General features: G+C 37.9%; 102 protein-coding genes (1 of these 102 running past the window's edge). 66 read left to right on the top strand and 36 right to left on the bottom strand.

The features are described from left to right. Both ACSKT4_RS16660 and ACSKT4_RS16655 read right to left on the bottom strand, forming a co-directional pair. On the bottom strand, positions 1–505 hold the 5' portion of the coding sequence (locus ACSKT4_RS16660) for a TerC family protein (protein WP_186868196.1). It extends 278 nt beyond the left edge of the window; the window shows 505 of its 783 coding nt (coding positions 1–505); its start codon is at positions 503–505; its stop codon lies off the left edge, out of view. Positions 506–1603: 1098 nt separating this feature from the next. Beyond that, positions 1604–2854, bottom strand: a complete 1251-nt coding sequence (locus tag ACSKT4_RS16655) for a hypothetical protein (protein ID WP_186868197.1) — start codon at positions 2852–2854, stop codon at positions 1604–1606. 120 nt (positions 2855–2974) lie between these two features. On the opposite strand from ACSKT4_RS16655, the gene ACSKT4_RS16650 reads away from it, so the two are divergent. The 7 genes from ACSKT4_RS16650 to ACSKT4_RS16620 all read left to right on the top strand — a co-directional run bounded on the left by ACSKT4_RS16650 (position 2975) and on the right by ACSKT4_RS16620 (position 9869). Beyond that, complete coding sequence (locus ACSKT4_RS16650; RefSeq protein ID WP_465823687.1) at positions 2975–4003, top strand: MerR family transcriptional regulator; 1029 nt, start codon at positions 2975–2977, stop codon at positions 4001–4003. A gap of 55 nt (positions 4004–4058) precedes the next feature. Further along, a complete protein-coding gene (locus ACSKT4_RS16645; RefSeq protein ID WP_186868199.1) occupies positions 4059–4529 on the top strand; it encodes a GyrI-like domain-containing protein in 471 nt (156 codons plus the stop codon). Between the two features lie 384 nt (positions 4530–4913). Further along, complete coding sequence (locus ACSKT4_RS16640) at positions 4914–5828, top strand: glycerophosphoryl diester phosphodiesterase membrane domain-containing protein (protein WP_186868200.1); 915 nt, start codon at positions 4914–4916, stop codon at positions 5826–5828. 24 nt (positions 5829–5852) lie between these two features. Continuing rightward, complete coding sequence (locus ACSKT4_RS16635) at positions 5853–6494, top strand: DUF4129 domain-containing protein (protein WP_465823686.1); 642 nt, start codon at positions 5853–5855, stop codon at positions 6492–6494. A 15-nt stretch (positions 6495–6509) separates the two neighbouring features. Then, positions 6510–7634 (top strand): DUF4350 domain-containing protein, encoded by a 1125-nt coding sequence (locus ACSKT4_RS16630; RefSeq protein ID WP_186868202.1) that lies wholly within the window; start codon positions 6510–6512, stop codon positions 7632–7634. After that, positions 7631–8560, top strand: coding sequence for an AAA family ATPase (locus tag ACSKT4_RS16625; protein ID WP_465823685.1), 930 nt, complete (start codon positions 7631–7633; stop codon positions 8558–8560). Before ACSKT4_RS16630 ends, ACSKT4_RS16625 begins: the two co-directional genes overlap by 4 nt. Further along, positions 8511–9869, top strand: coding sequence for a DUF58 domain-containing protein (locus ACSKT4_RS16620; RefSeq protein WP_465823684.1), 1359 nt, complete (start codon positions 8511–8513; stop codon positions 9867–9869). The genes ACSKT4_RS16625 and ACSKT4_RS16620 overlap by 50 nt, the downstream gene beginning before the upstream one ends. Here the strand turns inward: ACSKT4_RS16620 and ACSKT4_RS16615 are convergent. Further along, positions 9847–10824, bottom strand: coding sequence for a stage II sporulation protein M (locus tag ACSKT4_RS16615; protein WP_186868205.1), 978 nt, complete (start codon positions 10822–10824; stop codon positions 9847–9849). The genes ACSKT4_RS16620 and ACSKT4_RS16615 overlap by 23 nt on opposite strands. 168 nt (positions 10825–10992) lie before the next feature. On the opposite strand from ACSKT4_RS16615, the gene ACSKT4_RS16610 reads away from it, so the two are divergent. Next, complete coding sequence (locus tag ACSKT4_RS16610) at positions 10993–11787, top strand: RDD family protein (RefSeq protein WP_465823683.1); 795 nt, start codon at positions 10993–10995, stop codon at positions 11785–11787. A 149-nt stretch (positions 11788–11936) separates the two neighbouring features. Here ACSKT4_RS16610 and ACSKT4_RS16605 read toward each other — a convergent pair whose 3' ends face one another. The 6 genes from ACSKT4_RS16605 to ACSKT4_RS16580 are packed head-to-tail and all read right to left on the bottom strand — an operon-like array spanning position 11937 to position 16861. Beyond that, positions 11937–13166, bottom strand: coding sequence for an ABC transporter permease (locus ACSKT4_RS16605; protein WP_186868207.1), 1230 nt, complete (start codon positions 13164–13166; stop codon positions 11937–11939). After that, entirely contained in the window at positions 13159–14091 is a 933-nt protein-coding gene (locus ACSKT4_RS16600; protein WP_186868208.1) for an ABC transporter ATP-binding protein, read from the bottom strand. Before ACSKT4_RS16600 ends, ACSKT4_RS16605 begins: the two co-directional genes overlap by 8 nt. A 10-nt stretch (positions 14092–14101) precedes the next feature. Further along, positions 14102–14968 carry an ATP-binding cassette domain-containing protein gene (locus ACSKT4_RS16595; RefSeq protein WP_186868209.1) on the bottom strand — a complete coding sequence of 289 codons (867 nt, stop codon included), beginning with the start codon at positions 14966–14968 and terminating at the stop codon, positions 14102–14104. Positions 14969–14970: 2 nt separating this feature from the next. Next, positions 14971–15366, bottom strand: a complete 396-nt coding sequence (locus tag ACSKT4_RS16590; RefSeq protein ID WP_186868210.1) for a GntR family transcriptional regulator — start codon at positions 15364–15366, stop codon at positions 14971–14973. 18 nt (positions 15367–15384) lie between these two features. Then, positions 15385–16113 carry a hypothetical protein gene (locus ACSKT4_RS16585; protein WP_186868211.1) on the bottom strand — a complete coding sequence of 243 codons (729 nt, stop codon included), beginning with the start codon at positions 16111–16113 and terminating at the stop codon, positions 15385–15387. A 19-nt stretch (positions 16114–16132) separates the two neighbouring features. Continuing rightward, on the bottom strand, positions 16133–16861 hold the full coding sequence (locus ACSKT4_RS16580) for a hypothetical protein (RefSeq protein ID WP_186868212.1): 729 nt from the start codon (positions 16859–16861) through the stop codon (positions 16133–16135). 346 nt (positions 16862–17207) lie between these two features. On the opposite strand from ACSKT4_RS16580, the gene ACSKT4_RS16575 reads away from it, so the two are divergent. The 9 genes from ACSKT4_RS16575 to ACSKT4_RS16535 all read left to right on the top strand — a co-directional run bounded on the left by ACSKT4_RS16575 (position 17208) and on the right by ACSKT4_RS16535 (position 28760). Continuing rightward, the gene (locus ACSKT4_RS16575; RefSeq protein WP_211741100.1) at positions 17208–17714 is read left to right on the top strand and encodes a DoxX family protein; all 507 of its coding nucleotides are present in this window, start codon (positions 17208–17210) and stop codon (positions 17712–17714) included. Between the two features lie 577 nt (positions 17715–18291). Next, positions 18292–18876, top strand: coding sequence for a superoxide dismutase family protein (locus ACSKT4_RS16570; protein ID WP_186868214.1), 585 nt, complete (start codon positions 18292–18294; stop codon positions 18874–18876). A 244-nt stretch (positions 18877–19120) separates the two neighbouring features. Next, positions 19121–19870, top strand: a complete 750-nt coding sequence (locus ACSKT4_RS16565) for a DeoR/GlpR family DNA-binding transcription regulator (protein WP_186868215.1) — start codon at positions 19121–19123, stop codon at positions 19868–19870. Positions 19871–19888: 18 nt separating this feature from the next. Continuing rightward, a complete protein-coding gene (locus ACSKT4_RS16560) occupies positions 19889–21187 on the top strand; it encodes a four-carbon acid sugar kinase family protein (RefSeq protein ID WP_465823682.1) in 1299 nt (432 codons plus the stop codon). Continuing rightward, positions 21184–22200, top strand: coding sequence for a 4-hydroxythreonine-4-phosphate dehydrogenase PdxA (pdxA, locus tag ACSKT4_RS16555; RefSeq protein ID WP_186868217.1), 1017 nt, complete (start codon positions 21184–21186; stop codon positions 22198–22200). The genes ACSKT4_RS16560 and pdxA overlap by 4 nt, the downstream gene beginning before the upstream one ends. An 85-nt stretch (positions 22201–22285) precedes the next feature. Further along, entirely contained in the window at positions 22286–23686 is a 1401-nt protein-coding gene (locus ACSKT4_RS16550; protein WP_186868218.1) for a GntP family permease, read from the top strand. A 204-nt stretch (positions 23687–23890) separates the two neighbouring features. Next, positions 23891–23992: a putative holin-like toxin gene (locus ACSKT4_RS16545; RefSeq protein WP_222618944.1), complete on the top strand. Its 102-nt coding sequence runs from the start codon at positions 23891–23893 to the stop codon at positions 23990–23992. 242 nt (positions 23993–24234) lie between these two features. Then, on the top strand, positions 24235–25449 hold the full coding sequence (locus ACSKT4_RS16540) for an MFS transporter (protein WP_211741103.1): 1215 nt from the start codon (positions 24235–24237) through the stop codon (positions 25447–25449). Between the two features lie 140 nt (positions 25450–25589). After that, positions 25590–28760 (top strand): DEAD/DEAH box helicase, encoded by a 3171-nt coding sequence (locus ACSKT4_RS16535; protein WP_211741104.1) that lies wholly within the window; start codon positions 25590–25592, stop codon positions 28758–28760. A 142-nt stretch (positions 28761–28902) separates the two neighbouring features. On the opposite strand, the gene ACSKT4_RS16530 is transcribed toward ACSKT4_RS16535, so the two are convergent. Continuing rightward, positions 28903–30198, bottom strand: coding sequence for a hypothetical protein (locus ACSKT4_RS16530; protein WP_246521267.1), 1296 nt, complete (start codon positions 30196–30198; stop codon positions 28903–28905). A gap of 231 nt (positions 30199–30429) precedes the next feature. After that, on the bottom strand, positions 30430–32049 hold the full coding sequence (locus ACSKT4_RS16525; RefSeq protein ID WP_465823681.1) for a long-chain fatty acid--CoA ligase: 1620 nt from the start codon (positions 32047–32049) through the stop codon (positions 30430–30432). 211 nt (positions 32050–32260) lie between these two features. On the opposite strand from ACSKT4_RS16525, the gene ACSKT4_RS16520 reads away from it, so the two are divergent. The 7 genes from ACSKT4_RS16520 (at position 32261) to ACSKT4_RS16490 (ending at position 39723) form a co-directional block, all read left to right on the top strand. Beyond that, the gene (locus tag ACSKT4_RS16520) at positions 32261–33208 is read left to right on the top strand and encodes a TAXI family TRAP transporter solute-binding subunit (RefSeq protein WP_186868222.1); all 948 of its coding nucleotides are present in this window, start codon (positions 32261–32263) and stop codon (positions 33206–33208) included. A gap of 88 nt (positions 33209–33296) precedes the next feature. Then, positions 33297–33827: a DUF1850 domain-containing protein gene (locus ACSKT4_RS16515; protein ID WP_186868223.1), complete on the top strand. Its 531-nt coding sequence runs from the start codon at positions 33297–33299 to the stop codon at positions 33825–33827. Further along, positions 33820–35835, top strand: coding sequence for a TRAP transporter permease (locus ACSKT4_RS16510; protein WP_186868224.1), 2016 nt, complete (start codon positions 33820–33822; stop codon positions 35833–35835). Before ACSKT4_RS16515 ends, ACSKT4_RS16510 begins: the two co-directional genes overlap by 8 nt. Before the next feature lie 97 nt (positions 35836–35932). Further along, entirely contained in the window at positions 35933–37282 is a 1350-nt protein-coding gene (locus tag ACSKT4_RS16505; protein ID WP_343221408.1) for an MATE family efflux transporter, read from the top strand. 138 nt (positions 37283–37420) lie between these two features. Next, on the top strand, positions 37421–38017 hold the full coding sequence (locus ACSKT4_RS16500; protein WP_186868226.1) for a lysozyme family protein: 597 nt from the start codon (positions 37421–37423) through the stop codon (positions 38015–38017). A gap of 142 nt (positions 38018–38159) precedes the next feature. Then, complete coding sequence (locus ACSKT4_RS16495) at positions 38160–38537, top strand: RidA family protein (RefSeq protein ID WP_186868227.1); 378 nt, start codon at positions 38160–38162, stop codon at positions 38535–38537. Between the two features lie 13 nt (positions 38538–38550). Next, positions 38551–39723, top strand: a complete 1173-nt coding sequence (locus ACSKT4_RS16490) for an iron-containing alcohol dehydrogenase (protein WP_465823680.1) — start codon at positions 38551–38553, stop codon at positions 39721–39723. Between the two features lie 67 nt (positions 39724–39790). Here ACSKT4_RS16490 and ACSKT4_RS16485 read toward each other — a convergent pair whose 3' ends face one another. From ACSKT4_RS16485 to ACSKT4_RS16460, 6 genes are all read right to left on the bottom strand, one after another. Then, complete coding sequence (locus tag ACSKT4_RS16485) at positions 39791–40036, bottom strand: YuzB family protein (protein WP_186868229.1); 246 nt, start codon at positions 40034–40036, stop codon at positions 39791–39793. A gap of 85 nt (positions 40037–40121) precedes the next feature. Continuing rightward, positions 40122–41474 (bottom strand): MATE family efflux transporter, encoded by a 1353-nt coding sequence (locus ACSKT4_RS16480; protein ID WP_186868230.1) that lies wholly within the window; start codon positions 41472–41474, stop codon positions 40122–40124. A gap of 132 nt (positions 41475–41606) precedes the next feature. Then, positions 41607–42623 (bottom strand): ABC transporter ATP-binding protein, encoded by a 1017-nt coding sequence (locus ACSKT4_RS16475; protein ID WP_186868231.1) that lies wholly within the window; start codon positions 42621–42623, stop codon positions 41607–41609. After that, positions 42604–43635 carry an ABC transporter ATP-binding protein gene (locus tag ACSKT4_RS16470; protein ID WP_186868232.1) on the bottom strand — a complete coding sequence of 344 codons (1032 nt, stop codon included), beginning with the start codon at positions 43633–43635 and terminating at the stop codon, positions 42604–42606. Before ACSKT4_RS16470 ends, ACSKT4_RS16475 begins: the two co-directional genes overlap by 20 nt. Before the next feature lie 35 nt (positions 43636–43670). Continuing rightward, a complete protein-coding gene (locus tag ACSKT4_RS16465) occupies positions 43671–44627 on the bottom strand; it encodes an ABC transporter permease (protein WP_186868233.1) in 957 nt (318 codons plus the stop codon). A 15-nt stretch (positions 44628–44642) separates the two neighbouring features. Then, entirely contained in the window at positions 44643–45539 is an 897-nt protein-coding gene (locus ACSKT4_RS16460) for an ABC transporter permease (RefSeq protein ID WP_186868234.1), read from the bottom strand. 386 nt (positions 45540–45925) lie between these two features. On the opposite strand from ACSKT4_RS16460, the gene ACSKT4_RS16455 reads away from it, so the two are divergent. Next, positions 45926–47578 (top strand): ABC transporter substrate-binding protein, encoded by a 1653-nt coding sequence (locus tag ACSKT4_RS16455; RefSeq protein ID WP_186868235.1) that lies wholly within the window; start codon positions 45926–45928, stop codon positions 47576–47578. 109 nt (positions 47579–47687) lie between these two features. Here the strand turns inward: ACSKT4_RS16455 and ACSKT4_RS16450 are convergent, their stop codons facing one another. Further along, a complete protein-coding gene (locus ACSKT4_RS16450; RefSeq protein WP_186868236.1) occupies positions 47688–48881 on the bottom strand; it encodes an MFS transporter in 1194 nt (397 codons plus the stop codon). Between the two features lie 276 nt (positions 48882–49157). Here ACSKT4_RS16450 and ACSKT4_RS16445 point away from each other — a divergent pair, with 276 nt between their 5' ends. The 12 genes from ACSKT4_RS16445 (at position 49158) to ACSKT4_RS16390 (ending at position 63867) form a co-directional block, all read left to right on the top strand. After that, complete coding sequence (locus tag ACSKT4_RS16445; RefSeq protein ID WP_186868237.1) at positions 49158–50066, top strand: DUF1002 domain-containing protein; 909 nt, start codon at positions 49158–49160, stop codon at positions 50064–50066. Positions 50067–50528: 462 nt separating this feature from the next. Continuing rightward, positions 50529–51542, top strand: coding sequence for an ABC transporter ATP-binding protein (locus ACSKT4_RS16440; RefSeq protein WP_186868238.1), 1014 nt, complete (start codon positions 50529–50531; stop codon positions 51540–51542). Then, positions 51529–52461, top strand: coding sequence for an ABC transporter ATP-binding protein (locus ACSKT4_RS16435; RefSeq protein WP_186868239.1), 933 nt, complete (start codon positions 51529–51531; stop codon positions 52459–52461). Before ACSKT4_RS16440 ends, ACSKT4_RS16435 begins: the two co-directional genes overlap by 14 nt. A 4-nt stretch (positions 52462–52465) precedes the next feature. Continuing rightward, entirely contained in the window at positions 52466–53428 is a 963-nt protein-coding gene (gene opp4B, locus ACSKT4_RS16430) for an oligopeptide ABC transporter permease (RefSeq protein WP_186868240.1), read from the top strand. A 26-nt stretch (positions 53429–53454) separates the two neighbouring features. After that, positions 53455–54360 (top strand): ABC transporter permease, encoded by a 906-nt coding sequence (locus tag ACSKT4_RS16425; protein WP_186868241.1) that lies wholly within the window; start codon positions 53455–53457, stop codon positions 54358–54360. Between the two features lie 83 nt (positions 54361–54443). Next, positions 54444–56270 carry an oligopeptide ABC transporter substrate-binding protein gene (gene opp4A, locus ACSKT4_RS16420; protein WP_186868242.1) on the top strand — a complete coding sequence of 609 codons (1827 nt, stop codon included), beginning with the start codon at positions 54444–54446 and terminating at the stop codon, positions 56268–56270. A 685-nt stretch (positions 56271–56955) separates the two neighbouring features. Next, complete coding sequence (locus ACSKT4_RS16415) at positions 56956–57972, top strand: ABC transporter ATP-binding protein (protein WP_186868243.1); 1017 nt, start codon at positions 56956–56958, stop codon at positions 57970–57972. Next, positions 57959–58891: an ABC transporter ATP-binding protein gene (locus tag ACSKT4_RS16410; RefSeq protein WP_186868244.1), complete on the top strand. Its 933-nt coding sequence runs from the start codon at positions 57959–57961 to the stop codon at positions 58889–58891. Before ACSKT4_RS16415 ends, ACSKT4_RS16410 begins: the two co-directional genes overlap by 14 nt. Positions 58892–58895: 4 nt before the next feature. After that, positions 58896–59858: an oligopeptide ABC transporter permease gene (opp4B, locus tag ACSKT4_RS16405; RefSeq protein WP_186868245.1), complete on the top strand. Its 963-nt coding sequence runs from the start codon at positions 58896–58898 to the stop codon at positions 59856–59858. Between the two features lie 30 nt (positions 59859–59888). Continuing rightward, positions 59889–60797 carry an ABC transporter permease subunit gene (locus ACSKT4_RS16400; RefSeq protein ID WP_186868246.1) on the top strand — a complete coding sequence of 303 codons (909 nt, stop codon included), beginning with the start codon at positions 59889–59891 and terminating at the stop codon, positions 60795–60797. 191 nt (positions 60798–60988) lie between these two features. After that, the gene (gene opp4A / locus ACSKT4_RS16395; RefSeq protein WP_186868247.1) at positions 60989–62872 is read left to right on the top strand and encodes an oligopeptide ABC transporter substrate-binding protein; all 1884 of its coding nucleotides are present in this window, start codon (positions 60989–60991) and stop codon (positions 62870–62872) included. A 236-nt stretch (positions 62873–63108) separates the two neighbouring features. Beyond that, positions 63109–63867 carry a 3D domain-containing protein gene (locus tag ACSKT4_RS16390; protein WP_186868248.1) on the top strand — a complete coding sequence of 253 codons (759 nt, stop codon included), beginning with the start codon at positions 63109–63111 and terminating at the stop codon, positions 63865–63867. A 57-nt stretch (positions 63868–63924) separates the two neighbouring features. Here ACSKT4_RS16390 and ACSKT4_RS16385 read toward each other — a convergent pair whose 3' ends face one another. Continuing rightward, a complete protein-coding gene (locus ACSKT4_RS16385) occupies positions 63925–64059 on the bottom strand; it encodes a hypothetical protein (protein WP_255488067.1) in 135 nt (44 codons plus the stop codon). A gap of 324 nt (positions 64060–64383) precedes the next feature. Between ACSKT4_RS16385 and ACSKT4_RS16380 the strand changes: the two genes are divergently transcribed. Both ACSKT4_RS16380 and ACSKT4_RS16375 read left to right on the top strand, forming a co-directional pair. Continuing rightward, positions 64384–65574 carry a glycine C-acetyltransferase gene (locus tag ACSKT4_RS16380; protein WP_186868249.1) on the top strand — a complete coding sequence of 397 codons (1191 nt, stop codon included), beginning with the start codon at positions 64384–64386 and terminating at the stop codon, positions 65572–65574. A 37-nt stretch (positions 65575–65611) separates the two neighbouring features. Continuing rightward, positions 65612–66556 (top strand): NAD-dependent epimerase/dehydratase family protein, encoded by a 945-nt coding sequence (locus tag ACSKT4_RS16375; RefSeq protein ID WP_186868250.1) that lies wholly within the window; start codon positions 65612–65614, stop codon positions 66554–66556. A gap of 251 nt (positions 66557–66807) precedes the next feature. Here ACSKT4_RS16375 and ACSKT4_RS16370 read toward each other — a convergent pair whose 3' ends face one another. Further along, positions 66808–68430: an ABC-F family ATP-binding cassette domain-containing protein gene (locus ACSKT4_RS16370; RefSeq protein ID WP_186868251.1), complete on the bottom strand. Its 1623-nt coding sequence runs from the start codon at positions 68428–68430 to the stop codon at positions 66808–66810. Between the two features lie 226 nt (positions 68431–68656). On the opposite strand from ACSKT4_RS16370, the gene ACSKT4_RS16365 reads away from it, so the two are divergent. After that, positions 68657–69271: a hypothetical protein gene (locus ACSKT4_RS16365; RefSeq protein ID WP_186868252.1), complete on the top strand. Its 615-nt coding sequence runs from the start codon at positions 68657–68659 to the stop codon at positions 69269–69271. A gap of 50 nt (positions 69272–69321) precedes the next feature. Here ACSKT4_RS16365 and ACSKT4_RS16360 read toward each other — a convergent pair whose 3' ends face one another. The 3 genes from ACSKT4_RS16360 to rarD all read right to left on the bottom strand — a co-directional run bounded on the left by ACSKT4_RS16360 (position 69322) and on the right by rarD (position 72180). After that, a complete protein-coding gene (locus ACSKT4_RS16360) occupies positions 69322–69951 on the bottom strand; it encodes a YpmS family protein (RefSeq protein WP_186868253.1) in 630 nt (209 codons plus the stop codon). A gap of 21 nt (positions 69952–69972) precedes the next feature. After that, positions 69973–70860: an SGNH/GDSL hydrolase family protein gene (locus tag ACSKT4_RS16355; RefSeq protein ID WP_186868254.1), complete on the bottom strand. Its 888-nt coding sequence runs from the start codon at positions 70858–70860 to the stop codon at positions 69973–69975. Between the two features lie 408 nt (positions 70861–71268). After that, positions 71269–72180, bottom strand: coding sequence for an EamA family transporter RarD (gene rarD / locus ACSKT4_RS16350; protein ID WP_186868255.1), 912 nt, complete (start codon positions 72178–72180; stop codon positions 71269–71271). A gap of 163 nt (positions 72181–72343) precedes the next feature. On the opposite strand from rarD, the gene megL reads away from it, so the two are divergent. Further along, entirely contained in the window at positions 72344–73558 is a 1215-nt protein-coding gene (gene megL / locus ACSKT4_RS16345; protein WP_186868256.1) for a methionine gamma-lyase, read from the top strand. On the opposite strand, the gene ACSKT4_RS16340 is transcribed toward megL, so the two are convergent. After that, entirely contained in the window at positions 73530–73961 is a 432-nt protein-coding gene (locus tag ACSKT4_RS16340; RefSeq protein WP_465823679.1) for a Rossmann-fold NAD(P)-binding domain-containing protein, read from the bottom strand. The two genes, megL and ACSKT4_RS16340, sit on opposite strands and share 29 nt — an antisense overlap. A gap of 258 nt (positions 73962–74219) precedes the next feature. On the opposite strand from ACSKT4_RS16340, the gene cls reads away from it, so the two are divergent. The 7 genes from cls (at position 74220) to hutG (ending at position 83634) form a co-directional block, all read left to right on the top strand. Continuing rightward, positions 74220–75656: a cardiolipin synthase gene (gene cls / locus ACSKT4_RS16335; RefSeq protein ID WP_186868258.1), complete on the top strand. Its 1437-nt coding sequence runs from the start codon at positions 74220–74222 to the stop codon at positions 75654–75656. A gap of 181 nt (positions 75657–75837) precedes the next feature. Beyond that, on the top strand, positions 75838–76353 hold the full coding sequence (locus ACSKT4_RS16330) for an acyl-CoA thioesterase (protein ID WP_186868259.1): 516 nt from the start codon (positions 75838–75840) through the stop codon (positions 76351–76353). A 189-nt stretch (positions 76354–76542) separates the two neighbouring features. Further along, positions 76543–77964 (top strand): alanine/glycine:cation symporter family protein, encoded by a 1422-nt coding sequence (locus ACSKT4_RS16325; protein WP_186868260.1) that lies wholly within the window; start codon positions 76543–76545, stop codon positions 77962–77964. 270 nt (positions 77965–78234) lie between these two features. Further along, a complete protein-coding gene (gene hutH / locus ACSKT4_RS16320) occupies positions 78235–79758 on the top strand; it encodes a histidine ammonia-lyase (RefSeq protein ID WP_186868261.1) in 1524 nt (507 codons plus the stop codon). Further along, positions 79755–81407, top strand: a complete 1653-nt coding sequence (gene hutU / locus ACSKT4_RS16315; RefSeq protein WP_186868262.1) for a urocanate hydratase — start codon at positions 79755–79757, stop codon at positions 81405–81407. Before hutH ends, hutU begins: the two co-directional genes overlap by 4 nt. A gap of 50 nt (positions 81408–81457) precedes the next feature. Beyond that, the gene (hutI, locus tag ACSKT4_RS16310; protein ID WP_211741208.1) at positions 81458–82666 is read left to right on the top strand and encodes an imidazolonepropionase; all 1209 of its coding nucleotides are present in this window, start codon (positions 81458–81460) and stop codon (positions 82664–82666) included. After that, positions 82663–83634 (top strand): formimidoylglutamase, encoded by a 972-nt coding sequence (gene hutG / locus ACSKT4_RS16305; protein WP_186868263.1) that lies wholly within the window; start codon positions 82663–82665, stop codon positions 83632–83634. The genes hutI and hutG overlap by 4 nt, the downstream gene beginning before the upstream one ends. A 104-nt stretch (positions 83635–83738) precedes the next feature. Here hutG and ACSKT4_RS16300 read toward each other — a convergent pair whose 3' ends face one another. Beyond that, the gene (locus tag ACSKT4_RS16300; RefSeq protein ID WP_186868264.1) at positions 83739–84056 is read right to left on the bottom strand and encodes a winged helix-turn-helix transcriptional regulator; all 318 of its coding nucleotides are present in this window, start codon (positions 84054–84056) and stop codon (positions 83739–83741) included. 239 nt (positions 84057–84295) lie between these two features. Here ACSKT4_RS16300 and ACSKT4_RS16295 point away from each other — a divergent pair, with 239 nt between their 5' ends. From ACSKT4_RS16295 to ACSKT4_RS16285, 3 genes are all read left to right on the top strand, one after another. Beyond that, complete coding sequence (locus tag ACSKT4_RS16295; RefSeq protein ID WP_186868265.1) at positions 84296–85540, top strand: aminopeptidase; 1245 nt, start codon at positions 84296–84298, stop codon at positions 85538–85540. A gap of 148 nt (positions 85541–85688) precedes the next feature. Next, positions 85689–85862, top strand: a complete 174-nt coding sequence (locus tag ACSKT4_RS16290) for a hypothetical protein (RefSeq protein ID WP_186868266.1) — start codon at positions 85689–85691, stop codon at positions 85860–85862. A gap of 79 nt (positions 85863–85941) precedes the next feature. Next, on the top strand, positions 85942–86724 hold the full coding sequence (locus ACSKT4_RS16285) for a class I SAM-dependent methyltransferase (RefSeq protein ID WP_186868267.1): 783 nt from the start codon (positions 85942–85944) through the stop codon (positions 86722–86724). Positions 86725–86987: 263 nt separating this feature from the next. Here ACSKT4_RS16285 and ACSKT4_RS16280 read toward each other — a convergent pair whose 3' ends face one another. Then, positions 86988–87311, bottom strand: coding sequence for a hypothetical protein (locus ACSKT4_RS16280; RefSeq protein WP_186868268.1), 324 nt, complete (start codon positions 87309–87311; stop codon positions 86988–86990). Positions 87312–87706: 395 nt separating this feature from the next. On the opposite strand from ACSKT4_RS16280, the gene ACSKT4_RS16275 reads away from it, so the two are divergent. The 3 genes from ACSKT4_RS16275 to ACSKT4_RS16265 all read left to right on the top strand — a co-directional run bounded on the left by ACSKT4_RS16275 (position 87707) and on the right by ACSKT4_RS16265 (position 90640). Continuing rightward, the gene (locus ACSKT4_RS16275; protein ID WP_465823678.1) at positions 87707–88711 is read left to right on the top strand and encodes a phosphotransferase enzyme family protein; all 1005 of its coding nucleotides are present in this window, start codon (positions 87707–87709) and stop codon (positions 88709–88711) included. 128 nt (positions 88712–88839) lie between these two features. Further along, positions 88840–89541: a Type 1 glutamine amidotransferase-like domain-containing protein gene (locus ACSKT4_RS16270; RefSeq protein ID WP_186868270.1), complete on the top strand. Its 702-nt coding sequence runs from the start codon at positions 88840–88842 to the stop codon at positions 89539–89541. 25 nt (positions 89542–89566) lie between these two features. Continuing rightward, on the top strand, positions 89567–90640 hold the full coding sequence (locus ACSKT4_RS16265; RefSeq protein ID WP_465823677.1) for a hypothetical protein: 1074 nt from the start codon (positions 89567–89569) through the stop codon (positions 90638–90640). Between the two features lie 311 nt (positions 90641–90951). Here ACSKT4_RS16265 and recQ read toward each other — a convergent pair whose 3' ends face one another. Then, a complete protein-coding gene (recQ, locus tag ACSKT4_RS16260; RefSeq protein ID WP_211741114.1) occupies positions 90952–93096 on the bottom strand; it encodes a DNA helicase RecQ in 2145 nt (714 codons plus the stop codon). 280 nt (positions 93097–93376) lie between these two features. Between recQ and ACSKT4_RS16255 the strand changes: the two genes are divergently transcribed. Further along, positions 93377–95209 carry a cation:proton antiporter gene (locus ACSKT4_RS16255; protein ID WP_186868273.1) on the top strand — a complete coding sequence of 611 codons (1833 nt, stop codon included), beginning with the start codon at positions 93377–93379 and terminating at the stop codon, positions 95207–95209. A gap of 89 nt (positions 95210–95298) precedes the next feature. On the opposite strand, the gene ACSKT4_RS16250 is transcribed toward ACSKT4_RS16255, so the two are convergent. Beyond that, complete coding sequence (locus tag ACSKT4_RS16250; protein WP_425516467.1) at positions 95299–95481, bottom strand: SE1832 family protein; 183 nt, start codon at positions 95479–95481, stop codon at positions 95299–95301. A gap of 95 nt (positions 95482–95576) precedes the next feature. Between ACSKT4_RS16250 and ACSKT4_RS16245 the strand changes: the two genes are divergently transcribed. After that, entirely contained in the window at positions 95577–96425 is an 849-nt protein-coding gene (locus tag ACSKT4_RS16245; protein WP_186868274.1) for a GNAT family N-acetyltransferase, read from the top strand. 78 nt (positions 96426–96503) lie between these two features. Here the strand turns inward: ACSKT4_RS16245 and ACSKT4_RS16240 are convergent, their stop codons facing one another. Next, complete coding sequence (locus ACSKT4_RS16240; RefSeq protein WP_343221410.1) at positions 96504–97592, bottom strand: AI-2E family transporter; 1089 nt, start codon at positions 97590–97592, stop codon at positions 96504–96506. 185 nt (positions 97593–97777) lie between these two features. On the opposite strand from ACSKT4_RS16240, the gene ACSKT4_RS16235 reads away from it, so the two are divergent. Next, positions 97778–99511 carry a phospho-sugar mutase gene (locus ACSKT4_RS16235; RefSeq protein WP_186868275.1) on the top strand — a complete coding sequence of 578 codons (1734 nt, stop codon included), beginning with the start codon at positions 97778–97780 and terminating at the stop codon, positions 99509–99511. Between the two features lie 74 nt (positions 99512–99585). Here the strand turns inward: ACSKT4_RS16235 and ACSKT4_RS16230 are convergent, their stop codons facing one another. After that, positions 99586–100554: a DUF4003 family protein gene (locus tag ACSKT4_RS16230; RefSeq protein WP_186868276.1), complete on the bottom strand. Its 969-nt coding sequence runs from the start codon at positions 100552–100554 to the stop codon at positions 99586–99588. 153 nt (positions 100555–100707) lie between these two features. Here ACSKT4_RS16230 and chrA point away from each other — a divergent pair, with 153 nt between their 5' ends. The 4 genes from chrA (at position 100708) to ACSKT4_RS16210 (ending at position 104386) form a co-directional block, all read left to right on the top strand. After that, positions 100708–101886, top strand: a complete 1179-nt coding sequence (gene chrA, locus ACSKT4_RS16225; protein WP_186868277.1) for a chromate efflux transporter — start codon at positions 100708–100710, stop codon at positions 101884–101886. Between the two features lie 39 nt (positions 101887–101925). After that, the gene (locus ACSKT4_RS16220) at positions 101926–102366 is read left to right on the top strand and encodes an OsmC family protein (RefSeq protein WP_186868278.1); all 441 of its coding nucleotides are present in this window, start codon (positions 101926–101928) and stop codon (positions 102364–102366) included. A 226-nt stretch (positions 102367–102592) separates the two neighbouring features. Beyond that, on the top strand, positions 102593–103987 hold the full coding sequence (locus tag ACSKT4_RS16215) for an L-cystine transporter (RefSeq protein WP_186868279.1): 1395 nt from the start codon (positions 102593–102595) through the stop codon (positions 103985–103987). A 147-nt stretch (positions 103988–104134) separates the two neighbouring features. After that, entirely contained in the window at positions 104135–104386 is a 252-nt protein-coding gene (locus tag ACSKT4_RS16210) for a hypothetical protein (protein ID WP_186868280.1), read from the top strand. 30 nt (positions 104387–104416) lie between these two features. Here the strand turns inward: ACSKT4_RS16210 and ACSKT4_RS16205 are convergent, their stop codons facing one another. Further along, a complete protein-coding gene (locus tag ACSKT4_RS16205) occupies positions 104417–106228 on the bottom strand; it encodes a DNA ligase D (protein ID WP_211741115.1) in 1812 nt (603 codons plus the stop codon). Positions 106229–106335: 107 nt separating this feature from the next. On the opposite strand from ACSKT4_RS16205, the gene ku reads away from it, so the two are divergent. Then, on the top strand, positions 106336–107175 hold the full coding sequence (ku, locus tag ACSKT4_RS16200; RefSeq protein WP_465823676.1) for a non-homologous end joining protein Ku: 840 nt from the start codon (positions 106336–106338) through the stop codon (positions 107173–107175). 423 nt (positions 107176–107598) lie between these two features. Further along, positions 107599–108633, top strand: a complete 1035-nt coding sequence (locus tag ACSKT4_RS16195) for an acyltransferase family protein (RefSeq protein ID WP_343221411.1) — start codon at positions 107599–107601, stop codon at positions 108631–108633. Between the two features lie 160 nt (positions 108634–108793). On the opposite strand, the gene ACSKT4_RS16190 is transcribed toward ACSKT4_RS16195, so the two are convergent. Next, positions 108794–110140, bottom strand: coding sequence for a YjiH family protein (locus ACSKT4_RS16190; protein WP_186868283.1), 1347 nt, complete (start codon positions 110138–110140; stop codon positions 108794–108796). A 593-nt stretch (positions 110141–110733) separates the two neighbouring features. Between ACSKT4_RS16190 and ACSKT4_RS16185 the strand changes: the two genes are divergently transcribed. After that, on the top strand, positions 110734–111036 hold the full coding sequence (locus ACSKT4_RS16185; protein ID WP_339213080.1) for a YwdI family protein: 303 nt from the start codon (positions 110734–110736) through the stop codon (positions 111034–111036). Positions 111037–111054: 18 nt separating this feature from the next. Next, complete coding sequence (locus ACSKT4_RS16180) at positions 111055–111423, top strand: DUF423 domain-containing protein (protein WP_186868284.1); 369 nt, start codon at positions 111055–111057, stop codon at positions 111421–111423. On the opposite strand, the gene ACSKT4_RS16175 is transcribed toward ACSKT4_RS16180, so the two are convergent. From ACSKT4_RS16175 to hemQ, 4 genes are all read right to left on the bottom strand, one after another. Further along, the gene (locus ACSKT4_RS16175; RefSeq protein ID WP_186868285.1) at positions 111418–111669 is read right to left on the bottom strand and encodes a hypothetical protein; all 252 of its coding nucleotides are present in this window, start codon (positions 111667–111669) and stop codon (positions 111418–111420) included. The two genes, ACSKT4_RS16180 and ACSKT4_RS16175, sit on opposite strands and share 6 nt — an antisense overlap. A 219-nt stretch (positions 111670–111888) precedes the next feature. Continuing rightward, a complete protein-coding gene (gene gerQ / locus ACSKT4_RS16170) occupies positions 111889–112365 on the bottom strand; it encodes a spore coat protein GerQ (RefSeq protein ID WP_186868286.1) in 477 nt (158 codons plus the stop codon). Positions 112366–112389: 24 nt separating this feature from the next. After that, positions 112390–112812 carry a cell wall hydrolase gene (locus ACSKT4_RS16165; RefSeq protein WP_186868287.1) on the bottom strand — a complete coding sequence of 141 codons (423 nt, stop codon included), beginning with the start codon at positions 112810–112812 and terminating at the stop codon, positions 112390–112392. A 387-nt stretch (positions 112813–113199) separates the two neighbouring features. After that, the gene (gene hemQ, locus ACSKT4_RS16160; RefSeq protein ID WP_186868288.1) at positions 113200–113949 is read right to left on the bottom strand and encodes a hydrogen peroxide-dependent heme synthase; all 750 of its coding nucleotides are present in this window, start codon (positions 113947–113949) and stop codon (positions 113200–113202) included. Positions 113950–114241: 292 nt separating this feature from the next. On the opposite strand from hemQ, the gene pta reads away from it, so the two are divergent. Continuing rightward, positions 114242–115213, top strand: coding sequence for a phosphate acetyltransferase (gene pta, locus ACSKT4_RS16155; protein WP_465823675.1), 972 nt, complete (start codon positions 114242–114244; stop codon positions 115211–115213). The last annotated feature ends 130 nt before the right edge of the window (positions 115214–115343 follow it).

Here is a 115343-nt window from a genome sequence, read left to right as displayed (position 1 = left end):
ATCCGGCAATACCTGCCACTACGACAATAAGGAATTGACCAGTATCCATTCCACCGAAATGACCTAGGCCTGTTTCTGGTAAAACAATCGCTAACGCAACAGCAGCAAGAATCGAGTCGATAGCAAATGCTAAGTCAGCTAAACCGATTTTACCTACAGTCGGCCAAAAACCTTTTCCAACCGATTCCTTCTCCAGATCCTTCTTATCCCCTTTAGGTTTAACGAAATGATCTTGAATCACATGTTTTAAACCTAAATAAATCAAATAAGCGGCACCGATTGCTTGCACTTGCCATACATTAGCTATAAAGGATATAGCAAATAATGCAGCAAATCGGAATATGAATGCCATTAAAATACCGTAGTTAATAGCTTTCTTTTTCTGATCTTCTGGTAAATGTTTTGCGATAACAGCTAATACGAGTGCGTTGTCAGCAGACAAGATCCCTTCTAACCCAATCAAGATTAACAGGGTCCAGGCATACTCTAACCAAATTGACTCCATGTTAGTTTTCTCCCTTCCAACATAAAAAATAGAGGCTCAATACCACCTGAAATGGTAAAGGCCTCTAAAAAAGAATAGACCTTTACCAAATCGGCAAAGGTCTTGCTAACAACACCGAGTTGCCAGAAATGCCGAGAGTATTCAAGATACTCTGAAATGACGACATAACTGTTAAAGCTACTCCCCTTTGAAATTATAAGTTAATTTAATCATTAATTCGAATATATGTCAATACATTATCTAACCATCGGGTGAGTGGCCCTTACCTAACATTAGTTTGAAACGATTACATGCTTTTATTCCAAGATGATATTCCTAAATGATGTAAATTATGGAAGGTGTGTTGAGCTTGGATTCGGCGGGGGACGCCCTTCTTCCCTTTGGAAGCTGTATGTTTTGTTTCCTATTTGGGGGGGAGCCGTGAAAGAAGGTGACAGAGAAACGTCATCAGTGCCCTTTTTGAGGAGAAGAAGCTGAAGAAGGTAACAGAGGATCGTCGTTCGTGCCCTTTTTGAGGATGAGAAGCTGGAGAAGGTAACAGAGAAACGTCATCAGTGCCCTTTATGAGGGGGAAGAGCTGAAGAAGGTAATAGAGGATCGTCGTCCGTGCCCTTTTCGAGTAGGAGTAGCCAAAGAAGGTAACAGAGAAACGTCATCAGTGCCCTTTATGGGTGGGGAGAGCTGAAGAAGGTAATAGAGGATCGTCGTCCGTGCCCTTTTCGAGTAGGAGTAGCCAAAGAAGGTAACAGAGAACCGTCATCAGTGCTCTTTTTGGGTAGAAGTAGCCAAAGAAGGTAACAGAGAAACGTCATCAGTGCCCTTTATGAGGGGGGAGAGCTGAAGAAGGTAATAGAGGATCGTCGTCAGTGCCCTTTATGAGTAGAAGTAGCCAAAGAAGGTAACAGAGAACCATGGTCTACACCCTTTATAAAAAGAAGAAGCCCACTAAGATAACAGAGAAACGTTGCCCCTTCCCATTCGGTAGGTCATCAGCAAATAAAAGTAGCCGATTCCCCCACTCCTACTCCCAGTCAAATAAAAAAATAAAAGGCCTCCTACATTAAGAAGGCCCACAAATCCGCTAAGAGATTAAATCCCTTAAAACTGGCTAATCGGTACTATTTCTCCAGTAGTGCCAATGACAACGACTTCACAATCAAGTCTTCCACATAGGTGATATGAATCCGAATTAGGATCTTTTACATAAACAGGAGTTAATTCCACGTGTTCGATTATTTTGCCGAATGCTTCATCAAGTGGAATGGTAGCCTCTTCAGCTTTTGCATAGGATTCGAACACTTCAAATAAAAGCTTGCTATCCCAGTAATTAGCTGTTTGTAAGCTATCTCTTGAGATAATTACTTTTAATTTTCTATCTAATGGTGTGCTTGCTGCCAGCTTTAATTCTGCAATGATATAGTTACCTTCTGGGTACATGCCAGTCAGTGTCCACTTACCAGAATCGTCCGGATAAAGATTGCTCAAAAAGTCTTTCGTTTCCTCAATTGTGGATTGTATTTCATCTTCTGTTAATGGGTTCACCCTTATTTTCGCCATTGCATCTTCGTAAGAGACTTCTGTAGAGAAATCGATATCTTTTGGTGTGAAATCTCTCTGGCTAGTGCTATCCCATTCCAATAGTACGTTTAACTCCTTATAAGTATCTAATTGATAAAGGGATGCAGGTATAATGATGTTGGTTTTATCATTGCGAATAAAAATTGTATCCATTGTCCAAACCTTTAGCCACTTTTCTTCTTCCTCAATAGGTGTTTCTATCAATTTGAGCTGTTGCTTGATGTAGTCCATTAAATCCTCTTTCATTAAGGAGAATGGCTCCCAATCGATATCTTTTTCGGAAGGAAAAACGCCATCTATTGAAAACTGTGTTAGCTGATTGTTTTCATTGAAGGTAATATCGATATTACCAGAAGGTGCTACGGCAATGTTGTCTACTGTAGCTTGGAAGCTAAATGCCGTCCCGTCTTCATAATCAAGCTTAAATTGTCTGCCGAACATCATCCCGGTCTCTTCCTCCACCCATTCAATGACCGACTCTAATTCCGGAGCAGGGAAAATACCTTCTGTCGCATAGGATACATCGTTTACGAAAATTAGCTGTTTAAGTTCGTTCGTATGAAGGTTGACCTCTAATACTGCAGTTCCCTCTGGATTATATTCTTCATTTTCTTCAGATTGATGAACTGGAAACCACTCTAAAGAGAGTATGTAATTCGTCTGATTATCCTGTGTTGTTTCCGAGAAGATATGCTCACGTTTTAAAACATACTGCTCCAAGCCATATTCTTGCTGAAGTTTATTCGCTATTTCTTTTACATGCTCGTTCATCGTATTACCTCACTTTCGGGTTCGCTAACATTATAACAGAGGTTTTGCATTATTTTAAAAAAGTTCTTTACCTTCCCCTTAGGGTAACGTTTATAGTGGAATAAAGAAGGGGGTTTTATGATGCAAATAAAGGAAGCCGCAATGTATTTAAATACGACACCAAAGGCGATTCGCTTCTATGAAACAAAGGGGTTAATTACACCAAGAAAGGATGAGGGAAATCAGTATCGTTACTTTTCGGAAAGTGACCTTTATAGATTAAGTACGATTCTAGCATTACGAGAGATAGGAGTGGCTGTGCAAGATATCAAAACGATATTAGAGGATCCTAATCTAAGTATTAGACAATATCTTGACATTCAACGATCGGCTCTTTTTGAACAGTGGTTAGAGATGAGGGATATGATAGAGACGATTGATGAAATGCTGGAGCAAAATTGGAAGAATGATTCGATTGAAGCGATTCATCAGCTAGCAGCTCATTTAAAGAATATGAAGGAAATCCGAGGTAAATGGCAAGACCGATGGGATTTTAACGAGCAAGCTAAAGATTATGATAACCATATTAAGAGGGAAGGACATGTATTTAATGTACATGAGGGCTATGATGAAGGACTTCAAGCTGTAGTCGAGAAAGTGAAGCTAGGTTCTTGTAGTGTGGTGGCTGATATCGGAATTGGTACAGGGAATTTAGGAGCAAAATTTCTTCCTAACCACAAGGTGATAGGGGTAGATCAGTCAGAGAAAATGCTGAAGAAATGTAAGGAAAAACATCCAACGATTGAGACTCGTAACGGACACTTTCTCGCTTTACCATTATTGGATCAGTCGGTGGATGCTATCGTTTCTAGCTATGCTTTACACCATCTTCCAGATGAAGAAAAGCTGTTAGCCCTTAAAGAAATGAAACGAGTGCTAAAACCTAATGGCCAAATCGGTATTGTTGATTTGATGTTTCAAGATGAAATACATCGAAAAAATGTTTTAAATCAATTCCGAAAGGCTGGCAATCAAATTGCGGTGGATTCAATTGAAGATGAATATTATGCGAATCAATCACTACTGGTAGAATGGCTAAAACAAAACGGCTATAAAGTAGAAGCGATACAGATTAACCGTATATTGGGTCTGATTTACGCTTATAGTTGAAATTTTCTTAATATAACTTTATGATAAAGGGAAATACAGGATATGGAGGGATTGGATGGGGATTTTTGTTACAGAGTTAGAAGCTTTTACGGCGGTTGGTGTGTGTTGGAAGGGGACTTTTAAACAAGCTCAAGCGGGAGAGATTAGAACCTTTATGCAGGAATTCCGTGAACGATTAGGAGAGCTTCCTCAAGATGCGGATAAATCGGAAATAATAGGACTTTCATATGATGTCACTTCAGAGGGCTTTACCTATTACTTATGTTGTAAAGTGCCAGATTCAAATGGGCAGCTACCGGAAGGGATGGAGCAAATAACGGTTCCTGCCTTAACTTATGCGTCCTATGAGCATACAGCAGAAGAAGAGGTGAATGAATCATACACGAACATATATGGTTGGATTGAATCAAATGGATATCGTGCAAATGATGAAATTAATATGGAGCATGTCGAAATCTACCCCTCAGATTATCATCCCATTAATGAACGACCAAGGCTAACCATCCATATTCCAATTAAACGGTAATAAAAAGATGTCTCATATGGGCATGATTTCCCCCTATGAGACATTCTTTGTTCAGCGATGAAAAAGTACTTGACTTTATCAAGTTTGTATACCACAACAGTTGTGTCTAGTACCCAAATAATCTGCCCTCTCCTAGATTACTTTTTCTTCATTGGCAGGTAATCAATAATCAAAACCTTCTCGGAACTATAGTGCGACCTCCCCTATTCCTTTCACCTTGAAAAGCAGTAACCGTATTGTCACGCGCTAGCCTTCGGCAAATTCAGCTTATCACTGTAATTAACAACAACTTAACTAAAATTAAACACTCGAAAAAATAACGTATAATGGTAAAATAAGAAGTATATGTAAATATTTTCGCAATTCAAATATAGGAGGGCGCGTATGGAGGAACATTTTTCACGACCGAAGAGCTTTGGTACAGTACTAGACCAAACGTTTAGAATAAGTAAAAATAACTTTTCGACTTTTTTTCTGGTCTTCCTCATTATGGTAGGTCCACTGATTCTTTTAGATGCACTACTTTCATTAGTATCAGGAACGAGCTTCTTTCGTGATATGGCAAGTGGCTCCACCTTTTTAGACCAGCTAGTTAATACGGTAGATGAGGCATTATATGGTACCACTACTGTATTTGACGATTTACGTACGATTATTATTGGTCTTGGAGGACTAGTATTATACCCGTTAGCGACTGCCGCTGTCATACTCGCGATAGATGCACAAAGAAGACAAGAAGAATTTACTGCCGGATCGCTTCTTAAAGAATCAGTTACCAGATTTTGGCCTATTGTTGGTAGCTCACTCTTATTCGGTGTTATCGGGTTTGGACTGATTTTCGTCCCTACTTTCATTATTGTAATGGTCGCAACAGTAGGTTTTATCATTGATCCGATTATCGGGATATTTATGGGGGTAGTGTTATTTCTAGCTGCAGCAGTAGTTGGTGCTTTTCTACTAACTAGATGGGGCCTTTATCTACCTGCTGTCGTATTGGAACCGTGCGCCCCTGGATTAGGTAGAAGCTGGCAATTAACGAGAAAGAACTTTTGGAGAACCTTTGGATTACTTGTTGTAATTGCTCTTATTGCGATGATAATAAGTTCCGTATTTGAAGTAATCTTGACACTGCTTTTAGGCTATAGTGTGCTGTACAGTATACTTCTTGATATCATTTCAATCATTACCATGATATTCTTCTCTGTAGGCTATGGGTTAATCTACTTTGACTTAAAGCTACGAAACGACGGGGATGACTTAATGGACATGATTGATAACTATGAAACTACTATACAATAATCCCTAACCTTAAGGTGATAAAAAATGACTGATTTGGATCAAGCAAGAGAGAAAATAGAAGAAATAGTAAATACCGAAGAATACTTGAAGTATTATGAGGATAATCGCGGGTTCCTAGAACGATTGTGGGATTCAGTAGTGGAATGGTTCAACGAACTACTATACAGAATATTTGGATCCATATCAGCGTCTAATGGGTTTGCTACGGGTTTAGTAATTGTTATAGCGATACTTGTAATCATGTTAGTTCTCCTTGCGATTTTCTTCTTACTTAGGCATTACCGGAGAAAACTCCATTATCGGGATCGTCAGCTCTATAGTAAGCAGGAGAAGGACTGGTCCTATGTAGAACATTTATCGGAAGCGGAAAAACAAGAGGCAAATGGCAACCTTCAAGTAGCAACTAGACATTTATTCTTAGCATTATTACTAAATTTTCATGAAAGAGGCTATGTTGAAGCAAGAATTTCAAAGACAAACTGGGAATATTTTGAGGAAATCAAACAGTTAGAGAAGGGGCGAGCTGAAAGCTTTTATAAGCTGGCCCGGATTTTTGATGACGTTGTATATGGAGAGCAGCCAGTAGATAGCGCATCCTATCAATCCTATAAATCGTCCGTGTTGCGTTGGGTTTTAACATCGGAACAGAAACAAGAAGAAGGCTAAGGGAGGCACTCAATATTGCAAAAATCAATAACTAAGACATGGGGCTGGCTCTTTGTACTCTTAATTATTTTTATCGCCATTAGTCTTGTTTTCGGTTCTAATAAATTGGAGGAATATCCGCCCTATTTATCGACATCACCATCTCCAACTGGGGTAAAAGGTTTTTATACCTATTTAAATGAAAAAATCGATTCAGTTGAACGGTGGGAAGAATCACCAAGTCAACTAGTGGAGGAAGAAAACCAGCTTCTCCTCATGGTGGAGCCAACCTTAATTTCAGAACAAGCTGTCATGAATGAGTATGTTTCATTTATGGAAGCGGGAAATACCATTCTTCTTTTTAAGAATAATTTGGAGGGTATGTTTGGAATAAGTACAACCTATGGAATGGTTGAGGGAGAAACGGTGATAATGGAAGATGCTTCTGGTTCAGAATATGAAGCTACCATGAACACACAAACACGGATATTACCGGAAAGTAACGATGAAATACTATTACAGGATGATCTAGGAGTCATCGCAATAAAACGTTCATATGGTAATGGAAAATTAATAGCAGTAAATTCACCGGACTGGCTGACAAACCACTATATTTTAGAAGCGAATAATCTTGATGTTGTATTAAACCTATTAGGTGAAGAGAAGTGGGATGAGATTCGTTTTGATGAATACACCCATCGATCATTAAAATCTCAAGCAATGCACGACATTTATCCAATATGGCTACTTGTAGCAGCTTTCCAGCTTATTTTCTTTACACTATTGTGGCTTCTTTATAAAGGGAAACGATTTGGGCCAATTCGGACACCGAGGGAGGAATATGTTCGCTTTAGTGATGAACATATTACAGCACTAGCTGCCTGGTATAAAAGAGGAAAGGCATATATGGAATCCTTGAATAGCCAAGCGGATTATTTACGCTTATTACTTCGAGAAAAATGGGGAATTTCCTACCAAAAGGAATGGAAGGACTTAGAGGAAGTATTAGCTGTCAAGCTACCTTTGGTAAAAGATGATGAATGGACCTCCTTTTTTAGTGAGATAGAGGCAGTTCTTCATAGAAAGACTATAACAAAGCAAGAATACTTATTATGGTCAAAACGAATGGATCGTTTACGGAAAGAGGTGGAGGCAGAATGAGAAATGAATTAACAACCTTAATAGAAAACTATGAAAAACGTATTTTAGGACAATCTACGAATCTACGCCTACTATTATCTGCCATATTATCAGGAGGTCATGTACTTCTCGAGGGGGTACCAGGAACAGGTAAAACACAAATGGTAAAAACACTTGCAAACCTTTTGGGCGGAGAATTTAATCGAATTCAATTTACACCAGATTTACTACCAAGCGATATTACAGGTAGTACGATCTACAATATGAAGGATAGTACATTTCAAACGTTAAAGGGGCCAATCTTTGCTAATGTGTTATTAGCGGATGAAATTAATCGTACCCCGGCTAAGACACAGGCAGCACTGTTAGAAGCAATGGAGGAAAAGCAGGTTACCATTCAGGGAGAGACATATCCATTGCCGGAGGTCTTCTTTGTAGTGGCTACGCAAAATCCAATTGAATTTGAAGGAACTTATCCACTTCCAGAAGCTCAGCAGGATCGTTTTCTATTAAAACTATTTATTCAATTTCCTTCTTTAGAAGAAGAAACGAATGTTTTATTAAATGTACTTGAAAATAAAACCTTTATCGATGAGGTTCAATCTATTATGGATATGGATACATTTCTCGCCATTCGTAAGGAGATTGAAGCTGTTACATTAAGTGATGACGTATTATCCTACATCATGCAAATTGTTCGTCGTACAAGAAATACGGAATCGATTCGGTTTGGAGCAAGTACTCGTGCAGCAATTGCCCTAGGTAAGGTTGCGAAGGCTTGGGCTTATTTATCAGAACGAGATTATGTGACACCAGACGATGTCAAAATAATTGCTAAACCTACATTAAGACACCGAATTCAGCTATCTCCTCATATGGAATTGGAGGGAGTGAACATTGACCAAGTTATTGAAGAACTTGTGGGCTCGGTTCCTGTTCCAAGATAGAGGGATTGTACCGACAAGAAGGTTCTTAGTCGGATATGCCATCCTTTCCCTAATCATTACCTTGTTAACACTTGTCGGCCTATCCTGGACTACTGTGATTCTACTGAATGTATTCGTATTACTAGCTAGTTTACTGGATTTACGTTTTACACCAAAACGAAGCCAACTAGAATTTACAAGGGTCATTTCACAGCAATTAGAAAGAGGCCTTCCTTATAAGGTAGAAATCGAAGTGAGAAACGAGTCTGATTTAAGCTGTACTATGCAATTGATTGATGGGACACCACAATCCTTTCAAGTCGATCTTCCGCTAGAGGGAGAAGTAACCGGAACAGGGACGACAACCTTAACATATGACGTAATCGCCCCTGTACGCGGTTTTTACCAGTTGAAAAAAATCTATGTTCGCTATTATAGCGCCTATGGACTATGGCAGAAGCAAACCGCTCAGGAGATCATAGACGAGGTTAAAGTCATCCCGGATTTGACGGAAACGAAGAAGTATTTGGAGGATGCCCAGCACTATCTGATGCATGAAGGAATGAAAATTCGCAAAAGGAAAAGTGGTGTAGGGGAATTTTCTCAAATACGTAATTATGTCGTAGGTGATGACCCGAGAAAGATTAATTGGCGCCAGACAGCTAAATTACAGGCTGTCATGACAAATGAATTGGAGCCAGAGCATGGAAAACATGTGATGTTACTTATTGATTGTGGACGGATGATGGGGGCAGAACTGAAAAGTGCGAATCGGCTGGAAAGGGCATTAGAAGCTTCCATTACAGTTGCTGCAGCTGCACTTGGTAATGGAGATTATGTTGGCGTGATTGCTTTCTCCAAAGATGTTTCCGTCTTTGTGCCACCAGATAAAGGTATGGCCCAATTACAAAAAATACTTCATGCAATCTATGATTTAAAGGTGGATGCTGTTGAATCGAATTATGTTCAAGCATTAAACTATTTACAAGCAGTACAGAAAAAGCGAAGTTTAATTCTCTTGTTTAGTGATATGCAAACATTTCTTCAAGAAGACCGTACGTTAGGCTATTTTGAAGGAATTAAAAGACGTCATTTATTCCTTTTAGTTACAATACAAGATGAGTTGTTAGTAAAGCGGGCAAAAGAAGATCCGAATGATGTAAATCAAGCCATGATCAAAGGTGTCGCCCAGCAGCAGATTCTATATAAGAAACGTCAAAAGGTTAAATGGGAGAAACGAGGATTTTTGATGGTGGAAGCAAAGGAAGAACGGCTAGCAACAGATGCCGTCTCCCATTACATCCAGATTATGAATCAAGGCCTACTTTAGGCTTTGGATGAAGTAGAACTTTTCCTAGGGCAATGTAAGCAATCATACCAACTACGGTGATTCCAGCTACGATGTATTTTGCTTCGAGTGAAATAGCAGCGGGTGTGATAAAGCCTTCAATAATACCAGCAATTATGAACAGCGGAACGGTCCCTAGGAAAAGCTGTACGGACCGTTTTCCGTGATATTTTAACTGGTAGCCCCTTGAATATGCACCAGGAGCAAAGAGCTTATACCCCATAAGGAGACCGGCACCACCTGCAATAAAGATAGCGGTTAATTCGACCATACCATGTGGTACGATATAAGCCCAGAACTCATAGGACATATCATAATGCCAATACAGTCCAGCCAATGCACCAACAAGAAGGCCGTTATAAACCATTAAATATACAGTTAATAGACCAAATGTAATTCCGCTGGCGAATGCGAGAATGGCAACCTGTATATTATTGGTCATGATTTCCGCTGACATCAGGGAAGAATCAACAGAATCATGCCCCTCACCTAATCGTTCCGGATCCACACTTTGTGAGACCTCTGCTGGAAGAACAGAATATAAATGTAGTGGATCATCAGCAATTGCAAGAAAGCCAGCAAGCCCACCAGCGAAGAATAATAGGGCGGCAACCATGATGAATTTCCATTGCTCATATAACAGTCCGACAAACTTTTTGGAAAAAAAGTCGCGAATTTGTTTTCCGCTGGTCACTTGGTTTTTATATAATAGATTATGAGATTTACCGACTAGCTCATTAATGTAAAAGGTAATTTCTTCATTAGGGAAATAGGTCTGACTATACGATAGATGCTGACTAACCTTTTGATAAAGACTATCAAACTCGGTAATCGTCTTGCTCGTCACATTTTTTCTTCCTTTACTTAATAGGCTGATATATTGCTCAAGCTGTCTCCATTCCTCACGATGGAGCTTAATAAATTGTTTTATATCCAAAGAGAGAACCTTCTTTCTGAACGGTTGTTGGTTACGTTATGTACAAAGATAATAGAATTAATGCTCTGCCACAATCACGGGAGGCTGTGATGTACCCATTAATTAGATTATATCCTTTGTTTATAATTATAATTTAAAGAATAGTGAAACATCAACAGGAGGATTAAGATGAATCAAGGACAAGTCGAAATAAAAACACCTCAATTTGTCTCCCTTCAATATCAGGTTGCTGGACTAGGTAGTCGTGCAGCTGCAATGTTAATTGACCAGGCGCTCATCATGGTTACTAATCTTCTCATCTATCTTATCTTCATCACCGCTAACCTATCCGATATGTTTTACTTTTCGGATTCTTGGCTACCGATTGCAATCGCAATTACCATCGTATTTGTTATTAACTGGGGTTACTTCTTTTTTTCGGAATATTTCTTTAGTGGGAAAACACTTGGTAAAAAGTGGCTAGGAATTCGTGCCATCCAAGAAAATGGTCATAGTCTAACACTTTTATCTAGTTTAATTAGAAATCTCCTTCGTATCATCGATATGCTACCTACGGGCTATTTTGTAGGAATGATGTTTGTATTTTTTCATTCGAAACATAAGCGGCTTGGTGATATTGTGGCTGGTACGATTGTCGTCCATGAGCGAGGTGTAAAAAAAGAGAAAACCAATAAGATAGATAAGGAAATAACCAGACGTGGCTTAACGAAGGATAGCTTGCGGCTAGAGGATTGGGCATTGCGCGCGATAGGAAATAAAGAGTGGGAATTACTACAAGCTTACTGTAGAAAATTCCTGAATGTAAGTGTAGTGCAAAGAGCACAACTTACCAATCATCTTGCAGAGAAGCTACTTCCGAGATTAGGGATAACCATTGATGGTAAGCCTATTACCGAGCGGGAGAATATTCTTCTAACCCTTTATTTGATTGCTAGAGAAGAGTGGGAATATGAGCTGTCATGAATAGATATATTATCAATACGATGAGCTAGTAGAACTTAGAAGCGAAATTCTTGAGAATCTATATGATCTATCTGTACGTGATAAAAGGTTTTATTAAACTAAAAAAGGCCAGACCCTATTTAATAAGGTCTGGCCTCTTCATATGTGAATTAAGAACGAATCCACTTCCAAATCTCGCCAGGTGTAGCATTCTTACCATACATTAAAATTCCAACTTTAAAGATCTTACCAGCAAGCTTCATAAATACGAAGATGCTAATTAGCAGAACAGCTAAAGCAATTAGGATTTCAATCCATGGCCATTCCTCTAATACGGTAAGGCGCATAATAAGAACACCTGGGGAGGTGAATGGAATATACGATGCGACCTTAGCAACTAAGCCACTTGGATCAGAAAGGACTGGTGCAATTAACACGAATGATAGGAATGGGAGCATCATGACTAGCCCTTGGAAATTACCACTTGTGGACATATCAGCCATTGTCGCACCAATCCCAACGAAAATGGATGCGAATAGCAAATAACCTAGAATTGCGATTAGAACTAATAGCAAGGTTTCCGGAACTAATAAGTACTCCATTACGGGCTCATCTATTTTGAATGCTGCAAATGGTACAACAAATAGAAGCAATACCACCACTTGAATAATTCCAAGAACAAAATAACCAAGAATCTTACCATTCATTAATTCACTAGGTGTGACGGATGAAAGAATAATCTCCGCAATTTTATCCTTTTTCTCTTGAGAAGCACTTTGGAAAATCATCATACCAGTGATTACGATGGAGAATAGTATGATTCCTGCAAAGAGACCCGGAACAATTTTTTCTAACGGATTCTCTTCCAGCACAGATTCCTGCCCATCTTCCGTCATGATTTCATCAACAGCTACTTCTTCAAACAGTACACTAGTTGAAATGATTGCTAATTCCTCATCTGTTAAGTCTAACTGGGAAATTCTCTGCTGTTGTAATGGTCCCGCTAAAAGATTTACCTCGCTACTAAAGCTTGAAGGCATATCTTCTGTAGTATAGACAGGGAATGCGCCTGACTCTAAGCTTTCCGAGTTAAGAAAGATGTAAGCAGTATTATCACCATTTTCTAGCTCTTCTAGAATCTCATTTTCGGTTAAATCGGTTTGGTGTAATACCCAATCTAAATCATACTGGTCAGCTGTTTCTTCCATTAAATCAAATACATTCAGCTGATCATTAACAAAGATAGTTACCTCTGTTGATTCACTATCAGAACCAAATAGGCTTCCTAGAAATCCGAACGCTAGAATTAATAGTGGTGTAAGGAATAAACCAATGACAAATGATTTATTTTTTAAATTACGCTTGATTTCCCATTTTGCTACTTTCATTGAATTACGCATCTAGATCACCTGCTTCCTGAATTAACTTCCTGTTGGTCGCAATATCGATGAAGATTTCATGTAAAGAAATGCGATTGATTTTTAATTCATGTACATTTAAATCAGACGGCAAGTTTTTAAGCCAGCTGGTAGGCTCGACATCCGAATCAAGATATAGAATGGTTGTTTCGTCTTTCTCCTCTACACGTTGAACAGAGGGGATACCTTCTAAATCCTGGCGAGCATTTTTCCCACGGATTGTACATTTAAAGTTAGCATATTTCGTTTTCACTTCATCTAATGTTCCATAGATTACCTTCTGACCGTTTTGAATCATAAAGAGACGGTCACACATTTCTTCGACTAGATTCATCTGGTGGGAAGATAATAGAATTGCTGTCCCTCTATCTGCAAGACTACGAATCTCTTCTTTAAACAGCTCTTGACTAACAGGATCTAGACCAGAAAAAGGCTCATCTAATATTAAGAGTTCCGGTTCATGGAGAATAGCACCGATAAATTGTACCTTTTGCCCCATCCCTTTAGATAGCTCTTCCATTGAAACCTTTTCTTTTCCTTCTAAATCAAATTTCTTCAAATACATGAGAATCCGTTCTTTTGCTTTATCCAGTGGATAATCTTTTAAATCGGCTAAGTACAGTAAAATATCCATGACTTTCACATTCTTGTATAACCCGCGTTCTTCTGGTAGATAGCCTATCTTATTACGCGGTATTTCTTTTCCTTGATGGTTATGAAACGTAATCGACCCTTCATCGGGATACATGATCCCCATAATATTTCGAATGGTGGTGGATTTACCAGCACCATTAGGACCTAAGATGGCCATGATCTCGCCTTTTCTTACTTCAAAGGAAATCCCCTTTAAGGCCTGTTTGTCTTTGAAGGATTTCTTTAACCCTTCGACGGTAAGCATAACTTCCATGTTATTCCTCCTATAGTTCTTTTTTTGTTAGTAATAGGGTGATAATGTCTTCCATTTCAAGTGAACTACGGTTATTCCATTTCACGTTATTTATTTCTAGAAAGTGTTCTGTTTCCGATGGGTTATCTGAAATCAAAACATTTCCCTCACGTGATATGGCACCAGGAATTGGGGTTTCTGGAACGGCACCAGCTAGCCAATAACGGGCATAATGTTCCATTAGTTCCTCTTTTTCAAAGTTACCAATTACTTCCCCATTATGTAATACGAATAAGTAATCGGAAAGTTTCCTAATATCATCAATTTGATGACTGGCAATGATAATGGAACGATTACCAGGTTCCATCCAATCTACTAATATATCGATTAATATTTTCTTAGATGGGATATCCATAAAATTGGTAGGCTCATCTAAAATAAGTAGTGGTGCGTTTCTAGGGATGGTTAGAGCAAGGTTTAATTTTTGCTGTACACCCTGTGAAAGTTTACCAAACCTTTTATCGACTGGAACATGAAATAATTCAATCATTTTCTGGAATAAAAGCTCATCCCAATTTGGATAAAGTGGGGCAATTAAATCCTTTAACATCGTACCAGTGAATGAATCCCATCCAATAGTAGTTTGGGGCTGGTAGGCAACAAACTGCTTCCAATTTTCATTATCACCGTGGACTAACATGTTATTAACTCTAATATTTCCCATTTGTGGCTGTAATAAATTCAAGATTAATTTCAGTAGTGTACTTTTACCAGAGCCATTATTTCCGACTACTGCAGTAATCGTTCCGGGTTCTATTGTTAAATTAACTGGACCAAGATGAAAATCATCTACATCTTTTTCAAGATTTTCAATATATAGTAGAGAATTCGAATTCATAGCTAATTATCTCCTTTCTCTTTCAATTCCAATAGTTCGAGAAAAATCGTCCTAACTTGGTTTAGACTGTAGTCATAGCTTAGTGCGGTATCAATAGCATTTTCTAAGACGTTATAGACAGAGGTTACTTTGACCTCTTGTTTTAAATCCTCAGATATATCAGCGACAAATGTCCCTTTCCCTTGAGAGGTTTTAATGAAGCCTTGTACCTCAAGGTCTTGATAGGCTCTTCGTGTTGTAATAATACTAATTTCTAAATCCTTTGATAAGACTCTGATAGAAGGAAGTGGTGTGCCAGCAGATAAGTGACCACCAGCAATAAGGGCCTTAAATTGGTTCACGATTTGGTGATAAATAGGCTCTCTTGAATCCTTTGAAATCCTGATAGGAAGTTCCACGATATACACTCCTTTCTATTAGAGGAAATCAACCTGTTTAAATTGTTTGACCATTTTGTTCTTCCAATAGTTCAATCCAATAATGGCCGCCATAATGGATAGAATCGCAGAAAGAAGCGTCCACTTTTTGGCAATAATAATGGTCCATTCTACTATTCCGTAAGTAAAGAAGGTTGGAAAAGATAGGATTAATATTACAATACCGAGTAATAGTATTACAGATAGGACAGTTGTAAGCCTCGAACCATTATTATTAGTTCCAATATCTATAATAAGTGCACTATAGCCTATATAAATACCGAATGATAGCCAAATAATGGCGAATGAAATATAGGCGTCTAGTTCCATCATGTTTTTTATTTCTGGACTAACTAGATAAAGCATGAGGAACATATATAATTGAAATGGGAATGAGCTTAAAAAATAGTGAATGATAGATTTCAATACAATAGCTTGTTTCTTAATTGGTAAGCTTAAGCCCATAACAACAGTTGGGGATACCCATGTATGACCACTGATTCGTTGAAATTGTAATCCCATAGGTCTGTGCCATATTGGACCGTAAATAAATAGCAGTAAGAAAAACAAATCCAACCCGACAAATCTATCCTCTTGATTATGAAGAGTTGTCAAAAATAAGATGGTGAACAAGGAATAGAATAAAAATAAGCCAATAAAACTTTTCCATGATATTTTGATTTCTATTTTGACTAGTGGAATAGCAGCTTTAAAATTGTCTTTTAGCATGTCGTAACCCCCCATATCTTTATCCGTAACGAAGTTTCTTTAAAGCTTTCCTCATAGAGCTTATCCATGCTTGATATCCAATAACTGCTATGATGATGGAAATGCCTGCTGATAACAGTGGAAAATCATTGGCGAATACAATAGACCAATATACAATTCCATGTCCAAATAAGACGTGAAAGATGGTTAGTATCATAAATGTTAGTAGAGTTAATAGGGTAAAGATAATTAGGGAACCTACATTGGTTACTGCCAATCCTTCCGAACCGATATTTAATTTTGGAATAACATAACCCAAACTGATGGAAATGGCTAACCAAATCATACAAAAGGACAGAAATGAACCAATGGACAATATATTTGTTAACGGTGTTGCTAAGTATAGTATTAAAAGTGCTACAACCTGTATAGGAAATGTATACAGAGTGTGCATAATCAATCTACTAGTTATAATCACTTCATCTCTTATAGGTAGCTGCTTTTGCAGACAGACGATAGGTGAAGCAAATAGACCATTTTGCAATTGTTGAACTTCAAAGTTCTTCGGCTTAGGGAATAGCGGAGATGAACTAAATAGCAAAAGGAATAAAAAATCAAATAAGATTGTTCCATTTTCCATGTAGGATGAAAACTCTCTTATGAAAAAGAGTGTAAACATGATCGTAACAAGATATGCCAACACAATATTAATGACTGATTTCTTTATCTCCCACTTATTTAGTTGAAATGCCGTTTTCCAACTATGCATGGTAGTCTCCTCCTTACGAGTGTTATACTGTATATATCTATATGCACAGTATAACTTTGGTTTGAGATTCTGTCAACAGGTGGAATGGAATAGTATGGATGGTCTCCTTCTTTATAGTCAAATCAATCCTTGAGCTTTGCTACCCGCGTATACCTTGTCCTATCTAAAAAGCTCACATTATGCACGTTCACACTTTTGTAAAATATATTGTGAAATAATGCACAAAATGATATTTACATAAATTAGTTCACGTGTTATTATCAAGGTGTAATAAGGAAACACACTTACAATATATTGTGAAATGTTGAGCAATCACTTAAACAAGATAAAAAAGGAGATGGATTAAATGTTGAATTTTATTCGGGAAAATAAAGTAGCAGCGGGGATTCTAGCAATTATTCGTATTTACATTGGTTATGCATGGTTAACAGCTGGTATTGGGAAATTAACTGGTGGAACATTTGATGCAAGTGGATTTCTACAAGGTGCAATTGCAAGTGCTGGAGGAGATCATCCGGCAGTACAAGGATGGTGGGCAACATTTCTAGAAACAGTAGCTCTTCCAAACGCTGATCTATTTAGCTTTATGGTTATGTGGGGAGAGATATTAGTAGGTATTGCACTCATCCTAGGAATTTTCACTAACTTCGCAGCATTAATGGGCTTAACAATGAATTTTGCATTCCTATTCAGTGGAACAGTAAGCACAAATGCACAAATGGTTCTATTAACCGTGTTCCTAGTAGTAGCAGGATTTAATGCCGGAAGATATGGACTAGACAGATGGGTAATGCCTTTCTTAAAAGCACATATGCCAATTCGTAAGCATAGAGAAAAAGTTGCAGTGGCATAATTATAGGAACAATAGGCCGGGACAAAACAATTTCTAACATAGGATAAACCGAACATGAAAGTTAGCGCATCAAATCCGCCCCGGAAATATACTACGCTTTCCGGGGCGGCTGGTGAGCCTCCTCAGAGCTAAAGCTCTTCCGGGGTCTCACCGATGCCTTTCCTCCCACAGGAGTCTCCGTATATTTCCGGGGCTAATGTGATTGTTCGTCTTTTATTACCTATGTTTCAGTTATGTCCCAACCTCATACATTCACCATAAAATATAGGTTCTAAAAGGAAACATTAAATAGGATAAATTATGTGGTACGCCACCTTTTTCAATTAATCTTCGTCTTTTGTTCGTAACGTTATGTAAATCTCTTTTAAGCTTGCCCCACTGTTATGTTAATTGAAATAATTTCCTCAACTCATTTTCAATTGATTGTTGCTCAATTTCTGAGACATTTACCATTAACCCATCAAAGATTCCAAAGACACTTCTCCCAACTATAGAATAAATCCTATTTATTGTATGTTTAGCCATTTCTATTCATGTGAATAATGTAAATAATTAACATTCAGTTGGAGGGAAAAGCATGATTAGAAAATGGGTCATTATTGTATCAACCATAGGGCTATTATTAGCTTTGGCTTTAACAGTCCTCAACCATGATATCGGTCAAGAGGACAATCCGAGTATCGAGACAACCGGTACATTGAAGGAGGTATCGGATTCACTTCTAGTAAGCCTGATAAATAATAAGGGTGAACAAATTGGTCATGCCAAGCTAACGGAGACATCAGAGGGAGTGAGCATTAGCCTTGATGCCTCTAATTTACCACCAGGTCCACATGGATTTCATATTCATGAGAAGGGGGTCTGTGAAACACCAACATTTGAGTCAGCAGGTGCACACTTTAATCCGACTAATGCCAAGCATGGCTTCGATCACCCGGAGGGACCACATGCAGGTGACTTACCCAATCTGGAAGTGAAGGCTTATGGTTCAGTGTCCACAACGGTGGTAGCCAATATGGTGACATTGGAAAAGGGGAAAGATCATTCACTATTACGCGAGGGTGGAACAGCATTAGTCATCCATGCTAATCCGGATGATTATAAATCGCAGCCTTCTGGTAATGCGGGTGACCGAATTGCTTGTGGCGTAATTGCAGAATAAACAATAGCAGGACTCCGAGTAAACCAACTTGGAGTCTTTTATTTGTGGTAGGGAATTTTGTAATGCTATTTGAAGCGGTAATCTCTCTTTTTTTACGTGATGATAAGTTACCATATAAATGTTCATTTTAAACAAATTTTGAAAAAAAGTAACATTTATTGTTGACATATTTGTGAATATGGAACATAATAACGTTAGTTACTAACATTACAATGTTAAAAGATAACAAAGAAGGACTGATGAGATGCAACCATCAGAACGAAGACAATGGGTCTTAGAAAAGATAGAACTTGAAGGTAAAGTGGAGATTGATTCACTTTCCAATGAATTAAATGTATCTCCGATGACAATTAGACGTGATTTAGATCAGTTAGAGGAAGAAGGTCGCGTTATTCGAGTTCATGGAGGTGCAGTCGCGGCACGTTCCCTTATTGCGGAAACGCCTTTCCTTACAAAAGAAGGCCGACACACAGAAGAAAAGAGACAAATTGCTAAGAAAGCATTATCCCTTGTGAGAGACGGTCAAATTATCCTTTTGGATTCAGGAACGACAACATTAGAGATTGCTAGATTGTTAAAGGTTAAACAAGATTTAACCGTCATAACAAATGATATAAAAATAGCAGCAGAATTAGTTGATAGTAAATTGAAAGTTATCGTTACAGGTGGAGAATTACAAAATGATGTTGGAGCATTATTTGGTCCACAGACACATCACTTTTTAAAAAACATCCATGCGGATTTATTTTTCCTAGGTGCACATGCCATTGATTTACAAGCGGGTATTATGTCACCAACATTTGAGAAATCATTAGTAAAACAATTAATGATGGAAGCGGCAGAAAGCACATGGTTAGTAGCCGATTCTAGCAAAATTGGTGAACGTGCATTGTCCAAGGTATGTGATTTACAAAGTTTAACAGGGTTTATAACCAATGAACATATTTCTGAAGAAGTAAAAGACCAGCTCTCAGAAATTATGCCGATTATATAACAACTGAGGTGATACATCATGAAGGTTGGTGTTGTTGCAGACGATTTAACGGGCGCAAATGCAACCGGTGTCAAATTAAGTAAACAAGGCTTTACAGCGGCGACTGTTGTATTTAATGATGAAATTCCAGAAATGGATGAATTAGATGCTGTTTGTATTGATACAGATTCACGATATGCATCTGATCGGATTGTCATTAATCGAGTGAAAAATGCAACAGAAAAATTCCGCACTTGGGGTGCTCAAGTAATTTGTAAACGGATTGATAGCACTGTTCGAGGGAAGATTGGCTTGGAAATTGATACGATTTTAGATGAAGTTGGAGATGATAGTGTTGCTGTTGTCGTTCCATCGTTTCCAGACTCAGGAAGAGTGTGCTCAGGTGGCTACTTACTAGTAAATGGTGCCCCAGTACAAGAAACAGATGTAGCGAAAGACCCAGTTATGCCAATCAAACAGTCTTACGTGCCAGCTATTATTGAAGAACAAAGCAAATTTGAAGTTGCCCATATCGGATTAGATACTGTATTAGCGGATTCAGCGAAAATCAAAGCAGCCTTTGATTCCCATATCCAAGACGGGAAGCGAATCATTGTAGTTGATGCGGTGACAGATGAAGATATTGAAGAAATTGCTGAGGCAATGGTGCAAATTCAAGGAGTACATCTTATTCCTACTGACCCAGGCCCATTAACAGCATCTTATGCAAGGGCATATTCACATCAACATGTTGAACAAAGTAAGGTTATTGTGACAGTTGGTAGTGTAACAAGTTTAACAGGTCAGCAGTTACATTATTTAAAGGATAAAACTAATTCTACACCTGTTTATGTAGCAGCAGAAAAACTAGCTACTATGCAGGATTCCTGGGAAGTAGAAGTGGATCGTGCCGTGAAGGAAGCATTAGAACGGATCCATCAGGATGATGTCCTTATTATTACAACACACAAGGAGCAAAACGATTTAATAGATTTCCAATCGATTGCCGCTAAGGAAAATGCTACCCAAGATGCCTTAGCAAAACGTATAACCGATGGCCTAGCAAAGATAACGAGGCTAGTAATGGAACAAACAAATTACGCTATTCAAGGTTGTTTTACAAGTGGTGGAGATGTAACCGCATCCCTTTGTGCGTTAAGCATGGCTTCAGGTATCAAGCTAGAGGATGAGGTATTACCTCTTGCAGCGTATGGAACACTGATAGGTGGACATTTCCCTGGGCTGCCTATCGTCACAAAAGGTGGTATGGTCGGGGATAAAAAGTCTATTTTTGCATGTGTAAAATATTTAAAAACAAAAAGGAGTGCAGCACGATGACACAAATAAGAGAAATTATTGCTATACCAATGGGAGATCCAGCAGGAATTGGACCAGAGATTACGGCGAAAGCACTAGCTAACCAAGAGATTTATGATATGTGTAAACCGGTTGTTGTTGGAGATGCGAATGTCTTTAAGAAAGCAATCGAAATTGTCGAAAAGGATTTAACAGTGAATGTAATTACCTCCCCAGAAGAAGGTCAATATGAGTATGGTACGGTTGATCTAATTGATTTAAATAATATTGATATGACAGAGCTAGAGTATGGAGTTGTTCAGGCACAATGTGGAAAAGCGGCATTTGAGTATATTGAGACCTCTGTCAATCTAGCAAAAGCAGGTAAAGTAAAAGCTTTAGCTACAACACCAATCAATAAAGAGTCCCTTAAAGCTGCCGGTGTTCCTTACATTGGACATACGGAAATGCTTGAATCATTGACCAATACAAAAGATCCATTAACCATGTTTGAAGTAAGAAATATGCGTATCTTCTTCTTAACACGCCATCTTTCACTTAAAGATGCCATTGCACAAATGACAAAAGAGCGTGTTCGTGATTATTTAAACCGTTGTGATAAAGCACTTCAACGTCTCGGGATTGAAAACCGTAAAATTGCAGTTGCAGGCTTAAATCCACATAGTGGCGAAGGTGGACTATTTGGAATGGAAGAAGTAGAAGAAATTCGTCCAGGTATTGAAGCTGCTATTGAAGATGGAATTGATGCTGTAGGACCTGTACCAGCTGACTCTGTTTTCCACCATGCATTGAATGGGAAATTTGATGCGGTGCTATCGTTATACCATGACCAAGGACATATTGCTGCCAAGATGACAGACTTCCACAGAACGATTTCTATTACCAATGGTCTACCGTTCTTAAGAACATCTGTTGACCACGGTACTGCCTTTGATATTGCTGGTAAAAACATCGCGGCAAGCTTAAGCATGGAAGAATGCATCAAGCTCGCGGCACAATACGCGCCAAAATTTACAGCAGACACAATGGAATAAAGGATAAAAATTACTGAGGATGCCAGTCATCCTCAGTTTAAAACTGGTGAAATGAAAGCCATTACACTGTTATGGGGGAATAGAAATGGAAGTATCAGGAGTTCAAATGATAATTGGATTAATTATCGGTATTGCATTACTAATTTTCTTTGTATTAAAAACAAAAATTCATGCATTTTTAGCATTATTAATAGCCGCATCTATAACCGGTATCATCGGAGGAATGAGACCTACTGATGTAGTATCTACGATTACTAGTGGATTTGGAAGTACGTTAGCTTCCATCGGTATTATTATCGGTCTTGGGGTTATGATGGGACGAATATTAGAAGTTTCAGGAGCAGCGGAAAAGCTTGCCTACACATTAGTAAAGAAGCTCGGTAAGAAAAAAGAAGAATGGGCTATGGCTGTAGCAGGGTATATTGTTGCAATCCCTATATTTGTTGACTCAGCATTTGTTATTTTACAACCTTTAGTAAAAGCGCTTTCGAAGAAGACTGGTAAATCAGTTGTTGCATTAGGTGTAGCATTAGCTGTTGGATTAGCGGCGACACACCATACGGTTCCACCGACACCAGGTCCATTAGGAGTAGCAGGAATATTTGGTGCAGATGTTGGACTGATGATTTTAACTGGATTATTATTTTCTGTTCCAATCATTATTGTCGGTGTTTTCTATGCAAAATGGATTGGTAATAAAATATATCAACTTCCTGAAGCAGAAGGGGAAGGCTTTGTAAGACCAGACGAAAAAGAAGTATATAAAGAATTTCTAGAGGCGGTGGAAGAAAGAGAACAGAATCTTCCTTCCTTTACGAAAGCAATTATGCCAATTCTTATTCCAATTATTTTAATCTTCCTAAATACTACCTTGGGTGCACTTCAGGATTCAGGGATAGTCGCAATGAATGAAACATTTCTCGATTATGTAAAATTCTTTGGTAATCCTGTAATAGCTGTTGCACTAGGATTAATATTTGCTATTTATACGCTAGCAAACAAGCTCCGCCAAGCTGAAGCATTAGATCGTATGGAAGAAGGTATCAAAACAGCTGGTATTATTTTATTAGTTACTGGTGCTGGTGGAGCACTTGGGGAAGTTCTTCGTGTAAGTGGTACTGGTGACTTTATTGCAGAGCAAGTTGCTACTTGGTCTATTCCAGCTATTTTAGTACCATTCTTTATTGCGACATTTGTACGTTTAGTACAAGGTAGTGGAACAGTTGCAATGGTTACGGCTGCTTCTATTTCAGCACCAATTGTAGCTACATTAGATGTAAATCTTGTACTAGCAGCACAAGCAGCGGCATTAGGTGCTATGGTATTCTCTTACTTTAACGATAGTTTATTCTGGGTAGTAAACCGAATGCTCGGTATTAAGAATGTGAAAGAGCAAATTCTAGTTTGGTCTGTACCAACCACTATTGCATGGGGCGTAGCGTTGGTAATGCTAGTAGCTGCAGATTTCGTTGTTCGTATGTTTTAATCAAAAACTCTCAAGCATCACGATGCTTGGGAGTTTTTTCGTTACAATCTGTGCTGTAGGTGAAAAAGAAACAGCTTAATCGATATAAATAATCCGCTTATGGAATGTGTGCGAATATATGTTCGTGTTTTTGTCAAAGCTATGCTATAATCGGGACAAGATAATGTTCCATAGGTGTTCGGCTTCATCTTATTATTGGAGGTGATGCTACTGAGAATATATGAGGTCATGATGGTGCTTGGAAACTTCGGGACATTGCTGTTAACACTTCTTGCTTTTGTTTACAGCATGATTAACAGAAATTAAAATAGGCCCACCATAACGGAGGACCTACACGAATCATTAGTAGCCGAACCTAAAGGAACCGCTTATCACAGAGTCCAGTGGCAGCTGGACTCTTCTATTATTATGTTTAGTATACCATAACCTGTATCAAATATAGGTAAATATTCACGGTTTCGAAAGGACTTTTATATTTTTTACCCCATTCCTATTCTAGTCATACTCATGTATAATGTATTTCGAGCATCGAAAGAAAGGAGATAAGAATGGGCGCACAACTGGAAGTACAACAAAATGAAGAAATAAAAGAAAAAATTTGGACGCGAGACTTCATTTTAATATGTCTGGCTAATTTTTTTATCTTTTTTGGGTTTCAGATGACATTACCAACACTTCCAATCTTTGTAAAGGAGTTGGGAGGAAGTGATCAGTTAGTTGGTATTATAGTCGGCATTTTTACGTTTTCAGCATTACTCTTAAGACCTTATGCTGGTCACGCATTGGAAACTAAAGGGAGACAATTTATTTATATGATTGGGTTAGGGATTTTTGTCATCTCAATCGGTTCCTTTGCTTTTATTGCAAGTATTACGTTTCTTATTATTATGCGGATTGTTCAAGGTGTAGGTTGGGGTCTATCAACAACTGCGACCGGAACGATAGCGACGGATATCGTTCCTGCTAGCAGGCGTGGTGAGGGGCTTGGTTACTTTGGGCTTTCTGGTAATATCGCGTTAGCTTTCGGTCCAGGGCTAGGACTGGCATTAGTAGGGAAGATTTCATTTGCAACTTTATTTCTAATTTGTGCTGCATTAGGTTTAGTGGCGCTACTTCTTTCTTCAAGAGTCCGGTATAAGAAGGTAGAACAAATCCCTGACAAAGCTGTTACTCCAAGATTTGATGTGTTTGAAAAATCGGCGATTCAGCCTTCTATCTTAGTATTATTTATTACCTTTACATTTGGAGGAATTGCAACCTTCTTACCATTACATGCTATGGATCATGATGTAGCTGGTATTGAATTATATTTCTTTATTTATGCTGCATTCCTATTTATTTCCCGCACCTTTGCTGGAAAAATCTATGATAAAAAAGGGCATGTATACGTATACTTGCCAGGTACCTTCATGATACTAGTCGCCATGATTCTACTAGCCTGGTTACCTAGCACCTTTGTTCTATTAGTTGCAGGGGGACTATATGGGTTAGGATTTGGAACGGTTCAGCCGGCATTACAAGCGTGGGCAGTTGAGAAAGCGGCAAATAATCGGAAAGGAATGGCCAATGCCACCTTCTTCTCATTCTTTGATTTAGGAATTGGATTCGGAGCATTAACCTTTGGTCAAATTGCTTATCTGTTTAATTATAGTACGATTTATCTAACTGGGGCGGTTTCTATCTTCATTTCCATGCTAGTCTATGGATTAATGGTTATAAAAACGAAAAAGGAGCATACAATTAGACAAACGAAGCAAAGTTAATTAAATTGCTTCGTTTTTTTTAGTATAATCTAATCGTTTTTTCGCTATCCTATTTAATAGAATAAGAAGGTTTAAAATTATGTAAATCTCCTTTACAATATAAGTAAAGCATTGTTTTATTAAAGGCAGGTTAATAGAATTTGAAAAAACTTAGTGATATAAATATCCAAAGGCTTTTCCCATCTTTAATCTATAAGCGTGGATTAGAATATTATAACCGTGGACACGTCACGGATTTAGCCTATGACATCAATTATAATGTGTGGACGGCGAGGGTACAAGGTTCGGAAGATTATTTTGTCGAAATCAATATGAAGGACTTAGAGAAGGGTTCAGTAGATACCTATTGTGATTGCCCAGCTTTTGCATCCTACGGGTCTTGTAAACATATTGTTGCCACCCTAATAGCGATTGTCAATAAAGAGGAACCAGAGTCTCAAGCGTTTTCGAATTACGACTATGAGTTGACCAATCGCTTTATTCGTGCGCTTAGTAATATGAGTGATTCATCGGAAGTTACAGATATTCTACCAAAAAGGGCACCGCTTCATCTTGAGTATATAATAAAGTGGTCCTATGATAAAAATTTATTAATCGAATTGAAAGCGGGAACTAATCGAGCTTATGTAGTAAAGGATATTCAGGAATTCATACGTGATGTGCTTGACGGGAATGAGCATTTCTTTACCAAAATGTTTACTTACTCGCCGAGTCAACACGATATACTTCCGGAAGACAGAGAGATATTGGAGATTCTTGGATCGGTCCAAAAAAATGAGAAAATCTATGATGGGTATCATGTATACCATTACCGCGGTAATGTTAGCGATAAACGCTCCCTTATTATCCCTCCTTTAGTTGCGGAAAAGCTACTAGAGAAATTAGTAGAGCGTGATTTTATAGTAGAAGGAACCAATAAATCTTTTACGAATATTTCAATGGAGAAGGGAAAATTACCATATCACTTTGCCTTAAATAAAAATGAACGGAATGACTTGTTATTAACGATGCATGAAGTCGAGGATAGTGTATATTTCAAGAACTATGAAATTTTATTCTATCAAGGCGTTTTTTATTTTCCTTTAAAAGAGCAGATTCCAATTCTTGAGCTTGTAAGTACCTTTGGAAAAATCGATCAGCAATTACCGATTTCAAAAAAACAGGCAGATACGTTCTTGTCAGAGGTACTCCCATCCTTAAAGAAGGTGGGAGAAGTAGAAATTTCAGAACAGGTATCTTCTGAGATTATTCAACTCCCATTACGGGCTAAGCTTTACTTGGAGGCGAAAGATGACTGGATAACCGGTAGATTGGAATATCATTACGGAGAACATGTCATTGATCCATTTAGTGGACGTGAGGAGCATGAAGTTATTATTATCCGTGATGTAGATAAAGAAAAACAGATTATGCAGCTTATTGAGTATGCGAACTTTCATTATAATGGTAGAGAGTTATTTATCGATGCTGACGAAGAAGAATTATATGATTTTCTCTACAAAGTACTCCCAGTGCTAGATGAGTATGTTGAGCTATTTTTAACATCAGAGGTCCGTAATTTTATTATGGAGAATGACCCGATTCCGAGAACGAGTGTTAAAATGGAAGGTTCTAATAATTTGTTAGAAATTGGTTTTGACATAGATGGATTAGATGATCAAGAGATTAATAAAATTTTAGACGCTGTGATTGAGAAAAAGCGTTATTATCGTCTGCAGAGTGGGGAAATGCTTTCTCTTGAAGGGGAAGAATTTATTTCCATTCAGAACTTTTTCCGTGATTTAGATATAAGTAAACAGGATGTACAGGACGGGAAAATCCATATGCCTGTATATAGGGGGACGCAAATTGATGAATTAATTGATACGAAGAAAAGCTATGATCCGGCATTCAGGCAATTATTGCATCAATTAAAGGAACCGGAGGAGCAGCACTATGAGCTTCCGGATAAGCTAAATGCATCATTACGATCTTATCAAAACACAGGATTTCAATGGTTTAAGTCTCTTAGCCAATACCGTTTAGGTGGGATTCTTGCTGATGATATGGGGTTAGGCAAGACATTGCAAAGCATTGCCTTTTTAGCATCAGAGCTTGGGGAACACCCGCATCTAATCGTTGTCCCCTCATCTGTCGTATATAACTGGAAAAATGAGTTTGAAAAATTTGCGCCATCCTTACAGGTTACGATCATGACAGGTAATCCACAGGAGCGCCATGAAAGAATGAATCAAAATAAAGATGCCGACGTGTGGATTACATCCTATGCCACATTAAGACAGGATATCACGCTATACCGGGAATTAAGCTTTCAAACGTTAATCCTTGATGAGGCACAATATATTAAAAACTATGCGACGAAAACATCGAAAGCGATTCGTGAAATTAATGCAAGCAGGCGATTCGCGTTAAGTGGTACACCAATTGAAAACTCTATTGATGAACTATGGGCGATTTTCCAAGTGGTTTTACCTGGCTTAATGCCAAATCAAAAGTCCTTTAAGCAGCTCCCACACGATAAAATTGCAACAATAACAAAACCGTTTATTTTACGTCGCTTAAAAAAGGATGTTCTAAAGGAATTGCCTGATAAGATAGAATCGGTTAGTGTATCGGAGCTTACGGCTCAACAAAAAGAGCTGTATGTTGGCTATTTAAGACAGCTTCAGCAGGAAACCGTTCAATCCTTACAACAAAGTGGCTTCCAGCAAAATAGAATGAAAATCTTAGCTGGATTAACCAGACTAAGACAAATTTGCTGCCATCCTTCTTTATTTATTGAGAATTACGAAGGTCAGTCAGGGAAGCTAGAATTATTAATGGAAACAGTCCGGAATGCGATAGCAAATGGAAAACGTATGTTAATATTCTCCCAGTTTACCAGTATGCATGAAATCATTATCGAGAAGTTAACGGAAGCGGGTATTGATTATTTCTATTTAAGTGGTCAAACTCCATCAAGTGAACGATTAGAGATGAGTGAACGCTTTAATAATGGAGAAAAGAGTGTATTTCTAATCTCGCTAAAAGCGGGTGGAACGGGCTTAAACCTTACTGGAGCAGACACTGTTATCCTATATGACCTATGGTGGAATCCAGCAGTTGAAGACCAAGCAACAGGCCGTGCACACCGATTTGGGCAAAAAAATGTTGTTCAAGTAATCCGTCTCATTACAGAAGGTACTATTGAAGAAAAAATATATGAACTACAACAAAAGAAACGAGAACTCATCGACAAAGTCATCCAACCAGGAGAAACCATGCTATCTTCCCTAAGTGAAGAAGACGTCAGAGAGTTGTTGAGTATATAATGAAATCCCCCTGAAAAGTGCAATTTTCAGGGGGATTTTGATAAGAATGGTAACGTAGATAATTCAATAAAAAAATGACCATAGCCTTGTGTTAGAAACCAACATAGAAAGAATGTACTTTACATTGGGAAGAAATCACCTTTTATATATTTATTTGAAATAACTTTCTAGGGCGCCCTTTAACATAAGGCTTTTCCTCGCCGACAATCTTAATAACATTACCATTCAACAATTTATTCACGGTACGTTCTGCACTTCTCTTCGTAACACGATAATAATTCGCTATATCATTCGAAGAAAATGGTTCATTGTTACGAAGCTGTACAAAATCGATAAAATTATACGAAAGCTCATTATTCAACTTTGCCTTATGAATTAGTGCCTGATACAGCCTGGAAGTATCAAAATGCTTCTTCACTCCAAGCGGACCAATGGTTTCCTGTCTATCATTCACAATATAACAGCTACTATTTGTGTTATGTGTACAAGCATCTAGTGCAAGCTTCGCATGATCCTCAGCTTGCTTGGCAGTTAACCCTAGTCCGAATCCGATTTCAATTGGTGTATTTAAAGCATTTTCTATTTCTTTTATAAGTGGAAAATCTCGATAATGATTAGTAATATGATCGAGCACACCTCTAGTTCCAAAAACAACATAGTGATTTTCGTTATTGGTTAGAACTGATGCATACGTTTTATGTCCGAATTTAAGTAAGATTTGATATAGCTGTAGTTGTAATTCTTTAAGATATAATTCTCCCTTTTCCGCTTTTATTTTATCCATATTCTTAATTCGAATATAACCAGCAACAATTTGCGCGCTCTTCCTCATGTTTAAAATAGTGATATTTTTACATTCCTCTATAGCATTGTCTATATTTCTTTTTGGGGTTGCCATCGGATAACATGGCACTCCTTGTTCCTGTAAGATTTGTTCTACTTCGTATAAGGAAGTAAGTACATAGTCAATTTTTCCTTCTTCAAAAAGCTGTTTATGGTAGCGTGCAATCTGCTCCACATTGACTTCCACGTTTTGTTGATAGCTATATGTATAAATGCTCGTACCTGAAATGTTTAATTCAGATAAAACCTCCGTCACAGAAGCTTCATCAAGCACATCAATGGATAATCGGTGGAGTTGCTGATGATATTTATTTTTTAAATGATAGAACGATGTCAATATCATATACGCATCTAAGTTCACTTGAACAGAAGGTAAACGCTTCTTTTTAATTTTGCTTGCAGCATATAAAAATGGAAGGTTTTCTAAGAATAAATAAACATCACACATAAATGCTTTTTCAACAAGTTCAGTAGTCTCGCTTGCGTTTTGATAAACAAAGGGAATTGCTTCTATTTCCTCGCGATTGGCAAGGTAACTCTGAAATCGATTTATTAAATCATCTCTTCCAAATACAGCAACCTTTATCTTCACCATTATCCCTCCCAAATCGTATTAGGGGTGTAAGTATGCAGGATTCACTTAAGTTAAAGAAAATTCTGTCATTTTACCCCATAAAAAAATAATTAGCGAAATAATTAACGACGGTTTCGTTAATTTATCTTATTCTAAGGAATTTTCATAATATTGTCAAGTTAATAAGCGGTGGAAGTTTGCAGGAAAATTCATAGGAATCTCAACGAATAGACTCCTATGAATCGATATCTATTACCCTTGAGGACTATACCTTGCTTTCACTTGTTCACGGAGTTCTCGTTTAAGGAACTTTCCAACAGATGATTTAGGTATTTCCTCAAAGAATAGAACATCGTCTGGTAACCACCATTTTGGAAACTGTGGTGTTATAAATTCGATAATATCTTCTTTTTTTATCTTATTCTCATATCCCTCATGGAGGACAACACATGCAATCGGTCTTTCTTGCCATTTTTCATCTGGCATCGCTACAACACTAGCTTCGAATACGGCATCATGCGCCATGATAGCGTTTTCAATTTCAACCGAAGAAATCCATTCTCCGCCACTTTTTATTAAATCCTTTGTACGGTCTACGACTTTAATAGTTCCTTCTTCATCGACCGTAACAACATCTCCCGTATGGAACCAACCATCCTTAAAAGCTTCGCCACTCCTAGTGTCTTTATAATATTCGTCTGCAATCCATGGCCCTCGTAAGAGTAGTTCGCCCATTTCTTTTCCATTCCATTCAATCTCACCCTCTCCACCTACGACCTTCATTTGAAGTCCAGGAACAAGAATTCCTTGTCTGGCACGCTCTTTAAATTTATCTTCTGGTGAGAGATTCTGTTGATAGCTTTTAAGACGTGAAACTGTAGCTAGAGGAGTAGTCTCTGTTGCTCCATAGGCATGGTAAAAAGGAATTTGATATTTTTCCTCAAATGCTTTTATTAAGCCTAGAGGTGCTGCAGATCCTCCGCATAATACTGCTCGTAGGCTTGATGTTTCATAGCTTCCTTGTTCTAGCTCTTTGAGTAATCCGAGCCAAATGGTTGGTACACCTGCTGTAATCGTAACATGAAACCGTTCAATAAATTCTGCTAATCGTTTTGGAGTAAAGCGAGGTCCGGGCATTACTTGTGTGGTGCCGAACCATGTACTAGCAAATGGGAGTCCCCATGCATTGACGTGAAACTGTGGTACAACAGGCATCGCAACATCGGATTCCGAGATTGCTGCAGTATCAGCAAGTCCTAACGCAAAGCTATGCAAAACAATAGCACGATGAGAATACACAACTCCCTTTGGCTTTCCGGTAGTAGCGGATGTATAGCACATTCCTGCGGGTTGATTTTCATCAATATCTTTTGTGAATTCATAGGCTGGATCACCAGTTGATAGAAGTTCTTCGTAGGAGTAGAGTGGTTGAATAGTAGAATTAGGGAGCTCGGCTTTATCGGTCATGACAACAAAAGCTTCTACAGTAGTCAAATGTGTGTAAATATGTTCAATAAGAGGTAGTATATCTTCATCAACAAATAATATTTTATCCTCTGCATGATTAATGATATAAATGATATCTTCCGGGGATAACCGAATATTAATCGTATGTAAGACAGCCCCCATTCCTGGTGCAGCGAAGTAAATTTCTAAATGTCGGTGGTGATTCCATGCCAGTGTCCCAACACGATCTCCTTCTTGAATACCTATCTCATGAAGTGCGCTCATTAACCTTCTAGTACGCTGACCAATCTCACTATAGTTTAGTCGATGTAGCTTGTCGTGGGTCTGAGAGATTACTTGTTTCTTTGGAAAAAAATTCTCAGCATGCTCTAATAATGAGCCTACCGATAATGAAACTTGCATCATACGTATCATCTCCTTTAATATAATATAGGGATATGTCTATATAATATCATATTATTTTGATAATTTGTAATAAAATTAATATTTGACTGTAATCTTTGTCGTACTTCAGTTCGCCCTTATTGAAACGGCTTTCACTTTTACCAATAGTTTGACAATAATAGGTATTATTAAGTAAAATATGATTTAGGAATTTATTAAGGGGGAGATTTACATGAAAAAGAAGTATATTCTATCGTTAGCTGTATTACTAGTTCTATCATTAGCATTAGCTGCATGTGGTGGAAGTAAACAGTTAACTATGTTAACTGGTGGTACTGGTGGTACATACTACCCACTAGGAGGACAACTTGCTAGTATTATTTCAGAAAATACGGATTTAGAAGTAACGGCATCAGCTTCAAACGCATCGGCGGATAATATTTCTGACCTTGCTTCTGGTGACGCAGACCTTGCATTTACACAAACAGACGTCATGGCAAATGCGGTAGAAGGCGTTAACTTATTCGAAGGAAGTGCAGTTGATAACGTATTAGCAATTGGTTCTTTATATCCAGAAACAATTCAAATCGTAACAACAGCTAACTCTGGTATTACATCTGTAGAAGATTTAGCAGGTAAGCGAGTATCTGTTGGTGCACCAGGATCTGGTACGTATGTTAATGCACAACAAATTCTAGAAATTCACGGATTAGATATCGAAACAGATATTCAACCACAAAACTTAAGTTTTGATGAATCTACTGATGGAATTCAAGATGGAAATATTGATGCAGCATTTATTACGGCTGGTACTCCTACTGGTAGTGTAGAAGGGTTAGCAGCAACAACTGATATTTCGATTGTTCCAATCGCCCAAGACAAAATCGATGCTTTAATTGCTGATCACCCATATTATGCAGTAGATACCATTCCTGCTGATACGTATACTGGTGTATCTGATGAAATAACTACTGTTGCGGTTCTTGCAATGCTTGCAGTTGCAGACACATTATCAGATGATGAAGTTTACGAAATTACGAAAGCTATCTACGATAATGCAGGCGATATCACACATGATAAAGGGAAGTTAGTAACGAAAGATACTGCACTAGATGGAATTGGAGTTGACTTCCATCCAGGAGCAGAAAAATACTTCAAAGAAGAAGGATTACTAGACTAATTAGATAAAAATATAGTAAGATGGAATAGCCGGCTTTTTGCCTGAATAGGGCTTTATAGCCGGCTGTCCATTTTTAGGTTGTGATTTATTGGCAAAGTATTTTAAGAAGCAATACATTATTGGTTATCTCCTACTGTTAGTCCTATCATTGATACTTTTTGTTCCTTTCCGAACTGCCTTAGTATTCTATAAACAGAATACAAGCCAAGTTGAGGCATACCTTCCTATTGAAGAAGGGGACTCATTTCAAATTATTTTTACACATTCCATTCACTTAACAGATGTAGTCGAACTTTATGAGGTTTTACCAGATGATTCGATTAGGCAAAATGAAATCATTTATGAGCATTATGGGATTGGCATGCCTGCGAATGATAGTGATGGTGGAACTTTCGTATATGAGGATGGAAAAATACATATAAAAGACATGAATCGTGTGTTTCCATCTATCCAAATGCGAAATGGTAAAGTAGTACCAAGACATCGATTAGTATGGGGTGAGGAAGCCGAGCGTATGGTTTGGTTAAAAGACTACTTCGAACCAGGTGCTAGGTTTACCTTGAAAGTCGATAAGCTTTCATTATGGCAACTATTGAAAGGAGTGAAAATTCATGAGTGAAAAAAATGTACACACAAAAGATGAATTAACACCAGAAGAGCAAGAAGCCCTATTACAAAAATATGATCAAGAATCAAATACACGTCGATTAACAGGCATTGCCGCCATTATTGTATTTGTTCTATTGTTATCATTTTCGTTGTTCCAGCTATATACAGGATACTTTGGTGCATACACAGCTTATATTCAACGAACTATCCACTTAGGTTTTGCACTAGTCCTCATTTTTCTATTGTTTCCATCTAAGAAAAGTGGGAATAAGAGAAAGATAGCTTGGTATGATTATATATTAGCTTTATTATCGTTTATCGTATGTTTATATTGGCCGTTATTCTATGATGAAATCGTTCAGAGTATTGGATCCATATCTACTGCTCAAATGATAGTTGGTGGGATTGCAATCCTACTTACATTGGAGGCAACTAGACGTGCAGTTGGACTTCCAATAACCATTATTGCTGGTGCGGCTTTATTATATGCATTATTAGGTCCATATATGCCAGGAATGTTAGCGCATAGAGGACTAAGCTTAAACCAATTAATTAATACGATGTTCTTTACAACAGAGGGTATCCTTGGTACACCGTTGAAAGTGTCATCTACGTATATTTTCTTATTCCTATTATTCGGTGCATTTCTTGTGAAGACGGGAGTTGGAACATACTTTAATGATTTAGCAATCTCCCTAGCTGGTAGAAGAACTGGAGGACCGGCTAAAGTAGCGATTTTCTCTAGTGCCCTTAATGGTACGATCTCTGGTAGTTCTGTAGCCAACACCGTGACAACAGGTGCATATACGATTCCATTAATGAAACGCCTCGGCTACCGTAAAGAATTTGCCGGAGCGGTAGAAGCTGCTTCTTCAACCGGTGGACAAATTATGCCACCGATTATGGGGGCTGCTGCTTTCTTAATGATTGAATTTGCGGGTGTTCCTTATTGGGATATTGCCAAGGCGGCTTTAATTCCTGCGATTCTTTATTTTGCTGGAATTTGGATTATGACTCACTTAGAGGCAAAGAAAATCGGGTTAACCGGACTACCTGAAAGTGAAATTCCAAATAAATTAGAAGTTCTGAAGAAAATTCACTTGTTGCTTCCCATCTTAATAATCATTGTATTTTTATTTATGGGATATTCAATTAATAGAACAGCATTATTAGGTATTCTAGCTGCGATTATCGTAAGCATGTTCTTAAAAGAAACACGAATGACACCTAGGAAGTTTGTGGATGCTTTAACATCCGGTGCTCGTACAGCGTTAGGTGTTGCTGCTGCTACTGCAAGTGCAGGTATTATTGTTGGGGTTGTGACGAAGACAGGCTTAGGTTTAAAGCTTGGTAATGGAATTGTTGATATTGCAGGTGCACTAACGTCCAATATCAATGTTCAATTATTATTAACCCTATTCTTTACTATGATCGCTTCCATTATCTTAGGTATGGGTTCACCTACTACGGCGAACTATATTATTACCTCAACAATAGCTTTACCAGCTATTTTAGCAGTTAGTAATCAACTTGAGTTTGCGATACCAGTATTAGCTGCTCATATGTTTGTATTTTACTTCGGTATTGTGGCAGATATTACTCCGCCTGTGGCATTGGCTGCTTTTGCAGCATCCGGAATATCGGGTGGGGAACCGATTAGAACTGGTTTTAATGCTTCGAAGCTGGCAATTGCAGCCTTTATAATTCCGTATATGTTCGTATTAAATCCAGAGATGCTCATGATAGACACTACTATTGGTGGTGTTATTTGGATTCTAATTACAGCATTAACGGGAATGATTGCGATAGGTGCTGGTCTAATCGGCTACTGGTATAAACGTTTAAATAAAGTGGAAAGAATTATATCTGTATTAACAGGTCTAATGCTTATGTACCCAGAAGGTCATACTGATATTATTGGGTTAGTCATATTTGTAGCCTTACTTGCATATCAGTTTATCTTTAGAGGTAACCGAGGTTCAGGTGAACAAGAACAAGTACAGGTAGAAAGCAAGTAATATAGGAAGGGGAGGTTTCTCGAAGCGAGAAATCTTCCCTTTTGCTATTCAAATGGTACAATAAATGAGTAATTAGAATATGAAAGGTTGTTTTCAAGTGAAAACACAACATGATTTTACGGAAGGCAATATATGGCGGCAATTGATGGTTTTTTCTGGACCGATTATGCTTGCCAACTTGCTTCAAACATCTTATCAATTAGTCGATAGTCTGTGGGTTGGTAATTTACTAGGTGCGGATGCGCTAGGAGCTATAGCGGTTTCTGGTACGATTATATTTACTGTTTTAGCTTTTATTATTGGACTCAATAATGCTGCTCTTACGATTCTCTCCCAACAAAAAGGAAAGAAAAATACAGACGGTTTAAAACGATACTTAAATGCATTCGTTGTATTACTTTCCATTATGTCTATTTCGTTGGGATTAATCGGATTTATCTTTGCAGAAGGGTTATTAACCTTATTAGGTACGCCAAGCGAGATATTAAATCTTGCAACCACTTATTTACAGATTAATTTCCTAGGGATGCTATTCCTGTTTGGTTATAATTTTATTAGTACAGTATTACGAGCATTGGGAGATAGTAAAACACCACTCCGATTTGTCATGATAGCCGTCCTATTAAATTTATTCATGGACCCACTATTCATCGCAGTATTTGATCTTGGGGTAAAAGGTGCTGCTATTGCAACCATTGTTTCTCAAGGCTTTGCATTCCTTTATGGAATTATTCATGTGTTACGGAAAAAGCTAGCACCATTTACATTACCTACAATCCCGCATTGGGGAGAAATTAAACTCATCTTACATCTCGGTATTCCGTCCGGATTGCAAATGTCTGTCATCTCAGCTGGTTCAGCGGCCATTATGAGCGTTGTCACGACGTTTGGCTCCTCTGTTGTTGGTGGATTTGGAGCAGCCCAGCGATTAGATAGCATTATTATGCTTCCAGCACATGCTCTAGGGACCGCTGTAGGTAGTATGGCGGGACAGAATATTGGAGTGAAGAATTGGGAGCGGGTTAATAAAATTGCTAGATATGGTGTAGTGTATAACTTCGCTGTTATGGTTGCTGTTGGGTTGCTTGTTGTCCTGTTTGCGGAATATGCGGTGCGATTATTTATTCAAGAGGAAGATGCGGTTCAATTCGCTACTCAGTACTTAAAAATCATTGCATTATGCTATCCGTTCTTGGGGATAAACTTTATTCTAAATGGTGTAGTGCGAGCAGCGGGTGCCATGTATCCCGTATTAGTACTTAATGTGCTTTCATTCTGGGTACTCAGATATCCACTAACATTCTTGTTCTCCAAGCTTATTGGAGATACCGGTATAGCGGTTGGTATGGGAGTTAGCTTTATAATCAGTAGTGTGTTTGCTTACCTTTACTTTAGATTTGGGAAATGGAGAGAAAAGGTGTTGTTTAAACAGAGAAAACGAGGCTAGTTATGCACAAAATGTGGATAGCCTATGGATAAACGCAATATTTTGTATCGATAATAGACAAAAAACACGATATATTGACAGAGGAGGTCAATGTAGTTGTGGATAACTATATTACTTTATATGGGTTGATGGAGAAGAATGAGAAAGCAAACAAAAAAGGCAATCAAACAGACAATATATGTTGTTGCTATACTAGTTACGATATTTATACTACTTTCGGTATTCACAGCGAAACCAGAGCCGAGAGTGAGTAATGATGTACTGCAATACAAGCCATTAGTTGAAAAGTATGCGGAAGAATATCAAGTCGCCTCTTATGTGAATGTTATGTTAGCCATGATGATGCAGGAATCCGGAGGTAGGGGCACAGACCCAATGCAATCTTCGGAGAGCTACTGTGGCCAAAGAGGTTGTATTGATGATCCGGAGCTTTCTGTTAAGCAAGGGGTATACTATTTCTCGGAAACATTGAAAGCAGCAGATTTTGATGTTGAACTTGCGGTTCAGTCCTACAATTTTGGTAAAGGTTTTATTCAATATGTCCACAACACCACCGGAGCATATTCATTGGAGGCGGCTATTGCATTCTCGCAAGAAATGTATGAAAACGCACCAGATAAGTCAATCTATACATGTTTAAGGGAAGAAGCAAAACAATATAACGCATGCTATGGGGATATTTATTATGTAAGATCTGTTATGGGCTATTTAGAGGAACTAAATGTTTCTTCGTGACGAATTAGGAATAAACCAAATAGTTGTTTTAAAGGAAGGGACCTTATAAAATTAGATTAGTAAGTCTAGAAACGAGTTTCCCCTACTATATGTCGACTTTAGTAGTTGGGCAATTAGTAATGAAAAAGAAGGAGGAGTGCTAATGGTTAAGGAAATATTTACAGAAAAAGCACCAGCAGCGATTGGACCATATTCTCAAGCTATTGATGCTGGAAATCTACTATTTGTATCCGGCCAAATTGGAATAAATCCAGCAACTGGTGAGGTTGTATCTGGCATAGAAGCACAAACTAAGCAAGTTATGGAAAATTTAAAGCATATACTTGCTGAAGCTGAGACTGATTTTTCACAGGTTGCCAAGTTTACTATTTATTTAACTTCGATGGATGACTTTGCTACCGTCAATGATATTTATGGTAGTTACCTACAAAAGCCTTATCCAGCACGTGCTACTATTGAAGTAAGTCGCCTACCAAAGGATGTGCTAGTTGAAATAGATGCAATCGTAGTGAAATCATAAGGAGGACATGCTAATGGATAATTTTTTATATTATAATCCAACTAAATTAATCTTTGGAAAAGGGCAGCTAAATGCGCTTCCAGAGCAAGTAAAACAATATGGTACTAAAGTGTTAATCGTATATGGTGGAGGAAGCATTAAACGTAATGGTGTTTACGATAATGTGGTAGCAAAATTAGCTGAAATAAACGCAGAAGTATTTGAACTGGCAGGAGTAGAACCGAATCCTAGAATATCAACAGTTCGTAAAGGAGTAGAAATTTGTAAGCAAGAGGGGATAGATTTCTTACTTGCAGTTGGTGGCGGAAGTACGATTGATTGTACGAAAGCGATAGCAGTTGGTGCGAAAACAGATATTGATATGTGGGATATTGTTACGAAGAAAGCTTCAGCGACAGATGCACTGCCATTTGGAACTGTATTAACTCTTTCTGCAACAGGCTCAGAAATGAATAGTGGCTCGGTTATTACGAATTGGGAAACGAATGAAAAGCATGGTTGGGGAGCAGCACCATACACCTATCCTAAATTCTCTATTCTAGATCCAGTACATACTTTCTCTGTACCAAAGGATCAGACTATTTATGGTATTGTTGATATGATGTCCCATGTATTGGAGCATTATTTCCATCAGGAAACGAATACTCTCATACAGGACCGTTTCTGTGAGTCTATTCTCATCACAGTGATGGAAACTGCACCGAAGCTATTAGAAGACCTTGAAAACTATGAGTATAGAGAAACCATTATGCTAGCAGGTACTCTAGCTCTTAATAATATGTTAAACATGGGATTTCGCGGAGATTGGGCAACCCATAATCTAGAGCATGCAGTAAGTGCAGTACATGATATCCCACACGGTGGAGGATTAGCCATCCTATTCCCGAACTGGATGAAGCATGTATTAGATGATAGTAATGTATTACGCTTTAAACAACTTGCTGAAAGAGTATTCCAAGTTGATGCAGAAGGAAAAACAGATCGTGAAGTAGCAATAGAAGGTATTAATAAACTTCGTGAATTCTGGAATAGCATCGGTGCCCCATCCAAACTTACGGATTATGATATTGATGAAAGCACTGTTGAATTGATGGCTGAAAAGACAGTTGTAGCAAATACAGCGTATGGGAATTTTAAAAAGTTAACGAAACAAGATTCGATAGAAATTTTCAAAGCAAGCTTATAAAGTACAAAAAAGTGACATATTATTTCCCAGGTAATAAATAATGTCGAATTTAAAAAGAAGAACTAGCCTATTGATAGATGGCTAGTTCTTCTTTAATAGCTGCACGAATTTTATCTAAGCATTCTTCTGGTGTTTTTCCGAAGATGCGTCTGTTGTTAACTAATGCGTACGGTTTTACTCGGCATAAACCGCAAAAAGATAGACAGTCAGAGGTTAGAACAGCAACCTCAGGGAACTCTTTTTCTAATATTTCTTCTAAATTTAGTGTGGTAATAGCATTACCATCACAGATTTCGACAACAACTATACCCATTACATATCACTTTCTTTCAAGAGATTAAAAGGAATGATTGAATGATAGCATTGCCAATTCATCATTTCAATATTCGTGCTCATCATTAGGAATTAGTCTTGTCAACGAAGCTCATTCTAACCCAGTTTCTTTGTTTCCAACGTCGTAGCATTAGGACTCCGCGTAACCATTCATCAGCAATAAATCCAATCCATATTCCAATTAGTCCAAGACCTAAGAAAATACCGAAGAACCATGCAAAGGTAACACTAATGCCCCACATTACTAGTATTCCGATATACACAGGAAATTTAACATCACCTGCTGAACGTAAAGAACTGATCATGATTAAATTAAATGCTCTACCTGGTTCCAGTACAACCGTCATTAACAGCAATACCGTACCTGCTTCAATGATGGAGCCATTATCGGTAAAGATGCCTAAGAATGGTTTAGCTACAAGGTATATAACACCTGCAGTTGCTAGTGAAATAAAGATGGAAATTCTTAAGCTCTTTAGGGCCCGTACATAGGCATCCTCAATTTTCCCTGCTCCAATCATATGACCAATAAGTATTTGGGTACCTTGGCCAATGGCAACGGAAAATAGAAAGATAAACATCATAATATTTTGCGTGTACACTTTCGTTGTAATTGCAATTGTTCCTAACTGGGCAACAAAGTAGGTGATTACCATTTGGCTTGCATTATAAGACAATTGCTCTCCAGCAGAGGGGACGCCGATTTTCAATAGACTCTTAACATGATTTTTTTCGTAACGGAATAAATTTGCAAAGTTTAAATCCCCACGCGTACGTTTAACTAAGAGGATGACGAGTGCAATAAATCCAATAAATCGACTGATAGCTGTTGAATAGGCAACCCCTTCAACACCTAGTATTGGAAACCCAAACGGGCCAAAGATAACAAAGTAGTTCCCAATCACATTAATGATGTTCATGATGATGGTAACAACCATGGTATCCTTCGTATAGCCATAGCTTCGTAAAATAGCTCCGGTAGTCATAATTAACGCTTGAACGAAAATTAATCCACCGACAATTTGCATATAGGCTAAGCCTTCATCCATTAGTTCATGTGGTAGGTCCATTAAGGCTAATATAGGTTCTGCCCATATGAATAAGGCAATACTTAATACTAATGAAAATATTAGGTTCATACTTAAGGCATTTAGAGCAATTTGACCAGCTGTTTTAGGCTTTTCTGCTCCTATATTTTGGGCGATTAGAACTGCTGCCCCTTGTGCTACAAAGCCAAACATTACGATCACAACTGATAAAATTTGGTTTCCAACCCCAACAGCAGCTACCGCATTATCGGAGTATTGACTTAGCATTAAAGTATCTGCATTCCCCATTAACATATGGAGGAGTAATTCAATGAAGATTGGCCAAGTAATCGCAAATAACGTTAAATTTTTTGTGTTTTGTTTATCCAAGCTGTACCCTTCCTTCTAATCAATAGAAATAGTTTACAATGAATCTTTACAAATAGGAAGATATTTTTGATTATTTGTTAGAAAGAAAAAATTGCCCTCCAGTATTCTGGAGAGCAATGGATTATCATTAGATTAACGCGCATTTGTTGGCTGCATGAGCCCTGTACCGATTTCTTCTAAGTAATGACAAGCGGCCTGGTGGCCATTCTCACCTTGCCCTGTATCGCGTAGCTCGGGTATTTCTTTTGCGCATCTTTCTGTCGCGAAAGGACATCTCGTATGGAATCTGCATCCAGTAGGTGGATTAATAGGGGAGGGAACATCACCAGTTAGGATAACTCGCTCCCGCTTTTTATCAGGATCAATACTTGGTATGGCAGATAATAATGATTTTGTATAGGGATGCTGTGGATTAGTGAACAGAGACTTTTTATCAGCGATTTCTACAATTTTGCCTAAATACATGACGATAATACGATCGGATATATGTCTTACAACCCCTAAATCATGAGAAATAAATAAGTACGTAAGGTTAAATTCTCGTTGCAGCTTTTTCAATAGATTAATAACTTGAGCTTGAATGGATACGTCTAAAGCGGAGACTGCCTCATCACATATAATCAATTGAGGCTCTACTGCTAGTGCACGAGCAATACCAATTCGTTGACGTTGCCCACCGCTGAATTCATGTGGGAATCGATCGATTTGATGTTTTCCAAGTCCGACGATTTCCATTAACTCAAGTATTCGTTTGTTTTGTTTTTCTTTAGGAACAGTACGTTGAATGGACATGGCTTCCCTTAAAATCTCTCTTACAGTTTGCCTTGGATTAAGGGACGCATACGGATCTTGAAAGATTACTTGTATATTTTTTCTTTCTTTACGCATTTCGCTTTTACGCAATGCTAATAGGTCCTTACCATCAAATTCGACATGCCCACTGGTAGGTTCATCTAAACGCAAGATAGCTCTTCCTGTAGTAGATTTACCACATCCAGATTCCCCAACGATACTTACGGTCTCTCCTTCATAGACGGAAAATGACACACCATCGACAGCCTTAACATGGTTAATAGTTCTTCCGAATATTCCACCCTTGATTGGAAAATGCTGCTTCAAATCCTTTACTTTAAGAATTTCTTTCCGCATGCCTCTTCACCTCCGTAGTTCCTTCCCATTCATCTGAATAAATCCAGCAGCGTGCTTGATGATTATGTTCATCTACGATTAATTCAGGTAAGCTATTACACATTTCTGTTGCATACGGACAGCGCGGTGCGAAGCGACATCCAGATGGAAGCTCTGTGGGGCTGGGGACGGTACCTTTAATAATTGGTAAATCGCCTTCAATATCCTCATCATGTGATGGTAGTGAGTTGATTAGCCCAACAGTGTATGGATGCTTCGGTTCTTTGAATAATGTTTTCACATCAGCATATTCCACTACTTTTCCGCAATACATGACTGCTACATAATCACAAGTTTCGGCTACTACGCCTAAATCATGAGTGATGAGCAAGACAGACATATTTAATCTTTTTTGTAAGTCCTTTATCAATTCTAGTATTTGTGCTTGTATCGTTACATCTAATGCAGTGGTAGGTTCATCTGCTATAAGTAAGTCTGGATTGCAAGCGAGCGCAATGGCAATCATAACACGTTGCCTCATACCACCGGAAAGCTCATGAGGGTATTGGTTAATGCGCTTTTCTGGAGATGGAATCCCTACAAGCTTAAGCATTTCAATCGATTTTTTTCGAGCTTCCGCTTTGTTTAGTCTTTCATGAATTTTATAAGCTTCACTTATTTGCTGACCAATTGTATAAGTTGGATTTAAAGATGTCATAGGCTCTTGGAAAATCATCGATATTTCGTTACCGCGGATTTTTCTCATTTCGTTATTCGATTTTTCCAATAGGTTTTCTCCCTTAAAGATAATTTCACCGCCGACTATTTTTCCTGGACTATCAATTAAACGAAGAATAGATAGGGATGTAATACTCTTACCCGATCCTGACTCTCCAACAATCCCAAGTGTTTTTCCTTTTGGCAGGCTAAACGATACTCCGTCGACAGCTTTTACTTCTACCTCCTCCGTGAAAAAGGATGTTTGGAGATTGTTTATTTCTAATATATTCTCATATACAGATTGAACGGTCATTCCTGTCACACCTTTCTAAGCTAATAAAACTACGGTTAATTTAAGTCAATACGTTTATTGAGATAACGATAGGTAATATCGACAATTAGATTTACTAGTACAAAGAGTAAAGCAGCAACTAATACGGTACCTTGAACGAGTGGAAAGTCCCGTGCTTGGATAGAATCAATGACTAATTTCCCCATTCCATTAATAGCAAAGACGGTCTCTGTTAAAACAGTTCCACCTAATAGGGATCCAAATTGAAGACCAACAACAGTAACGACAGGGATTAAAGCATTTTTAAGTGCATGTCGATAAATGACGACTCGTTCTTTTGCGCCTTTTGCACGTGCAGTTCGGATATAATCTTGATCAATAACTTCTAGCATACTTGATCTTGTCATTCGAGCGATAATGGCTGCTCCACCGGTTCCTAATGTAATGACTGGCAGGACTACTTGTTCAAAGCTTCCCCAGCCGGATGGTTTAAACCATGCCGTGTTATCGAAAAATGGTACCCAACTCGGTAAGTCTAAACCAATAGCGAACCATTGTATTAACATTAACCCTAACCAGAAATTTGGCATGGATAGACCAAATAGAGCAATAATCATTAAGGAAACATCCCGGATAGAATATTGCTTAACAGCGGAAACAATCCCGGCAATCAATCCTAAGAAGATGCTAAGTACAATACTATAAAAAGCTAGTTCTACTGTAACCAAAATACGCACACTGATTTCAGATGTTACATCTCGACCAGTTCGAATTGAATTTCCTAAATCCCCTTGTAGAAGATTAGATAAATAATTCCAATATTGTACATGATACGGATCGTTAAGACCTAACCGTTCACGAATATTTTCTACTTGTTCTTTTGGTGCACTTTCACCCGCCATAATTTGTGCCGGGTCCCCAGGTACAAGATGTAATAGGCTAAATACGATTAATGTTACACCTAATAATACTGGGATTGTTTGAAGTACACGTCGAATAATAAATACGAACAATCTACTGCACCCTCTCTATTTTTTTGATTTTGGATCAAATGCATCTCTTAACCCATCTCCTAGGATATTAAAGGCTATAACGACGATGACAATAGCGATTCCCGGAAAGAAAGAGACATGTGGCGCACTATACAAATAGTTACGTCCATCACTTAACATTGCTCCCCATTCTGGGATTGGAGGTTTTGCCCCGAGTCCTAAGAACGATAAGCCGGTAGCAGTTAAGATTGCAGTAGCAATACTTAATGTTATTTGAACAATAAGAGGTGACAAGGTATTCGGTAAGATGTGTTTAAAGATAATTCGTAAGTCACTTGCTCCAAGTGCTTTTACAGCATCAATGTACTCCAGCTTTTTCACTGCTAACGTTGAGCCTCTAACAATTCTTGCAAATACAGGAATCGAAAATATAGCGATAGCAATAATAACATTTTGTATGCTTCCACCTAGTACACTAACAATTGCTAAGGCTAGCAGTATACCTGGAAATGCTAGTAGAACATCCATACAACGCATAATAATTGAATCTACACGTCCTCCATAATATCCGGATATAATTCCTATTACGGTTCCAACAATCGCTCCTAATATAACGGAAGAAAAGCCGACTCTTAATGTAATAGACATTCCTTCGATAATCCGACTGAAAATATCTCTACCATGGTGATCGGTTCCAAACCAGTGGTCGGCGGAAGGGGGAGCTAATTTGTTTACAAGATCACCTGAATCTTCGGGATAAGGTACAAAATAAGGCCCGATAAGGGAAACTAAAATAAAAAAGAAGAGGAGAATTCCTCCAATTACAGCGGCTTTGTTTTTCCTAAATTTCTTTAGGAAGGTTTTCATACGATGAACTTGCACATTTCGATGTTGTTCATAAATAGAAGGTTGATTTTGTAATGGTTGTCCCATAATGCAATTTACACCCTTTCTAGAGAGATAAGAAGTATAAACAGAGATGCCTAGCTCCGGGCACCTGAGACTAGCAGACTTCCTTCACCTCGGTACGATAAGTCAACATCGACTCTCTACAGTCGTCGTGTTTCCTTCATTTCCTAAGGCTTAGTCCCTTCTGTATGTCTAATGCGAGTGCCCTGCGCCTTTCTATCAAGTTATAATTATCTGTTTATTCCATTGATTTATACTATTATATCATCATAGTTTATTATGACAATAAATAATTAAAAAAATAGTCTTGTAATTTGTACTACTATCATATATATTAATATGTATCTGCAATATTCAGACACTTTATATTTCTATGAGTGTCTACTAAAACGAAATGGGGGTATAAACAAGTGAATTTGTCAAAAAGATTACTCGTTTTTCTTGCAACAGTGCTAATGCTGAGTTTTGTACTTGTAGCATGTGCAAGCGAACCAAATGAAAATGGTTCACCAACAGATGATGGTGATACAGAGGAACCAGCTGACAACGGCGAGGATACAACAGACAGTGGTGAAACCGATGGTCAAAGTGGTGGTAATGACTTAGTTATTGCAAACTCTTCTGATGCTGTTTCATTAGACCCTGCTGGATCTAACGATGTACCTTCCAGTAATGTTGCTGCTAATATTTATGAATCTTTAGTTAAACAGGATCAAAATATGGAATTGCAGCCAAGTCTAGCTGAAAGCTGGGAACTTGTAGAAGATAATGTATGGGAGTTTAAGCTTCGTGAGGGAGTTAAGTTCCATGATGGATCAGACTTTAATGCGGAAGTAGTAAAAATGAATATCGAAAGAGTACTTGATGAAGATGTCGCATCGCCACGTTCTTTTTTATATAGTATGGTTACAGATATTGAAGTGGTGGATGACTATACGGTTCGATTTACGACAGAATTTCCATTCTCTCCACTTCCAGCCCACTTAGCACATAATGGTGGAGCAATGGTGTCCCCTAAATTAATTGAGGAAGACTATGCTGCAATGGAAGCAGGGGAAGAACCAGGTAGTGTGATTAATGAAAACCCAGTGGGCACAGGCTTCTTTAAATTTGAAGAATGGGTACCTGGTCAGCATATTAAGTTAGTTCGGAATGATGATTATTGGGGAGAACCGGCAAAATTAGATTCTGTTACCTTTAAAGTTGTTTCTGAAGATTTAACAAGAGTAGCAGAGCTAAGAACAGGAGATTCTCATATTTCTGACCCGTTAAGTCCTTCAGATGTAGCAGAAATTGAAAATACAGATGGATTACATGTTAATACACAAGGAAGTGTAAGTTTATCTTATGTTGGATTTAATATGGAAAAAGAACCATTTAATGACCCTCGGGTCCGCCAAGCAATAAATATGGCGATTGACAGGTCGCAAATCATTGATGGTATTTATAATGGTGTAGGAATTCCTGCCATTGGACCATTAGCACCGGACGTATTTGGATATGATCCAAATGTACCTGGTTTGGAATATGATCCAGAAAAGGCAAAAGAGCTCCTTGCTGAAGCAGGCTTTGAAGACGGGTTCTCGACTACACTTTGGACTAATGATAACCGTGAACGTATGGACATGGCTACCAATGTTCAAGCACAATTAAAAGAATTTGGTATTGAGGTTCAGATAGAAGTTATGGAGTGGGGGGCATACTTGGATCAAACAGCTAATGGAGAGCATGATATGTTCATTCTTGGTTGGTCGACCGTTACAGGTGACGCGGACTACGGACTATATGCTTTGCTACACTCTGACAATGTCGGTGAACCTGGTAACCGTACTTTCACAAAAGACCCAGAGTTAGATGCATTACTTGATGAGGCTCGTCAAACATCTGATGCGGAAGAAAGAGCAGAGCTATATAGACAAATTCAAGAAATGCTTGTCGATATAGCACCAATGCTATATATCCATCACCAAGAATACTTATTAGGTGTTAGCGATAAGGTACAGGGATTAATTCAAGATCCGACTGGTATCCTTCGTTTGCAAAATGTTACATTAACTGAATAGTAATATAATAGTAGAAAGACGGTATTCTTATTAAAGAATACCGTCCTTTTTTTAAAAAAAGTATGAATGCTTCTAGTTGAGATGATGATCTTCTATTGAACTGTCGTTTCTACTGTGATAACGAATGAGTTTTCTCTACTGTGTACTCGTAACGATACCAAGCGAATAGAAGAAATCCTCCACTTAAAATTAATAGTCCACTAGTTACATAGAAAACAGTGGATATGCCATTAAACGCAGCAATTAATCCTCCGAGTGCGGGACCAATTATATTGCCGAGGAACCGGAGACTTGTATTGTATCCTAATACTTCCCCTTGCATGGATAACGGTGCCTCTTGGCGGATATAAGCCATTCTTAAAGGAATAATTCCTCCGATAGAAACGCCCAATAAGAAACGAACTATGACAAGTTGCCAAATAGATGTGACAAACGCTCCCGGTATATAAACAATACCCGCCATGAAAAGAAGGGCGATTAATATTTTTATATACCCATGTTGATCTCCTAATTTGCCCCATTTTCTGGACATCAGTAAATTACCTAGTCCGGCTGCAGAGAATGCAATACCCGAGAAAAATGCTATATTAGCGGGACCATGAATTTCTTCCACGTACAACGAGAGAATCGGTTGTACAGAGAAGTGCGCAATTTGTACTAAAGCAGAAATGAGCATGACAACTAATAAAATTGGATGTCTTATTATATGCAAAATAACTTCCTTCCTGGAATATGCTTTATGTTCTTTGTCGGTAGCAAATTCGAAACGTTCTTCCCTAATACCGAATAAAACAATAAGTCCGGAAAGAATAATGGTAATAGCGACCCATTTAAATGTAGCCGAATAACCGAATGCATCTGCTAATGCTCCGCCTAAAAGTGGGCCCATCAGTGTTCCAGTTATACTACCAGTTTGTAATGTGCCAAGTACCTTTCCTGCTATGTTCTTAGGAGTTTGCGTAGCAATAAGGGCTTGTGACATCGGAATAAAACCGGTGAAAATTCCCATGAAAAGACGGAGTATAAATAATTGCCAAACATTTGTAGCGAATCCCATTAAAAATACAGATAATCCTATCCCACTTGCAAAGAAGATTAATAGTTTTTTTCTTCCATATTTATCCCCAACTCTACCCCAGATTGGTGCAAAAATAAATGCAGCGATAAAGGTAACGAGAAATACCCAGCCAGACCAATTCTGAACATAGACATCAGAGAAATTTCCAAATGAATCTATATACAAGGAAAGAAAGGGGATTACCATTGTGGTACTTCCGGCAATAAAGAAGTTGGCAAACCACATGATTACTAAATTACGTGTTGCATTGGAGTTTTCCGTACTAATTGGTTTTTGCCTTCTTTCTGTATAATTATTTCGATAACCTAAATATACCGGAAACCGAAATAAATTTAAAGTATTAATTCTTACATAGGCAGATAAGGAAGAATGAAAATTTTTCCATATAGTATTAGTTTTTCAGTTAAAATAGTGATATTTTTGTTATATTGGGTATAATCAATGTAAGAGAATAATATTTTTTAAGACAAGCATTCTAATAAGCTAGAAAGGGGTATACGAATGAAACGATTTATGAAGCTAACAGTATTGTATACATTAATTGTGAGTTTATTTGCAGCCTTTGTCATTCCTGTGAGTGCGGATGAGGCAATAAATGAAAAGCTTGGCGTGCCGATTGTTGTTTATGGAGGTAATTTAACAGACGAACAAAAAGCACAGACGGAGGACCTGTTAGAAGTAACGAACCCTGATATGGTTGATATTTTCACTGTAACAGGGGAAGACTTGGCTAAATATATCGGAGGAAATCCGAATTCTCGAATGTTCTCCTCGGCGAAAATAACAATAGAAGAAGAGGGAGTGGGGCTCAATGTATCCATTATCACTCCTGATAATATTACAGAAGTAACAAGTGAAATGTACGCAAATGCACTGCTAACAGCTGGAGTTGAGAATGCGACGGTTGTTGTTGCATCCCCTGTCAAAGTTACTGGCCATTCTGCCTTGACTGGTATATATAAGGCTTACGATGTCGGAGGGGTAGAGCTCGATAAAGAACGTATGGAGCTTGCTAATGAGGAGTTAAATGTCGCAACAGACCTTGTGAAAGACGCAGGACTAACATCTGAACAAGTAAGTGATTTAATTACGCAAATCAAGCAAGCTATTGCGGAACAAAACCCAGCATCTATAGAAGATATCGAAAGAATCGTACAAGAGCAGTTGAGTAAATTGGAAATAAAATTAAGTGATGAAGACCGTCAGTTATTAATTAATTTGTTTGAGAAAATGCGTAATTTAGATATTAATTTTGATCAAGTGAAGAATCAGCTAAACGATATTGCATCAAAAGTCCAAGGTAAAATAGAGGATATTTTAGCAGATGAAGGATTTTGGGACAATGTAGGAAGCTTCTTCAAAAAACTATTTGAAGCTATAGGGCAGTTTTTCTCTGGATTATTTGGATAATACCAATATGGGAAGCGTGAAAGGAGTACATTCCATTGAGGATGTGCTCCTTTTTTGTACGTTAGAAAGTTAAAATGATTAGTACTATACTAAATAATCAATTATTTAACGACACTAAATATTTAGAAGATTTAATCATAATACAAATAGACTACAAGGTTGTTAAAAAATATGAAGAAATTTGTCGAAATAAAAATAGCCTTAAAACCGTTGATATACATAGGTTTTTGGGAGTTTTACAAAATATTACCGTGAAAGTTTTTTTAATCTTTTTTTAAATTTGACGTGCAATCTAAAAAGTTTGGTAGTATAATAGTTTTCATCACGTAATTCCAATAACACTAAATTATCAGAATAATTTAAACAATATTAAGATTAGCCTATATCATAAATACTGTGAAAAAGTACACCCTAAAAAGGCATAATGTCTTGGGCCTACAATTATAAATAGGGGGATAAAAAATGTCAGAAAAACTTCTAGAAATCAAAAATTTAAAAACTTCATTCCGTATCAAAGACGATTACCATGCTGCGGTGGATAATTTATCTTTAACTGTTAATAAGAATGAAGTTCTTGCCATTGTTGGAGAATCTGGTTGTGGTAAAAGTGCTTTAGCATTCTCCATAATGGGTCTTCACACTCGTGCGAAGATTGAAGGAGAAATCTTATATAAAGGCAAGAACATTGCCAAAATGACTCCTTCAGAATTAAACAAGGTACGTGGTAAAGATTTAGGTATGATATTTCAGGATCCACTAACTTCATTGAACCCATTAATGGAGGTTGGCGAGCAGATTGGAGAAACCTTATTTCTACACAATAAGAATATGTCCAAGAATGAACGTAGAGCAAAAGTATTAGATTTATTGAATAAGGTTGGTATCCCTCGTGCGGAACATGTTATTAATCAGTTCCCACATGAATTGTCAGGTGGTATGCGTCAACGTGTCATGATAGCAATGGCAATCGCAAATGAGCCCGAACTACTAATTGCAGATGAGCCAACAACAGCACTAGACGTTACGATCCAATCACAAATTTTAGATTTGATCAATAAGCTTAAAGATGAAATGGATTCAGGTATTATTCTTATCACCCATGATCTAGGGGTAGTTGCTGAGATGGCAGACCGAGTAGCAGTAATGTATGCTGGACAAGTTGTTGAAATTGCAGATGTACAAACACTATTTGAAAATCCATTACATCCATACACAAGATCATTATTGAATTCCGTACCGAATGGTAATACAAAACAGGATCAATTACATGTTATTCAAGGGATTGTACCTTCCCTTCAGAATCTGCCAAGAGAAGGATGTCGTTTCAGTGCTCGAATACCTTGGGTAGATGAATCAGCACATGAAAAAAATCCGGAACTAAAAGAAGTAACACCAGGGCACCATGTTCGTTGTACATGCTACAAGCACTTTAGCTTCCCTGATGAAAGCAAGGAGGAACAACATGTCTTATCTTGAGGTAAATGATTTAAAAGTTCACTTTCCAATAAAGGGTGGTATTTTCGGTAGAACAGTGGGACATATAAAGGCTGTTGATGGGGTATCATTCACTTTAGAAAAAGGAAAGACATATGGTTTAGTAGGAGAATCTGGTTCTGGTAAAACAACTACTGGTAGATCCATTATCGGTTTAAATACGATTACATCCGGAAAAGTTATGTTTGATGGTCAGGATATAACGAATATTGCACGTGGCCGTTCCGAAGCGCGTAAAAATATTCAAATGATTTTTCAAGACCCATATTCATCATTAAACCCGAAAAAACGTGTGGTAGACATCGTATCTGAACCGCTACGTAACTTTGAAAATTTAACTCGTAAAGAAGAGCGTAAGAGAGTACAAGAATTATTGGAGCTAGTCGGATTAAGTCCTGAAAGTATTTTAAAATATCCCCATGAATTCTCAGGTGGGCAACGTCAACGTATTGGTATCGCTAGAGCAATCGCATTAAAACCAAAACTTATTATTGCGGACGAGCCAGTTTCAGCACTAGATGTTTCGGTGCAAGCTCAAGTATTAAACTTTATGAAAGAGATTCAAAAGGAACTTGATTTAACATATCTGTTTATTAGCCATGACTTAGGAGTAATCAAGCACATGTGTGATGATATCGGAATTATGTACAAAGGTCGCTATGTGGAAGCAGGTACTGCAGAGGACATCTTTAACAATCCTCAGCATATTTATACGAAGCGCTTAGTGGCGGCAATTCCGGATATTGATCCTAAAAAACGTGAGGAAAAACGTCAATTCCGTGAAGAAGTAAAAATGGAATACGAACAATCCTACAATGATTACTTTGATGAGGAAGGTTTAGCCTATAAATTACAGCCAGTGTCTGACACGCATTTAGTGGCTTTACCTGAGAAAGGTTGATAATATGTGGAAATTTACATTACGTCGTACATTAATTATGATTCCTCAATTAATTGTTCTTAGTATTTTAATTTTCGTACTAGCACAATTAATGCCAGGGGATGCACTATCAGGGCAAATTGACCCGAATGTTGATCCAAAAAGACTGGAAGAGATTCGTGAAAATTTGGGTTGGAATGACCCATGGCATGAACAGTACGTAAGATGGATGGGAGGCGTGCTTCAGGGTGATTTAGGACAATCGTTCCGTTTTAAAATGCCTGTTACAGAACTAATTGGGCAACGTATTGTCAATACATTCTGGTTATCGGTAGCAACATTACTCTTCACCTATCTGATCGCTATTCCACTAGGTATTGTTAGTGGCCGATACAATGATACATGGCGTGATCAATTGATTACTGGTTATACGTATGTTGGCTTTGCTACACCATTATTCATTTTTGCACTTGTAATGCTTTGGTTATTCGGTTTCCAATTAGGTTGGTTCCCAACTAGTGGTAGTGTAACACCGGGGCTTGAACCTGGAACGTTTGACTACTTTATGAGCAAACTTTATCACTTGTTACTACCAGCATTGTCCATGGCACTAATTACAACATATAGTACGATTCAATATTTACGTAATGAAATTGTTGATACGAAGCACAAAGACTTCATTTTAACAGCTAGAGCAAAAGGGGCTTCTGAGAGACGAGTCTATAATCGCCATATTTTAAGAAACTCACTTTTACCGATTGCGGCATTCTTTGGATTTGAGATTACGGGGTTAATTGGTGGCTCTATTTTCATTGAGAACATTTTTGGATATCCGGGAATGGGTCAATTATTAGTAGAATCCATTAGCTTACGTGATTACACGGTATTAACTGCAACTACATTATTATTCGGTGTTGCATCGATTGTTGGGGCATTATTATCTGACATTATCTTAAGTATTGTAGATCCAAGAATTCGTATTAAATAAGAATAGGTAATCGTGAGGTGAAATAAATGGAAAACAATAAAGCAGAAGAATTGAAAACGAAGGAACCGATAAAAAGCCCTTCTGGTATGAGTATAATCTGGCGTGAGCTAGTTCGAGATAAGCTAGCATTAATCTCTTTAATCTTCTTAATCTTAATTATGGCATTTGTATATGGTACATCCCTTATATTAGACCAAGATGAAATTGTAACAGTAGACTTGTTATCCATCTATGAGCCGCCGGGTGAAGATTTTATCTTAGGTACTGATTACGGTGGTCGTGACATCTTTGGACAATTAATTATTGGGACAAAGAATTCCTTATCGATTGCATTACTTGTAACAGCTATGACGGGAATTATTGGGATAGCCTATGGTTTAATCGCTGGTTACTTTGGTGGTCATATTGATAATATCATGATGCGTATTTTGGATTTCTTCTTAATCCTACCGTTTACGATGATTGTCATTGCATTCGTTGCAATTGTACCAAAGTATAGTGTATGGACCTTCTCTCTCATTATGACGGCATTTCTCTGGATGGGAATTGCCCGTTTGATCAGATCGAAGGCTTTACAGGAAAAGGAATTAGATTATATACAAGCATCGAAAACACTTGGTAGCTCTAATTTCAAAATTATCTTTACACAATTACTACCAAACTGTAGCTCACTTATTATTGTAACGATGACATTAAACTTAGCTGCTAATATTGGTCTAGAATCAGGTCTATCATTCTTAGGATTTGGTTTCCCAGAGAGCACGCCTAGTTTAGGTACATTATTAAGCTATGCGACCAATCCACAAACATTAGAATATAGATGGTGGATTTGGGTGCCTGCTTCGGTATTAATTTTACTTCTAATGTTGTCTATTAATAATGTTGGACAAGCATTAAAACGTGCAACAGACGCAAGACAAAGAAGAGGATAAAAAATCTGTACTTGTTACTCCTTGGCCGCGCCAACGGGATGGCCAAGGAAAACTATATCTATAAAAATAGGGAGGCAACTATGATGAGAAAGACAAGCAAATGGCTTTTAGCTCTTATGCTCGTATTATTGCTTGCACTTGCTGCATGTGGTGGCGGTAGTGACAATGAGTCTTCTGAGGACAAAGGGGATAATGGTTCAGAAGATAACAAAAGCACGGAAGCAAATGAAGATGGTATCTTCCATATTGACGATTTCAATATGACTGCTTCAAACAATGGTGAAGAACTTGAAAATGGTTCACTAACTTATGGTATCGTGTCAGATACGGTACTAGAAGGTACATTTAACTTCAACTTCTATTCAGGTAATCCTGACTATGAAGTAATTGCATGGTTTGATGAGCCTTTATTTGACTCAGATGCTAGCTATACTTACACACAAGATGGTGCTGCCACTTGGGAAGTGGATGACACTGGTAAAGTGTACACTTTACAAATTAAAGACGGTGTTAACTGGCATGATGGTGAACCTGTGACTGCTGAGGATTGGGAATTTGTTCACTATGTTATCGGTCATCCGGACTATGATGGTATCCGTTATGGATCTGACTTTGAAAACATTGAAGGAATGAAAGAGTATCATGATGGTGAAACAGATACCATTTCTGGTATTAAGGTAATTGATGATAAGACTTTACAAATTACCTTTAAAGAAGGTGGTCCTTCTCTTATTACTGGAGGAATTTGGCCATATGCATTACCAAAACATGTCTTCGGTGATATGGATGTAAAAGAAATGGAAGAATCTGATGCGGTTCGTAAAAATCCGATCGGAATGGGACCATATAAAGTAGAATCAATTGTACCTGGTGAGTCTGTTGTATTAAAAAGAAATGAAGACTACTGGAGAGGTACACCTGCTTTAGAAGAAGTTACAGTGAAAGTGGTATCTCCTTCTACAGTAGTTCAAGAATTAAAAACTGGTGGCGTTGACATGGTCAATAGCTTTCCAACAGATCAATTCCTAGATAATGCAAACATGTCTAATGTTGAATTCTTAGGATCTATTGATAATGCATACACATACATTGGTTTTAAATTAGGTAAATGGGATGCTGAAGAAGGTCAAGTAGAGGTTGACCCTAATGCTAAAATGGCGGACGTAAACCTACGCCGTGCAATGTGGTATGCTGTAGATAATAATGCAGTTGGTGACAACTTCTATAATGGGTTACGTTGGAATGCAACATCATTAATCATTCCATTCTTCCCAGAATATCATAATCCTGATATTGAAACACCAACACACGATCCAGATGAAGCAAATCGTATTCTAGATGAAGCTGGATATGAAGATGTTGATGGTGATGGATTCCGTGAAACTCCAGACGGTGAAAAATTAGTTATTAACTTTGCATCAATGTCTGGTGGAGATACTGCTGAGCCACTAGCTCAATACTACATCCAATCATGGGGTGCAGTAGGTCTAAATGTACAATTAGTTGATGGTCGTTTATTAGAATTCAACTCATTCTATGATCGTATAAAAGAAGATGATCCAGAAATTGATATTTTCCAAGGTGCTTGGGGTACTGGTACTGATGTAAACCCTGCTGGTATTTTTGCTGGGAACTCAAATGCTAACTACCCACGTTGGACTAATGAAGAAAATGATCAGCTATTAGCTGAAGGTTCTTCTATGAAAGCAATGGACACAGAATATCGTAAAGAAGTATATGACAAGTGGCAACAACTAATGGTTGATAACATTCCGTTGTTCCCAACTCTATATCGTGCAAAAATTGTTCCAGTAAATAACCGTGTAACGAACTATACACTTGATCCTGAATCAGATCTTCAACGTTACCAAATTGGTGTAACAGAAGAAAAAGCTGAAGCAGCTGAATAATAATAGCGAAAAAGAAGTCACTTAGTGGCTTCTTTTTTGGTAGAGAGGAAGGGTTAAAAAACTTTCCCGCTAGCATAAGAAAAACTTCCATTCGTAGAAAGATGAGCGAATGGGAGTTTTTTATTTTTACTTGAAGGAGCATGCGACTGAAATTTGGTGAGATAGGCCCACGTGGGGCGGAGATGGGCCCAAATAGCGGGAGGATGCGTCCGTCTTGTGAAGAGATGAGCCCAAACAGAAGAGATGAACCCACCCCGAGAGGAGATGAGCCAAACAGGAGAAAGATGATTCCGCCCTGGTAGGAGATGCCCCCACCCGGGCTTTTTTAGTTATATTCTTCTCCGTATAAATCCCTATAATTATCAACAATGTAACGGCTTTTAGCTATAAGTAATAGAACTAATTATCTAAAAACTTTTAATAAAATGTTAAAAAAAAGCTTGTTAAAACTCAGAAAATAATATATACTTTAAAAAAATAAATAATATGTTACAGTTTTATTACGAAAGTAGCGAAATGGCATATCTACTGTGATAGATAATGACTTAAATTTTTGGAAAATTAATACTATAAATAATGGGGCAGACACTACTAGACGCTATACAACATGAATATCTGCTCTTTAATATGTTAATAAAACATTTATATATTAAATTTTTGCAAATTTTAGTTAGGGGGATTAAGGTTGGCAGAGAAGTTATTGGAAATCAGAGATTTGAAGACATCTTTCCGGATTAAGGACGATTATTATGCAGCGGTGGATAATGTTTCACTTACGGTAAATAAAAACGAAGTGCTAGCCATTGTTGGGGAATCTGGCTGTGGTAAGAGTGCATTAGCCTTCTCTATTATGGGATTACATAATCGTGCAAAGATGGAGGGAGAGATTTTATTCAAAGGAGAAAACATAGTCGGAATGACTGCGTCAAAGCTGAATAAGCTACGCGGGAATGATATGGGTATGATTTTCCAGGATCCATTAACTGCCCTTAATCCATTAATGAATATCGGTAATCAAATAGGAGAAACATTACTCCTTCATAAAAAAGACCTTACCAAGAATCAGCGTAAAGAAAAGGTAATTGATCTACTAAGTAAAGTTGGAATTCCACGTCCAGAACATGTGTATGAGCAATTCCCGCATGAGTTATCTGGGGGGATGAGGCAAAGGGTAGTTATCGCAACTGCTATAGCAAATGATCCGGAATTACTCATTGCGGATGAGCCAACAACTGCTCTTGATGTTACGATACAATCTCAGATATTAGACTTAATTAAAGATTTAAAGGATGATTTGGATTCTGGTATAGTTCTTATTACCCATGACTTAGGAGTAGTTGCTGAAATGGCAGACAGGGTGGCAGTGATGTATGCCGGGCAAATCGTTGAAATTGCAGACGTCATGACTCTGTTTGAAGAACCATTACATCCATATACGAGATCATTATTTAACTCTGTTCCAAATACACAAGAAGGACAAGATAAATTGCATGTTATTCAAGGTATTGTACCTTCATTACAAAAATTGCCACGTGAAGGTTGTCGCTTTGCTCCAAGGATTCCTTGGGTGGCAGAAACAGCGCATGAAGCAAATCCAGAATTACATGAAGTAAAGCCAGGGCATTTCGTTCGTTGTAGCTGCTATAAACATTTTGACTTCCCAGCAGAGAGTAAGGAGGAAGCGCAACATGGGGTTTCTTAAAGTAGAAGATTTAAAAGTACATTTTCCTATAAAAGGTGGCGTATTCGGAAGAACAGTTGGGCACGTAAAAGCTGTAGATGGTGTATCCTTCACACTAGAAAAAGGGAAAACATATGGTCTAGTTGGTGAATCAGGATCTGGTAAGTCAACTACTGGTAGAGCCATTATTGGATTAAATCATATTACCTCTGGAAAAGTGCTTTTTGAGGACAAAGATATAACAGGAGTAAGAAGAGCGAAAACAGAAATAAGAAAAGATATTCAAATGATATTCCAGGATCCATATTCTTCATTAAATCCGAAAAAACGGGTTGTCGATATTGTAGCGGAACCACTTCGAAACTTTGAAAATTTAAGTAGAAAAGAAGAGAGAATTCGCGTACAAGAGTTACTTGAATTAGTTGGTCTTAGTCCAGAAAGCATCTTGAAGTACCCACATGAATTCTCTGGTGGACAACGACAACGTATTGGTATTGCAAGAGCAATCGCGTTGAAGCCAAAATTAATCATTGCCGATGAACCTGTTTCTGCATTGGATGTTTCGGTTCAAGCACAGGTCTTGAACTTTATGAAAGAAATTCAAGATGAGTTAGATTTAACTTACTTGTTCATAAGTCATGACCTAGGTGTCATTAAACATATGTGTAATCATATTGGCATTATGTATAAAGGACGCTTTGTGGAAGAAGGAACCGCAGAAGAGATCTTTAATGATCCACAGCATATTTATACGAAAAGACTGGTAGCAGCAATACCAGATATCGATCCGAAAAAACGGGAAGAAATGAAAAGATTCCGTGAAGAGGTCAATACAGAATATGAACAAGCCTATAATGATTACTTTGATGAGGAAGGTTTAGCCTACGGGTTAAAACCGATAAATGAAACTCATTTAGTGGCTTTACCAGAGAAAGGTTGATATTATGTGGAAATTTTCTTTACGCCGTATTTTAATAATGATTCCTCAACTCGTCCTGTTAAGTATACTAATATTTGTTCTAGCAAAAATGATGCCAGGGGATGCACTCTCAGGGCAAATTGACCCGAATGTTGATCCTGCGCGTTTAGAAGAACTTCGAATTCAGCTGGGTTGGTATGATCCGTGGCATGAGCAATATGCTAGATGGGTCGGAGGAGTGTTACAAGGTGATTTTGGTCAGTCCTTCCGTTTTAAAATGCCCGTTACCGAATTAATTGGACAGCGAATTGTTAATTCATTCTGGTTATCGGTAGCAACGTTAATTTTTACCTATTTAATTGCGATACCACTAGGGATTACAAGTGGAAGATATAATGATACGTTTAGGGATCAGCTAATTACTGGTTATTCATATGTTGGGTTTGCAACGCCACTGTTTATCTTTGCACTAGTAATGCTTTGGATATTCGGGTTCCAGTTGCAATGGTTCCCAACTAGTGGAAGTGTCACCCCAGGTCTAGAACCTGGAACGTTCGATTATTTTATGAGTAAATTATATCATTTGTTATTACCAGCATTATCAATGGCACTTATTACAACATACAGTACGATTCAATATCTACGAAATGAGATAGTTGATACGAAACAAAAGGATTTTATTTTACTTGCAAGAGCTAAAGGTGCTTCTGAACAACGAGTTTATAATCGCCATATTTTGCGAAACTCACTATTACCAATAGCAGCATTTTTCGGATTTGAAATTACTGGACTAATTGGTGGCTCTATCTTTATTGAAAATATCTTTGGATATCCTGGGATGGGGCAATTGTTAATAGAATCGATTAGCCTAAGGGATTACAGTGTCGTGACAGCTACGACTTTATTATTCGGTGTAGCTTCTGTCATGGGTGCTTTACTTTCAGATATTATCTTGAGTCTAATTGATCCGAGAATTCGTATTAAATAAATTTTATAGGTATATAGTGAGGTGAAAAATGTGGAAGCAAATGCAGCAAATGTAGAAGTGAAATCAAAGGAAGTAATCAAGAGTCCATCAGGTTTTAGCATAATTTGGAGAGAATTGGTCAGAGATAAGCTGGCATTAATTTCTTTAATATTCTTAGTAGGTATTACCGTATTTGTTTACGGAGTATCCATTGTACTGGATCAAGACGAAATTGTAAAGGTTGATTTATTTGCAATATATGAACCACCTGGAGAAGATTTTATACTAGGAACTGATTATGGTGGTCGAGATGTATTTGGACAGTTAATTATCGGTACACGAAATTCACTTTCGATTGCAATCATTGTAACAGTGTTAACAGGACTTATTGGAGTTATATTTGGATTAGCTTCTGGTTATTTTGGCGGGCATATCGATAACGTCATGATGCGTATCCTAGATTTCTTCTTAATCTTACCATTTACCATGATTGTAATTACATTCGTTGCAATTGTACCGAAATATAGTATTGTTACATTTTCACTTATCATGACGGCCTTTCTATGGATGGGAATCGCCCGATTAATTAGATCAAAAGCATTGCAGGAGAAGGAATTAGATTATATTCAAGCAGCGAAAACACTAGGTACATCAAATGTAAAAATTATATTTAAGCATTTGCTACCAAACTGTAGCTCTTTGATTATTGTAACCATGACATTAAATTTAGCTTCTAATATTGGATTAGAATCTGGTCTTTCCTTCTTAGGATTTGGTTTTCCAGAAAACACACCTAGTTTAGGAACATTACTAAGTTATGCAAGAAACCCACAAACATTGGAATTTAGGTGGTGGATATGGGTACCAGCTTCTGTAATGATTCTCCTATTAATGTTATGTGTTAATAACGTTGGTCAGGCATTGAAACGTGCAACAGATGCACGTCAAAGAAGAGGATAATTTATAGTTGAAGCTTTACTTAAACGAGTCATCATGTCAGCACATTATAGGGGGGTGAGGCTTAGAAGATTGGTAGGGTAAAAAACTAATGATTGTTACCTACATTAACACAAAGGTTGTGTTAATGTTGAGTATAAATTGTCGAAATATTCGACAAATAAAAGGGTTTAAAAAAAGGGAGGGTATTTAGCATGAGCAAGACAAACTTAACAAAGTGGCTATTTGCACTAATGCTTTCTTTACTATTAGTATTAGCTGCATGTAGTGGCAACACAGCTAATGAAGATCCGAAAGATGATCCAGATACTTCTAAAGATGAGGGTCAAGATGGTGACAAAGATGATGAGGAACCTGCAGAGGACGATGGGTTGTTCAACATCGAGGATTTCGCTTTAACGAAAACCAATGAAGGGGAAGCCATTCAAGGTGGAACACTTAATTATGGTTTAGTATCTGATACAGTATTTGAAGGTACTTTAAACTATAATTTCTATTCAGGTAACCCTGATTCTGTTGTAATTAGTTGGTTTGACGAGCCGTTACTATCAATAGACGATACCTTTACTTACACTAATGATGGGGCTGCAACATTCGAAACAGAGCCTTATGAAACCGATGAATATCCTAATGGTGTAACGTTTACATTTGAGATTCGTGACAATGTTAATTGGCATGATGGTGAGCCTGTAAAAGCGGAAGACTGGGCATATTCATTTGAAGTCATTGGTCACCCGGATTATCCAGGTGTTCGTTACGGCCCAGACTTCTCTGGTATTATCGGTATGGATGAGTACAATGCTGGTGAAGCAGATACAATCTCAGGTATCGAAATTGTTGATGAAAAAACATTAAAGATTACGTATAAAGAGTCTCAACCATCCTTGCTAACAGGTGGTGTATGGCCTTACGCAATGCCTAAACATTTATTTAAAGATATTCCTGTAGCAGAAATGGAAGAACATGATTTAGTTCGTAAAAACCCAGTAGGTATGGGACCATTTAAAGTGAAGAGTATCGTGCCTGGTGAATCAGTAGTGTATGAAAAGTTTGAAGATTACTGGCGTGGAGAACCAAACTTAGATCAGGTAGTATTAAAGGTTGTAAATCCAGATACAGTTGTTCAGGCATTAAAAACTGGCGATGTAGATATGGTTAATAGCTTTCCATCTGATCAATTTGTAGATAACGCTAATTTGACTAACATTGAATGGTTAGGCCGAACAGAGTTATCGTATACGTATATTGGATTCAAGCTAGGACATTGGGATAAAGAAGAGAAGAAAGTTGTTATGGATCCCGATAAGAAAATGGCAGATGTAAACTTACGCCGTGCAATGTGGTATGCCGTTGATAATGATGCAGTAGGTAAACAATTCTATAATGGATTACGTTGGAATGCAACGACACTAATCATTCCTCCATTCGGCGATTACCATGATTCAACTATTGAAACACCAACATTTGATCCAGACGAAGCTAACCGAATTTTAGATGAGGCTGGATATGAGGATGTTAATGGAGATGGATTCCGTGAAACTCCAGATGGTGAGGAGCTAGTAATTAACTTTGCTTCAATGTCAGGTGGAGATGTTGCGGAACCACTATCACAATACTATATCCAATCTTGGAAAAATGTTGGTCTAAATGTTCAATTAATTGACGGTCGTCTTCTAGAATTCAACTCTTTCTATGAGCGTGTAGGTGAAAAAGGAGATGACGACCCTGAAATTGATATTTATCAAGGTGCTTGGGGAACTGGTACAGATGTAAACCCTTATGGATTATACGGACCAGACCAAATCTTTAACTTCCCACGCTATGAAAGTGAGAAGAGTACAGAATTACTTTTAGAGGGTAATTCATTAAACGCCTTTGATGTTGAATATCGTCAGGACATTTATAAGCAATGGCAAGAACTAATGGTAGAGGATATCCCAGTATTCCCTACACTATACCGTGCTGAGTTAGTCCCTGTTAACAACCGTGTTCAAAACTATACAATTGAACGTGGTAGCACAATGGGACTTCATGAACTAGCTGTTACACAAGAAGAGCCATTCAAAGATGGTAACTAATAATTTATAAGAAGACGAAGAAGCTTAAGTGCTTCTTCGTTTTTCTATGTAATTTTCACGTAATATAGACCGTACTAAAGTACTAATCTAGTAATATTGACTTAAATCTATAACTTTTGTAATAAAACATAGTAGTTTTGGCAATCCTTGTAACAGACTTTTAAAAGTCTTGTAACGGCATAGTCTACTAACCTGTGTTAGGATAGGCTTTGTCCGAAAAATAAGGAGGGACTACTATGAAGACGATTGTAGCAACTATAGCTGCAGGATTAATGTTTGCATCTCCACTAAGCACTTCGGCACTTGAGTATGAAGTAGTAGAAGGTGATACACTATGGGGAATTGCAAATGAATACGAAACAACCGTAGAATCATTATATGAACTGAACGAACTAGACTCTGATATAATCTATCCAAAACAACAAATAGCAATCTATAAGAAATATTTAGTAGAAAAGGGAGATACACTCTTTGGAATCTCGGAGGAAAATAGTGTATCTGTGGAAGAGTTGAAAGAATGGAATAAGCTTACTTCAGATTTAATATTAGTTGGGCAAGAACTAATAATAAAGCAGGCTGAAGAGGAAGAAGATGAGAAAGCAGAAGAGAAGGAAGTTGCTGCTGCTAATTCTATTCAACCAACTGAAGTGAAATCAAGTACAGCAAGTGAAGAAGAAAGTAATACGAATGATGACCAGCCGGAAGGTAAAACATTAAGCGTAGTAGCTACTGCATATACCGCTGAATGTGACGGGTGTACAGGTATTACTTATACCGGGATTAACTTAAATGAGGATAGAAATGCAAAAGTAATTGCAGTAGATCCGGATGTGATTCCGTTAGGGTCTAAAGTGTATGTTGAAGGATACGGATACGCAATTGCTGGTGACATCGGTAGTGCAATTAAAGGAAATCGAATCGATATTCATCTCCCAACTAAAGAAGAAGCCTTTGATTGGGGAGTCAGAGAAGTAAATGTAACAATTGTGGAATAAATAAAGAAGAGTAACAACTAATGGAAGCATTATAATCGATGCTTCCATTTTTTTATTTCAAGATTGTGTTTGAATAGAATTTGGGTTATTGGTTTGAATCATTTCTTCAGGCTCTATTAATTGCTGGTTAATACCTACAATACCAAACCCAATTACGATCATAAGAAATAGGGCAACTAATATCTTTCTCACAGCTGATTCCTCCATCATGTTATGTCCCATAATGCTAGTATAATAGATAGTCTATGGGATAGACAATGACAATTTATATTTAATCTCCGGTAAATATTGCAAATGAGTGTATTAATAGGAAAGAAAGGAAAAAAGCTTGAAAAATTTCTATAAGATAGCCCATTTAAAAAGGCTACATTACTTATATTTAAGTGTTTTTCTTAACAACGTTTTTGAATGTGTATCTTCCTAAACATTTAAAGCATCTTATGATAAACTTAATATGATTAACTATATGGTAACGCTTACAAAAAATGATTTTCTATAAATAGGAGGTATTTCCAAATGAGTAGTAAAATATTAGATAGATTTTTAAATGAAAACTTATCTGATCTAAAAGCAAATGGACTTTACAATGAAATAGATCCAGTACAAGGTGCTAACGGACCGGTTATTACGATTAATGGGAAAAGCTTAATCAATCTTTCTTCTAACAACTATCTAGGGCTAGCAACTGATGAGAGGCTGAAGAAAGTAGCTCAAGAGGCAGTAGAATCCCATGGTGTAGGTGCTGGTGCCGTTCGTACAATCAATGGTACTTTGGACTTGCATATAGAACTAGAGAAGAAATTAGCTGAATTTAAAGGTACTGAAGCTGTTATTTCGTATCAATCTGGTTTTAACTGTAATATGGCTGCTATTTCAGCTGTAATGGATAAACATGATGCCATCCTTTCTGATGAATTAAACCATGCATCTATCATTGATGGATGTCGTCTATCTAGAGCCAAAATTATTCGCTTTGGACATTCCGATATGGATGATTTACGTCAGAAGGCGAAAGCAGCGGTTGAATCTGGTCAATATAATAAAATAATGGTAATTACCGACGGCGTATTCTCAATGGATGGGGATGTAGCCAAGCTTCCGGAAATCGTAGAGATTGCGGAAGAATTTGATTTAATTACGTATGTCGATGATGCACACGGATCTGGTGTACTAGGAAAAGGTGCAGGTACAGTGAAGCATTTTGGATTACAAGATAAAGTGGATTTCCAAATGGGTACGCTCTCCAAAGCCATTGGTGTTATCGGAGGATATGTTGCTGGTAAGGCAAATCTAATTGATTGGTTAAAAGTACGTTCTCGTCCATTTTTATTCTCCACTGCTGTATCTCCAGCAGATGCTGCAGCAAGTAAAAAGGCTGTTGAGATTCTAATGGAAAGTACAGAATTACATGACAAGCTGTGGGAAAATGGAAATTATTTAAAAGCTGGTCTGAAAAAATTAGGCTTTGATATTGGGGACAGTGAAACTCCGATTACTCCTTGTATCATTGGCGAAGAAAAAGCAGCGCAAGAGTTTAGTAAACGATTATTCGAAGCAGGAGTTTATGCTAAGTCAATCGTATTCCCAACGGTACCTAGAGGGACTGGGCGTGTACGCAATATGCCAACTGCAGCACATACGAAGGAAATGCTCGATGAGGCTATTAGCGCCTATGAAAAAGTAGGAAAAGATATGGGATTAATATAATTTGCATCTTTTAGATTTTTGAATAGAGGAGAAACCGATGAAAAAGATACTTGTTACAGGTGCTCGAGGACAAATTGGCTCAGAGCTGGTTACGAAGCTAAGAAGTATATATGGGGTCGCAAATGTAGTTTCAACAGACATTCGTTATTCAGAAGAAGAAAGCGAAAAAGGTCCATTTGAAGTAGTAGATGTAACGGATGAGAAGCGTATATATGAGGTAGCAAAGGACTACCAGGTAGACACAATCATGCATCTGGCAGCACTTTTATCAGCAACCGCTGAGAAAATGCCGAAAGTTGCATGGGATATTAATATGGGTGGACTTGTGAATGCCTTGGAAGTTTCCCGAGAGCTTAATTTACAGTTCTTTACACCAAGTTCAATTGGCGCATTCGGACCTACAACACCGAAGGACAGTACCCCACAGGACACCTTACAAAGACCTACAACAATGTATGGTGTAAACAAAGTAGCAGGAGAGCTACTTTGCGATTATTATTTTGAACGTTATGGTGTCGATACACGGGGGGTACGCTTTCCAGGATTAATTTCGTATGTAGCCCCTCCTGGCGGTGGTACAACCGATTACGCAGTGGAAATTTATTATGAAGCGATTAAACAAAAAGCATACACGTCGTATATAGCTGAAGGCACCTACATGGACATGATGTTTATGCCAGATGCCCTTGATGCCATTGTTCAATTAATGGAAGCTGATCCTACTAAGCTAGTACATCGTAATGCATTTAATATTTCTGCTATTTCAGCGGAACCGATGGATTTTGCCAAAGCAATACAAAAGCATATTCCAGAATTCCAATTAACCTTTGATGTAGACCCTGTCAGACAAAAAATTGCCGACAGCTGGCCAAACAGCATCGATTCCTCAGCAGCAGAAGCGGAATGGGGATTCAAAGCAAAATATGATATAGACAATATGACAAAGGAAATGCTAGAGAAAGTGGAAGAAAAGTTAAAATAATACAATGGAGCGCCCTCACGGATGTGGGGGCGCTTTTTTGGGGGGAGATGAGCCCGAGAGGTAGGAAGATGGGTCCAAAGGAGAAGGAGATGAGCCCGAGAGGTAGGAAGATGAGCCCAAGCAAGAGAAAGATACGCCCAAAGAAGTCACACATACGCCCAAGTCACCATTAGATGCACCTAGAAAAACGGAGGCAAACATATAAAAAGCCCCCTGCAACAACGCAGGGAGCTCGGTTCATTAACTATCTATTAACTTGCATACATCTCTTTAATGCGTTTCTGTAATTCTTTATCTTGTACGTATTCATCGTAGCTCATTTCTTTATCGATAATTCCGTTAGGGGTAATATCGATTAGGCGATTAGCAATACTATCGATGAACTGATGGTCATGAGAAGTGAATAGGATTGAACCTTTAAACTTAATTAGACCATTGTTTAATGCTTGGATAGACTCTAAGTCTAGGTGGTTAGTTGGATCATCTAATAATAATACATTCGCTTTAGATAGCATCATTTTTGATAGCATACAACGCACTTTTTCCCCTCCGGAAAGCACGTTTGCCTTCTTCAGTGCTTCTTCACCGGAGAATAGCATTCTTCCTAAGAACCCACGTAGGAATGTTTCGGTTTCGTCCTCAGGTGAGAACTGGCGCAACCAATCAACAAGGGTCAAATCACCATTTTGGAAATACTCACTGTTATCTTTCGGGAAATAGGATTGGGATGTGGTAACGCCCCATTTATACGTACCTGCGTCTTGCTCCATTTCTCCTGCCAAAATTTTAAATAGCGTTGTTTTAGCAATATCATTTTTACCGACTAGGGCAATCTTGTCGTCCTTGTTCATGATAAAGCTAACGTTATCTAATACCTTTTCTCCATTAATGGTTTTGGTTAAACCTTCGACACGAAGTAGGTCATTTCCGATTTCTCGCTCTGGTGTGAAGGCAATATAAGGGTATTTTCTAGATGATGGCTTAATATCGTCTAACGTGATATTATCAAGCATTTTCTTACGGGATGTTGCTTGCCTAGACTTAGAAGCGTTAGCACTAAATCGTGCAATGAAGGCTTGTAGTTCTTTAATTTTTTCTTCCTTCTTCTTGTTTGCTTCCTGTGCCATTCTGCTAGCTAATTGGCTAGACTCATACCAGAAATCATAGTTTCCGATATATATTTGGATCTTTCCATAGTCAACATCTGCAATGTGCGTACATACTTTATTTAAAAAGTGTCTATCGTGTGATACGACAATAACCGTATTCTCGAAGTTTATTAAAAATTCTTCTAACCATTGAATTGCTTGAATATCTAATCCGTTTGTAGGCTCATCTAATAAAAGAATATCAGGGTTGCCGAATAACGCTTGTGCTAGTAAAACTTTAACTTTTTGTTCTTCCGTTAAATCGGACATTAACTTACTATGAAGCTCCTCTTCAATACCAAGTCCCTTAAGAAGAATTGCAGCATCCGATTCAGCTTCCCAACCGTTCATTTCAGCAAATTCGCCTTCAAGTTCAGCAGCACGCATGCCGTCTTCTTCTGTGAATTCAGCTTTCATATAAATTTGGTCTTTTTCTTGCTTTACGGCATATAGTTTTTCATGTCCCATTAATACAGTTTCTAATACAGGATGATCTTCATAAGCGAAGTGATCCTGTTTTAGTACAGCTAAACGTTCACCAGGAGACATGGATACATTTCCGGTCTGGGGCTCAATTTCACCGGAGAGGATCTTTAGAAATGTAGATTTTCCTGCACCGTTAGCGCCAATTACGCCATAGCAATTGCCAGGTGTAAATTTTAAGTTAACATCTTCAAACAACTTTTTATCGCCATATCGTAAACTTACATTCGTTACAGTTATCATGTATAAGTTTTCCTCCAATAATATTACTATCGTAAGCTTACGAAATTTAAAGGCGTTAGTCAATGCAAAACCTTGATTTATCTACTATTTACCAGTATTCAATAAATTAAATTGTAAATTTGTCTTGTATATTTGTTGTTTTTTCGGTAAAGTTTTGGTATATCCGTTTTTTGAGTGGTTGGTATGAGAAAAAAGCTCGGTGAAAGTCCTGAGTGGAGGGGAAAACATGAGAGAAAGGACTATCTACTTTATCTTTACAGATACTGGGACATACCTTTCAAGAATGATTAACTTATATACAAATAAGTCGTTAAATCATGTGTCAATTGGTTTTGATCATGAGTTAAAAGAAGTATATAGCTTCGGACGTGTTAATCCAAAGAATCCGTTTAGTGGTGGCTTTGTTCGGGAAGATATTAGAGGTGAATTTTTAAAACACGCTAATAGTGCGATCTATGCATTAAATGTAACTGAACTAGAATATGTGCAAATACGCCATCATATAAAAGAGATTGAAAAGCGTTCCGCAGACTATAAATATAACTTTATTGGGTTATTAGGTATTGCCTTTAAAATTGAGATTCGTAGAAAGAATGCGTTTTTCTGTTCCCAATTCGTTGCAACCGTTATGCAGGATACCGATTCTTTTAAGCTATCGAAGCCAACCAACTTGGTGACACCATCTGATATAAGAGAAAATACGGAATTAAAGTTACTATATCAAGGTAGATTAGGAGACTATCCGAAGTATCAGCTTAGAGAGGAAGTACTAGATTTACCGAAGCAATCACTAATTCATTTGGTTTCTAAAAAAGTAAAGCAATTAGTCTTTAGTAGATAAATATAAAGGGCCAATTTCCCTACTGTGTTAGGGAAATTGGCCCTTTCTGTCTATTTACTTAAAAAGGTCTCTATGCCTAGAGTTTCGTATGGTACTTTTAGTTTAAATGAGAGGTTATTTGCTTCTAAATCCATCTGTTCGACACTGACATGGAAGTTGCTCTTAATATCCATTTGAGTAACGGCTACATATATCTCTTCATCGTCCGGGTTAATCGTGACCCAATTTGGCATGGGCAAGTATTTACTCATATACTCCATGACCTTCTTATTTGGAAGCTCCAGCAAGCCTAATGAAATCGACTTTTGCTTTAAAACAACATCCCCATTATCTTGCACAAATGGTTCTAGGCGGATAGAGAGTGGAACTGTCGTAGAGAATACGGGTAATTCCCCAACTAATTGCACATCCTCCTCTAAAGAAACACTATACTTATGCTTGGAGTCTTTCATATACTCATACATATACGCATTAATGAGCTCATTTAAGTTCTTCTTGGTTGTTCTTATGATAAACTCAGAACTGTTTTGGGTTGTTTGATGCTCTCCGGCTGGAACTTTTGATCGTTCAACTGGCCAAAAAATCAATAAGGCAATAATGACTAGCACGGAAAAATTCAACAGGAGTAGAGCTATAAAGGAGCTTTTCCATAAATTTTTATTCGGTTTTTCTTGTTCCATACTGCTCCACCTTCTAACAAGCTATTCTATAACTAAATAGTTTAATATTCTTTCTGCTATCAGTTTATATCCGAAATCATTCGGGTGAAAATGATCGTCTGCAAATAAATTAACTTCTGTACTGATGAAAATGTCCTTTGTAGGGATAAAGGTTGCACCAGCTTCCTTCGCAACTTGTTCACTTGTATGGTTCCAATCATCAACAATCATATCCAGCTCTTTGATATGCTCGAAATATTGTTGAAACGGGTTATAAAAACCAACGAGATAAACTGATGCATTTGGATTTAGCTCCTCGAGCTTTGCAAATATTTGGTGTAAACGTTTTTCATAATTAACTCTTTCTTTAGAAAAGGCTTCATAGGTGATATTCGTAAAATTTTCCTTTAATACTTGCATAATATCATTTGCACCAATCGTCATAATCACAATGTCAGCACGTTTAAGTGATTTTACTATTTCGGGCTCATCTATACGTTTAAGCAATTGATCTGTTCGGTTACCCCGTTTCCCATAGTTGTCAAAAGTTACAAGATTAGCATCAGCATTTAGTTGACTATCTAAAATGCCAACATATCCACCTTGCTTGGTACTATCCCCAACTCCTTGTGTTAAGGAATCACCAATCGCAACAATATGGCTTTCTTGGTTGGAAAAGAATTTAATCGTGCTTTGAATCGCAGCTTTAAATTCTTTACTAAATTCAGTAAAAGGAGTATGGGATGCTTTATTAGGGATATCCTCTGTTGCTTCTGGTTCTGATGTTTCCTGATTGGTCACGTCCGCATTTTCTGCACGATCTACAGGAGAGGCAGGGGAGGATAGCTGCTCACGATATAGTCCTAACACGCAAGCTAAGACAAATATAGAAGCAAGTGTAATAATCATGATGATTGTCTTTTTTTTCATGTAAACACACCTATATTAGTTCTATTTTGTATACAATTTGCTTTTACTTTAATGTATGAAAGCCTAAAATACAAATCTACTGATTTTATTATATATACCCATTTTTTCATTGTTTTAAAAGTGAAAGAGAAAATTGTCAAAATTAATCAATCGACATTTGCCAAGCTTGTTACAAAAATGTACATCTTTTGTCCGGGAAGAATTTTTTTATCTCCATTTATCGTATAAAATTAGGAAACCATCATGTCCTACATAGAAGACATGATGGTAAATATAATACGTTATCGTTTTGAATAGCTCTTAATTAATCATTACTTGTTTTTTGCCATAACAAAGCTACGGAACGTATGCATTCTATTGATTTGCATCTTGTATTAGCGGCACAGAAAGGCTATGTCAATGGACATTTCAACGATCACGCATTTTCATTTTTCGCATTGGGAATCGGTAAATGGATCCTAGATAGATAACTAATGCGAGCCAGATGAAACTAAAGGCAATAAGATGCTCCCTGGTAAATGTTTCATGATAGATAAATACGCCAATCAACAACATTAAGGTTGGTGCGATATACTGAAGGATACCGACCATTGCTAATGGTATCCGTTTAGCACCACTGGCAAACAATAGCAGTGGAATAGCGGTCATTGCACCAGCACCGATTAAAAGGAGATTTTTCATAGAGGTAATATCCTGCACAGAAAAGGAATTCTCCGGTATAAGAAATAGATATATAAGCGCAATAGGTGTAATAATCAACGTTTCAATGGTTAGCCCATACATGGCAGGAATATCAACCATTTTCTTAAATAAACCATATAATGCAAAACTAACGGCCAAGAATAAGGATACCCAAGGAAAGACACCATAGCTCACGGTCAGGTATAAAACGCCTACTCCCGCTAAGATAACAGATACGGTTTGACTTTTAGTTAGCTTTTCCTTTAGTACGATAATCGCTAGTAAAATACTAACCAATGGATTAATATAGTATCCTAGACTTGCTTGTAGCATATGGTCACTATTAACGGCCCAAATATAGACGAGCCAGTTCAAGCTAATGACAACAGAAGCTAAGGTAATACTAATGAGTTTTTTCTTATCTTTTACTATCCGTTTCCATTCTGTCCCAAGCCCCTGCCATTTTCGCATAGAAAGAACAACAACTATCATAAAAACAAAGGACCAAACAATCCGGTGTGCCAAAATTTCCCCTGCTGGCACCTCCTCAATTAACTTCCAATAAATCGGAAGAAGTCCCCAAACTACATATGCAAACACTGCATATAGCATGCCAATTTTATCAGATTTCTGCTCCATGTTAACCCTTCTTTTCTTCAAATAATTACTAATGTTAGAACTGATTTTATAAAAAGGCAATTAAAAGGCTTAGGGGAAACAAAAGAAAACGCTTTCATAATTTAGGGTAATAGAATATGATAGTAGTAGATTCCGTATTAAGTTAAAGTTGAGGAGGAGAAGTATGACACGTTCGTATAAACATATGGAAACGTCTGTTATTCATGAGGGCTATGATACAAAAGAGATGTTAGGAAGCCTTACGCCACCATTATTTCAAACCTCGACCTACACATTTGAATCGGCAGAGCAAGGGGAAAGACGCTTTGCGGGTGAAGAGGATGGGTACATTTATTCTCGACTAGGAAATCCAACCGTAACCATATTAGAAGAAAGAATTGCTGCGCTTGAAAACGGGGAGCGAGGACTGGCATTTAGCTCAGGAATGGCCGCGATATCAGCTGTTTTAATTGCCTTAACGAAGGCAAATGATCATGTCCTTTGTTCTTCTGGACTGTATGGATGTACATTTGGATTATTAACGATGATGAAAGAAAAATATAATATTACACATGATTTTTCCAGCATGGGGACAGAGGAGGCGATTCGTTCTAAGATTAAGCCTGAAACAGTCTGTATCTATGTGGAGACACCTATTAATCCGACAATGAGGCTGATTGACTTAGAGATGGTAGCAAGAGTTGCAAAAGAAAATGACATAGTAGTTGTTGTAGACAATACGTTTGCATCACCTTATTTACAAAATCCATTAGATTTAGGCTGTGATATTGTGCTTCATAGCGCAACGAAATATATAGGAGGGCACGGAGATGTCATTGCAGGTCTAGCAGTAGGAAAGAAGGATTTATTAGATGAGATCGCAATGACTACGTTAAAGGATATCGGTGGTGTTATAGCACCATTTGATGCGTGGTTATTGTTAAGGGGGTTAAAAACATTACCTGTTCGGATGGAACGTCATTGTACGAATGCTGAGGAAATAGTGAAGCGTTTAAAGGCGCACCCTAATGTTTCAACCGTGTATTATCCAAATGATGAGTCTCACCCAGATTATCCTATTATGAAAAAACAGATGAGGCGTGGCGGGGGAGTCATTTCATTTTCATTAAAAGGGACAAAGAAAGATGCGCAAGCCTTTCTAAACCATCTATCTTTCTTAAAGATTGCCGTTTCCCTTGGCGATACCGAAACATTAATTGAGCATCCCGCAACGATGACCCATGCCGTTGTACCAGAAGAATCTAGAGAAAAGATGGGAATTACCGATCAATTAATACGCTTGTCAGTTGGATTAGAAGCCTGGCAGGACATCTGGGCGGATTTGGAGCAAGCACTTAACCAAATCAAGATTAACTCGGACGCTTACTCCAAGGCTTAAGGGTCCCGATGACAGTTTCTCGATAATCGTGCTTAATCACTTTGATGACACCACTTGCGATCTCCTCATGTGTGAGCCATCTGGAATTTCTATTTTCTAATACGAAGCCTAAATAAACACGTCTGTATTCACAATTATCAGGTACAGTCGTGTTTTCTTTTACAAAGAAAGAAGAGCTTCCTTGTACGTGAATTAATTTCCAAGGTTTCTTTCTCTCCTTTACTACCTTTAAAATCGTTGGTAATGCATGGGGAGCGGAATTATGAATCCAGCTAACGATTAGATCGGGATACCCACCTTTTAGTTGGATCGCTTCTTGTATCTTTTTTTGAAGTGCAGCTTCATCATGGTAATCAACTGAGATGGAATAAAGCTTATGGGGAAAGAGGCATCTTCCTTGCATAGCTTGAAACTTATTTTTATTTCGACATACACATCATAACCTTCTTCTGCGAGAAAGTGACAAACTCTCTCTAACATTCCTGTTCCACCGATAACAATAGCAAATGAATTTTTAGTCATGCTTTTATCCCCCTTCTGTTATATTATTATATAATGAATGGTTCTGTATAAACGAACATACAAGAAGTATGCTATAGTTACTTATGTTCATTAGTTTGGTGAATCGGATTAATTTTATTTAGATAGAGGGGTAATTGGTATGGAATTCATGCCATATTTATTATTTGCGATTATATTGTTTAACATTGCACTAGGAATATCAATTGTATTCCTAGAGCGTAAAGATGCTACGGCCACATGGGCATGGCTCATGGTATTGCTTTTCATACCAATTGCTGGGTTCTTCTTGTACTTGATTTTTGGTAGACGATTAAGCGGAAAGCGTATCTTCACATGGGATGCAAAATCTAAGCTTGGTGTGAAGAAGACGGTTCAGTCCCAGCTAAGAGCGATTGAAAATAATCAATTTGTTTTTAATGAATTAGAAGAGTATAAGGACTTGTACTATTTACATTTACGAAATGATGATGCGATATTAACTCAAAATAATGCCATCGACATATTTGTGGATGGAAAAGAGAAGTTCAAGTCATTACTTGATGATATGGAACGCGCAAAAGACCATATTCATCTATTATATTACATTATTCGTCATGATGAATTAGGTTTACAAATTGCCAATATGCTTCTCAAAAAGGCGAAAGAAGGCGTAGAAGTTAGGGTGCTATATGATGCTCTTGGTACTCGTTCTTTAAGACCAAAATATATGAAAGTTCTCAGAAAAGCTGGGGTACAATTAGAGGCATTTTTCCCATCATTGATTCCGAAAATTAATTTCAAGCTCAATTATCGCAATCACAGAAAGCTAGCTATTATTGATGGGAAAGTAGGTTACATCGGTGGATTTAATATTGGCGATGAGTATTTGGGCAAGAGTAAGAAGTTTGGTTATTGGCGTGACACGCATCTTAGAATTATCGGTGATGCAGTTCAAAGTATGCAGACTCGTTTTATTCTAGACTGGAACCAGGCTTCGAAGCAGGATATTCATTATGATAAACGATACTATGCTTCTGTACCAAAGGGTAAAGCAGGTGTTCAAATTGTTTCCAGTGGTCCAGATTCGAACTGGGAGCAGATCAAAAATGGTTATATAAAAATGATTTTGTCCGCTAAAGAATACGTCTATATACAGACTCCTTACTTTATCCCGGATGAGAGCTTAAGAGATGCGATTCGAATAGCAGCCTTATCTGGTGTTAAAGTGAAAATTATGATTCCGAATAAGCCAGACCACCCATTTGTATATTGGGCAACGCTTTCCTATGTAGGAGACATGTTACAAGCAGGTGCAGAGGTTTATATTTATCAAAAAGGCTTTCTACATTCAAAAACAATTGTGGTAGATGGTAAAATTGCTTCTGTTGGAACGGCGAATATTGACGTGAGAAGCTTCCGTTTGAATTTCGAAGTGAATGCTTTTCTGTATGACCGTACCCTTGCAGCAAAGCTAGTCGAAGCCTTTCATGAGGATGTAGGGAACTCCACACAAATGACGAGTAAACTCTACAACAAACGTTCGTTTGGAATACGAATAAAAGAATCGGTATCAAGATTACTCTCACCAATACTATAGGAGAAGTAATCGTACGATTATGATTTGCTTATTAAACGTAAAAAGGTGGCTAGAATCAGCAAGGGGTCCTATCTGGTTTCCTATTATCGTTCGCAAGGGTCTGACTGAGGACGTTTTACCGCTTATTTAATAGAAAAGGGTTCTCTTATATTCGTTAACTAACTTTTGGAGTGATGTTCAATTGGAAAAAAAACCATGTTCAAGTTCATTAGCAGTTAAAACATCTCATGTATTACCACCAGATACCAATTATCACGGCACATTATTCGGTGGTACGTTAATGGCTCATATTGATGATGTCGCAGCAATTGCAGCGGTTCGCCATTGCCGTAAAGCGGTAGTTACAGCTTCTACGGACTCTGTTGACTTTTTAGAGCCTGTAAAGCAAGGTAACTCTATTTGTGTGGAAGCATTTGTCACTTGGACACGTAATACATCGATGGAAGTATTCGTAAAAGCAGTAACAGAAGACCTGCTTACAGGGAAGCGTAAAGTATGTGCAACGGCCTTTTTAACCTTTGTAGCGGTGGATGAAAATCTACGCCCTGTTCCCGTACCAGAGGTTTACCCAGAGACTGAATCAGAGAAGCTGTTACATGAAGGTGCACCTTTACGTGCAGAGCGCCGTAAAGAGCGAAGAAAGTATTCCAGAGAATTCGCCGACAAGTTTGGAACATCATATCCGTGGAATAATTAGACATCTTACAGTAAAATTATAAGATGTGTGTTTCTAGGCAAATAGGAAAGTGTAATAATCTTTCCTGCATAGCATTAGAAAAGGAGCCTATTTTTATAGGGCTTCTTTCTTTATTGTGAGGGAAATTCTCATAATTGGTTATCCTAAGCATATGAATGTAGCTAAGACAGAAGAGAAAGGGGTTACATGATGACGTTTATTGAAAATTTAGTTGGTGAAGCTAATGATATTTTATGGTCATATGTACTTATTATTGTATTAATTGGATTAGGCTTGTATTTTACAATACGAACGAAACTTGTTCAATTCATTAACATTCCAGAAATGTTCCGGGTTATCTTTGACAAGCGAAGTATTAATGCCTCGGGTAAGAAAGGTACGTCTTCATTCCAGGCATTTGCAATTAGTGCAGCATCTAGAGTTGGAACCGGTAACCTCGCTGGGGTAGCATCAGCTGTTGCCATTGGTGGCCCTGGTGCAATATTTTGGATGTGGGTAATTGCCTTATTAGGAGCGGCATCGGGCTTTGTAGAAAGTACGTTAGCTCAAGTATATAAGGTTCCAGAAAAGAGCCAATATCGTGGTGGACCTGCTTACTATATGGAAAAAGGCCTCAAAAGCCGTTGGTTAGGGATCATATTTGCGATTACGATAACATTTACATATGGGCTCGTATTCAACTCTGTGCAATCGAATACGATTAGCCTTGCGTTTGATGATCAGTTTCATATTTCAGGATCTACAATGGCAATTATATTATTAGTCCTAGTAGCATTAGTTATTTTTGGCGGTTTAAAAAGTATAGCGAATGTGTCGCAAGTAATCGTTCCAGTTATGGCTACCATCTATTTACTGATTGCCTTTTATGTTGTGCTAATCAATATTGGTGCAATCCCTGAAATCATATCACTTATATTTGCTAATGCATTTGGTTTACGAGAGGTTGCTGGTGGTGGATTTGGTGCAGCAATCATGATGGGAATTAAACGTGGATTATTCTCGAATGAGGCAGGTATGGGGAGTGCACCTAATGCTGCCGCGACAGCAGAAGTGTCTCACCCGGTAAAACAAGGATTAATCCAAGCATTAGGAGTATTCTTTGATACGTTATTAATTTGTACAGCAACAGGATTTATCATTATAACTGCAGGTAATTATGCTGGCAGTGATTTAGATGGAATCCAATTAACACAGAACGCCTTTACGCAGCATGTTGGTGATTGGTCAGGAATCTTTATTGCGATTGCGATATTCCTCTTTGCTTATAGCTCTATATTAGGGAATTACTATTATGGTGAAAGTAATATTGGCTATATTAAAGATAGCCCAGGATGGTTATTTGTGTATCGTCTGGCAGTATTAGCAATGGTTGCTTTTGGTGCATTAGCGAGCTTTGACTTTGTTTGGGCACTAGCAGATTTAACGATGGCGATTATGGCATTAATCAACCTGTATGCAATCACGAAGCTCTATAAAATTGTGCATGTTGTATTACGGGATTACCGTGAGCAGCGTCGTGCAGGGAAGGATCCTGTATTTAATCGCGAAATATTGGATGATCCAAGTGGAGTTGAATTTTGGGAACCTGGACAGGTGAAAGGAAAAGAATAGCGTAATAGGATAGACATTCGTCATGAGGCGGATGTCTATTTTTTTGCTTAATAATTGGGAAATTACTCCTAAACAATATATTGCAATAGCTAATGAAAGCGTTTAAAATAAAGAAAAGTAAGAAAATTGTAAATGGGGTATGGTAATGAAATCAGTCCATCCATTATATATAGTAATTGTCCATAATCAAGGAGGTTAGGTAATATACCTAGCCTCCTTTTACTTTGTTCACTTTAACTTAGTAACGTGATGCTATAAAGGGGTGTCGTAATGATTGTATTAACAGGAAAATCCTTAACGTTAGATGATGTTGGCAGGATTGTTTTCCAAAATGAACAAGTCGTTTTATGTGATCGTCAACGAGAGAAACTAAAACAGAATCGCGAAATCGTAGAGGAAATGCTCCAGGATAAAAAAGTGATGTATGGAATCAATACGGGCTTTGGCAAGTTAAGTGACCATCGAATTAGTGATGAAGACTTAGAAGCACTGCAACTAAACTTAATTCACTCCCATGCTTGTGGTGTAGGCGAACCCTTCGATGAAAAAATTAGTAAAACAATGGTACTACTTCGAGCAAATGCACTTGCCCAAGGATATTCTGGTGTTCGGGTTGAACTAGTTCAATCATTAATAAATCTAGTCAATGCTAACATTTGTCCGGTCATTCCCCAGCAGGGCTCTCTTGGTGCAAGTGGTGACTTGGCTCCATTATCCCATCTTGCTCTAGTAGTGATGGGTGAGGGAGAAGTGTTTTATCAAGGAAAGCGGATGCCAAGCATGGACGCATTACAAGGTAATGGGCTAACACCTTTAATCTTAAAAGCAAAAGAAGGTTTAGCATTAATTAATGGAACCCAGGCGATGACCGCAACCGGGGTTGTGGCGTATTTAGAGATGGAAAAGTTGTTACATCAAGGTGAGTTAACAGCTTGCATGACAATGGAAGGGTTACGTGGCATTAGAGAAGCATTGGATGCAGATTTGCACCGTGTAAGAGGACATCAAGAGCAAATAGATGTAGCAAAACGAATGCGACATAGTTTACAGGATAGCAAGCTAATAAGTTCACAAGGGGAATTTCGAGTACAGGATGCCTATTCATTACGGTGTATCCCACAGGTTCTCGGAGCCTCTTGGCAAACACTTCACTATGCCAAAGAAAAATTAACTACAGAGATGAATGCAGTAACAGATAATCCATTAATTTTCTCAGAGGATTGGAAGGTTATATCTGGTGGTAATTTTCATGGTCAACCTATTGCCTTTACGATGGATTTTTTAAAGCTTGGCATTGCGGAACTAGCTAATATTGCCGAGCGAAGAATTGAACGCCTTGTAAATCCTCAGCTAAATGATTTACCGGCATTCCTAAGTCCGAATCCAGGGTTAGAATCGGGAGCGATGATTATGCAATATAGTGCAGCGGCGCTCGTTTCGGAAAATAAAACCTTGGCCCATCCTGCTAGTGTCGATTCGATTCCTTCTTCAGCTAATCAAGAGGATCATGTCAGTATGGGAACGATTGCTGCAAGGCATGCACTAGCCATGTTGCAAAATACAAGAAGGGTAATTGCAATTGAACTCATTTGTGCGATGCAGGCGGTGGAATATCGAGGCGTTGAAAAAATGGCCACGAGTACGAGAGAGTTCTACAACAAAGCTCGAAAGGTAGTTGCAAGTATTCGAAAGGATCGCGTGTTTTCAACAGATATAGAAAGGCTAACAGCTTGGCTGAAGGAATCAGATGCAAGTCAGGTTATGAATCAAATTGGAGAGGTGGAAAATGTATGAAAAGAAAAGAGGTACGTGCTAAAAAGGGGTTGGAATTAGCGTGTAAAGGTTGGGAGCAGGAAGCAGCTCTGAGAATGCTGTATAACAACTTAGATCCGGAGGTGGCAGAGAATCCACAAGAGCTTGTTGTGTATGGAGGTATTGGGAAAGCAGCACGAAATTGGGATGCATTTGATGTGATTGTACGCACCTTACGAACTTTGGAAAACGATGAAACAATGCTGATTCAATCTGGTAAGCCTGTTGGAGTCTTTAAAACTCATAAACACGCGCCAAGAGTGTTACTGTCTAATTCGGTATTAGTACCGAAATGGGCTAACTGGGAGCACTTTCATGAACTCGATCAGAAAGGACTAATGATGTATGGGCAAATGACAGCGGGAAGCTGGATCTATATCGGAACGCAAGGGATATTACAAGGAACGTATGAGACATTCTCTGCAGTTGCGAAAAAGCACTTTGGTGGGACTTTAAAAGGGACCATTACATTAACTGCTGGTCTTGGTGGAATGGGTGGAGCGCAACCTTTAGCGGTAACCATGAACGAAGGAATTGTCATAGCAGTTGAAGTAGATAGAGACCGTATTGAAAAACGCTTAAAGACGAAATATTGCGATGTGATGACAGATAGTATCGATGAAGCCATCCGATGGGCTAAGGAAGCCAAAGCACAGGGAAAGGCATTATCCATTGCATTACTTGGCAATGCAGCAGAGGTTCATCAAGCTCTCTTACAGCAGGATATTAAGATCGATATCGTGACAGATCAAACTTCCGCACATGACCCGTTAAATGGTTATATTCCGATAGGTTACTCGGTCGAAGAAGCGGTAGCACTCCGTAAAGCGGACCCTGACAAGTATATGGCACTAGCAAAGCAAAGTATGGCGAAACATGTTGATACGATGTTGACCTATCTGGAACAAGGTTCGATAGTATTTGATTATGGGAACAATATTCGACAAGTTGCCAAGGATGAGGGGGTTGAAAAAGCATTTAGCTTTCCTGGCTTTGTACCAGCTTATATTCGACCATTGTTCTGTGAAGGGAAAGGTCCATTCCGTTGGGCTGCGTTATCTGGTGATCCAGAGGATATTTATCGTACGGATGCATTAATTAAAGAGCTATTTCCAGAAAATAAACCCCTTATTCGCTGGATTGATATAGCAAAGGAAAAAGTTGCTTTTCAAGGTCTACCATCTCGAATCTGTTGGTTAGGCTATGGGGAACGGGTAAAAATGGGGTTAGCAATCAATGAGTTAGTTCGTAACGGAGAGTTGAAGGCACCAATCGTCATTGGTCGTGATCATTTAGACTGTGGATCTGTTGCTTCACCAAATCGTGAAACAGAAGGAATGAAAGATGGCAGTGATGCAATTGGGGACTGGGCAGTATTAAATGCATTGATTAATACAGCTGCTGGTGGTTCTTGGATTTCTTTCCACCATGGGGGAGGAGTTGGAATGGGCTACTCACTACATGCTGGAATGGTCGCTGTAGCAGATGGTACAGACTTAGCGAAGGAAAGATTGGAAAGGGTTTTAACAACAGACCCAGGGATGGGGATCATTCGCCATGCTGATGCTGGATACGAAAAAGCGCAGGAATTTGCAGATAAACATCATATCACAATACCGATGAGGGGGTAATTTAGGTGCAAGTTGATTTACTTATTACAAATATTGGCGAGCTTTTACCGATGGATAAAAAAGGCCCAGTAAAAGGTACCGATATGAACGCATTAACGATATGGCATGATGCAGCAATCGGAATTAGGGATGGGGTAGTAGTTTGGATAGGATCCTCGGAAGAAGCTACTATACTAGAAACCACTCAAACAATTAATGCAAATGGTAGATTAGTAACACCTGGGCTTGTAGAGCCACACACCCATTTAGTGTTTGGCGGTTCTCGTGAAAAGGAACTAGCTCTGAAGCAACAAGGCGTGCCATATCTAGATATTTTAAAACAAGGTGGTGGAATATTATCTACCGTAAGGGCAACACAAGAAGCCTCATATGAAAGTCTTCTAGAGAAGGCGTTATTCCATTTGGATCGAATGGCTACATATGGGATTACTACTTTGGAAGCAAAAAGTGGCTATGGTCTGGATCGTGATACGGAACTGAAACAGCTACGCGTTGTTAAAGCATTAAATGAGCAGCATCCGTTAGATATTGTTTCTACGTTTCTAGGTGCCCATGCCATTCCGGTCCATTACAAGGGTGACCCGGAGGCATTTCTTCTTGAGATGAGTGAGATGTTTGATGAAATCAAACAAGAAAACCTTGCAGAATTTGTAGATATTTTTACTGAAACAGGTGTCTTCACTGTTCCCCAGTCAAGGCGTTATTTAAAGAAGGCGAAGGAAAAGGGATTTGGCTTAAAGATCCATGCCGATGAAATTGACCCATTAGGTGGAACAGAGCTGGCGGTAGAACTTGGCGCTATTAGTGGTGATCATCTTGCTGTAACGTCTTATGAAGGAATAGAAAAATTGGCAAATTCGAATACGATTGGTGTTATTTTACCGGGTACTAGCTTTTATCTAGGGAAGGATGATTATGCTAGAGCACGTGAGATGATTGATGCCGGAGCAGCCATTGCCATCTCAACAGACTTTAACCCGGGAAGCTCTGTTACAGAAAATCTACAATTAATCATGTCAATCGCTGCTCTTAAGTTAAAATTATCACCCGAAGAGATATGGCATGCTGTAACGGTTAATGCTGCCCATGCAATTGGCAGAGGAGATGTTGCAGGCTCTATTACAGTTGGAAGAAAGGCGGATATTGTTGTTTGGGATGCACCGAACTATCTCTATATCCCATATCATTATGGTGTCAATCATACGAATACAGTGATTAAAAACGGCAAGGTAATTTATGAAAGGCAGGGGCTACGATGATAGAATTTCGTTATCTGAAGCCAGCTGGCCAAGCTATATTTAAAGATCGATATACGAAAAAGGCAAAGGAGTTATTAACAACCTGGACTAAAGGGAAAACTATTTCTTATGGGATTGTTGGGCTACCATTATCCAAGGCATCTATTAGTCATTCAGGGGCAGCATTTGCTCCTACTGCGATACGGGAAGCGCTGCAGAGTTATACCGTATATTCCGGTGAACAAACGTTTGATTTACACGAGGAAATAGTAGACTTCGGTGATATTGAGATGCATCCAACTGATATTAACGATAGTCAGAAAAGGATTCGTATAGGGCTTTCCGATATATTTAAACAGGAGGATGTAAAGAACTGGTTTCTACTTGGTGGGGATCATTCGGTAAGTTATTCCGCTATTAAGGCTTTTAGAGAACAATATGGGGAAGTTGGTGTCATTCAATTCGATGCCCACCATGATTTACGTAATACAGAGGATGGTGGACCGACAAATGGGACCCCGTTTAGAAGATTACTAGAGGATAAAGTTATTTCAGGGGAAAACCTAGTGCAAATTGGAATCCGAGACTTCACCAATGCTAAAGCCTATCATACGTATGCAATGGATCATGGGGTAACTGTCTATACTATGAAACAAGTACGAGATCAAAGCCTCTCCAATATACTCACGAATGAAATTATAACATTAGCGAAACGAGTGGATGCTATTTATTTATCAGTGGATATGGATGTATTGGATCAAGCCTTTGCACCAGGCTGTCCAGCAATTGGCCCCGGAGGAATGGACAGTGTAACACTGTTACAAGGTATTTATGACGCTGCTCAACATGATTTAGTAAAAGCACTGGATATAGTAGAAATCGACCCTACCCTTGATTTTCGAAATATGACAAGTAGAGTAGCTGCCTATGTATTATTGGAGTTTATGAAGGGGAAAAGTATCGGGAATAAAAGTGTCTACATTACTTAATATCATTTAACTGTATAGCCTACCTGTAACAAATACTAATAAATGAAACCCGAATAAGTTCTTGCAATAGAATTCATTCGGGTTTTCATATAGTATATTTCCCTCTAGTTAACTTCTTCTTCTGCAATCCAATCATTAGCCCAATTTTGAATATCTTGAATAACAGGGCGTAATGACTCACCCTTTTTGGATAGTGAGTATTCAATACGAACAGGAAACTCAGAATATATATGACGTATTACAATGCCCTCTTTTTCAAGCATTTTAAGTCTATCAGAAAGCAATCTTCCACTTATCGGTAAATTCGATTCCATTTCGGAAAAACGTTTTGGTCCATCTAATAATTCGAAAAGAATTAATCCAACCCAACGTTTGCTTATAATCTGCATAGCTTTTTCGAAGCGTGGACATAATTCACTCATAGGATCACCTCACTCTTATGGAATCGAAACAATTCATTAGCTTACAAAAAGTAACTAAATAAATTGTATCACAACCTTTTCAACGTGTAAAATTCGTTTTCTTATACATGCAGATACTATCTTTGTCTCTACTAACTTCCAGAAAAATCCTACCCGAATATAAACTCATGTAGTTGGCTATTTTCTTAATTTGTGAAATAATAGCATTATCTCAATAATTACTAATTGGAGGTTATTACATGGTATCACAACAAATACAAGAAAAATACGCAGAGTTAGCATTACGTACTGGCGTTAATTTACAAAAAGGACAAGCCTTAATGATTAATGCGCCACTTGAAGGGGTAGACTTCACTAAATTGGTTGTCCGTAAAGCATATGAACTAGGCGCAAAAGATGTACATATTAACTGGGTAGACGATGAACTAACCTTATTGAAATTTGAAAATGCACCAGATGAAGTAATCGCGGATTATCCGGAGTGGAAAGTGAAGCTCCATGATTCATTTGCAGAAGACGGTGCGGCGGTGTTAAACATCCGTTCGACTAATCCAGATTTGCTCAAAGATGTTGATCCAACCCGTGTAGCAAAGGCAAATAAAGCTGCTGCACAAGCAATGTCTAATTTCCGTAAATATACCATGAATGATAAGATTACATGGACAATTATCTCGATACCTACAGGGGATTGGGCACAAAAAATCTTCCCTGATAAATCAAAAGAAGATGCAATAGAAAGTCTATGGGAAGCTATTGTGAAAATCGTGCGTGTGGATCAAGAAGACCCAATCGCAGCATGGGATGCACATAATGAAACATTAAAAACAGCTCGAGAAATTTTAAATGAGAAGAATTACAAGAAGCTTATTTTCAAAGCACCGGGTACTAACCTAGAAATGGAGCTTCCTGAAGGGCATATTTGGAAAGGTGGATCCGCGGTTTCTGAAAAAGGAATTACGTTCAATCCGAACATGCCTACAGAAGAAGTATTCTCCATGCCGCATAAATATGGTGTTAATGGAACTATTTCTAGTACAATGCCTTTAAACTATGGTGGAAGTTTAATTGATAACTTTACATTGACTTTCAAAGATGGTAAAGTAGTTGATTTTAAAGCAGAGCAAGGGGAAGATACCCTGAAACATTTATTAGATACAGACGAAGGTGCAAGCCGATTAGGGGAAATTGCATTAGTACCGCATGAATCACCTGTATCACAATCTGGATTACTTTTCTATAACACATTATTTGATGAAAATGCATCCTGTCATGTCGCTTTAGGTAAAGCTTATCCAACGAATATTGAAGGTGGATCAGCTATGTCTGAAGAAGAACTGGATAAGCATGGTGTTAACGATAGTTTGACACATGTTGACTTTATGTTTGGCTCTAAAGAGTTAGATATCGATGGCGTTAAATTCGATGGTACAACGGAGCCAGTATTCCGTGGTGGTACTTGGGCATTAGATATGAAAGGTAACTAAATAGCTTATCAAACTGTTACACGAGGTGTAGCAGTTTTTTTTGTTGTTTTATAATGATTGAGTGAATTTTTGTAAAATTGAAACCTTTATGTGTGATATTCGTATGAAAAGGAGGTCGTAAATTCTTCGTATAAAAGGGGTCAATAAGATGAAGCAATATAAACGATATATGATGATGTTGTTAATCATTGTAGTCGTAGTGGTAACGATCATATTTTTCTTCCCTGTTAATGGTAGTAAAAAGGTGGTTAATGTAACGGGTCTATTTACCGGAATGGAATTCTTACATGCTGATCATACATATAGTTGGGATTCAACCTGACATATTCGTGGAAAGAACCATAAATAAATGAAGCATACCTTTCTAAAGCAAGTGAGTTCATTAAAAAGGAGACGAACAAATGGATATTTTAAATCAGAACAGTATGGCCTGGGATAAGAAAGTGGAGGATGGCGTTACCTATACAATGCCAGTGAGTAAAGAGATTATAGAAAAAAGTAAGAATGGAGAAGTTGAAATCTATTTAACGACAACTAAAAGGGTACCACGCCATTGGTTCCCTGAGTCACTGCATGGATTAAAGGTTTTATGCTTAGCTTCTGGTGGTGGACAACAGGGACCGGTTTTAGCGGCAGCTGGGGCTGACGTAACTGTAGTCGATTTATCAGAGAAACAGCTAGAACAGGATAGAAAAGTGGCAAAGCGTGACGGGCTTAAGCTAACTACCATACAAGGGAGCATGTTAGATCTCCACTTTTTGGCGGATGAGACGTTTGATATGATTGTACATCCTGTTTCGAATGTGTTTGTCGATGTTATTTTACCGGTTTGGCAGGAAGCCTATCGAGTGTTGAAGAATAACGGCGTTCTAATCGCTGGAATTACCAATCCTTTGCTTTATATTTTCGATGAAGAGGAGGAAGACAAGGGGAATCTAGTAGTCCGTCACAAAATTCCATACTCTGATTTGGAGGTTTTATCAGATGAAAAACTCGCAGAATATCGTGCAACTAAACGTGCACTAGAATTTGGTCATACATTAGAAGATCAAATTCAAGGACAGATAGATGCTGGATTTGTCATCACAGGCTTTTATGAAGACGACTTTGGTGGTCGAAGAATGCTAGATAATTATATTAAGACTTTTATTGCAACGAGGGCCGTTAAGATAAAAGAATTTTAGCGAAGTAGGACAAAATGTTGTCTATTTTAAACTGGATGAGCGAATACAAGTAATCCCGTATCACCATTTTACGTGATACGGGATAATTGATTTTAGGCTATATTCTACATAGCCATTATGTTAACTTTTACGAAAAGTATCCATAAAGGCTTGGAAAATTTCAGTACCTTGGTAAGACAATAACATTACCGCAGTAAATGAAAAGATTCCCATCATAATGAAACGTGCGACCATCATCGCTTTCACCCTCCTTTGAAAATAACTTAGCTGATTTTCAAAGAAGTAGAGATTAAATAATTAGATTGATAAAAAATAGGACATAATACTGTTCGTCTTTTAACGAATTGAACAAGTCGATTAAACGAGAATACAAAGATAAAGGTTACTACTAGGATAGTCCCCAGGAACAGGAACGTAATCTTTAGTTTTCCATCCCCAGTTACTGGGAAAAAATTATCTAAAGTAGAAGATGTTGGGGTATCGTATTCTTGGACTAGAATCGGGTTCTCGTGTTTAAAAACTGCATGAGCATAATAAAATTGACCCATTACGGTTAACAGGACGAACAGGGCAATATACCTTTTCACAGAACCACCCCTTTAAAGTAATTTCTATATTATACATCTAATCGTTGAAAATTAGAAGTGGGTTGTTCGTTAGATGAAAGAAAATGGATTAGAAAGTAATTTGAAAATTCATTGTTTTATGGAAGGTTATAGTATATAATACAAGTAACTTAAAGCGGAAGGGGTGAGGTCGATGTTTGCTAAATTCAATAAGTTTGGTCTTTCTTCGTCCTTACCTCTTAATGATAAGTAATAGTTTGCCCTTAGGACGGAAAAGATTTGAGGGGCTTTTCACAAGGAAATGGAAAAGAATCAAGGAGAGCCATATTTTAAGTTGGTTCTCCTTTTCATTTTCGTAATTCCCTATAAGCTTGTTGAATATTGTTGTCAATATTCTATGGAAGGGAAGTATTTTTATGATGAAACTTAGCAGTATGATGAAAGTTGTCGAAACCGTGGACAGTGAATGGAGAAGTCCATTGGCAGAGGAAATCTTAACAAGATGGCATTATGATGAAGGAACGGTATATTTTTTACGGGCCAGTGCAAATTTCATTTTTATATTCCAAAGAGAAGGTAAGCCATATTTTTTAAGGTTCAATGATTCCTCAGAAAGAGATATTAAAGTAATTGAGGCAGAACTGAAAATTGTTGCATATTTAAAGGAACACACATTAAACGTTGTTCAGCCAATGTTATCTAGAAATGAAAAGTATATTGAAGTTGTCGAAACAAAATGGGGAACCTTTCATTGCGTTGTGTTTGAAGGACTTAAAGGACAGCATTACGAACTAGAAGAATTGACGGATGTCCAGATTTATAAATGGGGCCAAGCATTAGGTGAGCTTCATGCTACTTTGAAAAATATGCCTGATCACCTGCTGGAAAATCGTCCAAGTTGGAGAGATCGATTTCAAGTCGCAGAGGAGGTTATTCCTGCAAGTGAACTATCAGCCCATCAAGAGCTAGAACGATTACAAAGTTGGGCAGAGAGGTTACCATTGGCGAAAGAAAATGTTGGTCTCATTCATTATGACTTTGAATTGGATAATATTCTTTTTGATAATGAAAAGATGAATATGCTCGATTTCGATGACAGTACGAGTCATTGGTTTATCGCAGATATTATTTATGCCCTTAGGGATGTAGGGGAATTTGATAGTAATTCTCCTATTATAAGAGAATTTATTCATGGATATAAAAGTAAGACAGAATTAGATGAAAACATTCTGAAGGAAGCGGATAAATTTGAAAGAATGCACCACATAAACAGTTTTGCCATACTGATTAGATCCGTGGACATTATAGAATCACAAGGTTATCCAGAGTGGCTCTTGAATCTAAGGAATAAATTAGCAGGCTATATCGAGGATTACAGACAATCTTTTGAAGCGATTGAAGTAGATATCGATAAGGATTAGTAATAGGAGGAGTTAATATTTATCAGAAGTATTAACTCCTTTGAAAATAATAATGGCTTTTTCGAAATCCATTTAAATAGGGGTGTAGATTAATTTCTTTAAAAATCCGTTATATAGGAAGTGGAAAGATGAGACAAGTAATAGCTCTTGGAGGTGGAGGATTTTCGATGGAGCCAGATAATCCTTTGCTAGATTTATATATCCTTCATCAGTCAGGTAAAACAACCCCTAAAATTTGTTTTATTCCCACAGCTAGTGGGGATTCAGATAATTATATAGCAAGGTTTTATAGCTTCTTTGAAAAGCAAAACTGTAAAGCCTCTCACCTTTCCCTATTTAAACCGCAAACCAGAGATTTGCAAAGTTATTTACTAGAAAAAGATATCATTTATGTTGGGGGAGGAAACACCAAGAATATGCTTGTATTATGGAAAGAATGGGGAATTGATACTATATTACAAACGGCTTGGGAGCAAGGTATAGTTTTAGCTGGTGTCAGTGCAGGTTCTATTTGCTGGTTTGAAGAAGGGGTGACCGATTCCTATGGTGGTAAACTGGAACAAATAAATTGTTTAGGTTTCCTTAGTGGAAGTAATTGCCCACATTATGATGGAGAAACAAATCGTAGACCTTCATACCAACAGCTTGTAGGCAAAGGGGAAATGAAAGCTGGTATTGCTACGGATGATGGTGTAGCGCTTCATTTTATCAATCAAGAATTAAGAGAAATTGTAAGTTCAAGACCTAATGCAAAGGCTTATAATGTTTATCTGGATAAGACAGTGAAAGAGCTTGAATTGGATGTAAGATATTTAGGACAAGCTGATTAAGAATTATAAAGGAGAAAGTATTGCAATGAGATGCGATGATGTTATACAAGCGATTCAAAAATTATCGTTAGAAAATATACCGAAAAACCATATTTCAAAAATTGGTGAAGGTGCTTGGCATGATGTATATAAAGTAGAAAGGGCACTAGCAGCAGATATTGTATTAAGAATCAAAAAGAAGGAAGCATATGGGGCCGTACAAGATTATGAAGAGAATGCATTGATTTCTGAATACGAATCTACGAAAATTTACTATCAGAATGCTAATGCGTGTTGTGATGGGATTTGTCCATCGTTTTTTGATTACTTTTTAGACGAATCTATCGTATTTACAGTCGAATCTTATATGGGAAAAGGAGTGCCACTTCAATGTTTACGTCATCATGATGCTTTTTCAGTAGGGGAAAAGTTAGGAGATTTCTTTCGGTCGATGCACAGTAAAACTACGGGTTTAGAGGGATTTGGTGCGTTGCAGTGGAATGGGGAAAAACTGGAAGGTAAAGTACAACAGGATGTCAATCAAATTTGGCAAGATGATAACGACCAGTATATAAGTGTATTGGAGAAGCTGACTAGAGCAGATTTACAATTCGATCAGATCAATGTTGTGGATAAGGTGATAGACATCATTAAAGACCGTCGTAATCATCAGCAGAAGATAGCATTAGTAAATCAAGATATAACACCAGAAAATATGATAGTACATTCAGACAATGTTTCGATAATTGACCCATTTCCAAGGTTAGATTTCGACTTGAAATATGCAGGTTATGTTGTTTTTTGTTATAAATTTCTTCTTCCAGCTTATTCGACTGCCCCGAGGTATCGGAGTAGTGGATATCTGCAAAACGCAAGTACAATGAGATATATTGGAGACGGTTTTATAAAGGGATACACAAGCGGTGATACTTGGTTGATTCGGTCGATAACGTATGAATATATTTTATGGGTTTTATTAGAGACGTATGAGCACTACGAAATCTTGAATGGGAACGATTTAAACTATAAAATACGCCAACAAATGGGGGATAAGGACATGATTAACAATAGGTTAAGCATATGTTTAGACGAACTAGAAAAATCTTGCTTAGCTTTATAATAGGAACCTTCTCAATATAAATATAAGCACTATTGGCTGAACATGATCTAGGGTGTTAAAGAAGATGCAATGAAAAGGATGTAGTGGAAAACCGAGTGGCGTACAATCTCCTTATGAAAAAGGACGCCCCCTATGATACTTCTATGTCTGCTAGTAGCACTACTGAATGACCATCCCTGGTACAGGTCTATAAAGCTCGTTCAGTAGTAGTTTGATTGCTAATAACCGTACATATTATGTGGAGCGATGGTGTCTAGCCATTCGATTTTCCTTTTGATTGAAACGGTTTTTGTCTTATCCTTAAAAGATGTTTACATAAGTCCATTCTTTACCAAAGCAGCCTTTATTTTTGTATAATCATAGCCATCAGGCAATGCTTCTTTTAAAGGTTTGAGTTTTGGCTCTTCGATTTCTTCTCTTTTTGCTAGAATTGTTGCTTCTTCTTCTGCATTGAAAAATATATTCCAAGCAATCGGATAGCCTTCTTGAAAGGCCTTAAATAAATGGTTTTCAACGGTCATCGTTGTCATTTCACGAATCGTTGCGATATCTTTAATAGATTTTCCAGATTGGAATAGTTTGTAGCTAACTAAATGACTTGGGCCTTCTTCTTCTTTTTTCTTTGGTTTAGGTGAAGGAGAAGCACCAGAAATCTTCACTCTAGTTTTCGCTTCGGGATGGTGAATACGCCACTTTTGAATGACTGACAAGAAGGCATCACCATATTGTTCATACTTTTTCTCACCAATACCTTTAATTTCAAGCATATCTTCCTTTGTATCTGGGAAATACCTGCTCAGCTCTTTTAACGTAGCATCAGAAAATAGCACATAAGGTGGGACATTGAGCTCGTCTGCCATCTCTTTTCTGAGAGCACGTAGCTCCTCGAATAAGTCCTTGTAATAATCATCTTCTTCACCAGTAGGGATTGGCGCAGTATACATCTCCACGGTTCTTTGGCCTTTTAATACTTCCACTGAATGTTGGTTTAGTTTTAAAGTTGGAAATTTCCCCTGTTCAGTTGATAGTAACTGCTCTGCTACTAGGAAGTGAATTCGTTCCGTAATTTCTTTCTCTGTATAAGCGGATAATAATCCATAAGTGGATAATGACTGTAATCTAAATTCGCGAAGCTTTTTGTCATTAGATCCTTTTAATACCTTTGCAGTCATACTAACCCCAAAACGTTCACCCATTCGTTTTACACAGGAGAGAATCATTTGTGCCTCCTCTGTTATATCAGTCTTTTCTAGTTTTTCTACACAGTTACTGCATCTGCCGCAGTTTTTATGTGGGGATTTGTCTTTGAAATAACCCAATATATAACTGCTTAGACAAACTTGGGTGTGGCAGTAGTTGACCATTGCTTGAAGTTTTGTATATTCATTTTGCTTCGCAGCATCATCCATTAAGGAACGCTCAATTAAGAATTTTTGCAGTTGGATATCTTGCGGTGAAAAGAGCAAGATACAGTCGCTTGCTTCACCATCTCTACCAGCTCTGCCGGCCTCTTGATAATAGGATTCAATATTCATTGGCATCGAATAATGGATAACGTAGCGAACATTGGATTTATCAATCCCCATTCCAAAAGCATTAGTGGCGATCATAATCGGTTTTTCGTCATGAATAAAGGCAGCTTGTGCTTGCTTCCTAGCATGTTCTGACATACCTGCGTGATATTTTGCTACTTCTATTCCACGGCTTGAAAGCTGATCATACAGTGTGTCTGCTTGCTTCCGTGTCGCAGTGTAGATGATGCCAGACTCATCTTGATGTTCTTCTAAGAAGGCACGAATATAGCTTGTACGGTCCTTTCCTTTGACGATATGAAAGGCTAAATTATCACGGGCAAATCCAGTGTTAATTACGTTCTGATTGTCTATATGTAATAGTTCCTGAATATCAGAAATTACTTCCTCCGTTGCCGTTGCTGTTAGTGCCATGTAAACAGGGATATTCCTGATTTGTTTTAAGGTAGGAACGATTGAGCGATAGCTTGGACGGAAATCATGTCCCCACTGGGAGATACAATGGGCTTCATCAAACGCAACAAGTGAAATTTTTATCCTTCTAATGACATGGATAAAACCATTGGATTCGAACCGTTCTGGTGCAACATATATAAATTTATACCGTCCATCGGCAATTTCATTCATACGGCTTTCCTGTTCTTCCGTTGATAATGAACTGTTAATAAAGGTTGCGGGAATACCTAGCGCTAGGAGAGAATCTACTTGATCTTTCATTAGTGAAATTAACGGGGAGATGATAATAGCTGTACCGTCAAGCGCTAGGCCAGGGACTTGATAACAAATTGACTTACCACCACCAGTTGGCATAACAGCAAGCGTGTTCGTCGTATTGGTTACTCGCTCGATTACTTCCCCTTGACCAGGTCTAAAGGATTCATAACCAAAATATGTTTTGAGAATCTTTTCTTGCTCTAGTATCATATTTTTCCTCCTCATCATCATTTATCCTAACATAAATTGATAAGGTAATCGAATTGGTAAATACTAATTCTAGTAGGTTATTATTACGAATAAGTGATGTTTTCATAACTGAAAAGGAGAAAAGTTACATATGTGTTACGTTGGAGTCTGGTATTATGAATAAATTATTTTCTCGAAGAGTTCTGCATTCTATTTCTCTAATTCAAAATAATATATAATAGTTTACTTTTATTTATAGGGAATATAGAATGACCTTATATTTTAAAATAGGGGGCAACGAATGGTACCATCATTATTATTTGAAGTTATGTTAATCTTCTTTCTAGGTATTGGCTCGCAATGGGTGGCATGGCGTTTTCGGATGCCAGCAATTGTAGTCATGGCCGTTACGGGACTTCTCATTGGCCCGGTATTTGGTTTTATAAATCCGGAAGAAGATTTTGGTAGTCTTTATAGTCCGATCATATCTGTTGCTGTTGCCATCATTCTATTTGAAGGTAGTTTAAATTTAAGCTTTAAAGAGTTACGGGGATTAGGGAAACCAGTTTTTAGAATATCCACTGTCGGGGCCTTTATTGCGTGGATTCTTGGATCGTTAACAGCACATTATATAGCCGGTTTATCCTGGGCTGTTGCCTTTGTAATTGGTGGTTTATTCATTGTTACGGGACCAACCGTTATAATGCCTCTGCTTCGTCAAGCAAAATTAAAACCGAGACCAGCGAAGATTTTGAAATGGGAAGGAATTATTGTTGATCCAATTGGGGCATTACTCGCTGTTTTTGCTTTCGAGATAATTGTTTATCTAACTGCGAATGACCCGGATGGAACAGCGTTAATTATGTTCTTTGCGGCTTCTATGTTTGCTGCGGTTTTCGGTTGGCTTTGCGGACGGGCAATTGGCTTTATATTTGAAAGAGGGCATATACCAGAGTTCTTAAAATCGCCAGCCGTGTTCACAGTTGTCATTCTTTGTTTCACCGTAGCTGATGAAATTATGCATGAAACAGGATTATTATCTGTAACGGCAATGGGAATCACGCTTGCGAATATGGGGATTTCCTCGGTTGCTGATATGCGTCACTTTAAGGAAAATATTTCGATTTTATTAATCTCAGCAATCTTTATCATGCTAACAGCATCCTTGCAAATCGATACGATTTTGGAAATTTTTAGTCCAAATATCATTGGGTATGTTCTATTAATGATGTTCTTAGTTCGACCGTTATCTATTTTTCTTTCCACATTCCGAACAGGACTGACATTTAATGAAAAATTACTAGTCGGATGGATTGCCCCAAGGGGGATTGTTGCCTTAACCGTATCTAGTTATTTCGCTACGATATTGTTAGATGCTGGTTATGAGGATGCGGAAATTCTAACGACCTTAACATTTGGTCTGGTATTCTTTACGGTTATCGCCCATGGCTTTTCGATTGGCTGGCTTGCGAAGCGATTAAATCTTTCTATGGAAGGTAGACCAGGAACATTAATTGTAGGAAGTAATAAGTTTACCGTAGAACTTGCCAAGTCGCTGGCAAAAGTGAATGTACCTATTATTATTGTAGATCGTTCCTGGCAGAAATTGAAGCTTGCTCGTGAAGCGGGAGTACCTTTTTATCATGAGGAATTCCTATCCGAGCAGACAGAACACCATTTAGACACCATTCCATATGAGTATTTAATTGCTGCTACGGATAGTAATTCATATAATGCGTTAGTTTGTACAACGTTTATGCCGGAATATGGCCGTACGAATGTCTTTAAGGTAAGCCCATATGATAAAGTCTCTAAATCAACGGAAATTGTCTCTAAAGTTGGTGGTAGGATTTTATTCAAACACGAAGTCAATTTAGAGGATTTAATAGAAAAAGTAGATAGTGGCTTTGTATTCCGTCAAACGATGATTACGGAGCAATACTCTTATAAGCAATACCTAGATGAAAAGGATGAGGAGACAGTATTCCTCTATATCATCAAACCATCAGGAAAAATTAATTATTACTCTGAGGAAATGCGCACCGTACCAAGTGCTGGAGACATCATTGTTAGTCTAATGCCACCAAATAAAGAAAAAGCAAAGATCCAAGCTAGATTGACTAATGAAGGATAAGATATAGTTTTTTTTGTCTAGCTTAAGTGGTAGCATTTATCAAATAAAGCACTGTAGATATCACAATTTACAGTGCTTTTATATAAGCTTTATTCAAATGCTTCTAGTTTTTTATAAACCTCGGCAATTTCCTCTTCAATACGTACAAGTTGCTCCTGAGCAGAAGAAGCTCTGCCACGAACATACACTAATTTATCTAAATCGCTTTGAATTCGAACATAATCCGATTTAAGCTCATCTAATTTATCGTAAAGCTCTTTTTTTGTCATCATCATTCACCCCTTATGTTAAGTTTATCGTGTAGACCTTTACAAAACAATAAATTGATGTAAAATAAATTAAATTATCATATAAAGGGGTGTAATGCATGAAAGTACGATTAGAGTCTTCCATCAAGCGTTATCTAGAACGTGTAGAGGACTTGTTGCTAAATCAGGAAGTACTCAATAACTTAATGTTAGGCTTATTAGAAAGAGGAAAAGAAACAATCGGCGTATTCTCGGACGGTATTCGATTAGGATTAGTGGAAGAAGATGGAGAACCTATTTATGCTTTTATGCAAACTCCTCCAAATAAATGGATTCTTCCCAGTGTAGATGGTCCAACTGAACAAGTAATTCCAGCTATCGTTCACTATCTATACCGACATAAATATCCTGTTCCAGGTGTTCTTGGTCGAAGTGAGCAAGCGAATCAATTTGTAAGCCTCTGGAAGGAACTATCTGGGAAAAAAGCAACAATACATATGAAACAACTAATCTATCAATTGGACGAAGTGAAGGTCACACCAAATCCAGAAGGAAAACTTATTCTAGCGACTGACGCACATTTGTCTATCGTAAGAGAATGGCTATACCAATTTGGTGGACAAGCCAATGTGCCCATTTCTAAATCACGAGCAGATAGCATGGCGAGAACCTATATCCAAAATCAGTCCCTTTACCTTTGGAGAGTAAACGGGGAGGTTGTATCGATGGCAAATAACTCGCGAAAAACCAAAAACGGTGCAACGATTAATGCTGTCTTCACTCCGGATCAATATAAGCGAAAAGGCCATGCAACCAGCGTAGTAGCAGCGCTATCCCAAAAACTGCTAGATGATGGGTATACATTTTGTAGCTTGTATACCGATTTAGCTAATCCTACATCAAACAGTATTTACCGAAAAATCGGCTATTACGACATCGGGGAGTCCGTGGAGTACCATTTTGAATAATGGTTTGTGGAGTGGATTGAGGCAATCAAATATGCAATCATACGATAAAAAACAGCGACATAGCCCGTCGCTGTTTTTCTATAACAATGCATCCTCTTTATTTTTCCTAGTATCCTGGTAAGTTTCATAGAAATGCATGATGATAACCTTAACGACTGCATAGAATGGAACAGCTACTAGAATACCAATAAAGCCAGCAATACTACCTGCTGCTAGAATAATTGTAATAATCGTTAAGGGGTGAATTCGTAAGACATGCCCCATGATATTCGGTGAGATAAAGTTGCCTTCTATTTGTTGTGCGATGATCATAATCAACGAAATCCAAACGATATTCATTGGATCTTCGAATGCCCCAACAATCAATGCCGGTAAAACCGCTATAAATGGTCCTACAAACGGAACAACACACATAACCATTCCGAATAGTGCAAGCGATAAAGCGTAATTTAAGTCAATAATTAAATAACCAATAAATAGCATTACCCCAATACTTAGACTGATTAGCAATTGTCCTTGGATGTAAGCTGATAAGGTGTGGTCAATCTTTCGTAACAAATTACGTAGGTTGTTTGCCTTTTTGTCGGCAAAAATTTTCGTCACAAATGGTACGAATTTTTCCCCATCCTTTAACATGAAAAATAGGAAGAATGGGACTAAGACTAGGACGAAGACAAACCCAATTAACTGGCTAATAAAACTGAATAAGAAAGTCATAAAGCCTTCAATATAGGTTTGCATATTATCAATGAAATTATCCATGGTTTCATATACTTCTATTGGAATGATACTTTGGTTTGCTTGAACGTAGCGAATAACATCTTCTGCACCCTTCATCATGATCGGGATATTGTCAACGAATCTAGCGTATTGATCCTGTGCAATCGGGATAATGAAAATCGTGAAAAAATAAACGACTGCAATCAGTATGATAAATACTAATAGAATAGAAAGAATTCTTGGTACCTTGTATCGAATGAGGAGTTTCATAATTGGTCTAGTTAAATAGTAGAGTAATCCAGCTGCAATTAGTGGAAATCCTACTGCCCCAATATACTTTAGGACAGGATCAAAGATGAACCGGGTTAAATACACAAGATAGATTAATAGAAATACTAGAATCAAACCAACAAGAGTCTGAAACCAACGTTTATTAAACATATTCATCACACTTTCTACCTGTATAGGGTAATCATATAATAATTCGAACTTTTTCGCATTAGGAAATTACATCTTCTTATCTATCATTCTTTCCTAATAATAACAGAAATAAACGAAAAAAAGAGCAATTAGATTATTACTAGATTTTATGATAAAATTTGAACATATTATAGTGCTGGAGGCTTATGACAATGACGAACTGGAAGTCAGTCTATGAGAAATGGAATGCTTTCCAATCCCTAGATTCTCAATTAAAAAAAGAGCTAGATGACTTACAAACGAATCAAGAAAAATTAGAAGATGCATTTTATAAGGAACTAACATTTGGAACCGGTGGAATCCGTGGTGTATTAGGTGTTGGGACTAACCGCATGAATATATATACCATTCGTAAGGCAGTACACGGATTAGCGGAATATCTATTAAATAATGTAGTAAATGTCAAAGACCGTGGTGTCGTGGTAGCCTATGATTCACGGTATATGTCACGGGAATTCGCTATTGAAACAGCTAAAACACTTGGTGTGTTTGGAATCAGAACCTATGTATTTAAAACAATTAGACCTACTCCGCTTCTATCGTTCGCTGTTCGCTTCTTAGGGACAGCAGCAGGCGTGATGATTACGGCAAGTCACAACCCACCTGAATATAATGGCTTTAAGGTATATAACGAAGATGGTGGACAAATGGTCCCGAATGAAGCAAATAAAATAATCGAGGCCATTCAACAAATAGAAAACGAACTAGAAATTCCTGTTGTTGAACAGGAAGTTTTAGAGCAACAAGAATTATTAATATGGATTGATGAAGAAGTAGATAATGCCTATTTGCAACAGCTTAAACAAATTACCAAGCTTCCAGTTGAGGAAGTGAAGCAAGAAAAAGACTTAAATATTGTATTTACACCTCTACATGGAACAGCATACAGCTTGGTTACGAAAGGATTAGAACAGCTAGCGTTTACGAATGTATCCGTAGTAGAGGAACAGGCAAAGCCCGATCCAGAATTTTCAACAGTAGCGTCTCCTAACCCTGAAGAACATCAAGCATTCTCCATGGCTATTGAACTTGGGAAAAAGGTGGATGCAGATATTCTATTAGGGACTGATCCTGATGCAGATCGTTTAGGTGTTGCGGTTAAAAATGAAATAGGAGATTATACCGTACTTACAGGGAATCAGCTAGGAGCTCTCTTAGTGGATTATATTTTATCTCATACTAATAAAGTACTATTATCTAATTATCGTTTATTAAAAACAATCGTAACATCGGAGCTAGGACAGGCAGTAGCGAAATCGTATGGTGTGAAAACAATCAACACACTAACTGGATTTAAATATATTAGTGAGAAAATTCATCAATTTGATTCGACAGGTGAGGCATTTGCCTTTGGATATGAAGAAAGCTACGGCTATTTAATAAGTAGTTTCACCCGCGATAAGGATGCGGTTCAAGCAGCAGTAATGGCTAGTGAAATGGCTTACTATTGGAAGCAGCAAGGGAAGTCATTGCTTGATGCACTAGATGGATTATACGAAAAGCATGGCTATTATCGTGAAGGAATGTCTTCCCTAACCCTAGAAGGAATGGCAGGTACGGAAAAAATAGCCCTTATTATGAATACCATTCGTGAAAATTCGTTTAAGGAAATAGCAGGGTATAGAGTGGAACAAGTGGAGGACTACCTTGTAAGTGAACGTTATATCACATCTACAGGAGAAATAGAAACTATAGAGCTCCCACAAGAGAATGTATTGAAATTTATTTTGCAAAACAATAACTGGGTATGTCTGAGACCTTCTGGAACAGAACCCAAAATTAAATGCTATTTTGGAACATGTGGTGCAAGTCTATCAGAAAGTGAAGAAACATTAGGAGTGTTTAAAGAGAGAATAAATCAGGTGATTAATGAGATTATCTCTTAGATAGATGTTGTGATAAGGAAAGAATTGGGATAAAAAAGTCCTCCGTTCAAAGTTGAGCGGAGGACTTTTTTATGTTAATTTCCACTATTATTCGAGCTTGCAGCTGCAGTAGCGGTAACGGTTGCAATCATCACGGCTTGTTGTGCTTGTAAGATTGCCTCAAGAATTGTACTTAAACTCGTTTCAGCTAACCCGTTTTTCTCTATTTTTTCATTCATAAAGAAGCTCGCAGCTAGTATCAGATTTATATCTTTATACCATTTAAATTCCTTTTCCGAATTCAATTCCTCATAAAGGGAAAGAATCGGTCTTATATCATATTCCTCTGGAGGGAGTAATGCGAGCATTCCGATAATTGGATAATACATCTGTTTTGCTTTTATGTGTGCTTGAACAAAAGAATCCATGACATGGATGACCCGATTAATTAGCACATGCTTAGGAGCCTCTGTATTAAGAGCTAATATATGGCTTAGGAATTGTAAGTCATTACCTTTACGGAATCCATGTTTGGGAAGTTCGTTATAGAAATCTTCAATATGCTGAATAATACCTGTTCTATTTTCTAACGCAAGGAGTGTTGCCATTGGATAGTCACTACTTGTTGTTAAGAAGGCATGCTCACGTTTCATTCCATCATAAATTTCTTTAGCATGCAGAATGGTTACTCTTGGATCTAGCTGTCCATTGGTTAATAAAATGGTTGCTGCAATATAAGTGAATACGCCACTCCCAAATCTTGCTTCTCTAAATAAATCGTAAAGTTCATGAAGCTGATCGACCTTATCCTCCGGCCTTTCTAGTTTCACATCTAGCATAGCAGCTGTCGTAAATCTTGGATGTGAGCGAATGCTAGAGAAGAGACCTGCTTTCTTTTTGATGGCATCTGCTAATTGGAGAAAACGGTCCACATCTAGTGTTTTTTGATTAAGAACATATATAGAGGAAATGGTCATGAGAATTCGCTTGTCCGATACTTTCCACTTCATATGGCGTTTGAGTAAATCAAACGTTTGTTTATAAGAATCCAGTACGTTATTCAAAGGAATACTCCTTTCATTGGAAGGTAATTATATTACGAAATTGGTAGCTGAATAGTTTCACGTTACTTGTACTTTGTAAATTTTAAGTAAATTTGAAGCGGAATTCGGGTAGAATATGTTACCTTAGAAAAAATAAAACGTTTGGAGGTAACGATGAAGAGAAATTCATTATTAGAGATATTTGGAACTTCCTTAAAGCTAGGACTCACTTCTTTTGGTGGACCAGTGGCACATCTAGGCTTTTTTAAAAATGAATATATTGACAAGCGAAAATGGCTTGATGATAAGACCTATGCCGATATTATTGCGCTATGCCAGTTTCTTCCTGGACCGGCAAGTAGCCAGGTCGGTATTGCTATTGGAATGTTGCGTGGTGGATTGTTGGGGGGGGTTGTTTCTTGGTTCGGATTTACGATGCCATCTGTTCTCGTCTTAATCCTGTTTGCATTAGCATTCCAATCCTTTTCCTTAGGAGATGCGACGTGGATCGCAAGTTTAAAAATTGTAGCTGTAGCAGTAGTACTACATGCTGTGTTAGGGATGGGGAAGAATCTGGCTCCTGACAAGCCCCGTATTGCCATTAGCGTTATGGCAATGTTAGTCATGTTATTATTTCCTTCTGCTATTATACAAATTGCGATTATTATAGGTGCTGCTATTATTGGTTATTTTCTTTTTTCTAAGCATGCCGTGTCAAACGTAACATCTTTTTCCATGTCGATATCAAAAAAACAAGGTATTATTTCATTAGCCATATTAGTCATTCTATTAATTGGACTGCCTATTTTGGCACAGGTGATGAACAATCAATATGTAAGTATAGCTGATACATTCTTCCGAGTTGGTTCCATTGTATTTGGTGGAGGACATGTGGTATTACCGTTATTAGAACAAGAGGTTGTCCCGAATGGATTAGTAACAAGCAGTGAATTTCTTGCTGGTTATGGTATGGCTCAAGCTGTACCTGGTCCGTTATTTACATTTGCCAGTTACCTTGGAACGATGATTAGTGGTCTTGTAGGGGGAATCATTGCGACGGTAGCTATGTTTTTACCATCATTTCTTCTTATCATTGGTGCACTTCCTTTCTTAAGTGAACTGCGCAAGCACAAGCGCTTCCAGGGGATTTTAACAGGAGTCAATGCAAGTGTAGTCGGTATTTTACTAGCCGCATTCTATGATCCTGTTTTTACTAGCTCCATTACAAATGCAGCGAGCTTCTCGTTAGCAGCGATTTTATTCGCCCTAATGTATTTCTGGAAAACTCCTGCGTGGATGATTGTAATTATTGGAGTTGTATTAGGAGAGATTATGCATTACTTTTTCATTTAAAGAAGTATTCCGTTAGAATGAATAATGAGGTGAGTTAAGATGGCAGAACATCATTTTCATTTAAAAGCGGATTGGCCAGGCGGACGAAATAGTGAGGGATATATTGACGCAGGAAATTTAAAGACGAAGATTTCCATTCCTACTGAAATGGATGGCCCAGGTGTTGGGACAAACCCAGATGAAATGCTGCTTGGTGCCGCAGCTACTTGCTATATTATTACCTTAGCAGCGATGATGGAACGAGCCAATTTACCATTAAAAGAGATGGCTTTAGAGTCAGAAGGGATTGTCGATGTAACAAATGGTGTATTTACATATAAAAAAATTATACACCGACCTACCGTTTCATTAACAAGCCAGGCAAGTGAGAAGGATTATGAAGTATTGGAAAAGTTAATTCAAAAAGCAGAAAAAAGCTGTATGATATCTCGAGCAATTCAAGGTAATGTGGATCTGGAACTACAATATCATATTTTATAAAAAATAGGGGGACACTACGTATACGCGTAGTGTCCTTCATTTTGCCAGTAGTGGTAATAGCTAATTACATTACTTTTTGTCAGTATAGTTGAATTCATTCTCTTGACACTTGGTGAAAAACGATGTATCTTATTCAAGTCATACTAATTTTATCGGATTTATCAATTTTAGTAGCGATAGTTATGTAGAAGACATAACTTATTAAAAATTAGAGGGGGATTTATACATGGACTGGATGGTCATTTTAAATATTGCCGTATTACTCGTTATTATTGGTTTATTAGTTTATATGCAACGCAAACATGTTTCCTTTACGAAACGAGTATTTACAGGTCTAGGATTAGGGATTGTACTAGGGGCGTTATTACAATGGATTTATGGAAGTGGATCTGACACGCTTGCTTTAACGACAGATTGGTACAGTATCGTTGGGAGAGGATATATTAACTTCCTAATGATGATTGTTGTGCCGTTGGTTATGATATCGATTATCCAAGCAATTACAAACCTTGAGAAAACAGCGCAGCTTGGTAAAATGGCTAGTTGGATTATTGGACTTCTCATTGTTACGACAATGGTAGCTGCTCTAGTCGGGGTTGCTGCGGCAACTATTTTTGATTTAAATGCAGAAGAAATTACAGCAGGGCAAGCAGAACAAGATCGTGCTGCTTCACTGGAAGAACGTTATTCGTCTGATGTAGAAGGAGTTACAACACCACAGCGTATTTTAAACTTTATTCCGTCTAATATCTTCTTAGATATGACAGGAGCTCGTTCAACATCTGTTATTGCGGTCGTAATCTTCTCCATCTTTGTTGGGGTTGCCGTTCTTGGATTACGTCGCAAAAATCCAGAACAAGCGGAGACCTTTACGAAGATGGTTAATGCGGTATATGGTGTTGTCATGCGTATTGTGACTCTAGTATTACGTTTAACACCATACGGTATTTTAGCCTTGATGGCGAATACAGTAGCTACAACAGATTTTGCAGGAATTTTACAGCTTGGTAAGTTTGTGTTAGCATCTTACTTAGCATTAGCCATTATGTTTATTATTCACCTAGTATTAGTAGGTGTGTTTGGTTTAAATCCGATAAATTATGTAAGAAAAGTATTACCTGTACTAAGCTTTGCCTTTACTTCACGTTCAAGTGCTGGAACGATTCCGTTAAATGTTTCTGCTCAGAAAAATGCACTAGGTGTAGAAGAGGGTATTGCCAATATGTCCGCATCGTTCGGTGCGACTATGGGGCAAAATGGATGTGCCGGTATTTACCCTGCCATGCTAGCGGTCATGATCGCGCCATCTGTTGGAATTGATCCATTAACTTGGGAATTCTTAGTTCCACTGGTATTAATTATTGGCTTTAGCTCATTCGGAATCGCTGGTGTTGGTGGTGGAGCAACATTTGCTGCACTTATCGTTCTTTCCTCTATGGGATTACCAGTTGGATTAGCGGGTCTATTGATTTCAATTGAAGCATTCATTGACATGGGACGTACGGCTTTAAATGTTAATGGTGCAATGGTTACTGGTACGTTAACATCAAGAATACTTGGAAACTTTAATAGTAAAGTATTTAATGATAAAACCGCGATTGAAGAAGCAAAATCACTATAAGATAACAAGAACCGTTCCTATATTAACTAGGAACGGTTCTATTTTTGTTAGACGAAAAGTAAAGTATATTTACATAGTAAAAAATGATGCCACCCTTACAATATACGACCTTCAATATTTTAATGATAAGAAGGGATGGATGTGTAGTTGAAACGAAATGTTTTTGCAATGCTTGTTTCACTAATTTTTCTATTTGCATTACCAACTAGTTACGGAATGGCGGAAAAGAGCGCTGATGAATGGAATAGGTTAGAAGAAGAAAAAGTGAATCAAGGGGTAGAACTAGAAAATTCAAATCCTATCATTTTTATTACGATTATGGTGCTATTGATAGGAGCAATTTTAAGGGTGTGGAATGTGATTTACAAGAAAAGAAGAAACAATCAAGGTGGAAACTAGTTAATAGTTGCCACCTATATATCCCGCTTACTATTGGATTAAATTTAGCACAAGCTCCATATTTTGCTCTTCCCCAACTAAGAAATAATCCTGAAATGGACAACCGTTTTGTTTAACCCTCTCTACTACATTTTTTATCGTGAACATTTCTGGTCGTAAAGCATCTGTTACTTCCTCCCAGTACAGAGGTGTTGCTACGGTTCCTTCTGCCGTTTTTCTTGTTGAATAAGGAGCAATTAATGTCTTATCCTTTCCGTGCTGAACGTAATCGATATAGAGCCTACCGTTTCGTTTGTTTTTCATTCTTTCTGTAGTAAACAGATCGGGATGCTGACTTTCTACCGTGTAGGCTATTGCTTGGGTGAATACTCCGGTATCTTCATATGTCATACTTTGCTCTGGAATTGGAATATGGACTTGGAGGCCTTTATTTCCAGAGGTTTTAATAAAGGATTTAAGTTGTAAGTCATCAAGCAACTGTTTAATAATGCGAGCTGCTTTAATCGCCCAAACAAATTCATCTCTACTTGGTGGATCCAAATCAAACACAATCTCGGTTGGCTTCTTGCTCGTTACGAATTGGAATGGAACATGATATTCCAATGTACCATGATTAGCAAACCATAATAACGATTCAAGTGAATCACATACCATGATTTTCTCATCGCCTTCTCCAATCCCTGTAATAAAATCCGGTGCATAGGAGGGGAGATGCTTTTGGAAAAAAGACTCACCATCAACACCATCTGGACAACGTATAGTGGTAAGTGCTCGACTCTTTAAGAAAGGTAACATGTACGGAGATATTTCGCGAATATAGCGTAAGAAATTTCCTTTAGTAAGACCAACCGCGGGCCAATATAATTTGTCTGTATTTGCAAACTCAATTACGCTAGGCAGCATAGCTAAATCCAGTTCTAGTCTCCCTATCGTGCATTCAGTTGGCTTTATCTCTGTAGCAATCCGGTTAAATTCTGGTTCGCGGAGCTCACCTTGGTAAATATCTAAGGTGTGTATCGCGGCACAGACTGCAGGTGGAAGGGTATAGTTTACGCCATTCTTTTTACCATTTTCGATAAACAATTTCTTCACCGTATCAAAATCTGTATCTGGTAGTCCATGCTTACATTTGCCAACAGAATATAATGCTTCCTCATCAAAGACCTGTACAGTGAAATAATCGTTTTTGCTGTCATATGCCGTCAGGAAAGCATGTATCAATCGCCAATTCTTAATCTTGTACCAATCTTGATGAGCTTTTCCAGGGCGGTAGGGACTCTTTTTCCGTTTGGCAATGATCCCTTCCCCTTTATGGTTAAAGACGACTTTCCATAACTCGTCAGGATCTTCAAAAGCTTTCACATAACCAATCCGATTCCCCGCATGACGACATATTTTTCCTTTGTCGAAGAATGATGATAATGCACTTTTTCTAGTCTCATAAGGCTTTTTAGATATGTCGGATCCTGCCAATACGAACAAATCAAATGCCAGTAGGGTTGCGGGTCTTGATTGTGCAGCTTTTTGGATAGATTCTTTATTCTTTAAGCGACCACGCTTTTGAATAAGGGAGAAGTTGGACTGGTATGGATTATTTAAAATAACAAGTTCCCCATCTATGCTTACTGGAAGTTGCTTTTTAACTATTGCTGCTTTCTCCCTGCAATAAGCAATAATTTCTGGAAATTGTGGAGTAAGGTCTTTTTTATTTTTACTGATAAGTTTAATATCGCCATTATCTCCCCAATGGAGGACACAGCGAAATCCGTCATATTTCACTTCATATAGCCAGTCTTCACCCTTTGGAATATCCTTTGTCGCGATTGGTTTCATAACATCCATAGGAATAACTCCCTTCCATAATAGGATGGTTGAAATAATGATAAAATAATCATCCAACGATTAAAAATCATGAACTTCGACAAACTATGAAAAAGGGAGGATTTCGAATGCATACGATGTGGAAGGGAACTATTAGCTTTGGGCTAGTGAATATACCTGTAAAAATGCACGCTGCAACGGAGAATAAAGATGTTTCCTTAAGACAGCTTCATAAGGAATGTAAGTCGCCTATTAAGTATGAGAAAGTATGCCCTGTCTGTGAAAAAGAAGTTGGAACAGAGGATATTGTCAAAGGGTATGAATATGCGAAAAATAAATTTGTTATTCTAGACGAAGAAGATCTGGCGGAGTTAAAAAAGGAGCAAGAGGATAAGGCAGTAGAAATAATTGATTTTGTAAAGTTGGAGGATATTGATCCAATTTACTTTGAAAAGAGTTACTATCTGTCGCCTAATGAGGGTGGCAGTAAGGCATATGGGTTATTACGAGCAGCCCTGGAAGAAAGCGGGAAAATCGGTGTAGCCAAAATGATGATTCGTTCTAAAGAGCAGTTAGCGGTCATTCGTATTTATAAAAATGCATTAGTTGTAGAGACCATTCATTATCCCGATGAAGTTAGGGATGTGAAAGAGGTTCCAAATATTCCTGAAAATGTAGAACTTGCCAAAAAAGAATTAGATACAGCTAAGATGTTAATCGACCAACTTACAACTGAATTTGAACCTGACAAATATAAGGATGAATACCGAACAGCATTGGTAGAATTAATTGAAGAAAAGAAAAATACCGACCAAACCACTACTGCAAAGGACAAGCCAAACCCAGACAATGTTACAGACTTGATGGGAGCTCTACAAGCATCATTAGATCGAGCTAAAAAGGATAAACCAAAGCCATCACAACCTAAGAAGAAAAAAGGAACCACTAAAAAGAAAGCAGCACAGTAAGTTAGACCCTCACTTATATGGTGAGGGTTTCTGTTTGAGCAGGGGGGGATGGGCCCTTGGGGAAGGAGATGCGCCTGTGGGGAAGTGAGATAAGCCCAAAGTGAAAACATATGCCTCCATCCGAAAGCAGGATGCGCCGCCCCGAAGCAAGATGGGCCCAAAGAGAGAAGAGAAGCGCCCGTCCCGAAGCAAGATAGGCCCAAAATGAAAAGAGATGCTCCCGAGCGAAAGGAAGATAGACCCAAAGAGAGATAACCCTACCCCGTAGAAAGGTCCCCCACCCGAAAAGCCCTCTACCTTCCAAATTAATCTAATTACACAGATTACAGTCCATTTTCAATCTTTCATTGCCTTTACATGTTGTTAACAACCCCTCTAAATCGTGTTGGAATATGCGTATTTTTGTTTTGAAGCGGGTAAAGAATGATTAAGATTTTGCTTGAAATAATTAGTAAAGGAATGAGAGCCATGGAACGAAACGCCTTTTTTGACAATGCAAAAGTACTTTTAATCTTCTTAGTGGTGTTTGGGCATGTTATCCAGCCTTATATTGACGGTTCAGCGGGGATACATACGCTGTATACGTGGATTTATACGTTTCATATGCCAGCATTCATATTCTTATCTGGATTCTTTGCTAAAGGTTTTGGGAATAAAGGGTATATTATCAATTTAGCTAAAAAGCTCTTACTTCCATATGTAATCTTTCAATTAATCTATTCTTCCTACTATTATTTAATTGGGAAATCAAATTGGTTAACAGACATATTTTACCCACATTGGTCATTGTGGTTTTTAATTAGTTTATTTAGTTGGCATATGTTATTAATCTTATTTAAGAGGCTACCAGCGTATGCTAGTTTACTAGTTGCAATATTATTTGGCATAACAGTTGGCTATTTAGCGGCAATTGGCCATTCATTTAGTTTATCTAGGACATTTGTGTTCTTTCCATATTTCTTGTTAGGTTATTGGTTGAAGGAAGAGCATGTAATGATGTTGAAGCGTAAGAGCGTGAAAATAGTATCGGTTATGGTGATGGTGTTCATCGCTGTTGGAATATATTTTGCGCCTGACATTAATACTGGTTGGCTGCTTGCTTCTAAATCTTACTTTGATCTTGGAATGACGGAATTTGGTGGGGTAGCAAGACTGTTAGTGTATGCAACCTCAACCTTAATGGCAGCGAGTGTTCTTGCGTGGATTCCGACTAAACGGAATAGCATGACTAAACTAGGAGAAAGAACGCTATATGTCTATCTATTGCATGGCTTTATTATTCAATATTTCCGTGCTTATGATATCTTCCAAGTGAGTAGTCCCCTTGATGTGATAGGGCTTGCCGGAGTTTCCTTGCTCATCGTGTTAGCTCTTTCTAGTAAACCGGTGCTGGTGATGAGTCAGCCATTAATTGAATGTAATATGACTAATATGAAAAAAATGGTAAAAAGTTATTAGCCTGTTGAAACTTTCTTCCAACTTAATACGTATATATAAGTAGCCCCCCTTTTTCTAGAAATAATAATAATCCCGTATCACGGATAATGTGATACGGGATTATTTGCTTTAGTTTAGGGAGGTTGCCCAAATTGACGTAGAATGCCCACTTGACTTCAAGTTAGAAAATAATATGTGCCATTAGTACGATAATTGGTAAAGTAATAAGCGTTCGAAGCAGGAAGATAACGATTAGGTCTTTGAACGAAACTGGTACTTTGGAGCCTAGTAAAAGTCCCCCCACCTCTGACATGTAGATTAATTGTGTAACAGACAATGCCGCAATAATAAATCTTGTGATTTCCGCCTCTATCGATGAACCGATAAGGGATGGCAGGAACATATCAGCAAATCCAATTAGAATCGTTTCAGATGCTTCTTGTGCAAATGGTACTTGCATTAGCTCTAATATCGGAATAAACGGCATACCTAACCATTGGAATACGGGTGTATATTCCGCAATGATAAGGGCAACTAAACCGAAAGCCATTACGACAGGAGCAACGCCCATCCACATATCTAAAACGTTCTGGCTACCTTCCTTGACAAACTGGTAAACACTAGATTCTTTTTTCGCACGATCAACTGCCTTTTTATAACCAAAGGACAAAGAGTTATGTCCTTCTGGAATTGCTTCTTCAATCCCGGAAGCTTGTTCATTAATATACGTATCCGCTTTTCGTGAAAGTGGAGGGATTCTTGGCATTACTAATGCTGCAACTAGTCCGGCAATCAGAATCGTGATATAGAATGGAACAAACATATGACTAAGATTGACTTGAGCAATGACTACTAAAGAAAATGTAATCGAAACAACTGAAAAGGTAGTACCAATAACGGCAGCTTCACGCTTCGTATAGTATCCATCCTCATATTGTTTACTAGTAAGAAGAACTCCGATAGTACCATCACCAATCCAAGATGCTAATGCATCAATTGAGGATCTACCTGGTAGCTTAAATAATGGGCGCATGATCTTTGTTGCGAGTGTACCGAATAATTCCATTAGTCCAAAGTTCATTAACAACGGTAGGAAAATACCAGCAAACAAAAAGACGGCAAACAATACGTGCAATAGATCATCTAATAATAATTGACCTGTATCTTCACTATGGATTGCCTCGGGTCCAATTTTAAAATAAACCATAATAGCAAAGGCAGCTGCAAGGACTCTAGCAATTGTCCAAAACCAATTAACATAAAGTAGTTTTTTAAAAAATGGAGTTTTGGCTAAAGCATCAATACCAATCACTCTTGCAAGAATGGTTAATACTGCTGTTAAAGAAATGATGATCATCATGATTAGTGATAATTGTCCAGCAAGCACATCTTGTACCCAATTTGCTAAGATTGCAATCGGGATGGAAAATCCATCAGCTGTTTTTACTGGAATCATAAAAAAGAAAATACCTAGAAGCGAGGGGATTATAAATTTTAGCTGCTCCTTGAGAGTGTAAGAATGTTTCATGGCAAACCACCTTGTTCATATGTTTAGTATTAGTATATTAAAATAATAGTAATTAAATCACTGTTAATAGTATAAGTTCCGCATATATATTTGTCAAAATGAATTTTTATTAAAAAGCTAGTTTGCTAGAAGGAAATCTGGGTAAAAACGAACAGTTATTGCAGCAGAGAATGGTACTTTTATATTGCTGTATTTTTCCACTATCTATTATTTTTTAGTTATTAATCACTATTTGATTAAAAACATGTTGAGTGTATATTCTAAAAATTGTAATATATAATTGATGGTTTATACGAAAGGGGACCAGTAGCGTATGAAACACTATTTGCAAATGCATAAAGACATAGAAGGTAAACTAGATCGCAAGCTTAGTAGTGATGAGATTAAATTTTTGCAATGGGTTTTTAGTCGCTATTTAGAAGAGAATAAGGATCAAAGTGCGTAACTTTGCCTTTTCCCTAATGACGTAAGTACAAGTCTTGAGGTGCTCAAGGCTTTTTTAATTTTCCTGGAAGAAGTCTATTTTACTTTATGATGGTAATACTTTTCGGTATGATAAAGAAGAATGATTAAGAAAAAGAGGAGTGTCACAAGTGGCCGTTGCAAATGAGCGGATTCTACAGAAAATGATGCTAGAACTAAAGCAGGCAATGCAGAATCAGCATAACCAACCAGAAATGCTTAAGAATATAGAAAATATACGTTTATTATGTGATTTATTTTTACCAGAAAGCCAACCACAACCAACAGAGGAAAAAACAGATGCGATTAGTGAGGAAGAATTAAAAGCAATGATAGGAGAAACACCAAAAGCAAAGTCAACTTCACAACAGACCTTTAAACGATCAATCGAGCTCGATGATGAAGGCAATGGTGATTCGATTTTTGATTTTTAATAGGGAGTGTACAAAGAGATGAAGATCTTTTTAATATTGGGTGTAATTAATGGTTTTCTAGCTGTAGCCCTTGGTGCATTTGGAGCACATGGACTGGAAGGTAAGCTAACAGAAAAAGCTTTACGTACATGGGAAAAGGCTGTTACATATCAGATGTTCCATACCGTAGCATTGTTTGTAACAGGATTAATTGGATGGAAACTACAGTCCGGAAGCTTGTCTTGGGCTGGGTGGTTATTCTTTATTGGGGTTGTCCTATTTTCAGGTAGCCTATATATCTATTCCACTACAGGCATTAAAACCTTCGCTATGATAACCCCTCTTGGCGGGGTAGCATTTTTAATTGGATGGATTTTACTGGGATATACGATTATCAAGTTCCTATAAGAAAATGAATAGGAAAGTGGTTAATAGAAACAGGATTGCCGCTCTTAGCATTTGTTTGACACCGTGGTTTGGATTGCGCATATTCATGGCGATGAGTCCGTCAAACACAAGGCTTGCTGCTAGTAGGTAAAGGCAAATAACGATAAGTAAAAAAACGCCTTGTATTAATGCGATAAGTCCGCAAACTATGGCGAGTCCAATTGCAACCAGTTCACCTTGTATAAATTTATTATATGGATGTCGCATATAAAGTCGCCTCGCAAATAACGTGATGTAAAAAGGCTGGGACATAACTACAAGAATTAAATGTAAAACCGAATGATACACGATACTAGCTCCGGAAATATACCTAGACTCCTACGGGAGGATAGGCATAGGTGAGACCCCGCAGTGCGAAGCCTCACCAGCCGCCCGTGGAAAGCGAAGTATATTTCCGGAGCTAACTAGTTGTATGCAAATCGTTGTTTATCTTGGTGGGAAGGTAGCTAGATTTGGGTTAGTTCCATAAGGGTATTCATAATTTAGTTCTTCATCGAATGTAATATAATCCAAATACACCATCAGTAATAAGTAGCGCTTCCCGGTTTGTGGATCACTAAGTATGATATGATCTCGACCAGCGGCCTCAATCACCCCTCTAAAGATTTTGGCGTTCCACTCTGGATTGTTTTCAAACGTCATATAAACGGTCGCAACTTTGCCGCGATTTAGACGTAAGATATTCTCGATGTAAGATTGCTCCGCTGGTAGCATTCCTGGAACATCAATAAATGGTGATTGTTGTTGCTGTTGCTGTTGACCGGGCTGTTGCTGTGGAAATCCAAATTGGCGATATGGAAATGCTGGATAAAATGCTGGAGAAGTTGGTGGGAAATAGTAATAAGGTTGTTGGCTATAGCTTGCATTTTGTTGAGACTTTCCTTGGTTGTTATGATCAGACATTCTATAAAACCTCCTAAAAATTATTTAAAATACAGTTGGACAATCTTCGGCGGATGGGGCGAAGAAGCAATGTGCTTTAAACCTTCCACTGTTCCATTGGTTATACCATTGAGCTGGACAAGCTCCATCAGGTCTAAAAAACCATAAAGCATTACTCGCAGGATGGAACCTTTCCCCTTGAATCGTCCGGCGAGCTAATCGCTTTTCAGACTCTCGCGCCCGCTGATAAAAATATCCCTTAATAGTGGCTTCAAAGCCACCAGGCTGTTGATATACCATATCATGAATACTTCTTATATCTACAAAATCAAGACAGTCAGCTCGAACACGGTTTACCCCTACATTTCCAACCATTAACATTCCTTGTTTGCCATCACCTTCTGCTTCAGCACGTATTAGACGTGCCAATAGATCAATATCGCTCTCGTTATGTGATATTACCGCCATTAGTACACCTCATTTCTATCCAAGGTCTACTATGATTATATGTATGTATGGGTGGGAAGTGATATGCCTAGATATTTTTTAGAAAATTTATAGTGGGATCGAGGTAGGGGAGAGAGTAAAAGTTTGGCGATGAGATAAATGGGTATGTTTCTCTTGTGGTTGATATAATTTTCAGCTAGTATAATTTTCCTGTTAGGTAGCTACTACGATTAGCAATTCGCATAAGAGGTAAATCTTTGAAGCCAGGGTAGGGAATCCCTCTACTACATTATCCTACATATTAGACACAGTCCTGATTTTGACAAAATCTTTGTATTTTCATCAAAACTTGTAAAAACCGCATAGAAAAAGACTTCCTGTCGAAACAGAAAGTCTTCTTTATTCGTCTTATACTTCCAAGAATTTAGCGATTTCTTCTTTTTTCAATAAGTTGCCGACAAAGAATTCACCGAACTCACCATAGCGTGAGCTAACTTCATCGAAACGCATTTCGTATACAATTTTTTTGAATTGTAATGGCTCGTGAGCGAATAAGGTTACGCCCCATTCCCAATCATCTAGACCTATAGAACCAGTGATGATCTGTTTTACTTTACCAGCATATTTACGACCTGTTTTACTGTGCTCATAAAGTAATTTACCACGAACATCTTTTTCTAAGGTGTACCAGTTTTCATCTCCTACACGACGTCTATCCATTGGGTAAAAACAAACATGCTCCCATTTTGGTAAGATAGGTTTTAAGCGAGCTTGTGTCTCTGGTAATGTTTCAGGATCGATTCCATCCTTAGCAGGGCGATATTTAGAAAGCTCTACTACAGAAACGTACGAATGAGCAGGAGTTAGGAACTCAGCAAATTTAGATTTGTTTAATTCTGTTTCTAGCTCATTTAATTCTTCCATGGTTGGGCGGAGGAACATAAACATGAGGTCTGCTTTTTGACCGACAATTTTATACATGGCATGAGACCCGTTTTTTGCTTCCTCGACAGCATCCCATTTCGTAATGAGTGCTTCAAAGCTAGCAATAGCTTCTTTCTTTTCTTCTGGAGTTGCAGTTTTCCAGTAAGTCCAATCTATTGTGCGGAAATCATGTAGGCTATACCATCCATCCATTGTTTCGACAGCTTCTACCATATATATCTCTCCTTCGTAGTAATATCTATTTCATATGTTTACTATATCACAAATGAATGGCATAATCATGAAAGAGGGCTTCCTATTAAATGATGGAGGAACATTGATATATCAATGGTTAACCGGTTTTTTAGTAGGGTTGTCACCAGATTGTCGATTTCTTGCTGAGTCATTTCATTTCATTCTAGGGCATTTTATACTATGATGATAATTGGTTTAAACAACACGATATGTGCAACTTTTACATCATGTTGATACATATTAAGTACATACAACAATTGGAGGTAAGATAATGAGTAACTTATTTGATGAGGTAAAATCACAGATTAACGGCAAAAATAAATCAATCGTTTTTCCAGAAGGATTAGATGAGCGTGTTCTTACCGCTGCTAGTAAGCTAGGAACGGAGGGAGTACTGAACCCTATCGTTATTGGTGACAAGGATGCAGTACAACAAAAGGCTTCTGAATTAAATGTCGATTTAAGTGCAACAACTGTTCTTGACCCAAACAGCTATGAAAAATTTGACGATATGGTACAGGCTTTTGTCGAACGTCGAAAAGGGAAGGCAACAGAAGAAGATGCACGAAAAATGTTAATGGATGAAAATTACTTCGGTACGATGTTAGTGTACATGAATGAAGCAGATGGTCTTGTAAGTGGGGCTGCCCATTCAACAGCAGACACGGTACGACCAGCACTACAAATCATTAAAACAAAAGAAGGCGTGAAGAAAACGTCTGGTGTATTTATCATGGTTCGTGGCGATGAAAAATATGTGTTTGCAGATTGTGCTATCAATATCACACCAGATAGTAATGATCTAGCAGAAATCGCTGTGGAGTCTGCGGTAACAGCTAAATTATTCGGGGTGGATCCTATAGTAGCAATGCTAAGCTTTTCTACAAAGGGCTCTGCGAAGTCACCAGAAACGGAAAAAGTGGTGGAAGCATTACAGATTGCTAAGGAAAAAGATTCTTCTCTTGTAATTGATGGCGAATTCCAATTTGATGCTGCATTTGTTCCGAGTGTTGCAGCGAAAAAGGCACCAGATGCAGTTATTCAAGGGGATGCGAACGTATTTGTTTTCCCTAGTCTAGAAGCTGGAAATATTGGATATAAAATTGCCCAACGCTTAGGTGGATTTGAAGCAGTTGGTCCAATCCTACAAGGATTAAATAAGCCTGTAAATGACTTGTCACGTGGATGTAGTGCAGAGGATGTTTATAACCTTGCATTAATCACCGCTGCTCAAGCATTGTAATAAGAGAAAAGCCTGTTATAGAAAAATATCTATTGGCACTTACCCCCAAAAGTTAGAGTAGTATATCTAACTTTTGGGGGTGTTTTTTATGTCCAAATATAGTGAGGAATTTAAAATAAAGCTTGTTATT

The sequence above is a fragment of the Ornithinibacillus liuyingii genome, from assembly GCF_055550225.1.
This window is presented reverse-complemented; position numbering and strand designations above follow the sequence as displayed.

Bases quoted from the DNA above. Each gene is read 5' to 3' on its own strand.
- ACSKT4_RS16655 (WP_186868197.1), bottom strand. From the start codon at position 2,854: ATGAACGAGCATGTAAAAGAAATAGCGAATAAACTTCAGCAAGAATAT.
- ACSKT4_RS16650 (WP_465823687.1), top strand. From the start codon at position 2,975: ATGCAAATAAAGGAAGCCGCAATGTATTTAAATACGACACCAAAGGCG.
- ACSKT4_RS16645 (WP_186868199.1), top strand. From the start codon at position 4,059: ATGGGGATTTTTGTTACAGAGTTAGAAGCTTTTACGGCGGTTGGTGTG.
- ACSKT4_RS16640 (WP_186868200.1), top strand. From the start codon at position 4,914: ATGGAGGAACATTTTTCACGACCGAAGAGCTTTGGTACAGTACTAGAC.
- ACSKT4_RS16635 (WP_465823686.1), top strand. From the start codon at position 5,853: ATGACTGATTTGGATCAAGCAAGAGAGAAAATAGAAGAAATAGTAAAT.
- ACSKT4_RS16625 (WP_465823685.1), top strand. From the start codon at position 7,631: ATGAGAAATGAATTAACAACCTTAATAGAAAACTATGAAAAACGTATT.
- ACSKT4_RS16610 (WP_465823683.1), top strand. From the start codon at position 10,993: ATGAATCAAGGACAAGTCGAAATAAAAACACCTCAATTTGTCTCCCTT.
- ACSKT4_RS16605 (WP_186868207.1), bottom strand. From the start codon at position 13,166: ATGCGTAATTCAATGAAAGTAGCAAAATGGGAAATCAAGCGTAATTTA.
- ACSKT4_RS16600 (WP_186868208.1), bottom strand. From the start codon at position 14,091: ATGGAAGTTATGCTTACCGTCGAAGGGTTAAAGAAATCCTTCAAAGAC.
- ACSKT4_RS16595 (WP_186868209.1), bottom strand. From the start codon at position 14,968: ATGAATTCGAATTCTCTACTATATATTGAAAATCTTGAAAAAGATGTA.
- ACSKT4_RS16585 (WP_186868211.1), bottom strand. From the start codon at position 16,113: ATGCTAAAAGACAATTTTAAAGCTGCTATTCCACTAGTCAAAATAGAA.
- ACSKT4_RS16580 (WP_186868212.1), bottom strand. From the start codon at position 16,861: ATGCATAGTTGGAAAACGGCATTTCAACTAAATAAGTGGGAGATAAAG.
- ACSKT4_RS16575 (WP_211741100.1), top strand. From the start codon at position 17,208: ATGTTGAATTTTATTCGGGAAAATAAAGTAGCAGCGGGGATTCTAGCA.
- ACSKT4_RS16570 (WP_186868214.1), top strand. From the start codon at position 18,292: ATGATTAGAAAATGGGTCATTATTGTATCAACCATAGGGCTATTATTA.
- ACSKT4_RS16565 (WP_186868215.1), top strand. From the start codon at position 19,121: ATGCAACCATCAGAACGAAGACAATGGGTCTTAGAAAAGATAGAACTT.
- ACSKT4_RS16560 (WP_465823682.1), top strand. From the start codon at position 19,889: ATGAAGGTTGGTGTTGTTGCAGACGATTTAACGGGCGCAAATGCAACC.
- pdxA (WP_186868217.1), top strand. From the start codon at position 21,184: ATGACACAAATAAGAGAAATTATTGCTATACCAATGGGAGATCCAGCA.
- ACSKT4_RS16550 (WP_186868218.1), top strand. From the start codon at position 22,286: ATGGAAGTATCAGGAGTTCAAATGATAATTGGATTAATTATCGGTATT.
- ACSKT4_RS16545 (WP_222618944.1), top strand. From the start codon at position 23,891: ATGCTACTGAGAATATATGAGGTCATGATGGTGCTTGGAAACTTCGGG.
- ACSKT4_RS16540 (WP_211741103.1), top strand. From the start codon at position 24,235: ATGGGCGCACAACTGGAAGTACAACAAAATGAAGAAATAAAAGAAAAA.
- ACSKT4_RS16530 (WP_246521267.1), bottom strand. From the start codon at position 30,198: ATGGTGAAGATAAAGGTTGCTGTATTTGGAAGAGATGATTTAATAAAT.
- ACSKT4_RS16525 (WP_465823681.1), bottom strand. From the start codon at position 32,049: ATGATGCAAGTTTCATTATCGGTAGGCTCATTATTAGAGCATGCTGAG.
- ACSKT4_RS16520 (WP_186868222.1), top strand. From the start codon at position 32,261: ATGAAAAAGAAGTATATTCTATCGTTAGCTGTATTACTAGTTCTATCA.
- ACSKT4_RS16510 (WP_186868224.1), top strand. From the start codon at position 33,820: ATGAGTGAAAAAAATGTACACACAAAAGATGAATTAACACCAGAAGAG.
- ACSKT4_RS16500 (WP_186868226.1), top strand. From the start codon at position 37,421: ATGAGAAAGCAAACAAAAAAGGCAATCAAACAGACAATATATGTTGTT.
- ACSKT4_RS16495 (WP_186868227.1), top strand. From the start codon at position 38,160: ATGGTTAAGGAAATATTTACAGAAAAAGCACCAGCAGCGATTGGACCA.
- ACSKT4_RS16490 (WP_465823680.1), top strand. From the start codon at position 38,551: ATGGATAATTTTTTATATTATAATCCAACTAAATTAATCTTTGGAAAA.
- ACSKT4_RS16485 (WP_186868229.1), bottom strand. From the start codon at position 40,036: ATGGGTATAGTTGTTGTCGAAATCTGTGATGGTAATGCTATTACCACA.
- ACSKT4_RS16475 (WP_186868231.1), bottom strand. From the start codon at position 42,623: ATGCGGAAAGAAATTCTTAAAGTAAAGGATTTGAAGCAGCATTTTCCA.
- ACSKT4_RS16470 (WP_186868232.1), bottom strand. From the start codon at position 43,635: ATGACCGTTCAATCTGTATATGAGAATATATTAGAAATAAACAATCTC.
- ACSKT4_RS16460 (WP_186868234.1), bottom strand. From the start codon at position 45,539: ATGGGACAACCATTACAAAATCAACCTTCTATTTATGAACAACATCGA.
- ACSKT4_RS16450 (WP_186868236.1), bottom strand. From the start codon at position 48,881: ATGTGGTTTGCCAACTTCTTTATTGCCGGAAGTACCACAATGGTAATC.
- ACSKT4_RS16445 (WP_186868237.1), top strand. From the start codon at position 49,158: ATGAAACGATTTATGAAGCTAACAGTATTGTATACATTAATTGTGAGT.
- ACSKT4_RS16440 (WP_186868238.1), top strand. From the start codon at position 50,529: ATGTCAGAAAAACTTCTAGAAATCAAAAATTTAAAAACTTCATTCCGT.
- ACSKT4_RS16435 (WP_186868239.1), top strand. From the start codon at position 51,529: ATGTCTTATCTTGAGGTAAATGATTTAAAAGTTCACTTTCCAATAAAG.
- opp4B (WP_186868240.1), top strand. From the start codon at position 52,466: ATGTGGAAATTTACATTACGTCGTACATTAATTATGATTCCTCAATTA.
- ACSKT4_RS16425 (WP_186868241.1), top strand. From the start codon at position 53,455: ATGGAAAACAATAAAGCAGAAGAATTGAAAACGAAGGAACCGATAAAA.
- opp4A (WP_186868242.1), top strand. From the start codon at position 54,444: ATGAGAAAGACAAGCAAATGGCTTTTAGCTCTTATGCTCGTATTATTG.
- ACSKT4_RS16410 (WP_186868244.1), top strand. From the start codon at position 57,959: ATGGGGTTTCTTAAAGTAGAAGATTTAAAAGTACATTTTCCTATAAAA.
- opp4B (WP_186868245.1), top strand. From the start codon at position 58,896: ATGTGGAAATTTTCTTTACGCCGTATTTTAATAATGATTCCTCAACTC.
- opp4A (WP_186868247.1), top strand. From the start codon at position 60,989: ATGAGCAAGACAAACTTAACAAAGTGGCTATTTGCACTAATGCTTTCT.
- ACSKT4_RS16390 (WP_186868248.1), top strand. From the start codon at position 63,109: ATGAAGACGATTGTAGCAACTATAGCTGCAGGATTAATGTTTGCATCT.
- ACSKT4_RS16380 (WP_186868249.1), top strand. From the start codon at position 64,384: ATGAGTAGTAAAATATTAGATAGATTTTTAAATGAAAACTTATCTGAT.
- ACSKT4_RS16375 (WP_186868250.1), top strand. From the start codon at position 65,612: ATGAAAAAGATACTTGTTACAGGTGCTCGAGGACAAATTGGCTCAGAG.
- ACSKT4_RS16370 (WP_186868251.1), bottom strand. From the start codon at position 68,430: ATGATAACTGTAACGAATGTAAGTTTACGATATGGCGATAAAAAGTTG.
- ACSKT4_RS16365 (WP_186868252.1), top strand. From the start codon at position 68,657: ATGAGAGAAAGGACTATCTACTTTATCTTTACAGATACTGGGACATAC.
- ACSKT4_RS16360 (WP_186868253.1), bottom strand. From the start codon at position 69,951: ATGGAACAAGAAAAACCGAATAAAAATTTATGGAAAAGCTCCTTTATA.
- ACSKT4_RS16355 (WP_186868254.1), bottom strand. From the start codon at position 70,860: ATGAAAAAAAAGACAATCATCATGATTATTACACTTGCTTCTATATTT.
- rarD (WP_186868255.1), bottom strand. From the start codon at position 72,180: ATGGAGCAGAAATCTGATAAAATTGGCATGCTATATGCAGTGTTTGCA.
- megL (WP_186868256.1), top strand. From the start codon at position 72,344: ATGACACGTTCGTATAAACATATGGAAACGTCTGTTATTCATGAGGGC.
- ACSKT4_RS16340 (WP_465823679.1), bottom strand. From the start codon at position 73,961: ATGCAAGGAAGATGCCTCTTTCCCCATAAGCTTTATTCCATCTCAGTT.
- cls (WP_186868258.1), top strand. From the start codon at position 74,220: ATGGAATTCATGCCATATTTATTATTTGCGATTATATTGTTTAACATT.
- ACSKT4_RS16325 (WP_186868260.1), top strand. From the start codon at position 76,543: ATGACGTTTATTGAAAATTTAGTTGGTGAAGCTAATGATATTTTATGG.
- hutH (WP_186868261.1), top strand. From the start codon at position 78,235: ATGATTGTATTAACAGGAAAATCCTTAACGTTAGATGATGTTGGCAGG.
- hutU (WP_186868262.1), top strand. From the start codon at position 79,755: ATGAAAAGAAAAGAGGTACGTGCTAAAAAGGGGTTGGAATTAGCGTGT.
- hutI (WP_211741208.1), top strand. From the start codon at position 81,458: ATGGATAAAAAAGGCCCAGTAAAAGGTACCGATATGAACGCATTAACG.
- hutG (WP_186868263.1), top strand. From the start codon at position 82,663: ATGATAGAATTTCGTTATCTGAAGCCAGCTGGCCAAGCTATATTTAAA.
- ACSKT4_RS16300 (WP_186868264.1), bottom strand. From the start codon at position 84,056: ATGAGTGAATTATGTCCACGCTTCGAAAAAGCTATGCAGATTATAAGC.
- ACSKT4_RS16295 (WP_186868265.1), top strand. From the start codon at position 84,296: ATGGTATCACAACAAATACAAGAAAAATACGCAGAGTTAGCATTACGT.
- ACSKT4_RS16290 (WP_186868266.1), top strand. From the start codon at position 85,689: ATGAAGCAATATAAACGATATATGATGATGTTGTTAATCATTGTAGTC.
- ACSKT4_RS16285 (WP_186868267.1), top strand. From the start codon at position 85,942: ATGGATATTTTAAATCAGAACAGTATGGCCTGGGATAAGAAAGTGGAG.
- ACSKT4_RS16275 (WP_465823678.1), top strand. From the start codon at position 87,707: ATGATGAAACTTAGCAGTATGATGAAAGTTGTCGAAACCGTGGACAGT.
- ACSKT4_RS16270 (WP_186868270.1), top strand. From the start codon at position 88,840: ATGAGACAAGTAATAGCTCTTGGAGGTGGAGGATTTTCGATGGAGCCA.
- ACSKT4_RS16265 (WP_465823677.1), top strand. From the start codon at position 89,567: ATGAGATGCGATGATGTTATACAAGCGATTCAAAAATTATCGTTAGAA.
- recQ (WP_211741114.1), bottom strand. From the start codon at position 93,096: ATGATACTAGAGCAAGAAAAGATTCTCAAAACATATTTTGGTTATGAA.
- ACSKT4_RS16255 (WP_186868273.1), top strand. From the start codon at position 93,377: ATGGTACCATCATTATTATTTGAAGTTATGTTAATCTTCTTTCTAGGT.
- ACSKT4_RS16250 (WP_425516467.1), bottom strand. From the start codon at position 95,481: ATGATGACAAAAAAAGAGCTTTACGATAAATTAGATGAGCTTAAATCG.
- ACSKT4_RS16245 (WP_186868274.1), top strand. From the start codon at position 95,577: ATGAAAGTACGATTAGAGTCTTCCATCAAGCGTTATCTAGAACGTGTA.
- ACSKT4_RS16240 (WP_343221410.1), bottom strand. From the start codon at position 97,592: ATGAATATGTTTAATAAACGTTGGTTTCAGACTCTTGTTGGTTTGATT.
- ACSKT4_RS16235 (WP_186868275.1), top strand. From the start codon at position 97,778: ATGACGAACTGGAAGTCAGTCTATGAGAAATGGAATGCTTTCCAATCC.
- chrA (WP_186868277.1), top strand. From the start codon at position 100,708: ATGAAGAGAAATTCATTATTAGAGATATTTGGAACTTCCTTAAAGCTA.
- ACSKT4_RS16220 (WP_186868278.1), top strand. From the start codon at position 101,926: ATGGCAGAACATCATTTTCATTTAAAAGCGGATTGGCCAGGCGGACGA.
- ACSKT4_RS16215 (WP_186868279.1), top strand. From the start codon at position 102,593: ATGGACTGGATGGTCATTTTAAATATTGCCGTATTACTCGTTATTATT.
- ACSKT4_RS16205 (WP_211741115.1), bottom strand. From the start codon at position 106,228: ATGGATGTTATGAAACCAATCGCGACAAAGGATATTCCAAAGGGTGAA.
- ku (WP_465823676.1), top strand. From the start codon at position 106,336: ATGCATACGATGTGGAAGGGAACTATTAGCTTTGGGCTAGTGAATATA.
- ACSKT4_RS16195 (WP_343221411.1), top strand. From the start codon at position 107,599: ATGATTAAGATTTTGCTTGAAATAATTAGTAAAGGAATGAGAGCCATG.
- ACSKT4_RS16190 (WP_186868283.1), bottom strand. From the start codon at position 110,140: ATGAAACATTCTTACACTCTCAAGGAGCAGCTAAAATTTATAATCCCC.
- ACSKT4_RS16180 (WP_186868284.1), top strand. From the start codon at position 111,055: ATGAAGATCTTTTTAATATTGGGTGTAATTAATGGTTTTCTAGCTGTA.
- ACSKT4_RS16175 (WP_186868285.1), bottom strand. From the start codon at position 111,669: ATGCGACATCCATATAATAAATTTATACAAGGTGAACTGGTTGCAATT.
- gerQ (WP_186868286.1), bottom strand. From the start codon at position 112,365: ATGTCTGATCATAACAACCAAGGAAAGTCTCAACAAAATGCAAGCTAT.
- ACSKT4_RS16165 (WP_186868287.1), bottom strand. From the start codon at position 112,812: ATGGCGGTAATATCACATAACGAGAGCGATATTGATCTATTGGCACGT.
- hemQ (WP_186868288.1), bottom strand. From the start codon at position 113,949: ATGGTAGAAGCTGTCGAAACAATGGATGGATGGTATAGCCTACATGAT.
- pta (WP_465823675.1), top strand. From the start codon at position 114,242: ATGAGTAACTTATTTGATGAGGTAAAATCACAGATTAACGGCAAAAAT.